98 protein-coding genes, 1 other RNA gene and 1 pseudogene (2 of these 100 running past the window's edge) are annotated in these 113,337 nt (G+C 66.9%); 65 read left to right on the top strand and 35 right to left on the bottom strand.

Translation table 11 applies throughout. The features are described from left to right. From dusB to ntrX, 5 genes are all read left to right on the top strand, one after another. On the top strand, window positions 1-149 hold the 3' end of the coding sequence (dusB, locus tag ACYQ6W_RS07190; protein ID WP_459674452.1) for a tRNA dihydrouridine synthase DusB. 928 nt of this gene lie to the left of the window's left edge; 149 of the gene's 1,077 nt are visible here — the last part of the coding sequence; its start codon lies beyond the left edge, outside the window; its stop codon occupies window positions 147-149. Then, complete coding sequence (locus ACYQ6W_RS07185; protein WP_459674451.1) at window positions 146-1,306, top strand: two-component system sensor histidine kinase NtrB; 1,161 nt, start codon at window positions 146-148, stop codon at window positions 1,304-1,306. The genes dusB and ACYQ6W_RS07185 overlap by 4 nt, the downstream gene beginning before the upstream one ends. Further along, window positions 1,303-2,748 carry a nitrogen regulation protein NR(I) gene (ntrC, locus tag ACYQ6W_RS07180; protein ID WP_459674450.1) on the top strand — a complete coding sequence of 482 codons (1,446 nt, stop codon included), beginning with the start codon at window positions 1,303-1,305 and terminating at the stop codon, window positions 2,746-2,748. Before ACYQ6W_RS07185 ends, ntrC begins: the two co-directional genes overlap by 4 nt. A 76-nt stretch (window positions 2,749-2,824) precedes the next feature. Continuing rightward, window positions 2,825-5,059: a sensor histidine kinase NtrY-like gene (locus tag ACYQ6W_RS07175; protein WP_459674468.1), complete on the top strand. Its 2,235-nt coding sequence runs from the start codon at window positions 2,825-2,827 to the stop codon at window positions 5,057-5,059. Beyond that, window positions 5,049-6,440 (top strand): nitrogen assimilation response regulator NtrX, encoded by a 1,392-nt coding sequence (ntrX, locus tag ACYQ6W_RS07170; protein ID WP_459674449.1) that lies wholly within the window; start codon window positions 5,049-5,051, stop codon window positions 6,438-6,440. The genes ACYQ6W_RS07175 and ntrX overlap by 11 nt, the downstream gene beginning before the upstream one ends. A gap of 16 nt (window positions 6,441-6,456) precedes the next feature. Here the strand turns inward: ntrX and ACYQ6W_RS07165 are convergent, their stop codons facing one another. Both ACYQ6W_RS07165 and ACYQ6W_RS07160 read right to left on the bottom strand, forming a co-directional pair. Next, complete coding sequence (locus ACYQ6W_RS07165; protein WP_459674448.1) at window positions 6,457-10,281, bottom strand: glycosyltransferase; 3,825 nt, start codon at window positions 10,279-10,281, stop codon at window positions 6,457-6,459. A 329-nt stretch (window positions 10,282-10,610) separates the two neighbouring features. Next, window positions 10,611-11,489, bottom strand: coding sequence for an ATP-binding protein (locus ACYQ6W_RS07160; protein ID WP_459674447.1), 879 nt, complete (start codon window positions 11,487-11,489; stop codon window positions 10,611-10,613). 228 nt (window positions 11,490-11,717) lie between these two features. On the opposite strand from ACYQ6W_RS07160, the gene yajC reads away from it, so the two are divergent. Then, window positions 11,718-12,086 carry a preprotein translocase subunit YajC gene (gene yajC / locus ACYQ6W_RS07155; RefSeq protein WP_459674445.1) on the top strand — a complete coding sequence of 123 codons (369 nt, stop codon included), beginning with the start codon at window positions 11,718-11,720 and terminating at the stop codon, window positions 12,084-12,086. Window positions 12,087-12,161: 75 nt separating this feature from the next. On the opposite strand, the gene ACYQ6W_RS07150 is transcribed toward yajC, so the two are convergent. Then, on the bottom strand, window positions 12,162-12,770 hold the full coding sequence (locus ACYQ6W_RS07150) for a superoxide dismutase (protein WP_459674444.1): 609 nt from the start codon (window positions 12,768-12,770) through the stop codon (window positions 12,162-12,164). A gap of 172 nt (window positions 12,771-12,942) precedes the next feature. Between ACYQ6W_RS07150 and ACYQ6W_RS07145 the strand changes: the two genes are divergently transcribed. After that, entirely contained in the window at window positions 12,943-13,737 is a 795-nt protein-coding gene (locus tag ACYQ6W_RS07145) for a phytoene/squalene synthase family protein (protein WP_459674442.1), read from the top strand. Here ACYQ6W_RS07145 and ACYQ6W_RS07140 read toward each other — a convergent pair. Genes ACYQ6W_RS07140 through ACYQ6W_RS07130 form a run of 3 tightly spaced genes read right to left on the bottom strand, consistent with a single transcriptional unit; the run spans window position 13,734 to window position 16,282 of the window. Further along, window positions 13,734-14,480: an SDR family oxidoreductase gene (locus tag ACYQ6W_RS07140; protein WP_459674441.1), complete on the bottom strand. Its 747-nt coding sequence runs from the start codon at window positions 14,478-14,480 to the stop codon at window positions 13,734-13,736. The genes ACYQ6W_RS07145 and ACYQ6W_RS07140 overlap by 4 nt on opposite strands. Continuing rightward, complete coding sequence (locus tag ACYQ6W_RS07135; RefSeq protein ID WP_459674440.1) at window positions 14,477-15,265, bottom strand: alpha/beta fold hydrolase; 789 nt, start codon at window positions 15,263-15,265, stop codon at window positions 14,477-14,479. Before ACYQ6W_RS07135 ends, ACYQ6W_RS07140 begins: the two co-directional genes overlap by 4 nt. 9 nt (window positions 15,266-15,274) lie before the next feature. Further along, window positions 15,275-16,282 carry an NAD(P)H-quinone oxidoreductase gene (locus ACYQ6W_RS07130; RefSeq protein WP_459674439.1) on the bottom strand — a complete coding sequence of 336 codons (1,008 nt, stop codon included), beginning with the start codon at window positions 16,280-16,282 and terminating at the stop codon, window positions 15,275-15,277. Between the two features lie 134 nt (window positions 16,283-16,416). Between ACYQ6W_RS07130 and ACYQ6W_RS07125 the strand changes: the two genes are divergently transcribed. The 4 genes from ACYQ6W_RS07125 (at window position 16,417) to rpmG (ending at window position 20,380) form a co-directional block, all read left to right on the top strand. Then, a complete protein-coding gene (locus ACYQ6W_RS07125; RefSeq protein WP_459674438.1) occupies window positions 16,417-17,670 on the top strand; it encodes an ABC transporter substrate-binding protein in 1,254 nt (417 codons plus the stop codon). Window positions 17,671-17,805: 135 nt separating this feature from the next. Beyond that, a complete protein-coding gene (locus ACYQ6W_RS07120) occupies window positions 17,806-17,976 on the top strand; it encodes a DUF1328 family protein (RefSeq protein ID WP_459674437.1) in 171 nt (56 codons plus the stop codon). A gap of 298 nt (window positions 17,977-18,274) precedes the next feature. Beyond that, entirely contained in the window at window positions 18,275-20,065 is a 1,791-nt protein-coding gene (locus tag ACYQ6W_RS07115) for a chloride channel protein (protein ID WP_459674436.1), read from the top strand. Between the two features lie 147 nt (window positions 20,066-20,212). Continuing rightward, a complete protein-coding gene (gene rpmG, locus ACYQ6W_RS07110) occupies window positions 20,213-20,380 on the top strand; it encodes a 50S ribosomal protein L33 (RefSeq protein ID WP_227306051.1) in 168 nt (55 codons plus the stop codon). A gap of 102 nt (window positions 20,381-20,482) precedes the next feature. Here rpmG and ACYQ6W_RS07105 read toward each other — a convergent pair whose 3' ends face one another. From ACYQ6W_RS07105 to ACYQ6W_RS07090, 4 genes are read right to left on the bottom strand one after another with little or no spacing between them, the layout of a single operon-like run. Then, window positions 20,483-20,761 (bottom strand): helix-turn-helix domain-containing protein, encoded by a 279-nt coding sequence (locus tag ACYQ6W_RS07105; RefSeq protein WP_459674434.1) that lies wholly within the window; start codon window positions 20,759-20,761, stop codon window positions 20,483-20,485. Then, window positions 20,730-21,002, bottom strand: a complete 273-nt coding sequence (locus ACYQ6W_RS07100; RefSeq protein ID WP_459674433.1) for a BrnT family toxin — start codon at window positions 21,000-21,002, stop codon at window positions 20,730-20,732. Before ACYQ6W_RS07100 ends, ACYQ6W_RS07105 begins: the two co-directional genes overlap by 32 nt. 40 nt (window positions 21,003-21,042) lie before the next feature. Next, window positions 21,043-22,005, bottom strand: a complete 963-nt coding sequence (locus ACYQ6W_RS07095; RefSeq protein ID WP_459674431.1) for a KpsF/GutQ family sugar-phosphate isomerase — start codon at window positions 22,003-22,005, stop codon at window positions 21,043-21,045. Window positions 22,006-22,060: 55 nt separating this feature from the next. Further along, the gene (locus tag ACYQ6W_RS07090; RefSeq protein ID WP_459674429.1) at window positions 22,061-23,602 is read right to left on the bottom strand and encodes an amidase; all 1,542 of its coding nucleotides are present in this window, start codon (window positions 23,600-23,602) and stop codon (window positions 22,061-22,063) included. A 179-nt stretch (window positions 23,603-23,781) separates the two neighbouring features. On the opposite strand from ACYQ6W_RS07090, the gene ACYQ6W_RS07085 reads away from it, so the two are divergent. Next, the gene (locus ACYQ6W_RS07085) at window positions 23,782-24,624 is read left to right on the top strand and encodes a PhzF family phenazine biosynthesis protein (protein WP_459674426.1); all 843 of its coding nucleotides are present in this window, start codon (window positions 23,782-23,784) and stop codon (window positions 24,622-24,624) included. A gap of 103 nt (window positions 24,625-24,727) precedes the next feature. Next, on the top strand, window positions 24,728-25,138 hold the full coding sequence (locus ACYQ6W_RS07080; RefSeq protein WP_459674425.1) for a DoxX family protein: 411 nt from the start codon (window positions 24,728-24,730) through the stop codon (window positions 25,136-25,138). On the opposite strand, the gene ACYQ6W_RS07075 is transcribed toward ACYQ6W_RS07080, so the two are convergent. From ACYQ6W_RS07075 to ACYQ6W_RS07065, 3 genes are all read right to left on the bottom strand, one after another. After that, window positions 25,120-25,713 carry a cytochrome b gene (locus ACYQ6W_RS07075; protein ID WP_459674424.1) on the bottom strand — a complete coding sequence of 198 codons (594 nt, stop codon included), beginning with the start codon at window positions 25,711-25,713 and terminating at the stop codon, window positions 25,120-25,122. The two genes, ACYQ6W_RS07080 and ACYQ6W_RS07075, sit on opposite strands and share 19 nt — an antisense overlap. A 74-nt stretch (window positions 25,714-25,787) precedes the next feature. Continuing rightward, complete coding sequence (locus tag ACYQ6W_RS07070) at window positions 25,788-27,191, bottom strand: sensor histidine kinase (protein ID WP_459674423.1); 1,404 nt, start codon at window positions 27,189-27,191, stop codon at window positions 25,788-25,790. Then, window positions 27,188-27,862 carry a response regulator gene (locus tag ACYQ6W_RS07065; protein WP_459674421.1) on the bottom strand — a complete coding sequence of 225 codons (675 nt, stop codon included), beginning with the start codon at window positions 27,860-27,862 and terminating at the stop codon, window positions 27,188-27,190. Before ACYQ6W_RS07065 ends, ACYQ6W_RS07070 begins: the two co-directional genes overlap by 4 nt. A gap of 174 nt (window positions 27,863-28,036) precedes the next feature. Between ACYQ6W_RS07065 and ACYQ6W_RS07060 the strand changes: the two genes are divergently transcribed. Continuing rightward, window positions 28,037-28,420: a cytochrome c gene (locus ACYQ6W_RS07060; RefSeq protein ID WP_459674420.1), complete on the top strand. Its 384-nt coding sequence runs from the start codon at window positions 28,037-28,039 to the stop codon at window positions 28,418-28,420. 7 nt (window positions 28,421-28,427) lie between these two features. Beyond that, window positions 28,428-29,132 carry a cytochrome b/b6 domain-containing protein gene (locus ACYQ6W_RS07055; RefSeq protein WP_459674418.1) on the top strand — a complete coding sequence of 235 codons (705 nt, stop codon included), beginning with the start codon at window positions 28,428-28,430 and terminating at the stop codon, window positions 29,130-29,132. Window positions 29,133-29,136: 4 nt separating this feature from the next. On the opposite strand, the gene ACYQ6W_RS07050 is transcribed toward ACYQ6W_RS07055, so the two are convergent. From ACYQ6W_RS07050 to ACYQ6W_RS07040, 3 genes are all read right to left on the bottom strand, one after another. After that, on the bottom strand, window positions 29,137-30,063 hold the full coding sequence (locus tag ACYQ6W_RS07050) for a class I SAM-dependent methyltransferase (RefSeq protein ID WP_459674417.1): 927 nt from the start codon (window positions 30,061-30,063) through the stop codon (window positions 29,137-29,139). Window positions 30,064-30,154: 91 nt separating this feature from the next. Next, entirely contained in the window at window positions 30,155-31,330 is a 1,176-nt protein-coding gene (chrA, locus tag ACYQ6W_RS07045) for a chromate efflux transporter (RefSeq protein ID WP_459674416.1), read from the bottom strand. Window positions 31,331-31,454: 124 nt separating this feature from the next. Next, complete coding sequence (locus tag ACYQ6W_RS07040; RefSeq protein WP_459674415.1) at window positions 31,455-32,177, bottom strand: helix-turn-helix domain-containing protein; 723 nt, start codon at window positions 32,175-32,177, stop codon at window positions 31,455-31,457. Window positions 32,178-32,384: 207 nt separating this feature from the next. Here ACYQ6W_RS07040 and ACYQ6W_RS07035 point away from each other — a divergent pair, with 207 nt between their 5' ends. The 4 genes from ACYQ6W_RS07035 to ACYQ6W_RS07020 all read left to right on the top strand — a co-directional run bounded on the left by ACYQ6W_RS07035 (window position 32,385) and on the right by ACYQ6W_RS07020 (window position 35,778). Next, window positions 32,385-33,041: a response regulator transcription factor gene (locus ACYQ6W_RS07035; protein ID WP_459674414.1), complete on the top strand. Its 657-nt coding sequence runs from the start codon at window positions 32,385-32,387 to the stop codon at window positions 33,039-33,041. Beyond that, a complete protein-coding gene (locus ACYQ6W_RS07030; RefSeq protein WP_459674413.1) occupies window positions 33,028-34,533 on the top strand; it encodes a PAS domain S-box protein in 1,506 nt (501 codons plus the stop codon). The genes ACYQ6W_RS07035 and ACYQ6W_RS07030 overlap by 14 nt, the downstream gene beginning before the upstream one ends. A gap of 91 nt (window positions 34,534-34,624) precedes the next feature. After that, on the top strand, window positions 34,625-34,993 hold the full coding sequence (locus ACYQ6W_RS07025; RefSeq protein ID WP_459674412.1) for a response regulator: 369 nt from the start codon (window positions 34,625-34,627) through the stop codon (window positions 34,991-34,993). A 158-nt stretch (window positions 34,994-35,151) separates the two neighbouring features. After that, window positions 35,152-35,778 (top strand): DapH/DapD/GlmU-related protein, encoded by a 627-nt coding sequence (locus ACYQ6W_RS07020; protein ID WP_459674411.1) that lies wholly within the window; start codon window positions 35,152-35,154, stop codon window positions 35,776-35,778. A gap of 19 nt (window positions 35,779-35,797) precedes the next feature. On the opposite strand, the gene gyrB is transcribed toward ACYQ6W_RS07020, so the two are convergent. The 6 genes from gyrB to mutM form a co-directional block, all read right to left on the bottom strand. Beyond that, window positions 35,798-38,251 carry a DNA topoisomerase (ATP-hydrolyzing) subunit B gene (gyrB, locus tag ACYQ6W_RS07015; RefSeq protein WP_459674410.1) on the bottom strand — a complete coding sequence of 818 codons (2,454 nt, stop codon included), beginning with the start codon at window positions 38,249-38,251 and terminating at the stop codon, window positions 35,798-35,800. A gap of 37 nt (window positions 38,252-38,288) precedes the next feature. Then, a complete protein-coding gene (gene recF / locus ACYQ6W_RS07010; protein WP_459674409.1) occupies window positions 38,289-39,482 on the bottom strand; it encodes a DNA replication/repair protein RecF in 1,194 nt (397 codons plus the stop codon). After that, window positions 39,475-40,602, bottom strand: a complete 1,128-nt coding sequence (gene dnaN / locus ACYQ6W_RS07005; protein ID WP_459674408.1) for a DNA polymerase III subunit beta — start codon at window positions 40,600-40,602, stop codon at window positions 39,475-39,477. The genes recF and dnaN overlap by 8 nt, the downstream gene beginning before the upstream one ends. 121 nt (window positions 40,603-40,723) lie before the next feature. Further along, window positions 40,724-42,145: a chromosomal replication initiator protein DnaA gene (gene dnaA / locus ACYQ6W_RS07000; protein WP_459674407.1), complete on the bottom strand. Its 1,422-nt coding sequence runs from the start codon at window positions 42,143-42,145 to the stop codon at window positions 40,724-40,726. A gap of 460 nt (window positions 42,146-42,605) precedes the next feature. Next, window positions 42,606-42,872, bottom strand: coding sequence for a 30S ribosomal protein S20 (gene rpsT, locus ACYQ6W_RS06995; RefSeq protein WP_459674406.1), 267 nt, complete (start codon window positions 42,870-42,872; stop codon window positions 42,606-42,608). Between the two features lie 187 nt (window positions 42,873-43,059). Continuing rightward, complete coding sequence (gene mutM, locus ACYQ6W_RS06990) at window positions 43,060-43,905, bottom strand: bifunctional DNA-formamidopyrimidine glycosylase/DNA-(apurinic or apyrimidinic site) lyase (protein WP_459674405.1); 846 nt, start codon at window positions 43,903-43,905, stop codon at window positions 43,060-43,062. Between the two features lie 29 nt (window positions 43,906-43,934). Here mutM and ACYQ6W_RS06985 point away from each other — a divergent pair, with 29 nt between their 5' ends. From ACYQ6W_RS06985 to dut, 3 genes are read left to right on the top strand one after another with little or no spacing between them, the layout of a single operon-like run. Further along, complete coding sequence (locus tag ACYQ6W_RS06985; RefSeq protein WP_459674404.1) at window positions 43,935-44,702, top strand: class I SAM-dependent methyltransferase; 768 nt, start codon at window positions 43,935-43,937, stop codon at window positions 44,700-44,702. A 2-nt stretch (window positions 44,703-44,704) separates the two neighbouring features. Then, window positions 44,705-45,925 (top strand): bifunctional phosphopantothenoylcysteine decarboxylase/phosphopantothenate--cysteine ligase CoaBC, encoded by a 1,221-nt coding sequence (coaBC, locus tag ACYQ6W_RS06980; protein ID WP_459674403.1) that lies wholly within the window; start codon window positions 44,705-44,707, stop codon window positions 45,923-45,925. 3 nt (window positions 45,926-45,928) lie between these two features. Continuing rightward, window positions 45,929-46,378, top strand: coding sequence for a dUTP diphosphatase (gene dut / locus ACYQ6W_RS06975; RefSeq protein ID WP_459674402.1), 450 nt, complete (start codon window positions 45,929-45,931; stop codon window positions 46,376-46,378). 47 nt (window positions 46,379-46,425) lie between these two features. Here dut and ACYQ6W_RS06970 read toward each other — a convergent pair whose 3' ends face one another. Then, window positions 46,426-47,844: a DUF2142 domain-containing protein gene (locus ACYQ6W_RS06970; RefSeq protein WP_459674400.1), complete on the bottom strand. Its 1,419-nt coding sequence runs from the start codon at window positions 47,842-47,844 to the stop codon at window positions 46,426-46,428. A 184-nt stretch (window positions 47,845-48,028) separates the two neighbouring features. On the opposite strand from ACYQ6W_RS06970, the gene ACYQ6W_RS06965 reads away from it, so the two are divergent. The 25 genes from ACYQ6W_RS06965 to ACYQ6W_RS06845 all read left to right on the top strand — a co-directional run bounded on the left by ACYQ6W_RS06965 (window position 48,029) and on the right by ACYQ6W_RS06845 (window position 76,828). After that, window positions 48,029-49,747 carry an ABC transporter permease gene (locus ACYQ6W_RS06965; protein ID WP_459674399.1) on the top strand — a complete coding sequence of 573 codons (1,719 nt, stop codon included), beginning with the start codon at window positions 48,029-48,031 and terminating at the stop codon, window positions 49,745-49,747. Window positions 49,748-49,765: 18 nt separating this feature from the next. After that, window positions 49,766-51,106, top strand: a complete 1,341-nt coding sequence (locus ACYQ6W_RS06960) for an ABC transporter ATP-binding protein (protein WP_459674398.1) — start codon at window positions 49,766-49,768, stop codon at window positions 51,104-51,106. A 104-nt stretch (window positions 51,107-51,210) separates the two neighbouring features. Beyond that, window positions 51,211-52,380, top strand: coding sequence for a pyridoxal phosphate-dependent aminotransferase (locus ACYQ6W_RS06955; protein WP_459674397.1), 1,170 nt, complete (start codon window positions 51,211-51,213; stop codon window positions 52,378-52,380). Between the two features lie 10 nt (window positions 52,381-52,390). Then, window positions 52,391-53,086, top strand: coding sequence for a hypothetical protein (locus ACYQ6W_RS06950; RefSeq protein WP_459674396.1), 696 nt, complete (start codon window positions 52,391-52,393; stop codon window positions 53,084-53,086). Then, entirely contained in the window at window positions 53,086-53,787 is a 702-nt protein-coding gene (locus ACYQ6W_RS06945) for a ribonuclease HII (protein WP_459674395.1), read from the top strand. Before ACYQ6W_RS06950 ends, ACYQ6W_RS06945 begins: the two co-directional genes overlap by 1 nt. A 136-nt stretch (window positions 53,788-53,923) precedes the next feature. Beyond that, complete coding sequence (locus ACYQ6W_RS06940; RefSeq protein WP_459674467.1) at window positions 53,924-54,934, top strand: DNA methyltransferase; 1,011 nt, start codon at window positions 53,924-53,926, stop codon at window positions 54,932-54,934. Further along, window positions 54,931-55,641, top strand: a complete 711-nt coding sequence (locus ACYQ6W_RS06935; RefSeq protein ID WP_459674394.1) for an N-acetylmuramoyl-L-alanine amidase — start codon at window positions 54,931-54,933, stop codon at window positions 55,639-55,641. Before ACYQ6W_RS06940 ends, ACYQ6W_RS06935 begins: the two co-directional genes overlap by 4 nt. 33 nt (window positions 55,642-55,674) lie before the next feature. Continuing rightward, window positions 55,675-56,080, top strand: an RNA gene (gene rnpB / locus ACYQ6W_RS06930) — RNase P RNA component class A. A 329-nt stretch (window positions 56,081-56,409) separates the two neighbouring features. Continuing rightward, on the top strand, window positions 56,410-56,895 hold the full coding sequence (gene mraZ, locus ACYQ6W_RS06925) for a division/cell wall cluster transcriptional repressor MraZ (RefSeq protein ID WP_459674393.1): 486 nt from the start codon (window positions 56,410-56,412) through the stop codon (window positions 56,893-56,895). Next, window positions 56,892-57,845 (top strand): 16S rRNA (cytosine(1402)-N(4))-methyltransferase RsmH, encoded by a 954-nt coding sequence (gene rsmH, locus ACYQ6W_RS06920; protein ID WP_459674392.1) that lies wholly within the window; start codon window positions 56,892-56,894, stop codon window positions 57,843-57,845. The genes mraZ and rsmH overlap by 4 nt, the downstream gene beginning before the upstream one ends. Beyond that, window positions 57,842-58,804 (top strand): cell division protein FtsL, encoded by a 963-nt coding sequence (gene ftsL, locus ACYQ6W_RS06915; RefSeq protein WP_459674391.1) that lies wholly within the window; start codon window positions 57,842-57,844, stop codon window positions 58,802-58,804. Before rsmH ends, ftsL begins: the two co-directional genes overlap by 4 nt. A 12-nt stretch (window positions 58,805-58,816) precedes the next feature. Then, window positions 58,817-60,838: a peptidoglycan D,D-transpeptidase FtsI family protein gene (locus tag ACYQ6W_RS06910; RefSeq protein ID WP_459674390.1), complete on the top strand. Its 2,022-nt coding sequence runs from the start codon at window positions 58,817-58,819 to the stop codon at window positions 60,836-60,838. Then, complete coding sequence (locus ACYQ6W_RS06905) at window positions 60,825-62,312, top strand: UDP-N-acetylmuramoyl-L-alanyl-D-glutamate--2,6-diaminopimelate ligase (protein ID WP_459674389.1); 1,488 nt, start codon at window positions 60,825-60,827, stop codon at window positions 62,310-62,312. The genes ACYQ6W_RS06910 and ACYQ6W_RS06905 overlap by 14 nt, the downstream gene beginning before the upstream one ends. Continuing rightward, window positions 62,309-63,700: a UDP-N-acetylmuramoyl-tripeptide--D-alanyl-D-alanine ligase gene (locus tag ACYQ6W_RS06900; protein ID WP_459674387.1), complete on the top strand. Its 1,392-nt coding sequence runs from the start codon at window positions 62,309-62,311 to the stop codon at window positions 63,698-63,700. The genes ACYQ6W_RS06905 and ACYQ6W_RS06900 overlap by 4 nt, the downstream gene beginning before the upstream one ends. After that, a complete protein-coding gene (gene mraY / locus ACYQ6W_RS06895; protein WP_459674385.1) occupies window positions 63,700-64,788 on the top strand; it encodes a phospho-N-acetylmuramoyl-pentapeptide-transferase in 1,089 nt (362 codons plus the stop codon). Before ACYQ6W_RS06900 ends, mraY begins: the two co-directional genes overlap by 1 nt. Beyond that, window positions 64,785-66,119: a UDP-N-acetylmuramoyl-L-alanine--D-glutamate ligase gene (murD, locus tag ACYQ6W_RS06890; RefSeq protein WP_459674384.1), complete on the top strand. Its 1,335-nt coding sequence runs from the start codon at window positions 64,785-64,787 to the stop codon at window positions 66,117-66,119. The genes mraY and murD overlap by 4 nt, the downstream gene beginning before the upstream one ends. Then, entirely contained in the window at window positions 66,119-67,240 is a 1,122-nt protein-coding gene (locus tag ACYQ6W_RS06885) for an FtsW/RodA/SpoVE family cell cycle protein (RefSeq protein WP_459674383.1), read from the top strand. Before murD ends, ACYQ6W_RS06885 begins: the two co-directional genes overlap by 1 nt. 11 nt (window positions 67,241-67,251) lie before the next feature. Next, the gene (gene murG, locus ACYQ6W_RS06880) at window positions 67,252-68,358 is read left to right on the top strand and encodes an undecaprenyldiphospho-muramoylpentapeptide beta-N-acetylglucosaminyltransferase (protein ID WP_459674381.1); all 1,107 of its coding nucleotides are present in this window, start codon (window positions 67,252-67,254) and stop codon (window positions 68,356-68,358) included. After that, window positions 68,355-69,797 (top strand): UDP-N-acetylmuramate--L-alanine ligase, encoded by a 1,443-nt coding sequence (gene murC / locus ACYQ6W_RS06875; RefSeq protein WP_459674380.1) that lies wholly within the window; start codon window positions 68,355-68,357, stop codon window positions 69,795-69,797. Before murG ends, murC begins: the two co-directional genes overlap by 4 nt. Window positions 69,798-69,805: 8 nt before the next feature. After that, a complete protein-coding gene (murB, locus tag ACYQ6W_RS06870; RefSeq protein WP_459674379.1) occupies window positions 69,806-70,735 on the top strand; it encodes a UDP-N-acetylmuramate dehydrogenase in 930 nt (309 codons plus the stop codon). Further along, a complete protein-coding gene (locus ACYQ6W_RS06865) occupies window positions 70,732-71,649 on the top strand; it encodes a D-alanine--D-alanine ligase (RefSeq protein ID WP_459674378.1) in 918 nt (305 codons plus the stop codon). The genes murB and ACYQ6W_RS06865 overlap by 4 nt, the downstream gene beginning before the upstream one ends. Next, window positions 71,637-72,605, top strand: coding sequence for a cell division protein FtsQ/DivIB (locus ACYQ6W_RS06860; RefSeq protein WP_459674377.1), 969 nt, complete (start codon window positions 71,637-71,639; stop codon window positions 72,603-72,605). The genes ACYQ6W_RS06865 and ACYQ6W_RS06860 overlap by 13 nt, the downstream gene beginning before the upstream one ends. Window positions 72,606-72,616: 11 nt before the next feature. Further along, window positions 72,617-73,912 carry a cell division protein FtsA gene (gene ftsA, locus ACYQ6W_RS06855; RefSeq protein ID WP_459674376.1) on the top strand — a complete coding sequence of 432 codons (1,296 nt, stop codon included), beginning with the start codon at window positions 72,617-72,619 and terminating at the stop codon, window positions 73,910-73,912. 121 nt (window positions 73,913-74,033) lie between these two features. Further along, a complete protein-coding gene (gene ftsZ / locus ACYQ6W_RS06850; protein ID WP_459674374.1) occupies window positions 74,034-75,566 on the top strand; it encodes a cell division protein FtsZ in 1,533 nt (510 codons plus the stop codon). Between the two features lie 104 nt (window positions 75,567-75,670). Beyond that, window positions 75,671-76,828, top strand: coding sequence for an MFS transporter (locus ACYQ6W_RS06845; protein ID WP_459674373.1), 1,158 nt, complete (start codon window positions 75,671-75,673; stop codon window positions 76,826-76,828). On the opposite strand, the gene ACYQ6W_RS06840 is transcribed toward ACYQ6W_RS06845, so the two are convergent. Then, window positions 76,781-77,800 carry a glycosyltransferase family 2 protein gene (locus tag ACYQ6W_RS06840; RefSeq protein WP_459674372.1) on the bottom strand — a complete coding sequence of 340 codons (1,020 nt, stop codon included), beginning with the start codon at window positions 77,798-77,800 and terminating at the stop codon, window positions 76,781-76,783. The two genes, ACYQ6W_RS06845 and ACYQ6W_RS06840, sit on opposite strands and share 48 nt — an antisense overlap. A 146-nt stretch (window positions 77,801-77,946) precedes the next feature. Here ACYQ6W_RS06840 and treZ point away from each other — a divergent pair, with 146 nt between their 5' ends. The 3 genes from treZ (at window position 77,947) to ACYQ6W_RS06825 (ending at window position 84,182) form a co-directional block, all read left to right on the top strand. Further along, the gene (gene treZ / locus ACYQ6W_RS06835; RefSeq protein WP_459674371.1) at window positions 77,947-79,734 is read left to right on the top strand and encodes a malto-oligosyltrehalose trehalohydrolase; all 1,788 of its coding nucleotides are present in this window, start codon (window positions 77,947-77,949) and stop codon (window positions 79,732-79,734) included. 162 nt (window positions 79,735-79,896) lie between these two features. Beyond that, window positions 79,897-81,045, top strand: coding sequence for an efflux RND transporter periplasmic adaptor subunit (locus ACYQ6W_RS06830; RefSeq protein WP_459674370.1), 1,149 nt, complete (start codon window positions 79,897-79,899; stop codon window positions 81,043-81,045). Between the two features lie 2 nt (window positions 81,046-81,047). Then, window positions 81,048-84,182, top strand: a complete 3,135-nt coding sequence (locus ACYQ6W_RS06825) for an efflux RND transporter permease subunit (RefSeq protein WP_459674369.1) — start codon at window positions 81,048-81,050, stop codon at window positions 84,180-84,182. 17 nt (window positions 84,183-84,199) lie between these two features. On the opposite strand, the gene ACYQ6W_RS06820 is transcribed toward ACYQ6W_RS06825, so the two are convergent. The 3 genes from ACYQ6W_RS06820 to ACYQ6W_RS06810 form a co-directional block, all read right to left on the bottom strand. After that, entirely contained in the window at window positions 84,200-84,976 is a 777-nt protein-coding gene (locus ACYQ6W_RS06820) for a cyclase family protein (RefSeq protein WP_459674368.1), read from the bottom strand. Between the two features lie 73 nt (window positions 84,977-85,049). Next, the gene (tkt, locus tag ACYQ6W_RS06815; protein WP_459674367.1) at window positions 85,050-87,086 is read right to left on the bottom strand and encodes a transketolase; all 2,037 of its coding nucleotides are present in this window, start codon (window positions 87,084-87,086) and stop codon (window positions 85,050-85,052) included. A gap of 264 nt (window positions 87,087-87,350) precedes the next feature. Further along, window positions 87,351-88,028, bottom strand: a complete 678-nt coding sequence (locus tag ACYQ6W_RS06810) for a septal ring lytic transglycosylase RlpA family protein (RefSeq protein ID WP_459674366.1) — start codon at window positions 88,026-88,028, stop codon at window positions 87,351-87,353. A gap of 521 nt (window positions 88,029-88,549) precedes the next feature. Between ACYQ6W_RS06810 and ACYQ6W_RS06805 the strand changes: the two genes are divergently transcribed. From ACYQ6W_RS06805 to phnF, 10 genes are all read left to right on the top strand, one after another. Further along, window positions 88,550-89,812, top strand: a complete 1,263-nt coding sequence (locus ACYQ6W_RS06805) for a glutamate-5-semialdehyde dehydrogenase (RefSeq protein WP_459674365.1) — start codon at window positions 88,550-88,552, stop codon at window positions 89,810-89,812. Between the two features lie 11 nt (window positions 89,813-89,823). Continuing rightward, the gene (locus ACYQ6W_RS06800) at window positions 89,824-90,507 is read left to right on the top strand and encodes a nicotinate-nucleotide adenylyltransferase (protein ID WP_459674364.1); all 684 of its coding nucleotides are present in this window, start codon (window positions 89,824-89,826) and stop codon (window positions 90,505-90,507) included. Window positions 90,508-90,587: 80 nt separating this feature from the next. Next, window positions 90,588-91,031, top strand: coding sequence for a ribosome silencing factor (gene rsfS / locus ACYQ6W_RS06795; RefSeq protein ID WP_459674363.1), 444 nt, complete (start codon window positions 90,588-90,590; stop codon window positions 91,029-91,031). A gap of 15 nt (window positions 91,032-91,046) precedes the next feature. Next, window positions 91,047-91,502 (top strand): 23S rRNA (pseudouridine(1915)-N(3))-methyltransferase RlmH, encoded by a 456-nt coding sequence (locus tag ACYQ6W_RS06790; RefSeq protein ID WP_459674466.1) that lies wholly within the window; start codon window positions 91,047-91,049, stop codon window positions 91,500-91,502. 38 nt (window positions 91,503-91,540) lie between these two features. Next, window positions 91,541-93,091: a 2,3-bisphosphoglycerate-independent phosphoglycerate mutase gene (gene gpmI, locus ACYQ6W_RS06785; RefSeq protein ID WP_459674361.1), complete on the top strand. Its 1,551-nt coding sequence runs from the start codon at window positions 91,541-91,543 to the stop codon at window positions 93,089-93,091. Between the two features lie 52 nt (window positions 93,092-93,143). After that, window positions 93,144-94,331, top strand: a complete 1,188-nt coding sequence (locus ACYQ6W_RS06780; protein WP_459674359.1) for a murein hydrolase activator EnvC family protein — start codon at window positions 93,144-93,146, stop codon at window positions 94,329-94,331. Window positions 94,332-94,456: 125 nt separating this feature from the next. Further along, window positions 94,457-95,845, top strand: coding sequence for a S41 family peptidase (locus ACYQ6W_RS06775; RefSeq protein ID WP_459674358.1), 1,389 nt, complete (start codon window positions 94,457-94,459; stop codon window positions 95,843-95,845). A 23-nt stretch (window positions 95,846-95,868) separates the two neighbouring features. After that, window positions 95,869-96,363, top strand: a complete 495-nt coding sequence (locus ACYQ6W_RS06770) for an RNA pyrophosphohydrolase (protein ID WP_459674357.1) — start codon at window positions 95,869-95,871, stop codon at window positions 96,361-96,363. 21 nt (window positions 96,364-96,384) lie between these two features. After that, window positions 96,385-97,047: a dienelactone hydrolase family protein gene (locus ACYQ6W_RS06765; protein ID WP_459674355.1), complete on the top strand. Its 663-nt coding sequence runs from the start codon at window positions 96,385-96,387 to the stop codon at window positions 97,045-97,047. A gap of 108 nt (window positions 97,048-97,155) precedes the next feature. After that, window positions 97,156-97,872: a phosphonate metabolism transcriptional regulator PhnF gene (gene phnF, locus ACYQ6W_RS06760; RefSeq protein ID WP_459674354.1), complete on the top strand. Its 717-nt coding sequence runs from the start codon at window positions 97,156-97,158 to the stop codon at window positions 97,870-97,872. A gap of 13 nt (window positions 97,873-97,885) precedes the next feature. On the opposite strand, the gene ACYQ6W_RS06755 is transcribed toward phnF, so the two are convergent. After that, window positions 97,886-101,659 carry a hydantoinase B/oxoprolinase family protein gene (locus tag ACYQ6W_RS06755; RefSeq protein ID WP_459674353.1) on the bottom strand — a complete coding sequence of 1,258 codons (3,774 nt, stop codon included), beginning with the start codon at window positions 101,657-101,659 and terminating at the stop codon, window positions 97,886-97,888. A 203-nt stretch (window positions 101,660-101,862) separates the two neighbouring features. Between ACYQ6W_RS06755 and ACYQ6W_RS06750 the strand changes: the two genes are divergently transcribed. The 5 genes and pseudogenes from ACYQ6W_RS06750 to ACYQ6W_RS06730 form a co-directional block, all read left to right on the top strand. Next, on the top strand, window positions 101,863-102,528 hold the full coding sequence (locus ACYQ6W_RS06750; protein WP_459674351.1) for a cupin domain-containing protein: 666 nt from the start codon (window positions 101,863-101,865) through the stop codon (window positions 102,526-102,528). A gap of 241 nt (window positions 102,529-102,769) precedes the next feature. Beyond that, a complete protein-coding gene (locus tag ACYQ6W_RS06745) occupies window positions 102,770-103,540 on the top strand; it encodes a sulfotransferase family protein (protein WP_459674350.1) in 771 nt (256 codons plus the stop codon). Between the two features lie 19 nt (window positions 103,541-103,559). Then, window positions 103,560-104,792, top strand: coding sequence for a glycosyltransferase family protein (locus ACYQ6W_RS06740; RefSeq protein ID WP_459674347.1), 1,233 nt, complete (start codon window positions 103,560-103,562; stop codon window positions 104,790-104,792). 50 nt (window positions 104,793-104,842) lie between these two features. Continuing rightward, entirely contained in the window at window positions 104,843-105,871 is a 1,029-nt protein-coding gene (locus ACYQ6W_RS06735; RefSeq protein WP_459674345.1) for a hypothetical protein, read from the top strand. 442 nt (window positions 105,872-106,313) lie between these two features. After that, a pseudogene (locus ACYQ6W_RS06730) lies at window positions 106,314-106,517 on the top strand (CatB-related O-acetyltransferase); the annotation flags it as partial. A gap of 144 nt (window positions 106,518-106,661) precedes the next feature. Here ACYQ6W_RS06730 and ACYQ6W_RS06725 read toward each other — a convergent pair. From ACYQ6W_RS06725 to ACYQ6W_RS06695, 7 genes are all read right to left on the bottom strand, one after another. Then, complete coding sequence (locus tag ACYQ6W_RS06725) at window positions 106,662-107,525, bottom strand: hypothetical protein (protein WP_459674343.1); 864 nt, start codon at window positions 107,523-107,525, stop codon at window positions 106,662-106,664. 1 nt (window position 107,526) lies between these two features. Continuing rightward, the gene (locus tag ACYQ6W_RS06720; protein ID WP_459674342.1) at window positions 107,527-108,336 is read right to left on the bottom strand and encodes a hypothetical protein; all 810 of its coding nucleotides are present in this window, start codon (window positions 108,334-108,336) and stop codon (window positions 107,527-107,529) included. Window positions 108,337-108,405: 69 nt separating this feature from the next. Continuing rightward, entirely contained in the window at window positions 108,406-108,885 is a 480-nt protein-coding gene (locus ACYQ6W_RS06715) for a hypothetical protein (RefSeq protein ID WP_459674339.1), read from the bottom strand. After that, the gene (locus tag ACYQ6W_RS06710; protein ID WP_459674337.1) at window positions 108,882-111,182 is read right to left on the bottom strand and encodes a glycosyltransferase family 2 protein; all 2,301 of its coding nucleotides are present in this window, start codon (window positions 111,180-111,182) and stop codon (window positions 108,882-108,884) included. Before ACYQ6W_RS06710 ends, ACYQ6W_RS06715 begins: the two co-directional genes overlap by 4 nt. 73 nt (window positions 111,183-111,255) lie before the next feature. After that, complete coding sequence (locus tag ACYQ6W_RS06705; RefSeq protein WP_459674335.1) at window positions 111,256-112,068, bottom strand: methyltransferase domain-containing protein; 813 nt, start codon at window positions 112,066-112,068, stop codon at window positions 111,256-111,258. 151 nt (window positions 112,069-112,219) lie between these two features. Further along, on the bottom strand, window positions 112,220-112,699 hold the full coding sequence (locus ACYQ6W_RS06700) for a hypothetical protein (protein WP_459674333.1): 480 nt from the start codon (window positions 112,697-112,699) through the stop codon (window positions 112,220-112,222). A 46-nt stretch (window positions 112,700-112,745) separates the two neighbouring features. Next, on the bottom strand, window positions 112,746-113,337 hold the 3' end of the coding sequence (locus tag ACYQ6W_RS06695) for a glycosyltransferase (protein ID WP_459674331.1). Its footprint extends 1,820 nt past the window's final position; 592 of the gene's 2,412 nt are visible here — the last part of the coding sequence; the start codon falls outside the window, past its right edge; the stop codon is at window positions 112,746-112,748.

Raw genomic sequence — 113,337 nt, 5'->3', positions numbered from 1 at the left:
GCTCCGCGGAGTTCCGCTCCCAGGTGATGCGGGCGAGCGAGCGCGCCGTGGTGCTGGGGCTGATCGACGGATTCTTCGATCCGCTCATCGCGCGCGGGGTGGAGGCCCCGCCGCCGGACAAGTCCGCGGTGCTTGCGGAGGCGGCATGAGCGGGGTGACCAAGGCGGTACGGCGCACCGTCCTCTCCGTCGTTCGGCGCAACCCGGTGCCCTCGTCGCAGTTGCCCGAACCGAACGCGATCCTCTCGGCGCTGCCCGTCGCCGTCGTCGTGCTCTCGGAAGACAACCGCTTCACCTTCGCCAATTCCGCGGCCGAGCAGTTTCTAGGCATTTCCTTCCCGCAGCTGGCGCAGATGTCGCTGGACGACATCCTGCCCGAGGACAGCCCGCTCTTCCTCATGGTGAACCAGCTGCGCACGGGGGCCAGTTCGATCGCCGATCACGATCTGTCCTTCGACGGTCCGCGTCTCCGCAAGACCGGCATCAGCGTCCAGGGCACGACGCTGGCCGAAGACCCGAGCTGCGTCCTTCTGGTCCTGCAGGACAGCACCACGGTGCGGTCGCTCGATCGGCAGATCGCCGCGCGCAATGCGGCGCGCAGCATCACCGGCATGGCGGCGATCCTGGCGCATGAGATCAAGAACCCGCTGTCGGGTATTCGCGGCGCGGCCCAGCTGCTGGAAAGCAGCGTCGCCGAGCGGGACCAGGAACTGACCGTCCTGATCCGCGACGAGGCCGACCGTATCCGCGCGCTGGTCGATCGCATGGAGATCTTCGGCGAAAAGCCGGTGGCCATGGAGGCGGTGAACATCCACCGGGTGCTGGAGCATGTGCGGCGGCTCGCCCGCAGCGGCTTCGGCGAGGGCATCCGGTTCAGCGAAAGCTACGATCCCTCCCTGCCGCCGGTCTGGGGCAACCGGGACCAGCTGGTTCAGGTGCTGCTCAATCTGGTGAAGAACGCGGTCGATTCGCTGGTCGCTTCCGGGGCATCGGAGGGCGAGGTGACGCTGATCACCCGCTACCAGCACGGGCTGCGCCTCGCGAGCCCGACGACGGACCCCGACAACCGCGTGGAACTGCCGCTGCTGGTAACCGTAAGGGACAATGGCCCGGGCATTCCGGACGACATTCGTCCGCATCTCTTCGAACCCTTCGTGAGCTCCAAGCCCTCCGGCCAGGGCCTGGGTCTCGCGCTCGTCGCCAAGATCATCGCCGATCATGGCGGCCTCATCGAAGTGGAAAGCCGCCCCGGGCGGACAGAGTTCCGGCTGCATCTGCCGATGCTGGCCGAGGAGGATGACCAATGACACCGACCGTTCTGATTGCCGACGACGATCGGTCGATTCGCACCGTGCTGACCCAGGCGCTCGGCCGATCCGGCTATCAGGTGCGCACCACCGGCAATGCCGCGACGCTGTGGCGCTGGGTGGAGGATGGTGAGGGCGATCTCGTGATCACCGACGTCGTGATGCCGGACGAGAACGGGCTGGATCTCATCCCCCGCATCCGCCGCCTGCGGCCGGATCTGCGCGTCGTGGTGATGAGCGCGCAGTCCACGCTGATGACGGCGGTGAAGGCGACGCAGCGCGGCGCCTTCGAATATCTGCCCAAGCCCTTCGACCTGCGCGAATTGCTGGCCGTGGTCGATCGCGCCCTCGCGACGCCCTCGGCCTCCGGCGAACAGCCGCCGCCCGAGCCCACGGATTCGGATGAGCGTCTGCCGCTGATCGGCCGCAGCGCCGCGATGCAGGAGATCTACCGCACCGTCGCGCGTCTCACGACGACGGACCTCACCGTGATGATCAACGGCGAATCCGGCACGGGCAAAGAACTCGTGGCGCGGGCGCTGCACGATTACGGCCGCAGGCGCGGCGGTCCCTTCGTCGCCATCAACATGGCGGCGATCCCGCGCGAGCTGATCGAAAGCGAGTTGTTCGGCCATGAGCGCGGCGCCTTCACCGGGGCGACCAGCCGCAACCAGGGCCGTTTCGAACAGGCCGCGGGCGGCACGCTGTTCCTGGACGAAATCGGCGACATGCCGCAGGAGGCGCAGACCCGCCTGCTGCGCGTGCTGCAGGAGGGCGAATTCACCGCCGTCGGCGGCCGGCAGCCGGTGCGCGCCAATGTGCGCATCATTGCCGCGACCCATCGCGACCTGCGCGCCGCCATCCGCCAGGGGCTGTTCCGCGAGGATCTCTTCTACCGCCTCAACGTCGTGCCCATCCGCCTGCCACCCCTGCGGGAGCGGGTGGAGGACATTCCGCTCCTCGCCCGCCATTTCCTCGACCGCGCGCGTGCCGACGGCCTGCCGTACAAGACGCTGGACAGCGCCGCAGTCGATCGTCTGCGCGCCTATCGTTGGCCGGGCAATGTGCGGGAACTCGAAAACCTGATGCGCCGGATGGCTGCGCTCCATGCGGAGGAGACGATCACGGGCGACTCGCTGGAACGTGAACTCGCCGAAGCGCCGCCCGCGATGGACGAGCAGGGCGGTGACGGCACCGAGCCGATGGCGCGCGTCATGGAGCGGCATATCCGCCAGTTCCTGGCGGCGCACGAGGAAGGGCTGGTCGGTAACGACATCTATGACCGAGTGATCGCCGAGGTCGAACGGCCGCTGATTCAGCTCACGCTGCTTGCGACGCGCGGCAACCAGATCAAGGCGGCGGCCATGCTCGGGTTGAATCGCAACACGCTGCGTAAGAAGATCAGGGATCTTGAGGTCCCCGTCGTGCGCGGGGTCGCCTGACGCGCCGCGACTACCAAACCGCCGGGAGACGGGGCGAGCCTCGCCAATGCTGATCAGCAATACGCCCAACCCCGCCATGTCGCTCGTCGGCGACGAAGGGCCCAACAAGAAATGGCCGCGCCTCCGCGCCGTGCTGCGCATCGCCTTCGGCCGCACGATGACGCTGGTGCTGGCGACCACGGCCCTGCTGCTCGCCTGCGCGACCTTCGTGGTGCTCTCCGGCGGCTCCTCGCTGGGCCTGACCCAGGACGAGATCATTGCCCTCGTCCCCGCCAATTTCATCGTGCTGCTGCTTCTGGCGACGGCGGTGCTGGTGCGGGTGTTGCGCGTCTACCGCGAACGCCGACGCGGCTCGGCCGGCTCGCGCATCCAGGCGCAGCTCGTGCTGCTCTTCAGCGTCGTCGCGGTCACGCCCACCATCGTCGTCGCGATCTTCGCGACGGTCTTCTTCCAACTCGGCATTCAGGCCTGGTTCAACGAGCGCGTGCGCACGGCGCTCGACGAGAGCATGCAGGTGGCGCAGGGCTATCTGACGGAGCACAAGGACGAAATCCGCACGGATGCCTTTGCCATGGCGGACGACATGGCCCGCGCCGGACCCTTCATTACCAGCGACATGCAGAATTTTGGGCAGTTCCTGGAGACCCAGGTGTCGCTGCGAGGCTTGACCGAGGCGATCATCTTCGTCCCCAGCAGCGGTCAGGTCGTGGCGTCCGCCGGCTACATGGGCGGACTGACGACGGAATTGCCGCCGCACTGGGCGATCTCGGTCGCCCATAACGGGGACGTCGTGGTGCTCGGCTCGAAGGACGGGACGACGGTCAGCGGCCTGGTGCAGCTGCCCTCCACACCGCCCCTCATGCTGATGATCCAGAAGCCGGTCGATCCCTCGATCCTCGCGCATATGGCGCATACGGCGGCGGCGGTGCAGGAGTATCACCGGCTGGAATCCAACCGGCACAGCCTGCAGATCACCTTCGTCGTCATCTTCGCGATGGTGGCCCTGCTGGTGCTCTCGGCGGCCGTGCTGGTCGGCCTCGTCTTCGCCAATCAGATCGCGCGTCCGGTCGGGCGGCTCATCCGGGCGGCCGAGCGCATTCGCTCCGGCGACCTCGCCGTGCGCCTGCCGGAAAGCCGGCGCGAGGACGAGATCGCCGGCCTCACGCGCGCCTTCAACCGCATGACCGGTCAGCTAGATGCGCAGCGTTCGGAACTCATGCAGGCCTATAGCCAGATCGACGAGCGCCGCCGCTTCACCGAGGCCGTGCTGGGCGGGGTCTCCGCCGGTGTCATCGGGCTCGACCGGACGGGCCGGATCGAACTGCCGAACCGGGCCGCCTCGCATCTGCTGAGCGCGGATTTGATGGCGGCGCTCGGCCAGCCGCTGGCCGACCTGGTGCCGGAATTCGAACCGCTCATCGAGGCGGTGCGCGCCAACCCGGAGCGGCCGCGCCGCGCCGAAATCGCCATCGGCCCTGCGGCCAGCCGGCGCCTGCTCAACGTCCGCCTCGGCGCCGAGATGACCGAGGACCGGGTGGACGGCTTCGTCATCACCTTCGACGACATCACGGAACTCGCTTCCGCACAGCGCAAGGCGGCGTGGTCCGACGTTGCGCGGCGCATCGCGCATGAGATCAAGAATCCGCTGACGCCGATCCAGCTTTCGGCGGAGCGGCTGAAACGCCGCTTCCTCAAGGAAATTCAGTCGGATCCGGAAACCTTCGCGCAATGCGCCGATACGATCGTGCGCCAGGTGGGCGACATCGGCCGCATGGTGGATGAGTTCTCGGCCTTTGCGCGCATGCCGCAGCCGGTCATCCACAGCGAAGACATTGGGCAGGTGGCGCGCGACGCGCTGATGCTGCAGCAGCATGCGCGCCCGGACATTCGTTTCGTTGCCGAGATTCCCTCGGGCGGCGTGATGGCCGCCTGCGACCGCCGGCTGATCGGCCAGGCTTTGACCAACCTTCTGCAAAATGCCGCGGATGCGATCGCGACTCGTCCGGGAGCCGGGGAGATCGTTCTAACCGTCGCGCAGATCGGCACGGAGGTGCATGTCAGCGTCGCCGATGACGGCATCGGCCTGCCCGACGCCGAACGCGCGCATTTGACGGAACCCTATGTGACGACGAAGGAAAAAGGCACGGGCCTCGGTCTCGCCATCGTCAAGAAGGTGATGGAGGATCACGAAGGCCGGCTTATCTTGGAAGACCGTAAGCCCGGGCCGGGAGCGGTCGCGACGCTGGTGCTGCCGGCGGATGCGACGGCGGAGCCGGCCGAGGTGATCGTGGCGAGGGATGATGGCTGCTGACATTCTTATCGTCGATGACGAGCCGGACATCCGGATGCTCATCGACGGCGTGCTGAGGGACGAGGGCTACAGCACGCGCCAGGCGTCGAATTCGGACGAGGCGATCGCGGCGTTCCAGGCGCGGAGGCCCAGCCTCGTGATCCTCGACATCTGGCTGCGCAACTCGCGGCTCGATGGTCTCGGCATTCTCGACGTCCTCTCCAAGGAGGAGCCGCAGGTGCCGGTGATGATGATCTCGGGCCATGGCACCATCGAAACGGCGGTCGCCGCCATCCAGAAGGGCGCCTACGACTTCATCGAAAAGCCGTTCAAGTCAGACCGGCTGCTGCTGATGGTGCGGCGCGCCCTCGAAGCCGCGCGGCTGGCGGCGGAGAATGCCGAGCTGAAGCTGCGCATCGGGGCCGAGAACAGCCTGCTGGGCGAAAGTGCTCCGATGCAGGCCCTGCGCGGGGCGATCGAACGTGTGGCGCCCACCGGTTCGCGCGTGCTGATCAGCGGGCCGGCCGGCGTCGGCAAGGAAGTGGCGGCGCGCATGATCCATGCGCTGTCCCGCCGGTCGGACCAGCCCTTCGTTGCGCTGAATTGCGCCATTCTCAACCCCAGCCGTTTCGAGGAGGAGCTGTTCGGGGTGGAAGCGGTGAACGGCCCCAATCGCGAGCCGCGCCGCGCCGGCGTGCTGGAACGCGCCCATGGCGGCACCCTGCTGCTGGATGAGGTGGCGGACATGCCGCTGGAAACCCAAGGCAAGATCGTGCGGGCCCTGCAGGATCAGGCCTTCCAGCGTGTCGGCGGCTCATCCCGCGTCAGCGTCGACGTGCGCGTGATCGCGACGACCAATCGCGACCTCCAGGCCGAGATTGCGGCCGGCCGTTTCCGCGAGGATCTGTATTACCGGCTGGCGGTGGTGCCCCTACTGGTGCCGGCGCTGCGCCAGCGGCGCGAGGACGTGCCGATGCTGGCGGAATACTTCCTCGCCCGTGCGGCGGAGAGCGCAGGCATGGCGCCGAGGGAACTGGCGGCCGATGCGATGACCGCTTTGCAGGCCTATGACTGGCCCGGCAATGTGCGTCAGCTCCGCAACCTCATGGATTGGCTGCTCATCATGGCTCCGGGTAGCGCCAACGATCCGATCCGCGCCGAAGTGCTGCCGCCCGAAATCGGCGCGCATGCGCCGAAGCTGCTCAGCCTCGAATCCGGGGCCGACATGATGGGGCTGACGCTGCGTGAAGCGCGCGACCTCTTCGAGATCCAGTATCTCCAGGCGCAGCTGCTGCGGCTCGGCGGCAACATCAGCAAGACTGCCGCTTTCGTCGGCATGGAGCGGAGTGCACTGCACCGCAAGCTGAAACAGCTCGGCGTCACCATCGACGAGCGGGGGTGACCCGCGGCCCGTGCGATCAGGCCGCGCGACCGCCGATCGGCGCTGCGATGCGCTCTTCGCTCTGTGCGACGGGGCGTGACGTCACCTCAGCGTAGAGCGCCGCGAGGGCGCGAGCCTGGTCTTCCGCCGGACGCAACACGGGGCGTTTTTCGAGCGGCCCCAGATAGCGGGCGGGGCGCGCGTCGATGTCCCGCAGCGCGGCGCGCAGCGCATCGTCACGATCGACGGGAACGACGAAGCCGCAGGCCGGCGTCACTGGCGCGCCGATGGCCCCCCGATCCGAGGTGACGACCCAGCAGCCTGCCTGCAGCGCTTCTCGGACCACGAGACCGAAGCTCTCCGGCCAGACGGAGGGGGCGAGCAGAACGTCGATATCGCGGTAGAGATCCGCGATATGGGATTGCGGCGTCTTGCCGCGGAAGGTCACCGGGGTGGTGCCCCAGCTGCTCGTCGTTTCCTGCCCCGGCAGCATGGCGTGATCGATCACCAGCAGTTCGAGATGGCGGAACGGCTCGGCGATGAGGGCCGACTGGATCAGGGGATAGCCCTTGTGCAAGCCGATCCCGCCGATATGGGCGAGGCGGACACGGCCCGTGGCGGAGGGGCTGCGCGGATGGAAGGTGATGGGCGGGAGACCGTTTTCGATGACCCGCGGGCGGCGCAGCCCGGCTTTTTCGTGCAAAGCCGCGAAGGGCGCCGAGACGGTCAGGAATTCCGCCGCGCCGTCGATCACCTGGCGCAGCAGCTGCATGCGGGCAAGGCGCCGTGCCCCGTGGCGCGCCGCTTCCTCCAGAGGGTGCCGGTAGTCGTACAGAGTGACCACGCCCGCGTCGTCGACCAGGAATTGCTGATCCGAAATCCACCAGCCGTCGTGGGCGGTGATGACATAGGGAATCTTGCGTTGCAGCGGCACCTCGCAGATCGCGGCCGTCAGGCGCTGCAGACAGTGGAAATGGATGACGTCAGGCTGGAACCGGTCGACGCAGGCGGCGAAGGCGGCGACCATCCCTTCGTCGCGGATGCGGTGGTCGATGGCTGGGTCGTCCGGCGTCGTCACCGATTGAACGGGCACGCCCTGCCACAGGGTGGTCGCGCAACGATAGGGATCGAGGCTGCCCTCGAGGGTGGTGAAGATCTCGATCTCGACATCATCGGGGAAGAGGCGCTGCAGATCGCGGGCATTGTCGCAGACGACGCGGGTGGCGCCGCCCACGGCCTGGGGTGGGAAAAAGACGTTGACGAGGAGCAGACGCTGGCGGCCTTTCCCCGCCACCAGTGCCGCCGGCCGATGGCCGAGGAGTCGGCCGAGGGATTGCGCCATCGCGGGCCGCCCGTAGCCGCGCAGGACGCGTTCCCGTGCCGCTCGGCCGATGCTGCGGCGGAGCTCCGGCTGTGTGACGAGACGGGTTAGCGCCGCGTGCCATTCCTCGGGCGTCGTCGCGAGCAGCCCGGTGCGGCCGGCCTCCACCACCTCGCGATAGGTCTCGGTTGCCGTCACCACGGAGGGAATGGCGAGTAGCGCAGCCTCCAGCCATTTGATCTCGCTCTTGCAGTCGGCGATGAGGCCGGGCTTCAGCACGGCGATCGCGATGTCCGCCGTCGCCATCACCTGCCAGTAGAGGGCGATGTCCCAGATCGGGTCGATGCGGGTGATGCGGCTGCGGAAGGGGGCGAAGCTCGGCGGCAGGGTGAGATAGCCGACGATGACGAGATCGACCTGCGGCTGTTCCTGAAGGACGCGGAGCAGAGCCGGCGCCGCGAATGCGTCGAAATCCTCATTATGAGCCTTCGTGCCGCTGCCGTAGAAAATCTTGACCCGTCCGCCGGATGCCGGCGGCGGTGCCGCGCGCAGCAGCGCCTCATGCGGTTCGTGCAGGGCGTTGCGATGCAGGAAGACCCGCTCCTTGCCCAGGACGGTTGCCATCTGCCGGGCGAGCGCGGGTGTCGAGGCAACGGCGAAATCGCAAAGCGCCATCGCGGCGCGCAACTGCGCCGGCGCGATGACCAGCGTGGCGTAAAGTGAACGTGTGATCTGGCCGCCATAGCTCTCGAAGGAGTCGGGAAAGCGTTTGGCGTCGAACATAAGATCGTCGATCTCGTAGAAGCTGGGCTTGCCGGCCGCGCGCGTGGCGTCGATCGCCTGAACGATATCGGGCGTCGCCGTGACACGATAGAAGATGACGGCGTCGAAGGTACTGAGCCGCCGCAGGAAGGCCTCGGTGTCGCTGTGAAAGTCAAAGATCGCGCTCTCAATACCAAGTGTCTCGAGCTGGGCGCGCTTCTGCTCCACGCGATAGAAGCGACATTGGCTGAGCCCGAGGTCGGCGACGATGGCGACTGAGCGCAGCGGCCGCGTGGGCAGCGTCTCGAGGTGGTCGCGATGCATCGTCAAACAGTCGAGCACGGCCATCGCCTGAGCGATCGCGGCGCGTGCCTCGTTTTCGAAACCGTGCTCCGCATACCACAGCGCTTCGGCACGCAAGGCGTCGTAGCCGCTGCGGCAGATGTCGCGCAAGCGGCGCTGCACGCCGAGGTCTCCCGGCCGTTGCTCGGCGAGCTTGCGGATGGTACCCGCCGCGTCCTGCCAGGCGCGGAGTTCGATCAGGCAGGTCGCGAGGTTGAGATAGGTCCAAATCGTATCCGAACCGGTCGTCATCAGAGCCTGGAACTGTTCCGCTGCGGCATGGAAGTTTCTTTGCCGGAACAGACAGTCGGCGTAGTGGCGGCGCGCGGTGACGTGCGTGGGGTCGGCGCGCAGCGTCGTCTCGTAGAGCCGCTGCGCGATGCCGAGTTGACCGGCGATCGCTTGTAGATCGGCGGCGGCGCGGAAGAGATCGGCATTCTCCTGATACGGTTGGGTCCCGCTGCGCTCTTCGACGATGCCGTGCACGATGCAGTGCTGCAGGAGGCGCCAGGGTCCGACGACGGTATCCGCGAGGTCGGGGTTCATCGCCGCGTAGATCTCGGGGTTGAAGCCGGTGGGGTAGTGGTCCGTCCGGTGCAGCAGCAGCTTGCCGAGAAACCGCGCCGCATTGGGCGGCTCGTCACGCGCGAGCCCGTGGTTCAGCCAATGCCGATAGACGTCTCGATCGTTCAGATCAGCAAGTTCGCGATTGACGTCCCGATAGAAAGCGGCGTCGAACAGCAGATCGAAGCGGATGGGTGCGCCGTCGTCCAGGCCCCGCATGACGAAGTGATGCAGGCATTGCGCGCCGCGGCGGAGGCCGAGCCCGCCATGCGCCACGATGTAATCCGTCGTGCTGAAGGCGGAGAGGATGTCGGTGGCGCCAATTCCGGCGGCGGCCAGAAGCTGCCGCGGTGATTGGAAGAGAGGCGCCGTCCCGGCCAGAGCTTCGGTCCGGAGGTTGAAGCTGTAGGGTGACTCGGCATCCAGATAAAGATCGCGGACGAAGTTGTGATCTTCGGGACGATAGGGGAGCCCGAGATCGCGCCCGATGGCGAGATAGTGCGCTTCGGCGATCATGTCGGCCGTTGCGCTCGGCAGCGCGTGCGGATTGAGGAGATGATACAACAGACCGTCGAAGTCGGGCGGCAGCGAGCGACCTTGACGACGGCAAGCATCGATCACCGCCTGCGCATTGGGAAAGCGATCCTCACCACGGCCGAAGGTTCGCCAATGGGCGGCGGCCTGAGCTGGCGTCAAATCGTGAAGATCGCCGTAGAAGTTGCGATAAAAATCGATGGAAAAGCCGTCATCCTCCTGCCGCGGAGGAGGTGGGCTGGCGGCGGGCGCGCTGCGTGTCGTCTTTCGAGACGGGCGCGCGACATCAAGAGCGGCGCGGGGGGCGGTCGGCTGTTTCTTGCGGTCTTTCAGGCTCATGGATGACCGGGAACTTTCGCATGGGACCGGGTAGCGAACTCAATGGGCCTATCATGCCCATGGCTTGCCCTCTGGGCGCGGCCTGGGCGCGACGATCGATGGACGTTGGCTTCGACGAGGCCCGGTCAGTCCCTCTTAGAAGGGACATGCTAAGATTGTCTTAATTGTTAAGCGGTCAGCCGCCGGTTCCTCGGCGTTTGATTAGAGCATACGTAACGGATTAACAACAAAAAATGTCGTCTTCCGGCATGGCGGCGCATCTCGCGGCGGAACGGCGCGCGCTTGTCCTGCCCGTGCCGTGGCTGCGATGCTGGAAAGGGGCTGAGCGCCTAGTCCAGCGTGCCAGGCAGCGCGATTCCCAGTCGTCCGGCGACGTCCTGAATATACTGCCAGGCGACACGGCCGGAGCGTCCGCCGCGGGTGACGGACCATTCGATGGCGCCGGCGCGCAGCGCATCGCGCTCGATCGGCAAGGCGAGCACATCGGCATAGCCTTCGATCATCGCGAAGAAGGTCGGCTGGTCACAGTTGTGGAAGCCGATCCAGAGGCCGAACCGATCCGACAACGACACCTTTTCTTCCACCGCTTCACCGGGGTTGATCGCCGTCGCGCGCTCATTGTCGATCATGTCGCGCGGCATGAGATGGCGGCGGTTGCTGGTGGCGTAAAAGAGCACGTTGGCGGGGCGCCCCTCGATGCCGCCGTCGAGCACCGATTTGAGCGCCTTGTAGTCCGCATCCTCCCGCTCGAAGGACAGATCGTCGCAGAGGATGACGAACCGTTCCGGGCGTCCCCGCAGCAGGTTGAGCAATTCCGGCAGGGTCTTGAGATCGTCGCGATGGATTTCCACCAGCTTGAAGGGGCTGACGGCGCCCGCCCGGCTCTCCGCTGCAACCGCCCCGTGGGCCGCCTTCACGAGGGAGGACTTGCCCATGCCGCGCGCGCCCCAGAGCATGGCATTGTTGGCCGACAGGCCGCGCGCGAAGCGGCGCGTGTTTTCGAGGATGAGCGCCTTCTGGTGATCCACGCCCTGGATCAGGCCGATGGGCAGCCGCGCGATCTGCGGCACGGGGGTCAGCCTCCGTTCCCCGGGCTGCCACATGAACCCTTCCGCCGCAGTGAGGTCCGGGTCCTGCGCCGGCGGCGGCGCCAAGCGGTCGAGGGCATCGGCGATCCGGGTCAGAAGATCGGTCAGGGCAGCATCCATCGGGCAGATCCGTCGCGCTCGGGTCCAAACAGGGCCGGCAAAGGGAGCGGTTTCCCTTTGAAAAGGATAGGCAAGTTCGGGCAGGGCTGCCCCCGCGCCGTGACAAGGCTTGACGAGGCAGGCGGGCGCCCTATGGTCCGCCCGCATTGGAGCCCACCGGGCGGCGCTTGTCGCTGATGCCGTCAGGTGAAACGGCTCTGCCACACTGTTACGGAACCGGATGCCCGCATGCACCTGATTTCACCGGCCTTCGCCCAGACCGCCGGAGCCAGCTCCGCCCTGGGAGGGATCGCGCAGTTTCTGCCGCTGATCCTGATCTTCGGCGTCTTCTATTTCATTCTGATCCGTCCGCAGCAGCAGAAGCAGAAGCAGCTCAAGGCAAGCCTCGCGGCCATGAAGCGCGGCGACCGCGTCGTCACCTCCGGCGGCATTCTCGGCATCGTCCAGAAGACCAAGGAAGGGTCGGACGAGATCGAGGTCGAGATCGCGCCGAACGTGCGCGTGACCGTGCTGCGCTCCACCATTTCGGCCATCGTGAAGCCGGTCGCGGCCAACGACGTGAAGCCCAGCAGCCCGCCGCCCGCCAAGGCCTCCTGATCGAAGGCTCGGCTTTCGGCCAAAGAAAAAGCCCAGGCGCCGCGGCGCCTGGGCTTTTTTGTGTCTGCGGGCCGATCAGCCGGCGGCGAGTTCAGCCTCGGCGAACTCGTAGTTCGCGAGTTTGTCGAGGTAGTTGGTCACGTAGTCCGGGCGGCGGTTGCGGAAGTCGAGGTAGTAGCTGTGCTCCCACACGTCGAGGCCGAGGAGCGCGCGGCCTTCGCCGGTCGCGAGCGGGTTCGAGCCGTTCGGCGTCTTGGTGACCTTCAGCTTGCCGTCGGCGGCGAGCACGAGCCAAGCCCAGCCGGAGCCGAACTGCGTGGTGGCGGCGGTCTTGAAGGCGTCCTTGAAGGCCTGCACCGACCCGAAATCTTCATTGATCTTGCTCTCGAGCTTGCCCGGCAGCTTGCCACCGGTCGGCGAGAGGTTCTTCCAGAACAGGATGTGGTTCCAGTGCTGGCCGGCATTGTTGAAGACCGGCGCGAGATCGCTCTGGCCGTAGGAGAGCTTCACGATCTCCTCCAGCGACTTGCCCTGCAGCTTCGCGTCCTTCTCGACGAAGCCGTTGAGCGCGGTGACATAAGCCTGGTGATGCTTGCCATGATGCAACTCCAGGGTCTCCTGGCACATGCCGGCCCCGGCCAGGGCCGAGACGTCGTAGGGCAGTGAGGGCAGCTCGAAAGCCATGATGCGCTCCATTGTTCTGGCCATGGGGACGAGGCCGCGATGGACGCACCGCGGCCGCCCCGGTCGCCGGTAACCTTATGCGGGGGGCGGGCAGCGTCAACCCGTCGCAGGGATGGAAGGCGGTGCTCACAACTTCTTGCCATCCACCGTGCCCCGGTCCATCACGCGCCGCATGCTCTCGCCCCTTGGCTCCGCGTTGCGCCGGCATGATCCGGACCGTTTCCTGACTGTGCTTTTCGCGCCCGCGCCTCTGCGGGAGCGGCTGGTGGTGCTCTACGCCTTCAATCACGAGTTGGCCCGCGCGCGTGAGGTGACGAGCCAGAGCTTGCTTGCGCTCATTCGCCTGCAATGGTGGCGCGAGGTGGTGGAGGGGCAGGACAAGCCGGGCGAGGTCTCGACACCGCTGGGGGCCCTGATCCGCGAGGGCGTGCTGGACCGCGCCACGCTGTTGGCCATGATCGAAGCCCGGGAGACCGAGGTCGACGGGGCCATGCCGGATCTCGCCGCCTGGCGACAGTGGCTTCTGGGCGGGGCCGGCAGCCTCGCGGTTGCCGCAGGGCAGGCCCTTGGCGTGACCGAGGCCTCGGTGCTCGAAGGCCTGCGGCTGCGCGGGGCGGCCTATGGCGCCGCCGGTTTGCTGCGGGCCCGTTTCGCGCTCGCGGCGCAGGGCTATGCGCCTTGGCCCGCCGATCTGCTGGCGCAGGCCGGCCTTACGCCAGAAGCGGCGGCGGCCGATCCGCAGGCACCGGCGCTGCAATCCGTGCTCGCATGTCTGCAAGACGAAGGGCGAGCTTGGCTCGCCGATGCGCGGCACAAGCCGCGGCCGTCGCGCGCGGCGGTGGCCGCTGCCTTGCCCGGCATCCTGGCGCGGCGTGATCTGCGAAAACTGCCGGCAGCCCCCCCAGGCCCGCGCGGCTTCGGTGACCGCTTTGCCGTGACCTGGGCGGGCCTTGCCGGCCGGGCTTAACGGCCGCCCGAGACGTCCATCAGAGCCCCGCTTGTATAGGAAGCGGCATCGCTCAGCAGCCAGACGATGGGTTCGGCGATTTCTGCGGGCTGGGCGGCGCGGCCGAAGGGCGTGGTCTCGCCCAGGCGTTGGGCGCGGTCGGGCTGGCCGGTTGTGGCGTGGATCTCCGTATCGGTCAGCCCCGGCCGCACCGCATTCACCCGCACCCCTTCGCGGCCGAGTTCGCGCGCCAGGCCCAGGGCCAGCGTGTCCATGGCGCCTTTGGAGGCTGCATAGTCGATGAACTCGAAGGGCGAGCCGAGGCGGGCGGAGACGGAGGAGACGATGACGATGGAGCCGCCCTTGCCGCCGCGGCTTTTGGACAGGCGCCGGGCGGCTTCCCGGGCGCAGAGGAAGGCGCCGTAGATATTGACGTCGAAGACGCGCTTCAGCCGCTCGGCCGTCATGTCCGCCAGCACGCTGGTATCGGAGGCGATGCCGGCATTGATAACGACGCCGTCGAGCGGGCCGAAGGCCTCCTCGGTCGCCTGAAACATCCCGATGACATCCGCCTCCGCGGCGACATCGCCGCGCAGCGCGACGGCCTGACCTCCGGCAGCCCGTACCCCGGCGACGACCGAGTCGGCGGCCGCCTGGTTTCCTGCGTAATTCACGCCGATCTTCCAGCCCTGCCGCCCTGCCAGCAGACAGGTGGCGGCGCCAATGCCGCGGCTGCCGCCCGTCACCAGGATCGTCTTGCTCATGCTGTCGCCCCATCGAGAAACGGCGTCACGGTGCCGAGAAATCCGGCCGGATCATCCACGTGCAGCCAGTGCCCGGCTTCCGGCAGAACCGCGAACCTCGCTGCCGGAAACAGGGCGCGGATCTCGGGCCTGGCGTCCTCCGGCACGTAGTGGGAGCGGCCGCCCGAGATGAAGAGCGCCGGGCCCTGATATTGGCCGGGCAGGGGCGGCCAGTCTTCGATGAGCGCCATCCCCCCCGCGAGTTCAGGCAGGCCGATGCGCCAGCCATTGGGCTGCGCCGGACCGAGGCGCAGATTGAGCATCAGGAAGGACCGGATCATGGCGTCCGGGATGCGCGGCGCGAGTGCGGCGCTCGCTTCGGCGCGGGTCATGCCCGGGGTGATGTCGAGCGCCAGCATGGCGGCTGCGAGGTCAGCATTCCCATGGACGTAGCGCCGGGGGGCGATGTCGGCGACGACGACACGCTCCACCAGATCCGGCCGGGTGAGCGCGAGCGCCATCGCCACCTTCCCGCCCATCGAATGCCCGAGCAGGCGGCAGTGGGGAACATCGAGGGAGGCGAGGGTCTCCGCCACGTCTTCGGCCAGGGCGGCATAGGATAGGACAGGCCCGTGCGGGCTCTCCCCGTGGTTCCGCAGGTCGAGGCCGAGCACCAGCCGGCCGCCGTCGCCCAGCGCCTTCTGGTGCTGGCCCCAGTTGCGGGCTGAGCCGAAGAGGCCATGAAGCAGCACGACGGGCGGGCGACCGTCGGCTGCCGCGCCGTACCGGATCGCATTCAGCAGCATGCGCCCGTCTCAGCCCCCAACCGTCAGCATGATCTTGCCGATGTGGCTGCGGCCTTCCATCAAGCGGTGGGCCTCGGCCGCCTGGGCGAGCGGAAAGGTGGTTTCGATCACCGGTGCGCAGCGTCCTTCGTCCAGCACGGGCCAGACGCGCTCCCGCAGGCCGCGCGCGATCGCCGCCTTTTCGGCGGCAGTCCGGGGACGGAGCGTCGAGCCCGTGATCGTCAGCCGCTTGGTCATGACGGGCATCAGATCGGCCTCGGTCAACGTCGAACCCTGGAGGAAGGCGATGTAGATCAGCCGTCCGCCCCGCTTCAGGGAGGCGATGTTGCGCGCGAAATAGGGTGCGCCGACGATGTCGAGGATGACGTCGACGCCGCGATGCGCCGTCAGCCGCGCGACTTCCGCGGCGAAATCCACCTCGCTGTAGTCGAAGGCGGCGTGCGCGCCGAGGCGTTCGGCCGCGCGCGCTTTGTCCCGGCTGCCGACGGTGGTGAAGACGACGGCGCCGAATTCGGCCGCGAGCTGGATCGCAGTGATGCCGATGCCGCCGGTGCCGCCATGCACCAGCACGCTCTCTCCCGCATGCAGCCCGCCCATCTGGAAGAGATTGGCCCAGACGGTGAACATGTTCTCTGGCAGAGCGGCGGCCTGCACCGCGGTGTAACCGCTGGGCCATGGCAGCGCCTGGCCGGCGGGCACCGCGCAGTATTCGGCGTAGCCGCCGCCATTGGCGAGGGCGCAGACCAGGTCGCCCACTGACCAGTCGGTGACGTCGGGCGCGACCGCGGCGACCTCTCCGGCGACTTCGAGACCAAGGATGGGGCTCGCATCGGCCGGCGGCGGATAGCTGCCCGCGCGCTGCAGAAGGTCCGGCCGGTTGATCCCGGAGGCGGCCACCCGAATGAGGATCTGCCCCGGTCGCAGCTCGGGCAGGGGTGCCTCGGCAAGCTGCATCACCTCGGGCCCACCGGCGCCCTGGGTCTCGATAACGCGCATGGTTTGCGGCAGGGATGGCATGGCGGCCTCAGTTGGGCTGGACGATGGTGGCACAATAGTTAAGCCCATGGCCTTTCGCCGCCAAGGCCGGCGGATTAGTCATGCGGTGTGCGGGCCGGCGCCAGCCGCCGCCCCGCAGGAGGGAGTGTCAGTGAATGGCCGCTCGTCGGCGCGATCTTCTCGGGGGGCTGGCAGCCGGGCTCGGCCTGGCCAGCGCCGGTCTGGCACCGGCGCCTGCAGCCGGGGCCGGAACGCCGCCCCGCACGCCGGAGCGCAAGACCCTGGTCGTCGGCGCGCTCTTTCCCCTGACGGGGCCGCTGGCCGCCCAGGGGAATGAATGCCTGCGCGGCGTTCAGCTCGCGACCGATCTCTGCAATGCCGGCGGTGGCCTGCTCGGCCGGGACGTGGTGCTCGCGATCGGCGATGCGACCGACCCGGACCGTGCCGTGTCCGAAGCGCGCCGGCTGATTTCGGACAAACAGCCGGTGCTCATCTTTGGGACCGGCGACAGCCTGCTCAGTCTCGGCGCGAGCGAGGCGAGCGAGGGATCGGGCGTGCCCTATTGGGAGCTGACGGGCACGATGCCCGCCATCACCACGCGTGGCTTTCACTATCTCCTGCGCCTCTGCGACACCGCGTCGAGTGTCGCCGACCGCTGCCTCGAAGCGGTGGAGACCATCGTCGCGGCCGGCTTGGACCGCCCGGCCCCGGCGCTCTTCACCGCTTTCCTCTATGCCGACGACAATTCGGGTAGCGCGCTCGACCCTCTGATTGCCGCCGCCGCGCGGCAGCGGCATCTCACCCCGCCGACCAGCATCGCCTACCAACCCGGGGCCGCGGACTTCGGCGCACTGGCCGCGCGCCTTGCGGTGATGAAACCGGATGTATTGATCCATCACGGTCGCGCCGAAGAGGTGGTGCTCCTCTTCACCGCGCTCGCCGCACGCGGCTGGCGGCCGCGGGTGTTGATCGGCGTCTCCGCGGCCTATGGCGCGACCGAGACTGCCGAGATGGTGGGGCCCGGCTTCGAGGGCACGCTCGCCGTGGGTGTCGTACCCTATGCCGTCGACGCCCGACTGGCGCCGGATGCCGAGATGATCGAGACGCTCTACGAGCAGAATTTCGGTGCGAGCCCGCGGTCCGGGCTCAGCTTCTCCCATTTCGCGGGGGCTGGGCTCTGCTTCGACATCCTTCGCCTCGCGAAGACCGCCGACAAAGACAAGGTGTTGGGCGTGGTACGCAGCCTGTCGCTGCAGAACGGGGCTCTGGCCAATGGCTGGGGGGCGCTGTTCGGCCCGGATGGTCAGAACCTGCGGGCCTTTCCCTGCCTGTCGCAGTGGCAGAAGGGCCGCCCGGTCGCTCTGCTGCCCAAGGAAGGCGCCGCGAGCCGCTTCCGCCTGCAGGGCTGAGCGCATCGCGGCGCTTCACGTTCCCGTAAGACGCACCCGCATCCTGTGGAACCGCCTCACATTGCCGCTCGGGCGGCGCTGGAAATGAGGCGCGAACACCCTACCTCCAGATGACAACAACCTGAGGTGTTCGTCATGTTGAAGTGGGCGATCATCTTCGCGATCATTGCCATCATCGCCGGCGCGCTCGGCTTCGGTGGCATCGCCGGCGCGTCCGCTGCGATCGCGAAGTTCCTGTTCTTCATCTTCCTGGTGATCTGCGTCGTCTTCCTGGTGCTGACCTTCACCGCCGCCCGACAGCTCTAGCGGGCATCGCCCGCGACGTTGGACGCCCGAACGCGGCGTGCCGGTGGTCATCCGCCGGCACGCCGTTTTCTTGAGGGCCAGGGCAAAAAAGGCGAGGCAGATGCGAAAGCGACCGTAATTTTCGTCCCGCGGTCTTACTTCTTCCATGAAGTTGTGACCTAAAGAACTGCGGCGCAGCAAATGGCGCCGAGGCGGAATGGACGGCGGCTGGACGGGCGGCGTCTGCATTTCTGTCCGTACCCCCACGGGCATCCTGCTTGCGTGCCCGGAGCGAGAGAGACCGAGGACGGCTCGCACGATGTCGACGCGCTCCCTCCCGAGCCGCAGCCGCCGTGAGCAATGGGGGGCTTGGGTCCTGCACGCGCCTCAGACGCTGCGTGCCCTCGTCCGCGCCGACGAAATCTGGCTCACCGTGCTGGCCGCGGGCATCGGGATCGGTGCCGGCATCGTCGTCGTCGTCATGAACGGCACGATCCAGATCATGCACGAGACGCTGTTCGGCATCCCGCCGGGCAGCCGTCTGAGTGCCGCCTCAGAAATCGCCATTCCCCGCCTGCTGCTGGTTCCCATGCTGGGCGGCCTCGCTCTGGGCCTGTCAGGGCTTGTCCTCGCACGCTGGCGCCCGCGCCGGGCGGTCGACCCGATCGAGGCCAACGCCCTCTACGGCGGCCGCATGTCGCTGGTCGACAGCGTCATCGTCTGCGCGCAGACGCTGGTGTCCTGCGGCGTCGGCGCCTCTGTCGGCTTGGAAGCCGGCTATACCCAGATGGGTTCGGCCATCGCCTCCTGGATCGGCCGGAGCTTTCGCCTGCGCCGGAGCGATCTGCGGCTGATGGTGGGCTGCGGTGCGGCAGGCGCGATCGGTGCCGCCTTCAACGCGCCGATGGCGGGCGCCTTCTACGGCATCGAGCTGGTCATCGGCACCTATACCATCGCCAATCTGGCGCCGGTCGTCGTGGCGTCGATCACCGCAGTCTTCGTCCAGCGGGCGCTGAGCTCCGATATTCAGCCTTTCCACTTGCAGCTGCCCACCGACTATCCGGTGGTGCAATACATCCCGATCCTCGCCCTCGGCATCATCTGCGCCTTGGTCGCCATCGCCGTCATGCGCGGTGTGACCATCCTCGAAGCCTGGTTCCGGCGCAGCCCGCTGCCTGTCTGGAGCCGACCCATGGCCGGCGGTCTCGTCGTCGGCCTCTGCGGCCTGGTGACGCCCATGGTGCTGTCCTCCGGCCACGGCGCCCTGCATGACGGCCTCGGCCTCGACTATCCGCTGCTGCTGGTGCTGACAGCCCTGGTGCTGAAATCACTCGCCTCGGCCATGTCCATCGCCTCCGGCTTCCGCGGCGGCCTGTTCTTCGCGTCCCTCTTTCTCGGCTCGCTCGTGGGGAAGGCCTTTGCCGGTATCCTCGCGCTCTTTGCGGTGGGGCCGGTCATGCCCTCTGTGGTCTATGGGCTGATCGGCATGAGCGCCATGGCGGTTGCCATCATCGGCGGGCCGCTCACCATGTGCTTCCTCGCGCTCGAGAGCACTGGCAGCTTTCCGCTGACCGTCGCCGTGCTGGCCGCCGTCATCGTCTCCTCCCTCACGGCCCGGCGTACCTTCGGCTACTCCTTCGCCACCTGGCGCTTCCATCTGCGGGGCGAGGCGATCCGCAGCGCGGTCGACATCGGCTGGGTCAATACGCTGAGCGTCGGCCGCATGATGCGGCGGGACGTGCGGACGGCGCGCGCCTCCACCACGCTCGAGGCCTTCCGGCGGGAGTTTCCGCTCGGCTCCACCCATCGCGTCGTGCTCGTGGACGACGCTGGCCGCTATGCCGGCATCGTCCAGACCGCCGAAGTCTTCAGCCCGGACATCTCGGCCGAGACGGTGGGGGAACTGCGCCACGTCGATGACACCGTGCTGACACCAGCGATGACGGTGAAGACGGCGATCGCCCTCTTCGCCGAGTCGGAAGCCGATGCTCTGGCGGTGGTCGACAGCCAGGAGACCATGCGCGTCATCGGCCTGCTCACGGAGCAGCATGCGCTTCGCCGTTACTCGGAAGAGCTGGACCGGCGGCGGCGCGAGCTTTCCGGGGAATAGGGTCCGATCTGCGCTGGTTGGGCTTGACCGGAAGGGGTGCGATGGGCCATGTGCGGCCCTCGTTTTGGAAATCAAGCGCTGGTCGAGGGCGCCGGTGCCGCAGGGGCGGCTTACGGTGGTTTGTGGGCGGCGACGGGAATTGGACCTATGGCGAAGTCGAACACCGTTCAGATCAAGCTCCTCTCCACCGCGGAGACGGGCTATTTCTACGTGACCAAGAAGAACACGCGCGCGCAGACGGGCAAGCTGGAATTCAAGAAGTATGATCCGGTGGCCCGCAAGCACGTCGTTTTCCGCGAAGCCAAGATCAAGTAATCCGACGGCGTCCGCATCGGACGCCGTTTGCGAGGCTTGAGAAAACCCCGCGCCGCCCGCGCGGGGTTTTCGCCGTTAATAGCCGGCGTCCGTGCCGATCGCTCAGGCGACGGCCTGGGCGACCACGTCGGGATGCAGGCCGATCACACGGATATAGGCCATGGCGAAGTCTGGTGGCATGCTGCGTGCCTGCTCCCAATCCCGCAGCGTTCCGACGGGCACTTTGAACCTCTCCGCGAATTCTGCCTGAGTGAGCGACAGGCGGGTTCGTGTGGTGCGAATGAGCCGTGCGCGTTGGCCGCGTTCCATTCCCTCCGCCGCCACGGGTCGGTCCTCGGGATCGGACGGATCAGCTGGCAGCACGATAGGCTCTTTCTTCACCGCTATTGCTCCTCCGCACTGAGATGAACCGCGGCCCGGTCGCGCGCCACACGAAAACGCCAGTGTAGAGCTTTCCCGCAACCAGACCGATGACCTTGTGGCGATCCTCTCCGTCGACCGCCCGGATAGTCGGCAGGATGAGGTGGCGCTCGTCCCGGAAGATCTCGTCCCCAAAGGCCAGCGATACCTGGTGTCTCGCGCGGTTGAGGGCGTCCTTCGCAGGGTCGGACCGGTCTGTCACACCAGAAACGTAATACGGGATTTCCGTATAAACAAGCGCTTCAGGCGAGCCCTGCGCGCAGCAGGTCGTGGATATGAACGAGGCCCACCGGCTTCTCGTCCTGCACCACGAAGATGCAGGTGATGCGCCGCTCGTTCATCCGGGCCAGTGCCTGCGCCGCGAGATCGCCCGGCGCCATGATCTGCGGCCGCCGGCCCATAGCCTGTTCCACCGGCATGTCAACGAAGCCGCCGCGGAAGGCGCGCCGCAGATCGCCATCGGTCAGTGCCCCCACCAGATGCCCGGCCTCGTCCACCACCGCGGCGATGCCGAACCGCTTGGAGGTCATCTCCACGATGCCTTCAGACAGTGTCGCCCCGCAGGACACGACGGGCAGTTCGGTGCCGGTATGCATGATCTGCCCCACCGTGAGCAGGCGTGCCCCGAGCTTGCCGCCGGGGTGGAAGCGCTGGAAGTCGCTGGCCGTGAAGCCCCGGCGCTCGAGCAGCAGCACGGCCAGCGCATCCCCTGCCACGAGCTGCATGGTGGTGCTGGTGGTGGGTGCCAGGCCGTTGGGACAGGCTTCCTCGGCGTCCGGCAGCAGCAGCGTATGATCCGCCGCCCGACCCAAGGCGCTCTGGGCGCGGGCGGTGATGGCGACCAGCTTGATGTCGAAGCGCCGCGTATAGGCCACGACATCGGCAAGCTCCGGCGTCTCGCCGGACCAGGAAAGGGCGAGCACGACATCGGTGGGGCTGATCTGGCCGAGATCGCCGTGGCTCGCCTCGGCGGGATGCACGAAATGACTCGGGGTTCCCGTGCTGGCGAGGGTCGCCGCAATCTTCCGGCCGATGAGGCCCGACTTGCCCATGCCGGTGACGATGACGCAGCCGCTTTGCTCGATCAGCGTCACCACATCGGCGAAGGTCTCGTTCAGCCCGTTCGGCAGCGCGGCTTCGAGGGCTTCGAGGCCGCGCCGTTCGGTACGGATGGTGCGAAGAATGCTCTCGGTAACGGTTGTCATGCGCGGGCTCCGGCCGCCTGTTTAGGCGAGCCGGGCGCCGCGGTCGAGCCGGAGGTCAGAGCAGCTGCGGTGCGCGGCGATGCTGCGTCGCCTGCTCATAGGCATAAGCTTGCCCCAGCAGCTCGGCCTCGCTCCATTTCGGCCCGACGAAGATGAGGTTGAAGGGCGCACCGGAGGCATGGGCGCCGGCAGGCACGGTGACGCCGGGAATGCCGGCGATGTTGATCTCGCTCACCGTCGTCTCGTCGATCCGCCCGCCGCTGTGCAGACCGGCGAGCGGCGTGCGCATCTGCGGGAAACACAGGCCGTCGAGCCTATGCGCGGCGAAGACTGCGCCGAAGATCTCGAGATAGGCGGCCCGCGCCTCGACGAAATCCGAGAGATCGGGCGGCAGGCTCGGATTGGCGAGGCAGGCGGCGAACTGGCGCTGATAGGTCATGTAGTGCAGCGCGCCGCCCGGGGCGAAGGCATCCTGCGCCTTGGTCGCTTCGGCGAATTCCGCGAAGGTCTTGAGTGCCGCCGAAGGGCCGAGCCGCTTCAGATATTGTTCGAGATCGTAGGGCACGGATTCCATGCCGCGGGCATCGAAATCCTGCCCTGGCACGGTCTGGCGGCGGAGTTCCGCAAAGCCGGAACCGGCAAAAGGGTCTTCCACAAGGATCGCGCCGAGCGCCTTCAGCTCCTCCTGCGTGCGGGCATAGAGGGCGGCCGTCTCCTCCGACAGCGGCTGGTTGCGCCAGCCCGCGCCATAGAGGCCGATGCGCTTGCCGGCCAAAGCGTCCTTCGAAAGCTTGGAGGTATAGCCACCCTTCGGCATGTGGCCGACGCAGGCGATGGTCTTCGGGTCTTCGGCGGTGAAGCCCGCCAGCACGTCCAGACACAGCGCCGCGTCGCGCACGCAGCGGGCGATGGGGCCGACGACGTCGCGATGGGCGGACAGCGGCACCACGCCGGCATTGGGTACCAGGGCATGGCTTGGCTTGATGCCGACGAGCCCCTGGGCGGAGGCCGGGTTCTGGATCGAGCCACCGGTCTCCTCGGCAAGGCCGAGCACGGCGAGGCTGGCCGCAACGGCGGCGGCGGTGCCGGTGCTGCTACCGCCGGGCAGCAGATCGGGGGCTGCGACGTTCAGCGTGGGGCCGGCAAAGCTGTCATTCGCGTCCGCCCCCGTATGGCTCAGCACGGGCACGTTGGTCTTGCCGAGAATGACGGTATCCGCCGCCTTCATGCGGGCGACCACGGGGCTGTCACGTTCCGGCATCAGATCGGTGCCGCCGGTCTTGCTGTAGAGTTGCGCCCAGCCGGCGGTCGACGGAAAGCCAACCATGTCCATCGGGTCCTTCACCACCACCGGGATGCCGGCCAGCGGCCCGAGCGTCTCGCCCGCGGCGCGGCGGCGATCGACCGATCGCGCCGTCTCCAGCGCATCGGGGTTGAGGAACAGGATGGCGTTGTACTTCGGGTTGTAGTCCGCGATACGGTCGAGAAAGGCCTGGGTAAGGGCTTCGGAGGTGATGGCGCCGCTCGCCATTGCGGCCTGAGCCGTTTCGACCGTGAGTTCGACGAGGTCGATGGCGGGCACTGTGTTGTCGGTCATGTCGTGGAGGACTCCAAACCGGATGACGGGAAGGCGGTAATCCGCCCGAAGCGTTACAATGCAAATTGCCGGCCGTTGGACGCTTCAGCGCGTCCTTTGCCCTATGCGCCGCGCCCTGGTGGTGGCGTCGCCCCGGACACCGCTAGGCTCACCGCGCACATGAACAGGGACAGCCGAGCATGGCACGCTCCTTCCGTCTGGTGGACGTTTTCGGCAGCGGCGATTTTTCGGGCAATCCGCTCGCCGTTGTGGCGGCGGCGGAGGATCTCGACACCGAGACGATGCAGCGCATCACCCGTTGGCTGAACCTGTCCGAGACGACCTTTCTCCTGCCGCCCACCACTAACGAAGCGGATTACCGGGTGCGCATCTTCACCCTCGCCCGCGAACTGCCCTTTGCGGGGCACCCGACGCTCGGCACTTGCCACGCCTGGGTCGAGTCCGGCGGCCAGCCGAAGCAGGCGGGTTCCATCGTGCAGGAATGCGGGGCCGGTCTGGTGACGGTGCGCCGGACGGAACAGGGCTACGCCTTCGCGGCCCCGCCTCTCGTCAGGAGCGGCCCGCCGACCACGGCCGAGATCGCCGAGGCTGCCACCGTGCTGCGAATCGATCCTGCCGCGATCCTGGATGCGGCCTGGGTGGACAACGGGCCGGGCTGGCTCGCCATCATGCTCGCCTCTGCCGAAGCTGTTCTGGCCGTGCGGCCGGAGGCCGCGCCCGGCCGTCAGGTCGATATCGGGCTGATCGGCGCCCATGCGCCCGGCGGTGACGCGGCCTGGGAAATCCGCGCCCTCTTCTCGAATGCGGAAGGGACGGTGATCGAAGATCCGGTGACGGGCAGCCTGAACGCCTCGATGGCGCAGTGGCTCTTCGCCACCGGTCGGGCGGAGGGGTCTTACGTCGCGGCACAGGGTACCGCACTGGGCCGCGAGGGGCGCGTTCAGATCGAGCGGGACGCGGAGGGCACCATCTGGGTGGGTGGGGCGGCGCGCACCCTTTTCACCGGCGAAGGCCTCTTCTGATCGTCACGGCATTTCCGTTGCTTTCGCTGGAGAAATTTTCCTAGATCCGGAAGAGGTCGGCCCGCCTCGCGGCTGAGGCCCGACGGTCTTCAGGAGATGGACGATGCACGCTTCCGACGGCAGCCGGTTTCGCGACGAGATCATTCTCCTCGCGCGCATCCTTCTCGTGCTGCTCTTTCTGATCTTCGGCTGGGGCAAGATCACCGGCTTTTCCGGCACCGTCGGCTACATGGCGCATTCCGGCCTGCCCTTGCCTTGGGCTGCGGCCATCGTCGCCATCCTGGTCGAGGTGGTCGTCTCCCTCGCCATCCTCCTCGGCGTCTGGACCGGGCCACTGGCCCTGGTGATGGCTGCCTACACCCTGGCGACCGCCTTCATCGGCCATCCCTATTGGACGATGAGCGGCATGGCCGCCTTCGAAGCCGAGATCAATTTCTTCAAGAACGTGAGCATCGTCGGCGGCTTCCTGCTGCTCTTCGTCACCGGGCCTGGCCGCTACGCCCTGCGCCGCTGATCGCGCGGCCTGATCCAGGGGATCATGCGCCCGAGCACGCCGTCACCCCGCCCGTAATGGTGGTAGAGGGCGATGAGCGCGTGCCCACCCGCGACCGCGATGATCGCCCAGGCGGCCCAGAAATGGACGATGGTCACTGCCACGTGCAGTGGGCGGTCCACGGCCATCGGGGAGGGGATGCTGGCCACCCAGAAAAAGTTCAGCGGGTGATCGGAGGTCCAGCGTTTCAGCGGGCCGGTGACGATCATGGTGAGCAGCAGCAGGTAGAGCAGGCCATGGCCGGCATGGACGAGATGCCGATGCCCGGGCTGGGGCAGGCGCCGGCCGCCGACGCTTCGCCACAGCACCCGCGTCACGACGACGACGACCAGAAGGCAGCCGAGCGAGACATGGAGGCCTTCCATCGTCTCCCGCACCTCCCCCCGGGGCACGAAGCTCCAGAGTTCGGCGAGAGCGAAAAGGGACACAACCAAGGAGGCCGTGAGCCAGTGCAGGGTGATGGTCAGAGAATCGTAATGCCCTTCCAAGTCTGTGCGGTGCGTCGGCATCGTCTCATGGTCGAAAGCATCGGGCATGCGAGTTCCTTTGCGGTTGCGCCGAACTTAGCGCGTCCTCGGGTAACACGGTGTTTCGGACTTTATTCCGCGCGTTAAGGTATGACCGGAGCCGCCTGGTGCAACATGGCCGGCCGCACCGCGCCCAGCCGGAGGCGCGCTTCGGTGCCGCCGCCGGCGCGCGGGCCAAGCTGAAGGCCCCCGCCATGCAGGGCGGCGATTTCCGCGACGATTGCAAGCCCGAGGCCGGCGCCGCCCTCCCGCGCCTGGTTGCCCCGCTCGAAAGGTTGCAGCAGCCGGTCTGCCTGGTCCGGCGGAATACCCGGCCCGCGATCCAGCACCGCGATCTCTCGCGGCGCGCGCAGCGCCACTTCGACCGTGCTGCCGCGCGGGGCGTAGCCGATGGCGTTTTCCAGCAGATTGATAAGGGCCAGCAGCAGGGCGGCGCGGTTGCCCGTGACGGAGAACGTGGCCGCGCCGCTCAGTTCCAGGTCCACCCCTTCGCGGATGGCGAGGGGCGCGAGACCCGCCACCGCTTCGGCCGCCACCCCATGCAGATCGACCCGTTCGGAGAGATCGAGCGGCAGGCTCTCGAGCCGGGCCATGCGCAGGAGCTGGGAGACGAGACGGCTCATGCGATCGGCGTCGTGGCGCAGGCCGCGCACGGCATCCCCATCTTCCATCCCATCCAATCGCGCGGTCAGCACCGCGAGTGGCGTGCGCAGGCCGTGCGCCGCCTGGGCCATGAAACTGCGTTGGGTGGCGATGGTGCGCTCCAGCCGGCTGAGCGCTTCGTTCACGGCATCGACCAGCGGGGTCACTTCCCGCGGCAGGCCTTCGGCCGGCAGATGGAGGCCAGGCTCCCCCGGGCGGATCGCGGCAGCCGCCGCAGAGGCGCGGGTCAGGGGCCGCAGTCCGCGCTTGAGCGTCATGATGCTGACGGCGAGCATCAGCAGCCCGATGGGCAGGAGCAGCCAGAGGGCGGCACCGAGAAAATGGGTGATCAGACTGTCGACGATCGCCTCGGTCTGATCGCGCCCCTGGAGGACGACGATCAGCCGCCCGGCCTCGGGGCGGGCGAAGCCCATCAGGCCCTGTGGGTGGCCCGGCATGGCGGGCAGGCGGAAGAAGCCTGGGGTCACGGGATCGGGCAGGAGCGGCTGCAGCCGCGCCGCCTCGCCCGAATCCGAGGTCGCGAGCAGCCGCCCCTGAGTACCCAGGATGAGAAAGACGGTGTCGCCATCGGAGAAGCGGAAGCGATCGGTCACCGTGCCGGGCAGGGTGACGGGCTGGTCTGCCGGGCCCGGCGGCAAGTGGCGGTGCAGGAACTCCGCCTGCTGCTGCATGGCGGCATCGTCGAGATCATGCAGCGTGGCGAAGGTCCGCCAGGCGACGGCGGCGGCCGCGAGGAGGATGGCGCAGATCATGACCGTCGCCAGGCGCCAGGCGAGGCGGGCGGTGAGCGACCAGGGGCGGGGGCGGCCTCGGCGCAGCCTCACGCGGGTTCGGCCATGAGATAGCCGACGCCGCGGATGGTGTGGATGACCGGAGTGGCGCCCACGTCCTGCAGCCGCCGCCGCAGCCGGTGAACCAGCACTTCCAGCGCATTGGAGCCAAGTTCGCGGTCCAGGCTGTAGAGCCGCTGTTCCAGCACTTCGCGGGCGACCACCGCACCTTGCTGGCGCAGGAGAATTTCGAGCATCGAGGTTTCCCGCGGCGTGAAGGCGATGTCCTGGGCGCCGACGCGCACCTGCCGGCCCACCGTGTCGAGCGCCAGATTGCCGAGGGTGAGGGTGATGCCGAGCGCCGCATTCGGCCGCCGCAGCAAAGCGCGGATGCGGGCGACCAGTTCAGGCATGTGGAAGGGTTTGACGAGATAGTCGTCCGCCCCGGAATCGAGACCGAGGACGCGATCCTCCGGACCGTCTCGCGCCGTCAGGATGAGGATGGGCAGGCTCGCCCCGTCCCGCCGCATTTCCCGCAACAGGGTGATGCCGTCACCATCCGGCAGGGCCAGATCGAGAATGGCGGCGTCGTAGGAGACGACGGCGAGATAATCCCGCGCCTCGGCCAGGCGCGCCGCAAGATCCACCGCGAAGCCACTCCGCTCCAGCGCGCCACGCAGCAGCGTGCCGAGTTCCGGTTCATCCTCGACGACGAGCAGCCGCATCTCTCCCGGTCCCTCCGAAGGCCGGCAGCATGGGCTGCGCAGCTTACAGGAACCTTAAGCGCAGTCAGCCAAATCACGAAGTAGAGGGCGCCGCACAACAGCCTCCGCCTGTCAGGTTGTCGTAAGCGCGCGCCGGATAAGAGCGCCACCGTGGCAACGCGAAAGGTGCGCCGGATGAAGCGTCTGATGATCAGAATGGCGGTGGTGACGGCGATCTTGGCGCCGGGCGCAGCCGTCGCCGGCCTCGCGCTCGCTCCCATCATGCGCAGTTGGAACCATGAAAGACGTCAGGTCGAGGCGATGCTGAACGGCAACCGCCCCTATGACCAAGCGGCCATCGCTGCGGCCATTCGGGCCTACGTTTCGGATGCGAGCATGGTGGCGAGCCACGTCAACGGCAGTTCGGCCACCGCGCGTGACTTTGCAGACCGCTTCCGCCAGTTCGCGCAAACCGCAACGATTGCCGGCCGGAATACCCAGTCGGCTGCGGCCTTCCGTCCGCATTTCGCGCAGTTGATGAGCGAATGCAGCGCCTGCCACGCCCGCTTCAACAATTGAGGTCCCGATGAGCTTCATCAATCCGCAGCAGGTGCTGCGCCGCGGCGTGCTGTCGCGCGAGGCCGTCTATCAAAGCGTCACCTTCGACGGCGAACGCCGTTCGCATGCCACCCGCATCCTCCATCTCCTTCTGCTGCTTTCCGTGGTCAACCAGCTGGTCAGCAGCCAGTTCATGAGCCGGCCCTTCCCGGGGGAGGCGCCCTCCACCCTCTACGCCCTGCACGAATATATCGGCATGGCGAGCTTCGGCTTCGTGCTGCTCTTCTGGCTCTGGACGCTGGTGCGGCGCGGTGAGACGAAACTGGGCCGCCTTTTCCCCTGGTTCTCGCCGCGCGCCATCGCGGCCGTGCTCCGCGATGCGCTGCATCAGGCCCAGAGCCTGCTGCGCCGGGATTTTGCGGCGCATAGCGACGGCGCGTTCGCGAGCGCCGTACATGGGCTCGGCCTGTTGACGCTGACCGCCATGGCGGCGACCGGCACTGTCTTCTTCCTGGTGTCGGGGTCCGTCGGTGGGTTTGCCCTCGATCTGCATCAGACGATCGCCAATCTGATGTGGATCTATCTCTTCGGCCATGCCGGCATCGCCGTGCTGCACCACCTGCTCGGGCACGACATCCTGCGCCGCATGTTCTGGATCCGGCGGGGGATCACCATCACGACCCCGAAGCATCGGCCGATGCAGAACCGCCAAGGCAGCCGGGCGGAGGTGTGAAGGCTCAGGCGAGGGCCGGGCGCGTCGCCGAGAGATAGGCCATGCGCTCGGTCATCGGATATTGCCCTTCCTCAATGACCGGCCGCAGCGACTCTTCGAAAAGACGCCGCTCGGCTTCGCTGAAGCGGTCCCGTAGGATGGTGCCGAGCGTGGGCGCCAGGGGATGCGGCGAGATGGCGAGGAAGGTCTGCCAGGCGATCGGCCGTGGGCTTTCCACCTGGATGTGCAATTGCAGATCGAGATCGGTGAAGCCGGCATTCTGGGCGAGGCGCAGCAAGTCCCGCTCGGTGAAGTTGGTCATCGGCGTTTCTTCGAGCACCGCCAGGCTGTCGGGATATTGCGCGGCCTTCCAGCGGTGCAGCAGGGGCAGCAGCCGGTCCGGATTTTCCGGCGTGCGTTGATCGAGCACGGTGCGCAGGGCGATGGCGTTGAGGGCATCGTCCCGCATCACCGGTTCGGCGATGGAGAGGCGCCCACCGGGCTTCAGCACGCGGAAGGCCGCGCGAAACGCGGCGGCTTTGTCCTGCACGTAGGAGAAGACGGAGCGCGCGGTGACGGCGTCGGCCGTCGCATCCTCCACCAGGGCGAGATGCTCGGCCTTCGCGCCGAGCAGACGGCAGCGATCGGCGACGCCGCGTTGCGCCACGATCTCTTCGACCAGACGGATAATCGACGGCGAACTGTCGGTCAGGGTGACGGTGAGTTGGCCTCCCAGCCGTTCCAGCGCGCGGAAGGCGACGAGCCCGTCCCCTGTCCCAACGTCGAGGAGGTGGGCCCCGGGAACCAGCCTGGCGCCATCCAGCACACGATCAGCATAGCTCAGCAGGCGCTCTTGCAGATGCGTCCGATAGATCGCGTCGTCACCGTGGCGTTGGTGCAGCAGCCAGACGGCCCAGTGGTCGAAGAGGGCGGTGGAGTCGGTGGCGGTCATGTGGCTCGGAAGGGCCCGTCCCGGCGCGAGAGGAAATTCTCGTCGCTTTTACGGCGACAAGGTTTCGCAAAGCATAACGCGTGGCCAAGGCTCAGAGGCCGAGCGTGCCGAGCAGGGCGAGGAGCAGCACGATGCTCCAGGGAGGCGCCTGCCATAGCGTCAGCAGCAGAAAGCCCAGCGCGGCGACGGCGACGTCGGCTGGTGCGTGCACCGCGCTCGTCCAGATCGGCGTGTACAGGGCAGCGCCGAGCAGGCCGAGCACGGCTGCATTGGCGCCGCGCATCGCGGCTTGCGCCACTGGGCGGCGCCGCAGCCCATCCCAGAAGGGCAGGACGCCCACGAGCAGCAGCATCCCGGGCAGGAAGATCGCGGCGAGGGCGCAGGCGGCCGAGACGAGCTGGGCCGGCAGGGCCTGATGCGCCGCTTGCGCCGTGGCGGCGCCGAGATAGGCGGCGATGGTGAAGAGGGGACCGGGTACCGCCTGGGCCAAGCCGTAGCCGGCGAGGAAGGCGGGCTCGCCGATCAGGCCCGGCGTCACCAGCCGGGTCTGCAACAAGGGCAGCACGACATGGCCGCCGCCGAAGACGAAGGCGCCGGCGCGGTAGAAGGCGGCGAAGGGGCCGGGCAGGCTTGCCGGGACCAGGAAGAGCAGCAGGAAGAGCAGGAGCGCGACGCCGGCGACCCCGCGGGAGAGGGGCGAATAGACCTCACCCGTCACCGGCGCGGCCAAGCCGCGGCACAGCCATAGGCCGGCCAGTGCGCCGCCGGCGATGACGCCGAGCTGCGTCACGCTGGAGGGCAGGAGGAGCAGCAGGCAGAAGCTCGCGAGGCCGATGGCCGCGCGCGGCCGGTCGGGGGTGAGGGCGCGTGTCATGCCCCAGACGGCCTGGGCGACGACGGCAAGGGCCACGAGCTGTAGACCATGGAGCAGCGCCTCGGCCCGCGGCCCATCGAGGACGCCGGCGAGCAGTGCGCCCAGAAAAAGGAGGAGGGCGGAGGGCAGAGTGAAGCCGGCCCAGGCCGCAAGCCCGCCGGTGAGGCCGCCGCGCCGCTGCAGCCCGATGGCGAAGCCGAGCTGGCTCGAGGCCGGGCCCGGCAGGAAATGGCAGAGGGACAGGAGATCCGCGAAGGCCGTTTCCTCGATCCAGCGACGCCGGACGACGAATTCCTGGCGGAAATAGCCGATATGGGCGGTGGGGCCGCCGAAGGAGGTGAGCCCCAGCCAGAGAAAGGCGAGGAAGATGTCGCGTAAGCGGCCGGCTTGCATCCATGGTCCCGATGGCTGTGGCAGCCGTGGCTACCCGTGATCCATCCATCCGCCTTGCCGCGTTTGGCGGCAGTGCGCCAGAGACGTTTTCATGGCCGGCGGCGCCAGACTCCGCGCTGCCGGTCTAATGCAGCGTCTCCAGGCCGAGCCGGTGCCGGTTGCGGATGGTGATCTGCGCGCCCTTCACCGCAATGATTCCACCGCGCTTGAGGTCGGATAGGCAGCGGGACACGGTTTCGATGGTGAGCCCGAGATAGTCGGCCATGTCGCCGCGGTTCATCGGCAGATCCACGGTGCCGAGGGGCGTGTCCTGCAGCCGCTCGCTCATTTCCAGCAGGAATGCCGCGACCCGTTCGGCCGCCGTCATCCGCCCGAGCAGCAGAAGCCGCCGCCGCATGGACTTGGCCTGGCGGGTAAGATGGCGCCGGAGACGAAGGGCGAAGCCCGCATCTTCCTCGGCGAGCAGCTCGACGGTGGTGAGCCGCAGGCGGCGGATAGTGCAGCAGGTCACCGCTTCCGCGGCAAGCTCGTGCTCACCGACCGCTTCCAGGCCGAAGATGTCCCCCGGCAGGAGGAATTCGCCGACGTGCCGGCGCCCATCTTCGAGCCGCTGCACGCTGCGCACACAGCCTTCGACGACTTCGAAACAATGGTCCGCGGCATCGCCCTGGGCGACGATTTCGGCGCCCTTCTCGACGTGGACGAGGGTGCCGGCACTCCCGGCCGAACCCAGCATGGAGAGATCGCGACGCGGCTGTGCCGTCTCGATCATCGCGCCGATTGCGGCGAGGGTGGTGAGGCGCGCCGTCGCCGGACGGGTGGGAGAAGAGGCCGAGGACGCAAACATGGGCGCTTGTCTCCGAATGACTGGGACCGGGCGGAGAATGCCGTGCGCCGGGGAGCGCCTAAATTCGTTTGGCCGCGTACGCGGAATTACCTATTTTCGGCTGCGATCGTGACGGGCGGTGGGCGGCGCATTCCGCTCGCGTCGTTACGGAATGATCCATGCGGCATCCCTCTTGCGGTGCCTGATGCCGTCGATGAGGATTGACGAATGAACCTGGCGCAGACGGTCCATGTCGTTGATGACGACGAGGGAGTGCGCCTGTCGCTGGAGTTTCTGTTGCGGTCCGAGGGTTTGACGACGGCGACCTACGGCAGGGCGCAAGATCTGCTGTCTGCGCAACTCTCCCCCGCGGGCTGCGTGCTCACTGATTTCCAGATGCCCGGCATGGATGGTCTGGAATTGCAGAGCCGGCTGGTGGAACAGGGGGTGCTGCTGCCGGTCATCGTGATGACAGGGTTCGCGGATGTGCCGGCCGCGGTTCGCGCCATGAAGGCGGGCGCCATCGACTTCCTCGAAAAGCCCTTTGCCGATGATCATCTGCTGGGCGCGGTGCGGCGTGCCCTGGCCCAGAATCAGGTGGCGCTCGCTGCGCATCAGGCGTCGGAGCGGGCGCGCGAGCGCGTCAGCAGCCTCACGCCCCGCGAATCGGACGTGCTCGCGCTGCTGGCGGAAGGGCATTCCAACAAGGAGATGGCGCGCATCCTCGGGACCAGCCCGCGTACCATCGACGTCCACAGGGCGCGCGTCCTGCAGAAGCTTGGGGTCGACACGCTGCCGGATCTCGTCCGGCTCGTGATGGCGGCGCGGTCGGCAGATCAGGGGGCGGCGCGCAGCCGGGATGGAGACGGCCATGCAGGAGCCTGACGCCACGGGCAGCGAGCAGGCCTTCCTGGCGGCCATCGTCGCTTCGTCCAACGATGCGATGATTGGCAAGGACCTCACCGGCCGGGTGACCTATTGGAATGCGGCGGCGGAGCGGCTTTTCGGCTTCGGCGGGCCGGAGATCATCGGCCAGTCGATCAGCCGCATCATCCCGCCCGACCGAAGTGGAGAGGAGCTGTCGATCCTCGACCGGGTCGGGCGCGGCGAATATCTCCGCCATTTTGAAACGACGCGCCTCACCAAGGACGGGCGGATCATTCCGGTGTCTCTGACGCTCTCGCCCATCCTCGATGCCGCGGGGCGGATCATCGGCATTTCCGACATCGTGCGCGACCTCAGCGCGACGCAGCAGCTCGCGGCGGATCTGCAGCAGCGCGAGGCCTTGCTGCGGTCGATCCTCGACACCAATCCGGACGGATTCGTGGTGATCGACGGGCGCGGCGCGATCAAGTTCTTCAGTCACGCGGCCGAGCGCATGTTCGGCTACACGGCGGAGGAGGTCGCGGACCAGAACGTCGCGATTCTGATGCCGGAGCCCTATGCCGCGGCGCATGAGCGCTACATGGACCACTATATGGAGACGGGGGAGCGGCGCATCATCGGCATCGGCCGCGTCGTCGCCGGGCGGCGCAAGGATGGCACCACCTTCCCCATGGACCTGCAGGTCGGAGAGGCGCGGGTTCCGGGTGAGCGCCGCTTCACCGGCTTCGTCCGCGATCTGACGGAGCGCGAGGAACGGGATCGCCGGCTGGCGGAGCTTCAGTCCGAACTCATGCACGTCGCCCGGCTGAGCGAACTGGGGCAGATGGTTTCGGCCCTGGCGCATGAGGTGAACCAGCCTCTGACGGCCGTGTCGAACTACCTGCGGGGCATGCGCCGCCTGCTGGACGAGCACTCCCATCCTCTCTTGCCGCAAGCCCTGGAGCGGGTGACGGAGCAGACGGACCGGGCGCGGGCAATCATTCAGAGCCTGCGCAATCTCGTGAAGAAGGGCGATCGGCCCCGGTCGGTGGAGAATCTCGAAGACCTAGTGGTGGAAACCTCGGCCCTGGTCCTCGCCGGGAGAAATCGCCGCGTGAACCTCACAATCGGGATCGAACCCGAGGCCCAGAGGGTGATGATCGACCGGGTGCAGGTTCAGCAGGTCTTGCTCAATCTCATGCGCAACGCCGTGGAGGCGATGGAGGCCGAGCCCGTGCAGCGTCTCGCCGTCCAGGCGACGCGGACGGGGGATCGCGTCGGCGTCACAGTCGCCGATACCGGGCCAGGCCTGAGCGAGACGGTACAGGCCCGGCTCTTCCAGCCCTTCGTCACCACCAAGGCGGACGGTCTCGGGGTCGGCCTCTCGATCTGCCGCACCATCATCGATGCGCATGGCGGACAGTTGACGGTCCGCAGCGCACCGGGCGAAGGAACGACCTTCGCCTTCAGCCTGCCCGCGGCCGCAGCAGCGCCAGCCGACGATCTGATGTAGATCAAGGCTGGCGATCTCCCCGCACGTGTAGACAGGGGCTGACGCTGGGGCAGTATCATCGTAAGCCCAGGGCAGGAGCGGTCAGGGTGTGATGGATCAAAAGACGACCGGCGAGGTCGCCGTGGTGGACGACGACGCGGCGGTGCTTGAATCATACCGTTTCATGCTGGAACTGGCCGGCTTCCGCGTGGCGACCTTCAGCTCTGCGCTCGATTATCTGGCGGCGACGGCTCAGCTCGCGCCCAACTGCATGATCCTCGACCAGCACATGCCGATGATGACCGGGCTCGAGCTTGCCGAACGGCTCAAGGGCGGTGCGCAGGACGTCCCGATCATGCTGGTGACCGCCGCACCCAGCCCGACCATCCTGGAACGGGCGGCCGAGCTTGGCATCACCAAGGTGCTGGAAAAGCCGCCGAGCGAGGACGAACTGGTGGCCTTCGTCGAAAGCCACCGCTGAGCGCAGGCGCTGGGCGTTCCACGTCACCATGATGTCACGCGTAGACATCTAGATGTTTATGCGTTGATCCACTAGCAAGGTGCCGCGGCTCAGCGGGCGCCTCGGCGCTCTGGCCGCCGCGGGCCGGGCGCACCGGTCCTCCAAGGTAGGACCGTGCGATGACGAAGCTCTCCGAGACGCCGCTCATCCACCCAACGGCGCGCGTGATCAACGCCGTGCTCGGGCGCTATACCGAGATCGAGGCCGGTTGCACCGTCGAGGACTCCGAGATCGGAGATTATTCCTACACGATGCAGAATTGTCAGATCTGGAACACGCGGATCGGCAAATTCGCGAACATCGCGGCCAGCACGCGGCTGAACGCCACCAACCACCCGATCGGCCGCGCCTCCCAGCACCACTTCACCTATCGCGCGGGGGATTACTGGCCGGATGCCGCCCATGAGGAGGCCTTCTTCGCGGCCCGGCGCGCCCGCCGAGTCACGATCGGTCACGACACCTGGATCGGCCATGGCGTCACGGTGGTGCAGGGGGTGAGCGTCGGGAATGGCGCGGTGGTCGCTGCCGGTGCTGTCGTCACCAAGGACGTCGCGCCCTATACCGTAGTGGGGGGCGTGCCGGCCCGGCTGATCAAGCCGCGGTTCGATCCGGCGCTCGGTGCGCGGATGGACCGGCTCGCCTGGTGGGACTGGCCGCATGCGCGGCTGCGCCAGGCGCTGCAGGATTTCCGGGATCTGCCGGCTGCCGATTTCCTGACGAAATACGAAGCCGAGGCCGCCGCCTGAGCGGGGCCTCGGCCCAGCATCAGATGTCCAGATTGGCGACCTTCAGCGCGTTGCCGACGATGAAGTCACGCCGCGGCTCCACGACGTCACCCATCAGCGTCGAGAACACCTGCGCTGCCTCCTCGGCGTCGCCGATCTTGACCTGCAGCAGCGTGCGCAGCTTGGGATCGAGCGTCGTCTTCCACAGCTGATCGGGGTTCATCTCGCCGAGACCCTTGAAGCGCTGGATGGTCAGGCCCCGGCGGCCATGGGCCAGGATCGCCTCGAAGGCGGCGGCGGGGCCAGCGGCCTTCTCCTCCCGATTGTCGAGCTTGAGCACGGCGGCTTTCGCGAACTCCGCCGCGATGCGGGCGCGGCGCTCCGTGAGCCAGCGGGCATCGGCGCTGCGCAGCGCCGCCGCATCCAGCGTGTAGCGCTCGCCCACGCCACGCACGCGGCGGCCGACGGTGATGCCGCTCATCATGTCGCCGGTGCCGATCCAGCCGGCTTCGCCATCCAGCAGCAGCGCGTTGAGGCGTTCGGCCAGCGTCTTGGCTTGGGCCAGGGCGTCCTCGTCGTTGCTGGGGACGGCCAGCGTTCCGGTGATCGCCGCCTGCTCAATGATGTGCATCGGCGCCGTCGGCGTGAGGCGGCGGACGCGGTTCCAGGCCTCGCGCAGGAAACCCACGGCGTCCTGCAGCGAATCGCCTTCGAGCGCGGTGCCGTCGGCATAGGTCAGCCGGGCTTCGGCCAGCGCCTTGCCGAGCAGGAAGTCTTCCAGCGCGCGGTCGTCCTTCAGGTAGCGCTCGTCGTTGCCGCGCTTGGCGCGGTAGAGCGGCGGTTGCGCGATGTAGAGATGGCCGCGCAGGATCAGCTCGGGCATCTGGCGGAAGAAGAAGGTGAGGAGCAGCGTGCGGATGTGAGAGCCGTCAACGTCCGCGTCCGTCATGATGACGATGCGGTGATAGCGCAACTTATCGATGTTGAAACCGCCCTGGTCGATCTCGCCATTGCCGATGCCGGTTCCGAGCGCGGTGATCAGCGTGCCGATTTCGGCGCTGGACAGCATGCGGTCGAAGCGCGCGCGTTCGACGTTCAGGATCTTGCCTTTGAGCGGCAGGATCGCCTGGAACTTCCGGTCACGCCCCTGCTTCGCCGAGCCGCCGGCGGAATCGCCCTCGACGATGAAGATCTCGCATTTGGAAGCATCCCGCTCCTGACAGTCGGCGAGCTTGCCGGGCAGGGTCGACACGTCCAGCACGCCCTTGCGACGGGTGAGTTCGCGCGCCTTGCGCGCCGCCTCGCGGGCGCTGGCCGCATCCATCACCTTTTGGATGATGCCGCGCGCTTCCTTCGGATGCGTCTCCAGCCAGTGGCCGATGGCGTCTGCCACCACCGCCTGCACCACGGGCGTCACTTCCGAGCTGACGAGCTTTTCCTTCGTCTGGGATGAGAACTTCGGATCAGGCACCTTGACGGAGAGGACCGCCGTCAGACCTTCGCGCATGTCGTCGCCGGTGAGCTGCAGATTGTCCTTCTTCCCCATGCCTTCGGAATACTTCGTGACCATGCGGGTCAGCGCCTGGCGGAAGCCGGAGAGATGCGTCCCGCCGTCGCGCTGCGGGATGTTGTTGGTGAAGCACAGCATCGTCTCGTGGTACGAGTCGTTCCAGGAGAGTGCGAACTCGACGCGAATGCCGGATGCCTTGTCCTCAATATTGCCGGTGACCGGCGGGGTGAAGATGGGCGCGCGCGCGCGATCCAGCCACTCCACGAAAGCGACGAGGCCGCCTTCGTAGTGGAAGCGCTGCTCCACCGCGGGGGCATGCCGCTCGTCCCGCAGCGTGACGTCGAGGCCGGAATTGAGGAAGGCAAGTTCCCGTAGCCGGCGTTCCAGGATGGTGAAATCGAACTCCACGCGGGTGAAGGTCGCCGCACTCGGCTTGAAGCTGATCTCGGTGCCCTTGGGACGGTCCGATGCGCCGACCTCGCGCAGCGGTGCGTCCGGCTCGCCATGCTGGAAGCGCATCATGTGTTCGCGCCCGTCGCGCCAGATGCGCACTTCCATCCATTCCGAGAGTGCGTTGACAACGGCAGCACCTACGCCATGCAGGCCGCCGGAAACCTTGTAGGAATTCTGGTTGAACTTGCCGCCGGCATGCAGCTTGGTCAGCACCAGTTCTGCGGCCGAAATGCCCTCTTCGGGATGGATGTCGGTCGGAATGCCGCGCCCGTCGTCGCGGACCGTCACCGATCCGTCGCCGTTGAGCGTGACCTCGACCTTGCTGGCGTAGCCGGCCTGCGCCTCGTCCACCGCATTGTCGATGATCTCGAAGGCCATGTGATGCAGGCCAGAGCCGTCATCCGTGTCCCCGATATACATCCCCGGGCGCTTGCGGACCGCATCGAGACCCTTGAGGACGGAAATCGAGGCGGCATCGTAGGCGTGACTCTCGGGATTCTGGTCAGGCGTAGGCGCGGCGGGATCGGACATGCCGAGGATCACTCCGGAATGCAGGGAATGGACGGAACTATAGCGATTCTTGGGCTTCTGGCCTAGCGAAACCAGGATGCGGGACAAGGCCTTCGGCCATGCACAGGCGAAACTCCGCGACGTCGGCAAGGTCGGAAAACGGCTCCGCATCCGTGCCGGTGAGGAAGGCCTGGCCAGGCAGACGCCGGAGGGCGGTGAGCAGGGCGCGGCGGCGGATGTCGTCGAGATGAACGAGCGGTTCGTCCAGCAGCAGCCAGGGCGCAAAACCCCGCACTTCGGCGATCGTCAGCGCATGGCCGAGGACGAGGCCGAGGAGGAGCGCCTTTTGCTGCCCGGTGGAGGCAAGCGCGGCGGCGCGGCCGGTGTCGAGATCCGCGAGACCGAAATCCGCGCGATGCGCGCCGAAGGAGGAACTGCCGGAGGCCGCATCCTGTGTGCGCGAGAGCGCCAGCGCCCCGCGCAGCCAATCTTCGACCGCGAGCGCCGGCTGCTCGGCCAGCCGGTCCCCGATCGGGCAGATCAGCGTCAGGCGCGCGGCGGGGAAGGGGGAGACCGCGCCTGCGGCGAGCAGCGTGTTGAGGCGGCTGACGAGCGCGCGGCGGGCGGCGGTGGCGGCAACGGCGTGGCGCGCCATGCCGTCTTCGAGCCCGGCAAGCCAGGCGTGGTCGCCACGTCCTTCGGCCAGCAGCCGGTTGCGCCGCGCCATGGCGGCGTCGTGTGCTGCGACTTCGCGGGCATGGCCCGGGTCCAGCGCCCAGACCAGCCGGTCGAGAAAGCGCCGGCGGCCGCTCGCGCTTTCGCCGAACAGCCGCTCCATCTGCGGGGTGATCCAGCTGATGGCGACGTGGCCGGCGAGTTCGGTCTGGCTCGCCGCCGCGCCATCGATACGCACGATGCGGCGCTCGCTGCCCTCCGCCCCGCTGCCGGTGCCGATGGTCATCGGTTCGAGGTGATCGGCGGTCTGCACCCGTCCGGCGAGGGCCCAACTGCGCTCGCCGCCGGGCCTCAGGCGCGCGAATTCCGCCGCCCGCGCCTGGCGCAGGCCGCGCCCCGGCCCGAGCAGGGACATCGCCTCCAGCAGGTTGGTCTTGCCCGAGCCGTTCGGCCCGGTGATCACGCTGATGCGCGCGCCGGGCCGCCACTGCAAAGCCGCGTAGCTGCGGAACTCCGTGAGATCGAGACGTGCGAGGTGGAAGGGTGTGGCCGCCAGGCTGAGAGACGGATCAGACACGCATCGGCATCAAGACGTAGAGCGCCGTCTCGTCTCCCGCATCGCGGACGATGGTCGGCGCCGAGCCGTCGGCGAAGAGGAATTCCACCTCGCCGCCGATCTGATCGGTGATGTCGTTGAGGTAACGCGCCTGGAAGCCGATTTCGAGGGGCGCCGCGGCATAGGAGACGCGGCCGCCATCCAGCTCTTCGGTTGCCGAGCCCTGGTCGGGGCTGGCCGCCGAAAGCGTCAGCCGGTCGGTGTCGAGGGCGAGCTTCACGGGGCGGGAGCGTTCGGTCGAGATCGCAGAAACGCGGGCCACGGCCTCGGCGAAATCCTTCTTGTCGACGCGCAGCACGCGATCGTTGTTGCGCGGGATGACGCGCTCGTATTCCGGGAAGGTGCCGTCGATCAGCTTGCTGGTCAGCCGCACCGTGCCGAGCGTGAACTGAATGCGCGTCTCGGACAGCGCGATCTCCACCTCGTCCTGCGCCTCGTCCAGCAGCTTGCGGGCTTCGAGCACGGTCTTGCGGGGGATGATGACGCCCGGGATCTCCTCGGCGCCGGCGGGCAGCGGCTCTTCGACGCGGGCGAGGCGGTGGCCATCGGTCGCGACGGCGCGCAGCATCTTGGTGCCGTCCGTGCCGGGCGCTGTGTGCAGGTAGATGCCGTTGAGATAGTAGCGCGTCTCTTCGGTGCTGATGGCGAAGCGGGTGCGGTCGATCATGCCGCGCAGCAGCTGCGCCTGCAGCTTGAAGGCATGGGGCAGCGTACCCGCCGTCATCGAGGGGAAATCATCCACCGGCAGCACCATGATGCTGGTGACGTAGCGGCCGGCCCGCAGCGCGAGCGGCGCATCGCCGCCGGGATGATCAAGCTCGACCTCGGCGCTTTCCGGCAGCTTGCGGACGATCTCATAGAGCGTCGCGGCCGGGGCGGTGGCCGCGCCGTCCTGCAGCGTGGTGGCGGCCACCTGCTCGACGATCGCGATCTCCATGTCCGTCGCGGTCAGCGTCAAGGTGCCGTCCGCCACCGTCATCATGAGGTTGGCCAGGATGGGAATGGTGTTGCGCTTCTCGACCACGCTCTGGACGTGGGCGAGGGCCTTCAGCAGAACGGCGCGCTCGGCCTTGAATTTCATGGTCCAACCTCGGGAAAGCCGTCAAAGGGCGGGCACAATAGCAGCCATGCGGCGCCCCGCAAACGGGAGGCCCTGGATCAGTCCGCGGGGTCCGAACGAGGAGGGCGGCGCGGGCCGCCCGTCAGGATTCCAGCATGCGGCGCAGTAGCTCCACATCCTCGGAAAAGGCGGAGTCGCTGTCCATCAGGCTGGCCACGCGCGAGACCGCGTGCATCACCGTCGTGTGGTCGCGATTGCCGAACTTCCGGCCGATTTCCGGCAGGGACCGGCTGGTGAGCTGCTTGGCCAGGAACATGGCGACCTGGCGCGGGCGGGCGACGTTGCGGGCGCGGCGGGCCGAGGCCATGTCGGTCAGGCGGATGTTGTAGTGTTCCGCGACCTTGCGCTGAATCTCTTCGATGGTGACGCGGCGGTCATGGGCACGCAGGATGTCGTGCAGCACTTCCTGCGTCGTCTCCAGGGTGATCGGACGCTGGAAGAGCGCCGAATGCGCCACGAGACGGTTCAATGCGCCTTCCAGCTCCCGGATATTGCTGGTGATCTTGTGGGCGAGGAATTCCAGCACCTTCGGCGGCACCGAGACGCTGGCCTTGGCGGCCTTCGCCTCCAGGATGGAGATGCGCAGCTCGAAGGTCGTGGCATGCAGATCCGCCACCATGCCGCAGCCGAGACGGGTGCGCAGCCGGTCTTCGAGGCCCGACAGATCCGAGGGGGATTTGTCGGCCGAGACCACGATCTGCTTGCCGGCATCCACCAGGGCGTTGAATGTGTGGAAGAATTCTTCCTGCGTATTGTCCTTGCCGATGAGGAACTGCAGGTCGTCGATCATCAGCACGTCGACCGAGCGAAGGTTGTCCTTGAACTCGATGGTCGACTGGTTGCGGATGGCCGCGATGAATTTGTACATGAATTTTTCGGCCGACATATAGGCGACCGTCGCGGCCGGCGCCCCGGGGCGGCGGCCGGTCTGCAGCTTCCAGGCGATGGCGTGCATCAGATGCGTCTTGCCGAGCCCGACCCCGCCATACAGGAAGAGCGGGTTGAAGCCGGGGGAAGAGGGCTTGTCGGCCACGCGGCTCGCGCAGGCATAGGCGAATTCGTTCGGCTTGCCGACCACGAAGGTGTCGAAGGTATAGCGGGGATCGAGCACGATCCCGTCGCCGCGGCCGTCGGCCCTGTCGTCCAGCCCATCGCTGAGCGCACCTGCGGCCTCCGCCGGCATGGCCGTCGTCGCAGGCTCGGCGCCCACGGGCGGGGTGGTGAGGGACGGGGCGAGGGGCTGCGGCGCCGCACCGACGCGGATGTCCACCCGGCGCACGCGCTGGTTCTCGGCCTGCCACAGAGCATTGATTCGGTCGCCGTAGTGGCTCCGCACCCAATCCCGCAGGAAGCGGGTGGGCAGCAGAACCGTCACCTCGTCGCCGTCGGCACCACCGAGGGCGAGCTGACGCAGCCAGGTCCGGTATTCGACTTCGCCCACTTCATGCTGCAGGCGGCTGCGCACCCGGCTCCATTCTGCTGCAAGTTCCGCCGACGGGGCCATCTCACTTCCTTCCGACCTCATCTCGGCTGCGGCTCTCAAATGAAGCTCCATGGCGTGGCAGACCCGCTAAACGCACGAAGGACACCGGCCAAAGCGCCGGTCCGTGACAAAAATGTCCCGATTTCGGGGTTTCCCATCACTTCACCCCGCATGACGATCATGACAGACACGTTAGGTCACGACGGCAGCGGAGGCAACCAGAATCAAATGGAAGTAAAATAGAACTCGCGCGATTTGATCAGCGGCTGCACACGAATATTTTGAAGCATTTGGGTTTTTCTGAAAACCCCGGAAAGCCAACTGCCACGTCGGCGTCGACTTATTTTTGTTGCGGGAAACAATACTTGAAAAGCGTCAGATCAATTTTGAACTGACTCTTAACGATTGTTGCAACCGGGTGTCATCGTCTCATCGATGGGGCTCTGGGCGAACCCGAGCCCCATCTTAGGTACAGTCGAGACTAGGCGGCAAGACCCTTGATGCGCCCCGAGAGGCGGGAAATCTTGCGGGAGATGGTGTTCTGGTGGGCGGTGCCCTTGTTCGCCGAACGCTGCAGCAGCGGCTGCGCCGCCTGCAGAGCCGCCTGCGCCGCTGCCTTGTCACCGCTCGCGATCGCCGTCTCGACGGACTTGATCACGTTACGCATACGGGTGCGGCGGGCGACGTTGAGAGCGGTGCGCTTTGCCGTCTGGCGGATACGCTTACGGGCAGAGGCGGTGTTGGCCATGTTCGATCGACATCCAAAAACGTGAAAAAGGCGCGGCGGCACGCCGCCCCGATTGAGGGGGCTTCTCTAAATTCGGGGGCGGGGTGAGTCAAGCGGAACGGAAGGCGCGCAGGGCGGTTCTGCCTTGCGCGAAGCTCGGCAAAGCCCGAGCGCGGGAGTCTCATCAACCAAACCGTCCACAGGCGCCTCAGCGCTGGTGCCGCGGGCAGAAGAAGGTGCTACGGCCGCTCTGGACGATGCGCTGGATGCCGGGGCAGCCGGGCGGACCGGGGCAGCGCTCGCAGGTCTCTCCGGCCCGGCCATAGACCTTCCAGGCATGCTGGAAATAGCCGAGTTCGCCGTCCGGCTGCACGTAGTCCCGCAGGCTCGAGCCGCCGGCCGCGATGGCTTCGGTCAGGGTCTGCTTGATCGCGGGGACCAGCCGGGCCGCCCGCGCCCCGGGCAGGGTTCCGGCGAGGCGCCGCGGGCTGATGCCGGCGCGGAACAGCGCTTCCGACACATAGATATTGCCGAGCCCCGCCACGATCCGCTGGTCGAGCAGCGCCGCCTTGACCGGCGTCTGCTTGCCTGCGACGGCAGCCGACAGAGCCGCGGCGTCGAAGGCATCGTCCAGCGGCTCCGGCCCCATGCCGCGGAGCAGGGGGTGGTGATCCTCCTCCGTCGTCGGCATCAGGTCGAGCAGGCCGAAGCGCCGGGGGTCGATGAAGCCGATGCGCCAGTGATCCTCCGTCACCATCACGAGATGCTCGTGCTTCGCCGGGTCGGGCGGTGGATCGAAGGGGCCGTGCAGCGCCATGCGGCCCGACATGCCGAGGTGGATGAGCACGCTTTGGCCCGTCGACAGGCGCATGAGGATATATTTGCCGCGGCGGCGGAAGCCGAGGACGCGGGCGCCCGTCAGCGCGGCGGCGAAGCCGGGCGGGATGAGGCGCCGCAGGTCGCCTCGCGCAAGGGCAGCGCGGGCGATCACCCGGCCTTCGAGCCGGGCAGCGAGCCCTCGCATCACGGTTTCGACTTCGGGGAGTTCCGGCATGGCGTCCGCGAGCGTATAGGGGAAGCGCGATGACGGACAAAGCCATGCCAGATCAGATTGCCCCCGACGAGACCGATTTCGGTTTCCGCACCGTGCCGCGGGAGGAGAAGAAGTCTCTCGTGCGCGGCGTGTTCGAGAGCGTGGCACCCCGCTACGATCTGATGAACGACCTCATGTCGCTCGGCATCCACCGCGCCTGGAAGCAGATCTTCACGACCGTGCTCGACCCGCGGCCCGAGCGGCTGCTGCTCGATCTTGCCGGCGGCACCGGGGACATCAGCTTCGGCTGGCTCGCCAAGAAGGGCGGCCCCGCCATCCTCTCCGATATCAATCCGGCGATGCTGGAGGTGGGCCGAGACCGTGCGACCGACCGCGGCTATCTCGAGCAACTCACTTTTCTTGTTGCGGATGCCGAGAAGCTGCCCGTCCCGTCCGGCAGCATGGACGTCGTCTCCATGGCCTTCGGCCTGCGCAATTGCACGGACAAGGACGCCGTGCTGCGCGAGGCGCGGCGGGTGCTGCGGCCAGGCGGCCGGTTCTGCTGCCTGGAATTTTCGCGTCTCGAGATCGCGGCGCTCATTCCGCTCTATGATGCATGGTCCTTCAAGGTGTTGCCGCGCCTCGGCCAGCTCTTCGCCAAGGACTCCGACAGCTATCAGTATCTCGCCGAGAGCATCCGCATGTTCCCGGATCAGGAGACCCTGGCGCAGATGATGCGCGACGCGGGCTTCGAGCGGGTGCGGGTGCGCAATCTCTCCGGCGGCATCGCCGCCATCCACACGGGCTGGAAGCTGTGACCATGGGCGGCCCCGGCCTCGCGGGCCGCAGCCTCCTCCTGATCATCCCGGGCGGCATCGCGGCCTACAAGGCGCTGGAACTCATCCGGCTGCTGCGGCGGGAGGGCGCGCGCGTCCGGGCGGTGGTGACCGAGGCCGGCGCGCAGTTCGTGACACCGCTTTCCGTTCAGGCGCTCACTGAGGAGAAGGTCTATACTGACCTCTTCTCGCTGACCGACGAGAGCGAGATGGGGCATATCCAGCTGTCCCGCGCCGCTGATCTTCTCGTCGTGGTCCCGGCCTCGGCCGATATCCTGGCGCGGATGGCGGCGGGGCTGGCGAGCGATCTCGCAACCACCCTCTTGCTCGCGACGGACAAGCCCGTGCTCGTCGCCCCGGCGATGAACGTGCGAATGTGGACGCATGCGGCGACGGTCGCCAATCTCGCCACCCTCAAGGCGCGTGGTGTCTCCGTGGTGGAGCCAGAGGAGGGACCGATGGCCTGCGGTGAGTTCGGCCCCGGGCGCCTGGCCGAGCCGCCGGTGATCCTCGAAGCGATCCGCTCCATGCTGGCGCCGCGCGCCCAGCCCCTGGCCGGGCGGCACGCCCTCGTCACCAGTGGGCCGACGCACGAGCCGATCGACCCCGTACGTTATATCGCGAACCGCAGCTCCGGCCGGCAGGGCCATGCAATCGCGGCCGCCCTGGCGGCGCTTGGCGCCCGGGTCACCCTGGTCTCCGGTCCGGTGACGCTCCCTGATCCTGGCGGCGTCACGATGGTGCGGGTCGAGACGGCGGAGCAGATGCTGGCCGCCTGCGAGGCGGCCTTGCCGGCTGACATCGCGGTTTTCGCCGCGGCGGTGGCCGACTGGCGCGTCGCAGCGCCGGCCGGCATCAAGCTCAAGAAGGCGCCTGGCGCCGAGGTGCCGAGCCTCGCCCTCGTCGCCAATCCGGACATCCTGGCGACCATCGCGCAGCGCACCGAGCGGCGGCCGCGCCTCGTCATCGGCTTCGCGGCCGAGACCAACGACGTCGTCGCCCATGCCATCGCCAAGCGCGCCCGCAAGGGCTGTGACTGGCTCGTCGCCAACGACGTGTCCGAAGCCTCCGGCATCATGGGAGGCGCGGAGAACGAGATCCACCTCGTCACGGCGGCGGGGGTCGAGGATTGGCCGCGCCTGCCGAAGGAGGCGGTGGCGGATCGCCTCGCCGCCCGCATTGCCGCCGAACTTGCCGGAGACTGATCCGTGACAGAAGCCCGCGTTGCCGTGCTCCGCCTGCCGCATGGCGCGGATCTTCCGCTGCCGGCCTATGGCAGCGCGGGAGCCGCCGCCGTCGATTTTCTCGCGGCCGTCGATGCGGCGGTGGAGATCGCACCCTGCGGCCGCGCGCTGGTGCCGACGGGCCTCGCCGTCGCGCTGCCACCCGGCTACGAACTGCAGGTGCGGCCGCGCTCGGGCCTCGCCCTCAAGCATGGTCTTCTCGTTGCCAATGCACCGGGCACGGTGGACGAAGATTATCGAGGCGAGATCAAGATCATCCTGCTGAACGCCGGCGCGGAGCCTTTTCGGGTGGAGCGCGGCATGCGCATCGCGCAAGGGGTTCTCGCCCCCGTCACCCGCATCCGCTGGGCGGAGGTCGAGAGCCTGGACGAGACGGCGCGGGGCGCGGGCGGCTTCGGCTCGACGGGCGTCTGACCCGCGGCGTGAGGGGGCGTTCCCCCCACCGACACCTCAAGAACACCTCAGGCGTAATAGTGGCGCATGATCAGCGCGGGTAGCGCCAGGTCGCTCGCGAGCAGCGCGAGGATCGGGGTGATCCACCAGAGCGCGGTCGGCACGCGCCGGGCGGCGCGGAGCTGCGGGATCAGCAGCAGGAGCAGGGGCAGGAGCGGGACGAAGTAGCGGCCCTGCACGCCGTCGATCCGCGCCATGCCGACAGGCGTCCAGGTCAGATATTCGACGAAGAAGATCAGCTCGGCGGCGCCGAGTGCCGCGACGAGCACGAGCAGCGCCCGGCCGCGGCCGGGAGCAGGCGCGGTCTCGGCAAGCAGCGCCGCGCCGGCGGAGAGCAAAGCGAGGGTAAAGAGGGCGTAGAGCGTATCGGACAGGGGCAGGGTGAAGGGACCGAGCACGCCGATCATCTGCACCCAGAGGGACGGGAAGCCGTGCGCGCCGCCGGTCAGCGGCAGCAGCGCGGCGGTCAGAGGATGATGCATCACGACCTTCAGCTGCGCCGAGGCGATGGCCGAGCGGAACAGGAGAGTTGGGTCGCCGGGCCAGAGCGGCCCGGGATGGTAGGGGCCGCCGGGCAGCAGCGGAACCGAGACGCGCTGCATGACGAGCGCGGACCAGAGGAGCGCCGGCAGTGAGATGAGGAGGGTCGCCATCACCCGCCGCGCGAGACCCGTCCCGGGGGCGCCGGGCGCGGCGAAAGCCAGCAGCATCAGGGCAACGAAGGGCGGCTTCTGCAAGGCGAGGATCGCGAGCAGCAGGATGCCGCCGCCATAGGACATGCGGCTGGGCCGAGAGAGAAGGGCGAGCGCCAGCACCGAGAGCGCGATCAAGACTCCGTCCTGGCTGCAGGAGCCGGCGAGCCAGACGGTCATCGGCAGACCGAGGACCATGAGCAGGAGCAAGGCGCCGCGTGCGGTGAGCGCGAGGGCCGCGAGGCCGAGCAGTGCGAAGCCGAGGACGTTGCCGAAGCGGGCAGCAATTGCGGCGGCATGCGGCCGCGCGCCGCAGAGGATGGCGAGGCCGAGGGCGCCTGCCGCAGGCAGATAGGCGATGGGCGCATAGGCCGCGGTATTCACGGCGCTGATGAATTGCGGCGCCGGTGCCCAAGGGATGGCCTCGGCCCAGGCGAGCCTGGCGGCGGCCGTCGCCGATGTCGGCAGCGGGGCCGCCGCGCCATTGCCCATGGTGGCGGCGATGGCAAGGCCGATGTTGCCGATCACGCCGGCATCCGTCGCCCCGGTGTCCGGATTGGTGCGCGGCACCCGATGGCCGAGGATCTGCCCGTGCAGCACGCTGTCGATGCGCGCGACATGCGTCGGTTCGTCAGGCACCTGGCCGAGGGGCACGCGCAGCGCGCAGTAGACGACGAGCGGCAGGACGAGCAGTAGAAAAGAGGCGATCGCCCCCTGCCGCGTACCCAACTCCATTCCCGCTTCCTTCTTCTGCCTCACGCGGCGACGCGCAGCTTCAGCCGCCGATACCGGCGGCGGCCGGCTCTGTCATCCGTTCATCATCGCAAGACTGGTGACACGCACCCCGGCTGTGGTCTAGACGGCCCGAACGGCCGCTTTCCGCGGCTTTCCCATCCATCAGCAGCCTGAGGCGCCGACCATGACATCATCGGCCTTGCCGGCCTTCGTGAGCGGCCGCCGCATGCCCAACCTGTGGGATCTGGCTGCCATCCTCTGCGTGCTCGCGCTGCTGATTCTGGTGGCGCGTGCGGCGAACAGCACGCTCGCGCCGCTGCCGGCCGCGACGACGATCCATCTCGATCTCAGCTACCTGCCATATTATGCGCTGCGCACCACGCTGCGCATGTTTGCGGCGCTGTTCTTCTCCATCCTCTTCACCCTCGTGGTGGCGCCGCTCGCCGCCAAGAGCCGCCGGCTCGGCCTCATTCTCATCCCGGCGCTCGACATCCTGCAGTCGGTGCCGATTCTGGGCTTCCTGTCCTTCACCGTCCTCTTCTTCCTCAACCTCTTTCCGGGGCGGGTGCTGGGCGCGGAACTCGCCGCGGTCTTCGCGATCTTCACGAGCCAGGCCTGGAACATGGCCTTCAGCTTCTACCAGTCGCTGACGACGGTGCCGCGCGACCTGGACGAGGCGGCCCGCTCCTTCCAGCTGACCGTGTGGCAGCGTTTCTGGCGGTTGGAAGTGCCCTTCGCGATGCCGGGCCTCGTCTTCAACACCATGCTGTCCATGTCGGGTGGCTGGTTCTTCGTCGTCGCCTCGGAAGCGGTGACGGTCGGCAACACCACCTTCCTGCTGCCGGGCATCGGTTCCTATGTCTCGGTCGCTCTGTCCCAGAGCAATCTGGGCGCCGTCATCGCCGCCATCGTCGCAATGCTCGTCGTGATCCTGATCTACGATCAGCTGCTGTTCCGCCCGCTGGTCGCCTGGTCTTCGAAATTCCGCTTCGAGATGACGAGCGGTGGCGAGGCGCCTGACCCCTGGGTGCTCAGCGTGCTCCGCCGCACCCGGCTGTTGCAGCTTGCGGGCGAGGCGATCGGCGATATCGCCAATGCGATCGGCGGCTGGCGGATGCGACTCCCGATTCCACGGCCCATGGCGAAGCGCGACGAGCCCTCCCGCGTCGTGGACGCGCTCTGGTTCGGCTTCATCCTGCTGCTCATTCTCTTCGCCGTTTGGCACATCATCACCTTCGTCTCGTCCTTCATCACGCTGGGCGCTTTCGCCCACGTCGTGCTGCTCGGCGTCTACACGCTGGTGCGGGTGGCGGCGGCCATGGTGATCGTGACCTTGGTTTGGGTGCCGATCGGCGTGTGGATCGGGCTGCGGCCACGCTGGGCGCGGCTGATCCAGCCGGTGGCGCAGTTCCTCGCGGCCTTCCCCGCCAACCTGCTGTTTCCGATCGTCGTCATCGCGCTGGTGCGCTTCGACCTCAATCCGAACATCTGGCTGACGCCGCTGATGATCGTCGGCACGCAATGGTACGTGCTGTTCAACGTGGTTGCCGGCGCATCCGCCTTTCCGGGCGATCTCAAGGAGGCCTCGGCTAATCTCGGCATCCGTGGCTGGCTGTGGTGGCGGCGGGTCATCCTGCCCGGCATCTTCCCCTATTACGTGACCGGGGCGCTCACCGCTTCGGGGGCGGCCTGGAATAGTTCCATCGTCGCGGAAGTCGCGTCCTGGGGCCACACCACGCTGCGCGCCACCGGCCTCGGCTCCTACATCGCCGACCAGACGACGGCGGGTAACTCCGCCGGCATCGTCCTCGGGGTCGTCGTGATGACGGGCTTCGTCCTCGTCATCAACCGGGTGCTGTGGCGCCCGCTGCACGCCTATGCCGTCCGCCGCCTGACCTTCTGACCGGCTGGAGAACCGCCCTTGGACCAGATCACGCCGACCGATGCCCAGACGCTCGTCAGCATCCGCGACTGCCGCCAGTCCTATCCCAAGGAAGCGGCGTCCGACGTCATCATTCTCGACGACGTTGATCTCACCCTGAAGGAAGGGGAGATCGTGGGCCTGCTCGGCCGCTCGGGCTCGGGCAAGTCGACCTTGCTGCGCATCGTCTCCGGTCTGCTCAAACCGACGGCGGGGGACGTGCGCTGGCGCGGCCAGCCCATCACCGGCCCGGTGCGCGGCGTCTCCATGGTGTTCCAGAGCTTCGCGCTCTTTCCCTGGCTGACGGTGCAGGAGAACGTCGAACTGGGTCTCGAGGCGCAGGGTGTGCCGAAGGCGGAGCGCGCGCGGCGGGCGGAGGAGGCGATCGACCTCATCGGTCTGGGTGGCTACGAGAACGCATACCCCAAGGAAATGTCCGGCGGCATGCGGCAGCGCGTCGGCCTCGCCCGCGCCCTCGTCGTGCATCCTGACCTGTTGCTGATGGACGAGCCCTTCAGCGCGCTCGACGTGCTCACCGCCGAGACGCTCCGCACCGATCTCATCGATCTCTGGATGGAGAACCGACTGCCGGTGAAGTCCGTCCTGCTCGTGACACACAACATCGAGGAAGCGGTGCTCATGTGCGACCGCATTCTCGTCTTCTCCTCCAACCCCGGCCGCGTCGCGAGCGAACTGAAGGTCCCGTTCCCGCATCCGCGCGAGCGCCTCGATCCGGCCTTCCGGCAAATGGTCGACGACATCTACGCCTTGATGACCCGCCGGCCGGTGGAGCCGCGGCCGCAAGCCGCGGCCGAACGCGGCATGCCGCCGCCGGCCGTCGCCTTTCAGGCGCTGCCCGTGGTCTCGACCAACCTCATGGCCGGTCTCATGGAGACGATCGAGGGTGAGCCGTATAACGGCCGCGCCGACCTTCCGGCGCTCGCCACCGCCTTCCAGATGGAGGCGGACGAACTGTTGCCGATTGGCGAAGCCTTGCAGCTTCTGCGCTTCGCCGAGTTCGAGGAAGGCGACATCAAGCTGACCGAGGCGGGGCGCCGGTTCGTCGAGGCGGATACGGATGACCGCAAGGCGGAATTCGCCGCGGCGCTGCGCGCCAACGTGCCGATCATCGCGCAGATCCGCCAGGTGTTGGACGAGCGCTGGAACCATCGCGCACCGGCGCTGCGTTTCCGCGACGAGATGGAGGACTACATGTCCCCGGATTATGCGGACGACACGATGCGCACCATCATCGCCTGGGGCCGCTACGCCGAGCTGTTCAGTTACGACCGTGAGGCCGACCAGTTCAGCCTCGAGGAGGAGGAAGAGGGCGAAGGCTGAGGCTGCGGAAACGGCGGCGCGCGACTCGGTCTGACTCCCGCACGGCGGGTGAGGCAATTTTTGCCTCTCGCCTCGGCTCGACGGGCTGTGTTAGCCCGATTCGCATGTCTTCTCCGTCCTTCGACCTGACCCGCTTGCAGGGGTCGCGCATCGTCTCCGTGGCCCGCATCGCCTTCGGGCGACCGGATACGGAATTCCTGTGCTTCGGAGAATCGGATCAGGCGAGCCCGGCCGTTGCGGTAGGCGCCCTGAAGGCGGCACTCGATCGCGGGGAGACACGCTACCCGGACGTGCGCGGCCTGCCGGCCCTGCGCCAAGCCCTCGCGCGGTATCTCACCGGGCTGCATGCGCAGCCGGTCGCCGAAAGCCGGATCATGGTCACCGCCTCCGGCATGGCGGCGCTGGCCATCGGTCTCTCCGCGATCCTGCGCGCCGGCGACCGCGTGGTGCTGCACGAGCCGGCCTGGCCCAATGCCGGCAATGCGGCGCGGCTGCGCGGCGCCCTCGTGGAACCTCTGGCGCTCGATGCCCGGCCGGACGGCACGCTGCATCTCGACCTCGACAAGCTCGACAGCATGCTGGCCGGGGCACGGCTCTTCCTTCTCAACTCGCCCAACAACCCGACCGGCTGGACGGCGACCGAGGCGGAACTGCGCGCCATTCTCGCCCTCTGCCGCAAGCACGGCTGCTGGCTGATGTCGGACGAGGTCTATTCCCGTCTGGTCTATGACGGTGGCGAGGCCGCCCCCTCGATCCTCGATATTGCCGAACCCGAAGACCGGGTGATCGTCGCCAACAGCTTCAGCAAGACCTGGGTGATGACCGGCTGGCGCCTTGGCTGGCTGGTGGTGCCGGAGGGCGTGCGGGATGATCTGTCCGAACTCATCGAAGTGACGCATTCCGGCGTCGCCCCCTTCGTCCAGCAGGCGGGGCTCGCGGCCGTCGCCGACCACGTGACACCGTCGCATTTTCGCGCCCATTGTGCCGAGGGGCGGCACATCGCGTCGGAGGTCCTGGGCTCCGTCCCGGGTGTCCGCTACGCCGCGCCGGCGGGGGCCTTCTATGCCTTCCTCCGGGTCGAAGGCCTCACGGATAGCCTGGCCCTCGCCGAGCGGTTGGTAACCGAACACGGCATCGCCATTGCGCCCGGCATCGCCTTCGGGGCGAGCGGGGAGGGGTGGCTGCGCGTCTGCTTCGCCGTGGCACCCGACCGGTTGCGCCGTGCGCTCGGCCGCCTCGCCGATGGTCTCTCCGCCTTCCGGGCGCGGGCGTGAGGGCAGCGCGATGAGTCTCTGCGCGGTCTGTGGGGCGGTGGTGAAGCCGGTGTTTCAGACGCCGGCGCCCGAACTCGCGCCGGACCTGGATTTCCGCCCAGGCGAGCCGGCCCGCTCCACCCTGCGCCGCTGGGTCGCCGAATGCTCGGGCTGCGGTGCGGCCGCGCCCGATCTCTCGGCGATCCGCGAGGTCGATATCGCCGTGGTGCGGGACGATCCGGAATACGCTGCGCTCCGCGACCAGGCGCCCGGCTTTGCGCGCGCCTTTCTGCTCTGGGCGCTGCTCTGCCAGCGGCGCAACGATCTGTGGGCGGCGTCCGAGGGGTTGCTGCAGGCGGCCTGGGCCGCCGACGATGCCGAGGAGGCGGAGTGGGCGCGCAGTTGGCGCCTGCAGGCGGCCTCGCTCTGGCCGCAGTCCGAGGAGGTGCAGCCGCGCCTCTGCCTGCTCGACATCTACCGCCGCGCGGGCGCCTTTGCCCAAGCGGCGACGGTCGCGGAACATCTCGGGCGCGAACCGCTGGACGAAAGCTCGGCCGCGATCCTCGCCTTTCAGCGCCGGCTGATCGCGCAGGGCGAGACCGGGCGGCAGCTTATGAGCAGCGCCCTGCGGCCACCGGCGGCGCGCCCCCACGTCTCCTATTCCACCGTGCGGCGTGAGCAGGGCGGCTTGGGCGGTTTCGTCCGCCGCCTGCTGGGGCGCGGCTGATGGCCCCGCATTTCAAACTGGAAAAGGCGGCCGGCGGCCGGGTGGCCGGGCTCGACGAGGTCGGGCGCGGCCCGCTCGCGGGGCCGGTGGTCGCGGCGGCCGTCGTCTTTCCCCGTGGCGTGCCACGCAAGCTCGCGAGCCTGCTCGACGATTCCAAGAAGCTGTCGGCCGAGCGCCGGGACGCGGCCTTCGCCGCGCTCTTCGCTGCCCGCGGCACGGTGGCGGAGATCGCCGTCGGCGCCGCCTCGGTCACCGAGATCGAACGCATCAACATCCTGCAGGCCAGTCTGCTCGCGATGCGCCGGGCGCTGCTGCGGCTGCCCGTGCCGCCCGACATGGCGCTGGTCGACGGCAACAAGGCGCCGAGGCTCGGCTGCCCCGTGCAATGCGTGGTAGGCGGGGACGCGACCAGCCTTTCCATCGCGGCCGCTTCCATCGTCGCCAAGGTGATCCGGGACCGCGCGATGGCGCGCCTGGCCCGCCGCTTCCCCGATTACGGCTGGGAGACGAATGCCGGCTACGGCACGCCGGCCCATTGCCGCGCCATGCAGGCGGTGGGCGTCACCGTCCATCATCGCCGCGGTTTCGCGCCCGTCCGCGCCCTGCTGCAGCAGGGTGTTCTCGATCTGCCGATGCCGGAACCGGCGGCATTCCCCCTCCCGGCCGACGCGCCGATGTCCATCAACGCACTGGCGCTTTGATCTCCGTCATGTTGAAACCTTTGCCGAGCCTTCGCCTCTCATCGTGCCTGCCTGCCGGTCCGACACCATGAGGAGACACGTGGATCTCACCCGCGAACTGCCGTTGAACCAGCTTCTGCTCGGCGACTGCATCCAGATGATGCGGATGCTGCCGCCGGCCTCGGTTCACTGCGTCTTCGCCGATCCGCCCTATAACCTGCAGCTGCAGGGCCAGCTGCGGCGGCCGGACGAAAGCGTGGTCGACGGCGTCGACGAGGATTGGGACCGCTTCACGGATTTCGCGGAATACGATCGCTTCACGCGGGAATGGCTCACCGAATGCCGGCGCCTGCTGCGCAAGGACGGCACGCTCTGGGTCATCGGCTCCTATCACAACATCTTCCGCATCGGCGCGATCCTGCAGGATCTCGGCTTCTGGGTGCTGAACGACATCGTGTGGCGCAAGTCGAACCCGATGCCGAACTTCCGCGGCCGGCGCTTCACCAATGCGCATGAAACCCTGATCTGGGCAGCCCGTGGCCGCGATTCGCGCTATCGCTTCAACTATCAGGCGATGAAGACGGCGAACGACGATCTGCAGATGCGCAGCGACTGGTATCTGCCGATCTGCAACGGCGGCGAGCGTTTGCGCAATCAACATGGTCTGAAGCTGCATCCGACGCAGAAGCCCGAGGCCATGCTGCATCGCGTGCTGCTGTCCTCGACCTTGCCTGAAGACATCGTGCTCGATCCTTTTTCGGGAACGGGAACCACCGCCGTTGTCGCCAAGCGGCTGAACCGGCATTTCATCGGCATCGAGCGCCATCCGGCCTATGTCGAGGCCGCCTGGGCACGGCTTGCGAAAACCCGACCGCTGACGGGGGAGGCGATGTCGATCACGCCCTCGAAGCGCGAGGTGCCGCGCATCGCCTTTGGCCACATCGTGGAGAGCGGCGCGCTCGCGGCGGGCACCGTGCTGTACGACAAGCAGCGCCGCGTCTCCGCCATCGTCGGGCCAGATGGTAGCGTGAGCGCCGGAGATCTGCGTGGATCGATCCACAAGGTGGGCGCCGAGCTACAGAACGCGCCCTCCTGCAACGGCTGGACCTTCTGGCATTTCGAGCGGGACGGGGTGCTGGTGCCGCTCGACGTTCTGCGCCGACCGTGAAGGAACGCGCCTCCCCCAACCACGACGCCCGCCCGGCCGATCAGCCGATCGACATCCTGATGCTGCACTATACGGGGATGCAGACCAGCCAGGCGGCGATCGACCGGCTCTGTGATCCCGAGGCCCGGGTCTCCTCCCATTACGTGGTCGAAGAAGACGGCACGATCTGGCGCCTGGTACCGGAGGTGCGGCGCGCCTGGCACGCCGGCATCTCGTTTTGGCGCGGACATGAAACGCTCAACGGCCGCTGCATCGGCATCGAGATCGTCAATCCCGGCCACGAATGGGGCTACCGCCCTTTTCCGGCGGTACAGATGGCGGCAGTCGCTGAGCTTGCGCGCGGCATCCTCGGCCGTCACCCGATCCCGGCGCGCAACGTCGTCGGCCATTCCGACGTGGCGCCCGACCGGAAAGAGGATCCGGGCGAGCTGTTCGACTGGCCCTGGCTTGCGGCGCAGGGTGTCGGGCTCTGGCCAGATTTTCCCGATGCGATCCCCGAGGCCGCGGTGGATGAGGCTGCTCTCCGGCAGGATCTCGCCGTCTTCGGCTATCCGGTGCCGCCGCCTGACGCGGGGGCTCAAGCCTTCGCCACCCTGCTGCGCGCCTTCCAACGCCATTGGCGGCCGGCGGCCGTGACCGGCGAGGCCGATGCGGAGACCGCGTTGCGCGCCGCGGTGCTGGTGAGGTCTGTGCAGAACGCCCGTTGACCTTCCGCCGCCGCTGGCGCAATCAGCGCCCCGCCAGACGGTTGGACGGCCGCTCTCGGGCCTTTCGGGGCAAGGGGGAGGAAAGTCCGGGCTCCACAGAAACACGGTGCCGGCTAACGGCCGGCGGGGGCGACCCCAGGGACAGTGCCACAGAAAACAAACCTCCGGCACGCCGCAAGGCCTGCAGGGAAGGGTGAAACGGTGCGGTAAGAGCGCACCGCCGCTCCGGCAACGGCGCGGGCAGGGTAAACCCCACCGGGAGCAAGACCGAATAGGGATGGCCGGCGGCATGGTTTCGGCCATGTGACGCGAGGGCGTTTCTGCCCCGCCATCCGGGTTGGTCGCGCGAGGTGCGCAGTGATGCGCATCCCAGAGGAATGGCCGTACAGGGCCGCGCGAGCGGCCTGGACAGAACCCGGCTTATAGACCGTCTGGTACTCCTCTTACGGGCTGCGGCCGCACCGTGCCATGGGCTTTCATGGGAGCAGGCCCCCATTTCGACCGCCAGATACCCCAAAAACCAGAACATCATGGCAACAATACACGCCTTTGTGTAATCAGAGGGCGCGTCAGCCAGGGGCGGGAAGTGGCTGTTTTCAAGGCACAATCTAGCACTTTTTCCAAATCGTGAGCGTAAATCCCTTTGACGCCCAATTACACCCATGGTAACCCATGGCATCCCACGGTGTGGCGGACGCGGCAGCGTTCGCCGCCCCACAAAACGTCAATGGAGACGCTGCGGCCAGCGCGAGAGTGAAAGGGGGCCCGATGACGCATTTTCTCGGGAGCCACCTGAACAGGCTGGACGCCAAGGGGCGCGTATCGGTGCCGGCGGCCTTCCGCGCCAATCTCAAGAAGCTCTCCGGCGAAGCCGAGGGGCCCGTGACCATGATCCTGCGTCCCTCGCACAAACATGCCTGCATCGAAGCCTGGCCGCAGGCAATTTTCGACCGACTCGCACAGTCGCTTGAGCGCTACGACATCTTCAGTCAGGAATACGAGGACATGGCCGCCGCCATCTATGCGGATGCCTATCCGATCGAGTCCGACCGCGAAGGACGTATCCTGCTCAACGAAACTCTGGTGGCCCATGCCGGGCTGACCGACAACGTGCTCTTCATGGGCACTGGCCCGATCTTCCAGATCTGGGAGCCGGAGGGGGCGCGCCGCCGCGCGGCCGAAGCGCGCCAGATCGTCAACGCCCGTGGCCTCACTCTGCCGGGAGCGCAGCCTGCGCAGGCGGTGGCGGGATGACGAAGCAAGCAGGCCATCTGCCGGTGATGCTGGATGAGGTGCTGGACGCGCTGGCGCCGCGCGCCGGCGAAGTCTACCTCGACGGTACCTTCGGGGGCGGGGGCTATACCCGCGCCATCCTGGAGCGTGCCGATTGCACCGTCTGGGCCATCGACCGTGACCCGCAGGCGATCGCGCGCGGCGCCGCCCTCGCCGCGCATTTCCCTGGCCGTCTGCATCTCGTCGAAGGCCGGTTCGGCGACATGATCGATCTGCTGAGCGAGCGCGGCATCGGCGCGCTCGACGGCGTCGTGCTCGATCTCGGCGTCTCCTCGTATCAGATCGACGATCCGGTGCGGGGCTTCAGCTTTCGGGCGGACGGCCCGCTCGACATGCGCATGGGCACCCAAGGCCCGACCGCGGCCGATCTCGTCGCCCGGCTGCCGGCCGAGGAACTGGCGCATCTTCTCTACAAATATGGAGAGGAACGGCAGTCCCGCCGCATCGCGCGTGCGATCGTGGCGGCGCGCGCCGAAAAGTCCATTACGACCACGGGCGAACTCGCGGCCATCATCCGCTCGGTGATGCCTGCGGATCGTTCCGGCATCGACCCCGCGACGCGCAGCTTCCAGGCGCTGCGCATCCAGGTGAATGACGAGCTGGGGGAGATCGAACGCGCGCTCGATCAGGCCGCTCGTCTGTTGCGGCCCGGCGGCCGCCTCGTCGTCGTCTCTTTCCACTCGCTCGAGGATCGCATCGTGAAGCGCTTCATGACCGATGCGTCCGGCCAAACGCCGGGCCCGTCGCGCTACGACCCGCGCGGCCTGGTGCCGCAGGCGGCGGCACAGTTCGCTCTTCTGACGCGCAAGGCGCTGCGGCCCGGCTCGGCCGAGCTTGCCGTCAATCCCCGGGCGCGGAGCGCCCGGCTGCGGGCCTTGAGGCGACTGGATGCGGCGGAGATTGCGGCATGATCAAGCCATTCACCTGCATCTGCCTGGCGCTTGCCGCGGGGTCCGGCCTCTATCTCTATCAGGTCAAGCAGCGCGCCTTCGCCCTCGATGCGCAGCTGCGCAGCACCTTCCACCAGATCGACGTGGCGCGTGAAAAGACGCGGATGCTGCGCGCCGACTGGGCGCTGATGAACGATCCCGAGCGGCTGCAGTCGCTCGCCAACCAGTATCTCGCGCTCAAGCCGATGGGCCCGTCCCAGCTCATGACGCTGGATCAGTTGGCCGTCGCCTTGCCCGCGCCGGTGGCCCCGAGCGCGACACCGCCGGTCGTCCCGCCGGATCTCACCGCGCCCGCCGCGACCGATCCGACCCACGGCGTGCCGATGGCCTCCGCCACGCCGAGCCCCGCGGCGCCTGGCACCCCCGACCAGGCGGTGGCCCTGCTGCAGCCGGGCGATCCGGCGCCGGCCTCGGCGGTCGCTCTGTCCGACGCCTCCGCCTCGTCCAATCCGGCCGAACCCGCGTCGCCCGCACTGATGGCGGCGATCGACGTGCTGCCGCCCGACGTGCCGCCGCCCGCGCCGCCGCTCCCCGCCTCTCTGGCCCCGGCCGCGCCGACCTCGGCGGCGCGCCTGGCCGCCGTCGTGCCGCCGCCCGCCGCCTCCGCTCCCCGCCATGCCGCGCGGCACGAGCCGATGCCCTCGCTCGGCCGCCCGGCCGTGGTGACGCAATCGGCCCTCGCCGCCCCCGTTGCGCCGCATCCGGCCGTGCCGGCCCACAAGCCGCGCGTCCTGCATCCGGCGGCGCCCGCCGGTCAGCTCTACGCGGCGAACGAGCCCGTGCGGCAGCCCTATGTGGCCGCACCGCGCATCACGCCTTCGGCGTCTACCGTGATCTATCGCCCGGTGTCTTCGTCCCTCGGCATGGCGGGTGGCGCCTCGCTCGCCCCGCCGCGTCCGCTCTACTCGACCACCCAGTAGGCATTCCGGATCGTGAGCGACGCGCCCCCGCCCGACACGACACCGAACCATCCCTGGGGCCCGCGGCCGCGCAAGGGCGGTGGCGAGCTTGGGGCTGAAACGGTGCGCGTCACCTCGCCCGATCTGCGTCGCCGTGCCGCGCTGGAGAAGAGCCGGGGGCGGCTCGTCGTCGTTGCCGGCGTCTTCCTGCTCCTCTTTTTCGCCATCGCCGCGCGGCTGACCGATGCGACGCTGGTTGACCCGATGATGCCGGCGCCGCGCATTGTGCAGCAGTTCAAGCCGGAGCCGCCGCCGCCGGCCACGGCGCCGCCGCCGGGCCGCGCCTCCATCATCGACGCCAATGGCCAGATTCTGGCGGTGTCGCTGCCGGTCGCCAGCCTCTACGCCGATCCGCGGCAGATGATCGACCCCAAATCGGTCGCGGCGGAACTCAAGAAGGTGCTGCCGGATCTGAACGAGCAGGACGTGGCCCAGCGTCTCGCCTCGTCCAAGGCCTTCGTCTACATCGCCCGCCGCGTCACCCCGGCGCAGGAACTCGCCATCAACAATCTCGGCATTCCGGGCCTGTCGTTCGAAATGTCCTCCGACCGGCGCTACCCGCTCGGCGATACCGCGGCGCAGGTTCTGGGCGGCGTCGACATCGACGGCAACGGCATTGCGGGCGTCGAGAAATTCTTCAACAAGCGCCTGAACGACGACAGCACGCCGCTGCGCCTCTCTATTGACGTGCGCGTGCAGGCGATCCTGCGCGACGAGGTGGCGAACGCCGTCTCCACCTTCCAGGCGGTGGGCGGCTGCGGCATCGTGGAAGATGCGACGAATGGCCAGATCCTCGGCATGGTCAGCATCCCGGACTATGACGCGAACGATCTGGCGACCGCTCCGCCGGCCGCACGCTTCAACCGTTGCGCCACCGGCACCTACGAACCCGGTTCGGTGTTCAAGCTGCAGACCGCCAGCATGGCGCTGGACGACAACGTCATCCACCTCTGGGACTATTTTAACACGACGCATCCGCTACCCATTGGCCGCTTCCACATCACCGATTTCGAGCCGCAGCATCGCTGGATGCAGCTCGAGGACATCATGAAGCTGTCCTCGAACATCGGTGCCTCGCGTATCGCCATCCTGGTGGGCAAGGATCGTCAGCGCGACTGGCTGCAGAAGATGGGCCTGATGTCGCGCGAGCCGATCCAGCTGCCCGAAGCGGCGATGCCGCAGCTGCACCCGGCCAATTCCTGGGGCAAGGCGACCGTCATGACGGTCTCCTTCGGCAACGGTATCGCCGAGACGCCGCTGCACATCGCCAATACGGCCGTCGCCATGGTCGATGGCGGCATTCTGTATAATCCGACGCTGCTCGCCTCCAACCCGACGGACCCGCCGATCCAGGGCACGCGCGTGATGCAGCCGTCGACCTCCGACACCATGCGCAAGATCATGCGCGCCATCGTGACCGGCGGCACGGCGGAATTCGGCGAGGTACCGGGTTATTTCGTCGGCGCGAAGACCGGCACGGCGCAGAAGATCTCGGATACCGGCGGCTACCGCCGCCACCTCAACTACGCCTCCTTCGTCGCCGCCTTTCCGATGTATGCGCCGCGCTACGTCGTCTACATCGCGATCGACAGCCCGCACCCGACGGCGGAGACGCACGGCTTCACGACGGGTGGCTGGATCGCGGGGCCTGCGGTCGGCCATGTCATCGCGCGCATCGGCCCGATGCTGAACGTCATGCCGCGCTTCGACAACGTGGCGGCGATCAACCAGGAACTGTCGCTGCCCAATCCCTTCCCGGCGCCGCCCGGGGTGGTGCCCTATGGGCCGAACAATCCGGGCGAGCCCGACGACGTCGCCGCCAATACGCCGAGCCCTCGGAACACGCCGAGTTCGCGGAAGCACGACGTCGCCCAATCCGCGACGCGCCCGACGGTCAGGGAGCGGCCGGCTGCCGCCACGCTCGCCGAAAAATCTCTGCGCCACGATGCGATGTATCGCGTTGCCGCGCCGAACGATGCCCATGCGGCTCATTGACCTCATGCGCGGGACCTACACACAGAACACCGGACGGGCGCCGCGAGCCGCCGCGGGCGGTGCGGCCGATGTCGAGATCCACGGCATCACCGCGACCAGCAACGACGTCCAGCCCGGCTATGTGTTCGCGGCCCTTCCCGGCACCAAGCAGGACGGCCGCGCCTATATCGCGGATGCGGTGGCGCGAGGGGCGGCCGCCGTGCTGGCCCCGCCCGACACCGATTGGCCGGCCGGCGTGCCGCCACGCCCGCTCATTCTCGATGCGCAGCCGCGGCGCCGTCTCGCCCAGATGGCGGCGAGCTTCGCCGGCCGTCAGCCGCGCCGCATCGCCGCCGTCACCGGCACCAACGGGAAGACGAGCACGGCCGATTTCCTCCGCCAGCTCTGGAGCTTTGCGGATCATCCTGCGGCCTCCCTCGGCACGCTCGGCCTCGTGGCGCCCGGTTTTCCGCAAGGCGCGGGGCTGACCACACCCGACCCCGTGACGCTGGCCGAGACCATGGCCCGGCTGGCCGCGGCGGGGATCGAGCATGTCGCGATCGAAGCCTCCTCGCACGGGCTGGACCAGTTCCGGCTGGACGGGCTGCAACTCGCGGCCGGTGCCTTCACCAACCTCACGCGCGACCACCTCGACTATCACGGCAGCATGGAGGCCTATCGCGCGGCCAAGCTGCGGCTTTTCGCCGAGCTGCTGCCGCGCGGTGCGCCGGCCGTGGCGGCGTCCGCCCTCGATGAGGAGACGCGCGAGGCGATGGCGCGCGTGGCGCAGCGCCGTGGCTTGAACTTCGGCACCGTGGGCGAAGGCGGCAGCCTGGTCGCGCTCCATGCCGTGACGCCGCGGCCGGACGGGCAGATCCTGTCGCTCTCCGTCGCCGGCCGGCGCTTCGAGGTGATGCTGCCGCTGCCCGGCCGCTTCCAGGCGGACAATGCGCTGGTCGCGGCGGCCCTCTGCATGATGCTGGGCGATACCGCGGTCTTCGATCGCCTGGCGCGGCTGCGCGGCGTGCGCGGCCGGATGGAACTGGCGGCGACCCTGCCGAATGGTGCTGCGGTCTATGTCGACTACGCCCATACGCCGGATGCCATCGCCCGCGTGCTCTCCGCGCTGCGACCCCATACCGCGGGCAAGCTCGCCATCGTCTTCGGCGCCGGCGGCGACCGCGACCGCGGCAAGCGCCCCCTGATGGCACAGGCGGCCGCAGCGGGGGCCGAGCATGTCATCGTGACCGACGACAATCCGCGGACCGAGGATGCGGCCGCCATCCGGGCCGAGGTGATGACGGGTGCGCCGGGCGCCCATGAAGTGGGCGGCCGGGAAGCGGCGATCGCCGCCGGGCTCGACCTGCTGGGACCGGGCGACGTCCTGGTCGTTGCCGGCAAAGGCCACGAGCAGGGGCAGATCGTCGGACGCGCGGTGCTGCCTTTCGACGATGTCGCCGTCGTCCGTCGCCTCGTCGGGGAGCGCGAGGCATGACCGCGCTCTGGACACCGCATGATCTCACCGCTGCCACGGGCGGTACGCTGTCCTGTGCCTTCGCAGCCGAAGGCATCTCCATCGATACGCGCACGGTCGCGCGGGGTGATCTCTTCGTTGCGCTCCATGGCGAGAACCGGGACGGGCATCTCTTCGTCGCGGACGCGCTGGCTGCCGGCGCCGCTGGCGCGCTGGTGGACCGTCCCATGCCGGAGCTGGGGCCCGATGCGCCGCTGCTGACCGTCTCCGACACCCTGACTGGGCTGACCGCGCTCGGCCGCTACGCCCGCGCGCGCTTCACGGGGAAGCTCGTGGCCGTCACCGGCAGCGTCGGCAAGACGACGACGAAGGAGATGCTGCGGCGGATTCTCTCTGCCGCCGGCCCCACCCATGCTGCCGTCGCGTCCTATAACAATCATTGGGGCGTGCCGCTGACGCTGGCGCGGATGCCGCGGGACGCGCGCTTCTGCGTCTCCGAAATCGGCATGAACCATCCGGGGGAGATCGCCCCGCTCGCCGCGCTTGCGCGCCCGCATGTCGCGGTCATCACCAACATCGCGCCCGTTCACATCGGCCACATGGGCAGCCTGGAGGCCATCGCGACCGAGAAGGCATCCATCCTGTCCGGCCTCGAAGCCGGCGGCACCGCGGTTCTGCCCGGAGACAGCCCCCTTCTGCCCATTCTGCGGGGGGCGGCCGGGGACCATGACGTGCTGCGGTTCGGCGAGGACGAGGCATGCGCGGCCCGTCTGCTCTCGGCCGAAAGCGATGCCGAGGGCGTTCGCGTGACCATGACGCTCGGCGGCCGTGATCTCGCCTTCCGCCTCGCGGCGCCCGGTCGGCACATGGCGATCAACGCGGTCGCCGCCATCGCGGCGGCCGTGGCGCTCGGCGTGGAGCCGCATCACGCCTCCGCCGCCATCGACGGTTTTTCCGCCGTCAGCGGGCGCGGCGTGCGGCGGCGGCTGGCCCTCGGCGATGGTGGCGAGGCCCTGCTGCTCGACGAAAGCTACAATGCCTCCGCCCCTTCCGTGCGCGCGGCCCTCGCGGTGCTCGCGCTGCAGCCGGCGACACGGCGGATCGCCGTGCTGGGCGACATGCGCGAACTGGGCGAAGCCTCCGCCGCCGAACATGCGGGACTCGCCCCGGACGTCGTGCGCCACGCCGACCTTCTCTTCGCCTGCGGGCCGGAGATGAAGCGGCTGTACGAGGCCGTGCCGGAGACGAAACGGGCGGCCTATGCCGCCACCTCCGCCGATATCGCGCCACAGGTGCTGGCTGCCCTGCGTCCCGGGGATGCAGTTCTCGTCAAAGGCAGCCTTGGCAGCCGCATGGCGGCCGTTATCAACGCGCTCCCCGTTATTGCTGAGACTGAGGAGCGCGTCTGATGCTCTACAACATTCTGCTGCCCTTCGCGGACCAGCTCCATTTTTTGAACCTTGTGCGCTATTTGACCTTCCGGTCCGGCGGCGCCTGCTTGACCTCGCTCGTCTTCAGCTTCCTCATGGGGCCGCGTGTCATCCGCATGCTGCGGGGCCTGCAGAAGCAGGGCCAGCCCATCCGGCTCGACGGGCCGGAGCGGCATCTGGTGGAGAAGAAGGGCACGCCCACGATGGGCGGCGTCCTCATCCTCAGTGCGCTGACGCTCTCCACGCTGTTGTGGACGGACCTCGCGAATCCTTACGTCTGGTCGACCCTTTTCGTGACGCTCGGCTATGGCGCCCTCGGCTTCATGGACGATTACCTCAAGGTCTCGAAGCGCAACACCAAGGGCCTCTCGGGGCGGCTGAAGCTCATCGGCCAGGCCAGCATCGGCCTCCTCGCCTCGATCTGGATCATGGCCCATATCGGCGGCCCGCTCGGCCACGGCGTCTCCGTGCCGATCTTCAAGAGCGTGCTGATTCCACTTGGATTCTTCTTCCCGCTTTTTGGCATGCTGGTGATGATGGGAGCGTCCAACGCCGTGAATCTCACGGACGGGCTGGACGGTCTCGCCATGGTGCCGACCATCATCGTCGCCGGCGTCTTCGCCCTCATCGCCTATCTCGTCGGCAACCGCATCTTCGCGGGCTATCTGGAACTGCCCTTCGTCGCCGGATCGGGTGAGCTTGCCGTCTTTTGTTCCGCCCTCATCGGTGCGGGCTTGGGCTTCCTGTGGTTCAACGCGCCGCCCGCCGCCGTCTTCATGGGCGACACCGGCAGCCTGGCCCTCGGCGGCGCGCTCGCTGCCGTCGCCGTTGCCACCAAGCATGAGATCGTGCTGGCGATCGTTGGCGGGCTTTTCGTCGTCGAAACGCTCTCCGTCATCATCCAGGTGTTCTGGTTCAAGCGGACTGGCCGCCGCGTCTTCCTCATGGCGCCGCTGCACCACCACTTCGAAAAGAAGGGCTGGGCGGAGCCGACCATCGTGATTCGCTTCTGGATCGTCTCCATGATCCTGGCGCTGGTCGGTCTCGCGACCCTGAAGATCCGATGACCGGCTTTCCCGCAACCCTCTTCGCGGGCAAGCGCTACGCGATCTTGGGGCTCGGCAAGAACGGCCTGCCGGCCGCACGCAGCTTGCGCGCCATGGGGGCGACCGTCGTGCTGTGGGATGACGGCGAGGCCGCGCGCCAAGTGGCCGCCGCCGAAGGCTTCGCCCTGCGCGAATTGGGTAGCGGCGATTTCGCCTTCGACGCGCTGATCCTCTCGCCCGGCATTCCGCATCACCTGCCGAAAGCGCATCCGATTGCGGCCCGTGCGCAAGCCGAAGGCGTTCCTATTCTGACGGATGCGGAGCTTCTTTACCAAGCGGTGCGAAAGGCCGGCAGCCGCGCCCGATTCGCCGGCGTGACTGGCACCAATGGCAAATCAACCACCACGGCGCTGCTCGCCCATATTCTCGCCTCCGCCGGCGTGCCGGTGGCGGCTGGCGGCAATCTCGGACCGGCTGCACTCGCGCTGCCGCTGCTGCCGGAAGACGGCGTCTATGTGCTCGAAATGTCGTCTTACATGTTGGAGCGAATCGCGAGTCTCCGCTTCTCTACAGCGGTAATGCTGAATCTGAGCCCCGATCACCTCGACCGCCATGGGAACATGGACGGTTATGCTGCTGTAAAGCGTGCAATTTTTGCGCGCCAGACAGAAGCGGACGTGGCTGTGGTCGGTGTTGACGATCCGCTGTCGATGGCGATGGCCGACTCGCTTGAGTCGCAAAAGCGGATGCGGGTGATCAGAATCAGCGGGCAGGGGCGGGAAACGGGTGTGGCGACGCTGCCCGGCGCGCACAATGCGCAGAACGCGGAAGCGGCTCGTGCCATGGCGCGCGCGCTCGGGCTTTCGGATGCCGCGATCGACGCCGGAATCGCGACCTATCCCGGCCTGCCGCATCGCCAGGCGCGCGTGGGCGAGCGGGATGGCGTTCTCTTCGTCAACGACAGCAAGGCGACGAATGCCGATGCCGCGGCGCGCGCGCTCGGCTGCTACGATCGTCTCGTCTGGATCGCCGGCGGCATGGCCAAGGCGGGCGGTATCGAGCCGCTGGTGGAGTTTTTTCCGCGCATCGCGCATGTGGAGCTGATCGGGCGTGATGCCCCACAATTCGCCGAAACCTTGAGCCGCCACGGCGTCTCTTTCCACATGGCCGGCACCTTGGACGCGGCGGTGCCCGCGGCCTTCGCGCAGGCGCGTGCGCTCGCCGCGCCCGTCGTCCTGCTGTCGCCCGCGACGGCAAGCTGGGATCAGTTTGCCAGCTACGAGGCGCGGGGCGATCGTTTCGCCGAACTCGTGCGGGCGCTACCTGACATGGCGAATGGGAGGGCGGCCTGATGCCCTCGCTGTCACGCACGGACACCTCGATCATCGGCCGCTGGTGGTGGACCGTCGACCGGTGGACGCTACTTTGCATCGGCACGCTGATCGGCTTCGGCTACGTGCTCGTGCTCGCCTCCAGCCCGGCGGTCGCACATCGCATCGGCGATCCGCGCGACATGCTCATCGTCAAGCAGGTCGCCTTCCTCGCGATTGCCGGCGGCATCGTCGTCGGCATTTCGATGCTGCCCCCCAAGGGCATCCGCTGGCTCGCCCTCATCGGTACGCTGGCGGCTGTGATGCTGACGGCCTTCACGCTGGTGCATGGCGTGGAGATCAAAGGCGCGCGGCGCTGGATCAACATTCCTTTTCTCTCGCTGCAGCCCAGCGAATTTCTGAAGCCCTTCTTCGCTGTGGTGACGGCGGGGCTGCTGGTGGAAGCACGGCGTACGGAACGGTTCCCCGGCCGCATGCTGGCCGTGATGCTCTACGCCGTCATCGCCATGCTGCTGAAGGCACAGCCGGACATCGGCATGCTCGCCGTCATCAGCATCGTCTTCCTCACGCAGCTCTTTCTGGACGGGCTGAATGTAGGCGTCGTCGTCGTCGCCTTCCTGGCGCTCGTCGTCGGTTTCATCGCCGCCTTCTTCTTGATGCCGCACGTGCATGTACGCGTGGAGCGCTTCCTGCATCCGACGGAGAAGACCGCCTATCAGGCGCTGACCGCGCTGCAGGCCTTCGGCAATGGCGGGCTGCTGGGCCGCGGCCCGGGCGAGGGCACGGTGAAGGACATCCTGCCCGACGCCCATGCCGACTTCGTCTTTGCCGTCGCGGGTGAGGAGTTCGGGCTCGTCGTCTGTCTGCTGATTCTCGGCATCTTCGCGATCATCGTGCTGCGCGGCTTGTTGCGTCTCGTCGCCGAGAACGACCATTTCGTGCTGTTGGCCGCGGGCGGCATTCTCGCGAGCTTCGGCCTGCAGTCCTTCATCAACATGGCTTCCTCCCTCGAACTGATTCCGACCAAGGGCATGACCTTGCCCTTCATCTCCTATGGCGGCTCGTCTGCGCTGTCCGTCGCGATCGAGATGGGCATGCTGCTGGCGCTGACCCGTCGGCGGCCGGTGGGAGAGCGGCTGTGAGGGGCCCGCGCGTGACACCGGTCGTGATCGCCGCCGGCGGAACCGGCGGCCATTTCTTTCCGGCGGAGGCGCTGGCCCATGCCCTCGCCGGCCGTGGCTATCGGCCCGTGCTTATGACGGACGGCCGCTCTGCCGGCCGCGGGTCCGAGGCTTTTGCCGAGGGCGACCGCCATGTCCTGCCGGGCGCCGGGATCGCCGGCCGAGGCCTGGTGAAGGGCGTGAAGGCGGTCGGCGCACTCGCGGCCGGAACCCTGGCGGCGCGCCGTCTGCTCGCCAGCCTCGACGCCGGCGCCATCGTGGGTTTTGGCGGCTATCCCTGCGTGCCCCCGATCCTCGCTGCCCGCTTCGGGCGGATGAGGCTGCCCATCATCCTGCATGAGCAGAATGCCGTGCTCGGCCGCGCCAATCGGGCACTGGCCGGCATGGCGACCGTGCTGGCGCTCAGCGCTGAGGGCACGACCCGCCTGCCGCCGAAGGCGCGGACCATCGTGACGGGCAATCCGGTACGGCCGGCCATCGCGGCGTTGGCGGATGCGCCCTACGCGCCGCCCGCGGCCGATGGACCGATCAACCTTCTGGTGACCGGCGGGTCGCTCGGCGCGCGCGTGCTGAGCGACGTCGTGCCCGCAGCACTGAGCGGCTTGCCCGAGACCCTGCGGCAGCGTCTCTCCGTCGTTCAACAGGCGCGCAAAGAGGATGCTGAGCGTGTCGCCGCCGCCTATGACGAGGTTGGTATCCAGTCCGAGGTTGCGCCCTTCTTCACCGACATGGCGCAACGTCTCGCGGCGAGCCATCTGGTGATCGCCCGCGCCGGCGCGTCCACCACGGCGGAACTCGCGGTTGCCGGTCGTCCGGCCGTCCTGGTGCCGCTGCCCTCCGCGATCGACGATCACCAGACCGCGAATGCGGCGATCCTGGCGCAGGCGGGGGCAGCTTGGGCCATGCCGCAGCCGCGCTTCACGGTGGAGGCGCTGCGCACGCAACTGAGCAGCCTTCTCGCTGACCCCGCCGGTCTCGCCGCCGCGGCCGCCGCCGCCCGCGCGCAGGCCAAGCCGCTCGCGGTCGAGGCGCTGGCGGACCTCGTCGAACAATCCATGGTGCGGGAGACGCAGCTATGAGGGCGCTTCCGCTCACGATCGGGACCATCCATTTCGTCGGCATCGGCGGCATCGGCATGTCGGGCATCGCCGAGGTCCTGCACAATCTCGGCTATTCCGTGCAGGGCAGCGACATCGCCGATTCCGCCAATGTGAAGCGGCTGCGCGGCGAGGGGATTCCGGTCGCCATCGGTCATGACGCGAAGAACCTGGGTGGCGCCCAGGTCGTCGTCGTCTCCACGGCGGTCAAGGCAGACAATCCGGAAGTGCAGGCGGCGCGCGCCAAGCTCATCCCCGTCGTGCGGCGGGCCGAAATGCTGGCCGAACTGATGCGCCTGCGTTGGTCGGTCGCGATCGGCGGCACCCATGGCAAGACGACGACGACAAGCCTGATCGCCGCCGTGCTGGAAGGCGCCAATCTCGACCCCACCGTCATCAACGGTGGCATCATCAATGCCTACGGCACCAATACCCGTCTGGGCGCCGGCGACTGGATGGTGGTGGAGGCGGATGAGAGCGACGGCAGCTTCCTGCGCCTGCCGGCCGTCATCGCCGTCGTCACCAATATGGACCCCGAACATCTCGACCATTGGGGCAGCCAGGAGGCGATGGAGGCGGGCTACCGCCAATTCGTCGGCAATATTCCCTTCTATGGCTTCGCCGTCCTCTGCGTCGATCATCCCGCCGTGCAGCAGATGATCCCCCGCCTCGCCGATCACCGGATCATCACCTACGGCTTCAGCCAGCAGGCTGACATTCGGGCCGAGCGGCTGGTGACGGACAAGGGGGGCGCCAATTTCGAAGTGGTGGTGACGGACCGCTTGCGCAGCCGCCAGCGCCGCATGGGGCCCTTCCGTCTGCCGATGCTGGGCCAGCACAACGTGCAGAATGCCCTGGCTGCCATCGCCGTCGGTATCGAGATGGAAATCGGCGAGACGGCGCTGCGCCAGTCGCTCGCTGCCTTCCGTGGTGTGAAGCGCCGCTTCACCAAGACGGGTGAAGCGGGCGGCATCACCGTCATCGACGATTACGGCCACCATCCGGTGGAGATTGCGGCCGTTCTGAAGGCGGCACGGCAGGCTGGCGCCCGCAACGTCATCGCCGTGGTGCAGCCGCATCGCTACTCGCGCCTGCAGTCTCTCTTTGAAGACTTCTGTGCCTGCATGAACGACGCGGGCACGGTGATCGTCGCGGACGTTTATGCCGCGGGTGAAGCGCCGATCGAAGGCGTGGACCGCGATGCCCTGGTGGATGGTCTGCGCGCGCGGGGCCATCGCAGCGTGGTACCGCTGCCCTCGCCCGATCATCTTGCCGAAATGGTGCATGCCATGGCGCAGCCGGGCGATTTCGTCGTGTGCCTCGGCGCCGGCAACATCACCGCCTGGGCCAATGGGCTGCCGGGTCAACTCGAAGCGCTGCAAGGCCAGCAGGGCCGCCGGGCCGGGGCAGGGGGCGCATGAGAGCCGCCATGACCGCGCACGAAACCCAAACGGGCGGCCTGCCGCCCCTGAAAGGCCGGGTGGAGGCGCAAGCTGCGCTCGGCGCGCTGACCTGGTTCCGCGTCGGCGGCCCGGCCGATTTCCTCGTCAAACCGGCGGATGCGGAAGACCTCGCGCAGTTTCTCGCCAAGCTGCCGGAAGAGATGCCGCTGACGGTGATCGGCGCCGCGTCCAACCTCATCATTCGCGACGGCGGCATTCGGGGCGTCGTCATCCGCCTCGCCCGCGGCTTTTCCAAGATCGATGTCGAGGCGGACGGCATCGTCTGCGGAGCGGCTGCGCTGGATGCGACGGTGGCCGAACACGCGGCCGCGGCCGGTCTTGGTGGGCTCGAATTCCTCTCCGGCATCCCGGGCAGCATCGGCGGCGCCGTCGCCATGAATGCCGGCGCCTATGGCAGCGACGTGAAGGCCGTGCTCGACTGGGCGGAGGTCGTGACGCGCCAGGGTGAGATCCGGCGCCTGGCGGCGGAAGAACTGCATCTGTCTTACCGGCATTCCCAGCTGCCGCCGGGGGCCATCGTCATCCGTGCCCGGTTGCGGGCGCAAGCGACCGACCCCAGCCTGATCGCCGCGCGCATGGGCGAAATCCGCGACAGCCGGACGAAGACGCAGCCGGTGCGCGCCCGCACCGGCGGCTCCACCTTTGCCAATCCGCCGGGCCAGAAGGCCTGGGAACTGATCGACGCCGCCGGCTGCCGCGGGCTGACCCGCGGCGCCGCGCAGGTGAGCGAGTTGCACTGCAATTTCCTGCTCAACAATGGTGGCGCGAGCGCCGCCGACCTCGAGGGCTTGGGTGAGGAGGTGCGGCGCCGCGTGCAGGCGGCCACCGGCGTCACCCTCGAATGGGAGATCAAGCGCATCGGGCAGCCGAGCGGGCGACCGGAGATAGTGGCATGAAGCGCGTTGCGGTTCTCTACGGCGGCATCTCGGCAGAACGCGAGGTCAGCCTCGTCACCGGAGCCAAGGTGATCGCGGCGCTGCGCGAGGCGGGCTATGACGTCGTGCCCGTCGAGGTCGGTCCCGATCTCGGCGCCACCATCGCGGCGCTCGATCCCAAGCCCGACGCCGTCTTCAACGCGCTGCATGGCCGCTTCGGCGAGGATGGCGCCATTCAGGGCGTGCTCGACTGGCTCGGCATTCCCTACACGCATTCCGGCGTGCGCGCCTCCGCCATCGCCATGGACAAGGTGGCCGCCAAGGCGCTCTTCGCCGCCGCTGGTCTGCCGGTCGCGCGCCACAAGGTCGTCGACATCGCCGATCTCGAAGAGGCGGACCCGATGCCGCGCCCCTATGTCATCAAGCCGCAGAACGAAGGCTCCTCGGTCGGCGTGCACATTATGAAGAGCGGGGACAACCGGCGCGCCGAGATCGCCCGCGGCTGGAGCTTCGGCCCGACCGCGATGGTCGAAGAATTCATCCCCGGCCGCGAGATCACGGTTGCCGTCATGGGAGACCGCCCGCTCGCCGTGACCGAGATCAAGGCGAGCCACGAATTCTACGACTACGAGTCCAAATATGCGGAAGGCGGCTCGAGCCATGTCATTCCGGCGCTGGTGCCGGAGGTGATTGCCGAACAGGCGAAGGAGGTCGCACTGCGCGCGCATCAGGCGCTCGGCTGTGCGGGGGCCTCGCGTTCCGACTTCCGCTACGACGACACCGAGGGCACGCCCGGCCGCCTGGTGCTGCTCGAAGTGAACACGCAACCCGGCCTGACCCCGACTTCCCTGCTGCCCGAGCAGGCGGCCCATTGCGGCATCAGCTTCCCCGCGCTCTGCGCCTGGATGGTGGAGGCCGCCCGATGCCGCGTGTAGCAAAACGCTCCGAAGCGGAGCTACACGCCGCGCGCGCCGCCAACGCGCGGCTGATGGCGAGCCGCAGCGTCGTCGACCGGCCAAGCCACCGCGCCATCATCATGCGCCGAGCGCGCCGCCTGATGCGCCCGGCGGCGGGCGCGGGTGCCATCGTCGTGCTGCTGTTCTGCGCGAGCCTCGTGGTGCGGGAAGCGGATAGCGGCAGCGGATCCACCGGCGCCTTCCGTCGGGCACTCGGCGCGGTCGGCGCCACCATGGGCCTCACGGTGCAGACCATCGTTATCGACGGGCGGGAGAACACGCCCGAGCCGCTGCTGCGCCGCGCCCTCGGCGTGATGATCGGTCAGCCGATCCTCGGCTTTTCGCTGACGGATGCGCGGGAGCGGCTGCTCTCCCTCGGCTGGGTCGCCGATGCGGTGGTGGAGCGGCGGTTGCCCGGAACCCTCGTCGTGCGCCTGATCGAACGCGCCCCCTTCGCCGTCTGGCAAGATCATGGCGATTTCCGCCTGATCGACCGCAATGGCGACACGATGGGCGAGCAGGACGTGGGCCGTGCCTCGGAAGTGCTCAACCTGCCTTTGGTGGTGGGCACAGGCGCGCCGGAGGCGGCGACCGAATTGTTCGACGAGATGAAGCCCTATCCCGATATCCGCAAGCGTCTCGTGGGTGCGGTGCGTGTCGGCCAGGAACGCTGGAATCTCGATCTCAAATCCGGCGCGACTGTCATGCTGCCCGGAGAAGCGCAGGATGCGGCGCTCGCACGCCTGCAGGCGCTGCAGGACCGCATGCAGATTCTTGACCGGCCGGTGCAGGAAATCGACCTGCGGCTGACCGACCGCGTGGTGGTGCGGCCGCGCCTGATGCCTCCGCCGCCGCCCGCGCCGCCTCCGCCTCCCGGCGCGGCGGCAGTACCCTCTGCCGCGAAGCCCGCGGCGCCTGTGCAACCGAACGGATGAGGGGGAAGACGGTGAACGATCTGACACGCCGCACCCTGCCTCCCGTCGCGACGGATTTGCCGCCGCGCGCGCGTACGCTGCGCGCCGGCGTCTTCGGCGTGCTCGATATCGGCTCCACCAAGATCACCTGCATGATCGGCCGCAGCGAACCGGACGGCACGCGGCGCATCCTGGGCTTCGGCTGGCAGAAGGGGCGCGGCGTGCGCCACGGCGCCATCACCGATCTCGACGAGGCGGAGCGCGCGATCCGCGCCGCCGTCGGCCAGGCGGAGGACATGGCCGACACGCGGCTGCGCTCCGTCACCGTCAATCTCGGCTGTGGTCAGCCGGAGAGTCGACTCTTCAATGTCCAGTGGCCGGTCGGTGGCCGCATGGTGGGCGAGGACGACGTGCGCCAGGTGGTGTTGGAAGGCCGCCATCGCGCCGAGACGGAAGGTCGCGACACCATCCACATCCTGCCGCTGTCCTTCTCGGTCGACGAGACCATGCGGGTGGAAGACCCGCGCGGCCTGCATTGCGAGACGCTGACCGCGCGCCTGCACGTGATCGACGCCGTCTCCTCGGCGCTCCGCAACCTGCGCACCTGCCTGCATCGCTGCGACCTCGAGATTGCCGAGTTGGTGTCGGCGCCTTTCGCAGCCGGTCTCGCGACGCTGGTGGAAGATGAGCGCGAACTCGGCACCACCGTCATCGACATGGGCGGCGGCGCTACGAGCTTCGCCGTCTTCGCGGAAGGGCAGCTGCTGCATACGTCGAGCACGCTAGTCGGCGGCATCCACGTCACCAACGACATCGCGCGGCTGCTCTCGACGCCTGTCGCGCATGCCGAGCGGCTGAAGACGCTCTATGGCAGCTGCCAGGCGAGCCCGGACGACGAGCGCGAAATGCTGCCCGTACCGCTGGTGGGCGAAGAGGAGCATCAGATCGCGAAGGTTCCGCGCAGCATGGTGGTCAGCATCATCCGGCCGCGGCTGGAGGAGATTTTTGAAATCGTGAAGGACAGGCTGGAGAATTCCGGCCTGTCCCGCGTCGCCGGGGCGCGTGTCGTGCTGACCGGCGGGGCCTGCCAGCTTGCCGGTGCGCGCGAGTTGGCGGCCCATATCCTGGGCAAGCAGGTGCGACTCGGTCGGCCCGTCGATTTGCGTGGTCTTCCGGATGCGGCCTCGGGCCCGGCTTTTGCCACCGGCGCCGGGCTGCTGGCCTGGGCCGCAGGTGAAGGCCGCGCGATGCAGGATATCGACCTCGAGACCAAGCGCGTGGGCGGACCGCTCAAGCGCTTGATTTCGTTTCTGAAGGAGCGTGTGTGATGCCCGGGCATTCTCATGCACCATTCAGAGCGCCCCCGAAAAAGCTTGACCTGTCACTCCTCAATCCTCTAGCGCCGGACGGATACGCTCTGCCGGGCACGTTTTTGCAAGGAGACCGCCCATGACGCTGAACCTCACCGTTCCGCAGCAAACCCATTCCGACTTCACGCCGAAGATCTGCGTCATCGGTGTCGGCGGCGGCGGCACCAATGCCGTCGACAACATGATCGCGCTCAACCTGCCGGGCGTTGAATTCATCGTCGCCAACACGGATGCGCAGCAGCTCATGCGCAGCCGCGCCGACCGCCGCATCCAGCTCGGGCCGACCATCACCCAGGGCAACGGCGCCGGCGGCAAGCCGGAAGTGGGCCGTCTCTCCGCCGAGGAAGCGGAAGCCGATCTCGAGCGGCACCTCGAAGGCGTGCACATGGTCTTCATCACCGCCGGCATGGGCGGCGGCACCGGCACGGGGGCCGCGCCCGTCATTGCGCGCCTCGCCCGCAAGCACGACATCCTGACCGTGGGCGTGGTGACGAAGCCCTTCTCCTTCGAAGGCATCAAGCGCGCGCGTGCGGCGGAAGCCGGCATCGCCGAGCTGCAGCAGTATGTCGACACGCTCATCATCATCCCGAACCAGAACCTGTTCCGGATTGCGAACGAGCACACCAGCTGGAAGGAAGCCTTCCAGATGGCCGACAACGTCCTCTACATGGGCGTGCGCGGCGTGACCGACCTGATGGTGGTCCCCGGCCTCGTCAATCTCGACTTCGCCGACATCCGTACCGTCATGTCCGAGATGGGCAAGGCGATGATGGGCACGGGCGAGGGTGAGGGCGAGGGCCGTGCGGTGCGCGCCGCGGAAGCCGCGATCAGCAACCCGCTGCTCGAAGACACCAACATGGCGGGCGCCCGCGGGCTGCTCATCAACATCACGGGCGGCGAGGACATGACGCTGTTCGAGGTGGATCAGGCGGCCAACCGCATCCGCGAGGAAGTGGACGAGGAAGCCAACATCATCTTCGGCTCGGCGATCGACAGCACGCTCAACGGCCGCATCCGCGTCAGCGTCGTCGCAACGGGCATCGATTCCGCTGCGATCGAATACAAGCCGAAGCTGGAACTGGCGGCGAGCAACGACCGTCCGGCGCAGCCTGCCCAGGTCCAGGCTCCCGCCGAAATGCCGCTGGCCGCGACCGGCACGGGCGACGTCCGCCCGATCGGCTTCCCGCAGCAGCATGTGAGCCCGGCTGCGCCCGCGCAGTGGAGCCCGGCGGCGCAGCTGGCCCCCGCCCAGCCGGCGATGAGCCCGGTGGCGCCTCCGCCGTCCGCGCCCGCGCCGTCTGCGGCACCCACGCTGCGCGGCCCTTCGGCTCTGCCGCAGCGCCCGGCCAGCACCCGCGGGCTCTTCGCCGAGCCGGTGGCGCGCAGCGCCGAGCCGGCGCCCGCGCCCTCCGGCGGCACGAGCCTCTTCAACCGGGTGACGGGCGCGATCGGCAAGCGCGTCCAGCCGGCGGCGGCTGCCCCCGAGCCGCGCCTTGAGGCCGCGGCGCCGGAGCCGCGTGCCGAAGCGCCGCGCCCGGTGGCGCGTCCTTCCGCGGCGGACGAGATGGGGGGCCTGGAAATTCCGGCCTTCCTGCGCCGCCAGCAGTCCTGAGACCCTGAGCACGGGCGGGCTCCAACCGGGGCCCGTCCGTCCTTTCCGAGGTTTCCGGGAAACCGGGCCCGGTGCGCCGGCCACCGTTGTCGATGAGAGGGCACGTGACCAGAGCAGATGGGCAGACTCTCGCAGCCGCGCGGCTTTCCACGCGGCTGTTCTTCTTTCTGGCGGGTTTCGCCAATGCCTCCTGGGCGCCCATGGTGCCCTACGCCAAGATGCGCACCGGCCTTGGCACCAGCGCCTTCGGTCTCGTGCTCATGGGGCTGGGTATCGGCGCGACCGCCGTCATGCCGGTCATCTCCTGGGCGCTGCGGCATCATGGCTCGCGTCGCACGATCGTGGCGGGTGCCGTCATCACCACGCTGGTGCTGCCGCTGCTGGCCGTGCTCTCGAACCCCGTTCTGCTTGCCATCGTCCTGCTGATCTTCGGCTTCGGCATCGGCGCCCTGGATGCCGCGATGAACGCCCAGGCGGTGGAGGTTGAGCGGCTCAGCCGCAAGCCGCTGATGTCGGGCTTCCACGGCATGTTCAGCCTGGGTGGCCTGGCAGCCGCCCTTGGCCTGACCTTGCTGCTCGGCGGCGGGCTGCCGGTGCAGGCCGCCGCCCTCGCCGTAACCTTGGTGTTTCTCGCCGTGTGGCTGTGGCGCGCACCCGGCTTGCTGCCGGGCCATGAGGCGCCGCAGACGGCGGAGAGCCGCCCGGCGGGGCGCGCGCTGCTGCATCCGCTGGTCCTGCTCATCGGAGCGCTCTGCGTGGTGGGCTTCCTCGGAGAAGGGGCCGCCCTCGATTGGAGTGCGCTGTTTCTCGGCCAGAAGGGGCTGCCACCCTCCCTGGGGGGGCTCGGCTATGCCGCCTTTTCCGTCGCCATGGTCCTGGCACGTCTGACGGGTGACCGGCTGACGCGGCGCTTCGGTCCGCGGCTCACCATGCAGGTGAGCGCGCTGCTGGGCATCGCCGGCTGGGCCGCCGTGGTGCTGCTGCCGGGGCCCGTCGCTCTTCTCGGCTTCTGTCTGGTGGGCCTCGGGGCTGCCAATATCGTGCCGTTGCTGTTCAGTGCCGCCGCTCGCGTGCCAGGCGTGCCGGCCAGCACTTCGATCCCGGTCATCAGCGCCCTCGGCTATGCCGGGCTGCTGAGCGGCCCCGCGATCGTGGGCTTCGTCGCTGGCGCCACCAGCCTGGGCACGGCGCTACTTCTCGTCGGCCTGCTTCTTCTAGCCGTGCTGGGCGGGGCGAAGATCGCGACCGGGCGCGAGGGGTAAGGGGAGGGCGGCAGGCGCCGCCCAGCTGCGGCGGATCACGTAGACCGGCCGGTGCTTCGTCTCGTCGTAGACGCGGCCGAGATATTCGCCGATCACCCCGAGCGCCAGCAGTTGCAGCCCGCCGAGGAAGAGGACGGCCACCATGAGGGAGGGGTAGCCGTCCACCGGGTTGCCGTAGACCAGGGTGCGCAAGACGAGGAAGGCGCCGTAGAGCAGCGACAGCATGGCGGTCGCGAGGCCGAGATAGCTCGCGAGGCGGAGTGGCACCTGGCTGAAGGAGGTGATGCCCTCGATCGCGAAATTCCACAGCCGCCAGTAGCTCCAGCTCGTGCGTCCGGCGCAGCGTCCGGCGCGGCGGTAGCGGATTTCTGCCGTCGGGAAGCCGACCCAGGCGAACATCCCTTTCATGAAGCGCCGTCGTTCCGGCATCTGCCGCAAGGCGTCCACGGCGGCGCGGGAGAGCAGGCGGAAATCGCCGGTGTCGGGCGGGATGGGCACCGCGCTGAGCCGATTGAGCAGGCGATAGAAGAGATGCGCCGTGCTGCGCTTCGCCCAGCTCTCGCCCTCTCGTGCCTCGCGCACCGCATTCACCACGTCATACCCCTCCCGCCATTTGGCGATGAGGGCGGGGATCAGCTCCGGAGGGTCCTGGAGATCGGCGTCGATCGGGATGACGAGGCTGCCGCGCGCCTGATCGAGGCCGGCCGTCAGTGCCGCTTCCTTGCCGAAATTGCGCGACAGGTCGAGGATGCGAAGGCTGGAGTCTTCGGACTGCAGGGCGAGCAGCCGGCCGAGCGTATCGTCCCGGCTGCCGTCGTTGACGCAGATGACCTCGTAGCTGAAGCCCGTGCCTGCCAGCACAGCGGCAAGGCGGCCATGAAAGGCGCCGATGGTCTCTGCCTCGTCGTGGCAGGGCACGACGATCGAGAGGAAGGGTGGGGCGCCGTCGGGCGTCAGCGTTCGCACGGCCATCGCGCTCTCATGGATGTGACGCGGGCAAGAGAGTTAACAGGTCATTCCGTTCTGGTAAAGAAATGATAAGGCTTGGTGGCGGCGGAGAGGTTCTTATCTAAGCAGTTCCGCCCCGCAGGGGCCCGCAGCGAGGACGACCGGCCATCATGACCACCCGTGCCCATGACATGCCCTTTGGGGCCAGCCTGCAGAAAAACGGCGTGCTCTTCCGCCTCTGGGCGCCGGGTCAGGCGGCCGTCGGCCTTGCCGTCGACGGCGGGGCGCCTGCGCCGATGCAGCCTCGCGCCGACGGCTTTCACGAATTGCTGCTGTCCGAGGCGGGCGCCGGCTCTCGCTACAGCTTCGTGGTGGGTGACGGCCTGCGCGTGCCGGACCCTGCCTCCCGCTTCCAGCCGGAAGACGTGCACGGTCCGAGCGAGGTGATCGACCCAGGCGCCTATGACTGGCAGGACGCCGGCTGGCGCGGCATCGCATGGGACGCCGCGGTGATCTACGAACTTCATCTCGGCACCTTCACCGCCGAAGGCAGCTTCCGCGCGGCGATCGAAAAGCTCGATCATCTGGCGGCGCTCGGCGTCACCCTCATCGAGATCATGCCGGTCGCGGATTTTCCCGGCGCGCGGAACTGGGGCTATGACGGCGTGCTGCCTTATGCGCCGGATGCGAGCTACGGCCGGCCCGAGGATTTCAAGGCGCTGGTCGATGCCGCCCATGCCCGCGGTATCGGCGTTCTGCTCGACGTGGTCTACAACCACTTCGGGCCGGAAGGAAATTACCTGAGCGCCTATGCCGACGCCTTCTTCACCGAGCGGCACCAGAGCCCCTGGGGCGCCGGCATCAACGTCGACGGGCCCGACAGCCGCCCGGTGCGGGAGTTCTTCATCCAGAACGCCCTCTATTGGATCCACGAATTCCATCTCGACGGGCTGCGCTTCGATGCCGTTCACGCCATCCAGGACGACAGCGACCGCCACCTGCTGGTCGAGATGGCCGAGCGCCTGCGCGCCTCGGTGACCGACCGGCCGCTGCATCTGATTCTGGAAAACGAAGACAACCGGGCCTCGCTGCTGGAGCGTGAGGCGGCGGGCGAGTGTGGCCATTACTCCGCCCAGTGGAACGACGACGTGCATCACGTGCTGCATGTGGCCGCCACCGGTGAAGATATTGCCTATTACGCGCCCTATGCCGCCCAGCCGGACCTGCTCGGCCGCGCGCTGGCGGAGGGCTTCGCCTTTCAGGGTGAGGCGATGGAATACAGCGCCAAGCTGCGCGGCGAAGCCTCGGGCCACTTGCCGCCCCTGGCCTTCGTCGCTTTCGCGCAGAATCACGACCAGATCGGCAACCGTGCAATGGGCGAGCGGCTGTCGGCGCTCGCCCCGCGGGAAGCGCTGCGCGCCGTCTCGGCCGTCTATCTGCTCCTGCCACAGGTGCCGATGATCTTCATGGGTGAGGAGATCGGCGCGCGGACGCCGTTCCTCTTCTTCACCAACTTCGGCGGCGAGATGGCCGAAAAAGTGCGGGAGGGCCGGCGCGCGGAATTCTCCCGCTTTCCTGAATTCAACGATCCGGAGAAGCGCAGCCACATTCCGGACCCCGAGGCGGAGACCACCTTCCTCGCCTCCAAGCTGCCCTGGGCGGAAATGGATGCCGCGACTTTGCAGTGGTTCACCCGCATCTTGGCCACCCGGCGCGCCGAGATCCAGCCGCTGCTGAACGGCATCCGGAGTGGCGGCGTCGCGCAGATGCACGGCCCGGGCGCCGTGACAGTGGTGTGGCAGGCAGGGGAGAGCCGCCTTGTGCTGCAGGCCAATCTGTCGGCGACGTCCTGTGCCTGTCCGGCGGAGACGGACCGGCGCATCTGGGCGGAAGGCTCGGTACAGCCCGACGGTCAACTCGGCCCCTGGTCCATCTGCTGGTCCGTCTCGAACCGGTGATCCGACCGCGGACAGGTGGAGAACGGTTGAAAACGAAAGTTGTCCTTCTGTGACCAAGAGAAACATAGGCTCACGAAGGCGGGAGGACGACCTTCTCCCCTCTCGCGGCTGAGATATCAGGCGGGCTAGTCAGAGACAGAGACGCACAGAGGGAAGACGACCATGGCGGCAGGAAAGCTCCACATCGCGTTCATCGGAGCTTTCTGCAGCCTGTTCGTGGGTGCCGCTGCGCCGGCGAGAGCGGCGGATGCAATCCCCGTCACCGTCACCACCGCGAGCCAGGAGGACGTACCCGTCTATCTCGACGGGATCGGCAATGTGCAGGCCTTCAACACCGTGTCCGTCCGGGCGCAGGTGGACGGCGTCCTGATCGATCTGCCCGCGCACGAGGGTCAGGAGGTCCACAAGGGCGACGTCATCGCGCGGATCGATCCCGCGCCCTATCAGGCGGCGCTGGACCAGGCGCTCGCCCAGCGGGCGGAGGATCTCGCTTCCCTCCAAAGCGCGCAGCTCGACCTCGATCGCTACACGAAGCTCGCCAAGAACAGCTACGCCCCCGTGCAGCAGGTGGATGACCAGCGTGCCGTCGTGGCGAAGGATCAGGCCATCATCCAGGCGGACAACGCGGCGATCGAGACCGCGAAGATCAAGCTCGGCTACTGCACCATCCGCGCCCCCTTCGACGGCCGCGTTGGTCTCTACCAGATCGACGTCGGCAATCTCATTACCGCGAACGGCGCGAGCCCGATCCTGACGGTGACACAGGACAAGCCCATCGCCGTCGTCTTCACCCTGCCGGAGGACCAATTGCTTCAGGTGCAGGAGGCGCGGTCTCAGGGGCCTCTGCCGGTGATCGTCATGGACAAGGCGACCGGGCGGACGATTGCGACCGGCGTACTGACGACGCCCGACAATACGATTGCGGCGGCCACCGGCACCATCGCCCTCAAGGCGCGCTTCGACAATGCGGACGATCATCTCTGGCCCGGCCAGTTCGTCGACGCGCGTCTGCAGGTGAAGAAGCTGACGAAGGTCGTGACCATTCCCTCGATCAGCGTGCAGCACGGCCCCGATGGGCTGTTCGTCTTCCTCGTTCGGCCGGACGGTACGGTCGCCCAGGTGCCGGTCTCGGTCGCCTACGCGGATAGCGGACGCAGCGTGATGTCCAAGGGCGTCGCGGCCGGCGACGTTGTGGTGGTGGGTGGTGCCTCCCGCCTTGCGCCCGGTCTCAAGGTCCAGGGCAAGCCGGTGGATGCCGCACGGGTGGAGGCGAACAGCCAAACCGCCGACGGCTTGGGTGGTGGCGGCTGAGCATGAGCATTTCGACGCCCTTCATCCGCCGCCCGATCGCGACCTCGCTGATCGCGGCTGCGATTTTCCTGGTGGGGCTCGCCGTTTATCCGCTGCTGCCCGTGGCGCCGCTGCCGAACGTGACCTTTCCCACCCTCGTGGTCAGCGCCAGCTATCCGGGTGCGAGCCCACAGACCATGGCGTCCACCGTCGCGACACCGCTCGAGACCGAATTCGGCCAGATGCTGCCCGGTCTCACGCAGATGACCTCGACCAGTGTCTACGGAAATACGCAGATCACCCTGCAATTCAGCCTCGACACCGATCTGGGCAATGCCGAGACCTTGCTGCTGGAGGCGATGAACGCGGCACAAGGCTCGCTGCCGGCCGACATGCCCTCTCCCCCGACCTTCCGGGCGATCAATCCGTCGGATGCGCCGATCATGATTCTCGCCATGCATTCGGATCAGGCGCCGATCACGACCGTCGACAGCTATGCCGAGAACATCGTCGAGCAGCAGTTGTCCCAGCTGCAGGGCGTGGGCCAGGTTCTGGTCGGCGGCCAGCAGACGCCATCCATCCACGTCCAGGTGGATCCCGCGCGCCTCGCCGCGATGGGGATGACGATGGAGGATGTGCGCACGGTTCTGGCCGATGCGACGGTGGACAACCCCAAGGGAAGCGTCGACGGTCCCAATCGTTCTTTCACCATCTACAACAACGACCAGCTGACGCAGGCAACGCCGTACAACGACTTGATCATCGGCTACAAGAACGGCGCGCCCATCCGCATCGGCGATATCGGCCAGGCGGTGGCCGGCCCGCAGAACCGCGAACTCGCCGCCTGGATCAACAACAAGCGCGGCGTGCTGTTGCTGATCTTCAAGCTGCCGAGTGCGAACGTGATCGCGACCGCGGATGCGGTGAAGGCGAAACTCAAGACGCTGGAAGCCTATTTTCCGCCCAACGTGCATCTCGACGTCGTTTCCGACCGGACCTTGACCATTCGGGCCTCCGTCAAGGACGTCGAATTCACCCTCATCCTCGCCATCTGCCTCGTGGTGATGGTGATCTTCCTCTTTTTGAGGAACCTCTGGGCCACGATCATCCCGAGCGTCACCATTCCCGTGGCGCTCGTGGGCACGCTGGCGACGATGTATGCGGCGGGCTTCAGCCTCGACAATCTCTCGCTGATGGCGCTGACCATCGCCGTCGGCTTCGTCGTCGACGATGCCATCGTCATGCTGGAGAACATCGTCCGCCACATGGAGGAAGGTCTGGGGCCGATGGAGGCCGCGCTGAAGGGCGCAGGGGAGATCGGCTTCACCATCCTCTCCATCAGCGTCTCCCTGATCGCGGTCTTCATCCCACTGCTGCTGATGGGTGGCATCATCGGCCGGCTGTTCCGCGAATTCGCGATCACGCTGTCGATGACCATCGTCATCTCGGCCATCGTCTCACTTACGCTGACGCCGATGATGGCCTCCCGCTTCCTGCGGCCAGAAACGAAGACGCACGGCCGTCTCTACAATGCGGTGGAGCGGATCTTCGACGGAATGCTGCGCTTCTACGGCCGCACCGTGGACGTGGCGCTGCGCTTTCGCTTCGTCACGCTGATGATCTTCCTCGCGACCGTCGCGGTCACCGTCTACCTCTATGTGATCATCCCCAAAGGCTTCTTCCCGACGCAGGATACGGGCACCATCATCGGCATCACCGAAGGTGCGCAGGATGCGTCCTTCCAGCAGATGTCGCGCCTGCAGATGGCGATGAATGCGGTGATCCTGAAGAACCCTTCCGTGCAGGCGGTGAACTCCACCGTGGGTTCGGGTATCGGCGGCCAGTCGGGCAATCAGGGCCGCATGTACATCACGCTCAAGCCCTGGGATCAGCGCAGAGACACGGTGACGCAGATCATCGACCAACTGAACCAGGCAACTGCCTCCGTCGTCGGCATGCGGCTCTACATGCAGCCGGCGCAGGATGTGCGCGTGGGCGCCCGCCTTTCCAAGACGCAGTATCAATATACGCTGCAGGATTCCAATTCGGACGAATTGAACCAGTGGGCGCCGAAGCTTCTGGCGGCGATGCAGAAGATGCCGCTGTTGCAGGACGTGACTTCCGATCAGGAGAATGCGGGCACGACACTGACGACGACGATCGATCGCGAGAGCGCCGCGCGCTTCGGCATCCAGCCGGCGGCGATCGACGCCATTCTCTACGACGCCTTCGGGCAGCGCGAAGTCGCCCAGTATTTCACCGGCAACAAAGCCTATTACGTGATTCTGGAGGCGACGCCGCACGAATTCTCCAAGGTCGCGACGCTGCGAAAGCTCTATGTGAAATCAGCCAGCGGCGAGCCGGTGCCGCTCTCGACCTTCGTACACCTGACGACCGCGCCGGTGCAGCCCCTCGCCATCAACCACCAGAGCCAGTTTCCCGCGGTCACCATCTCCTTCAACCTCCGTGGCCGGGCGTCACTCGGCGACGTCGTCGCGCAGGTCACCAAGATGAAGCAGCAACTGGGGGTGCCGGCCACCGTGCAAGGCAACTTCCAGGGAACGGCGCAGGCCTTTCAGGATTCGCTGAGTTCGGAGCCGCTTCTGGTCCTCGCAGCGCTCATCGCCGTCTATATCATTCTCGGCATTCTCTATGAGAGCTACATCCTGCCGCTGACCATTCTGTCGACCCTGCCGTCCGCCGGCGTGGGCGCGCTGCTCATGCTGATGCTCTTTGGCTATCAGCTGACGGTCATTGCCCTGATCGGCATCGTCCTGCTCATCGGCATCGTGAAGAAGAACGGGATCATGATGGTGGATTTCGCCATCAATGCGGAGCGGCGCCACGGCCTAGCCCCGATGGAGGCGATCCGCCAGGCCTGCCTGCTGCGCTTCCGTCCGATCTTGATGACGACGATGGCCGCGATCCTCAGCGGCGCGCCCCTGATGCTGGAAAGCGGCGCCGGCTCGGAGCTGCGCAAGCCGCTCGGCTTCGCCATGGTGGGCGGGCTGGTCCTCAGCCAGATCCTCACCCTCTACACGACGCCAGTGATCTATCTCTATCTCGACCGGCTGGCGCATTGGTTGTCGCCCAACAAGCCGCGGCGTCTGCCGCGGCTTGCCGAAAAGATGGCGCCGGTCGCCGAGGCGGGCGAATAGGGCCGTCTTCGGCGCCGTCAGGCGTCGAGGATGGCGACGGCCCGCGTCCAGCCTGCCGATGCCCCGCGAATCTTGACGGGAAAGCAGGAGACGAGGAAGCCGGTGGCGGGCAGCGCTTCCAGATTGTGCAGCTTTTCGATCTGGCAGTAGCCCGCTTCGCGCCCGGCCTTGTGACCCTCCCAGATCAGTCCGGCATCCCCGGTTTCCGCGAAGCGGCGGGCGGTGTGGAGGAAGGGGGCATCCCAGCTCCAGGCATCGGTGCCGACGACGCGCACGCCTTGGCCGGTCAGATGCAGCGTCGCGGCCCGGCCGAAGCCGCAGCCGCTGTGGATGTAATCGGCCTCCCCGTAACGGCTGGCAGCACGGGTGTTGACCAGCACGATGTCGAGCGGTTGCAGCCGGTGGCCGATGCGCGCGAGTTCGGCGTCGATATCCGCGGGCTGCACCAGATAGCCGTCCGGAAAATGCCGGAAATCCAGCTTCACGCCCGGCTGGTAGAACCAGTCGAGCGGCACCTCGTCGATCGTGCTCGCCGGTGCGCCGCCGTCCATTGTCGGGTGGTAGTGCCAGGGCGCATCCACATGCGTGCCGTTATGGGTGGAGATGGCGACCGTCTCGACCGCCCATCCCTGGCCTTCAGGCAGGTCCTCGGGCTTGAGACCGGGAAAGAAGCTCGCAATCTGCGCCGCAGTCTCGCCATGGCGGTAATAGGTGATGGAGACCTTCTGTATCGGCGGATCGGCCGGCACGTCGTTCTCGAGCGCGATCGAGAGATCGATGATCCGTTTGGTCATGGTCTGTCCTCTCAAAGAAAAAGGCCGGCAGGATCGCTCCTGCCGGCCTTCTCATGGATCAGTGTGCGGAGGTTCAACCGGCCTTGACGGCGGCCAGGCTGTCCTTCGCGGCGGCGACCACCGCGTCCGTGGTGATGCCGAACTTCTTGTAGACGTCGCCGATCTTGCCGGAGGCGCCAAAGCTGTGCATGCCCACGAAGCGGCCGTAATCGCCGGTGTAGCGGCTCCAGCCCAGTTCCGCCGCCGCTTCCACGGCGACGCGCGCCTTGTTGGCGCCGAGGACGGACTTCTTATAGGCCGCGTCCTGCTGCTCGAAGTGGAACCAGCTCGGCATGGAGACCACGGCGGTCGGGATGCCTTCGGCCTGCAGCGCCGTGCGGGCCTCGACCGCGAGATGCAGTTCGGAGCCGGTGGCGAGCAGGGTCACCTGGCGTTCGCCGCCTTCGGCTTCCAGCAGGACATAGGCGCCCTTGGCGGACTTGTTCTCGGCGCCGGACTCCTTGCGGAGCAGCGGCATCGGCTGGCGGGAGAGCGCGAGGAAGGCCGGGTTGCGCGGCTGTTCCAGAACCAGCTCCCAGCATTCGGCCGTCTCCACCGGGTCGCCCGGGCGGTACACGGCGAGGTGCGGCATGGCGCGCATCGCGGCCAGATGCTCCACCGGCTGGTGGGTCGGGCCATCTTCGCCGAGGCCGATGCTGTCATGCGTCATGACGAAGATGGAGCGGATTTCCATCAGGGCCGAGAGGCGGATCGAGGGGCGGCAGTAGTCCGAGAAGCACATGAAGGTGCCGCCGTAGGGGATCAGGCCGCCATGCAGCGCGAGGCCGTTGATGGCCGCCGCCATGCCGTGCTCACGAATGCCGTAATGCACGTAGGAGCCGTTGAACTCACCGGGATGGATCTCGGTCTGGTTCTTGGCCTTGGTGTTGTTGGACGGCGTGAGGTCGGCCGAGCCGCCGAGCAGCTCGGGGATAGCGTCGAAGAGATGGTTCAGGACGGCGCCGCTGGCCGCGCGCGTCGCCAGTTCCTTGCCGCTGTCGATGAATTCCTTGCGCGCCGCGGCAATGGCGTCGCGCCAGTTGGCCGGCAGCTCGCCCTTCACGCGGCGCTGGAATTCCTCAGGCGCCGACTTGAAGCGCTCTTCCCAGGCCGCACGCTCCTTGGCGCCACGGGCGCCGATCTCGCGCCATTCCTTGAGCAGGTTCTCGGGGATGACGAAGGGCGGGGAATCCCAGTTGAGCAGCTTGCGGGCGCCGGCGATTTCCTCTTCGCCCGGGGCATCCGAATGCGCCTTGTGGGTGCCGGCCTTGGTGGGGAAGCCGAAGCCGATGATCGTCTTGCAGGCGATCAGGGTCGGCTTGTCGGTGACCGACTGGGCTTCCTTGATGGCGGCGCGGATGGCGTCCGTGTCATGGCCGTCGATCTCGAGCGTGTGCCACTGTTCGGCCTGGAAGCGCTTGATGACGTCTTCCGAGGTGGACAGGCTGGTGTCGCCGTCGATGGTGATGGAGTTGTGGTCCCAGAAGCAGATCAGGTTGCCGAGCTTGTAGTGGCCGGCGAGCGAGATCGCCTCCTGGCTGACGCCTTCCTGAAGGCAGCCGTCGCCGAGGAAGACGTAGGTATGGTGGTTCACCAGGTCCTTGCCGAACTTCGCGGAGAGGATGGCCTCACCGAGCGCGAAGCCGACGGAGTTCGAGATGCCCTGGCCGAGCGGGCCGGTCGTGGTCTCGATGCCGGCGGCATGGCCATATTCCGGGTGCCCGGCGGTCTTGGCGCCGACCTGGCGGAACTGCTTCAGGTCCTCGATCGTCATGTCCTGGTACCCGGTGAGGTACAGCAGGCTGTAGAGCAGCATCGAGCCATGGCCGTTGGACAGGATGAAGCGGTCGCGGTCGAACCACTTGGGGGCCGAGGCGTCGAACTTCATGAATTCCTTGAAGAGGACCACGGCGATGTCCGCCATGCCCATGGGCGCGCCCGGATGCCCGCTTTTGGCCAGCTGCACGGCGTCCATCGACAGGAAACGGATGCAGTCGGCGAGGTCGCGCAGGTGCTGGTCTTTGGGAGCCGGAACGGTCTTCACCGCGGAGCCCGGGGTGGCGTCTGCCATGGTCATGATATCCTTCTTCGCGAGGTCATCCACGCCGCCGGTATGGCACGGCTTGGGCCGCTCTGAAACCGGGCGTGCCGGTTTCGTGCAATCTTCATAAGGAAACGATCCCGGGCGGAATGCCGCCCGTCGGCCTCACATTATGATGGAGACTAGCACAAAGCGAAGCTGGGGGCGGAGACGCGGGCGCACGGAGGGACAACATTTGTCGGCCTCACGTGCTTGTGTGCCGGCTCGAGGCAGCACAACCCGCGGTCGGCAGGCTCAGTTCTGGGGGGTCAGGGTCACCATGGCCAGGCCCTGGCGGACGATCCCGAGCTGCTGCGCGGCCCCTTCGGAGAGGTCGATCACCCGATGCCGGGCATAGAGGCGATCGGTGATGGTCACCGTCACGGTACGGTCGGTGCCGGCGACACGGACGAGAACCTTGGTGCCGAAGGGCAGGGTGGCGTGGGCGGCGGTCAGGGCATGCTGGTTGAAGATGCTGCCATCTGCGGCGCGGCGGCCATTATGCCGGCCGCCGTAATAGGAGGCGATGCCACGCTGCAGCGGCGCCGCGTCCGTGAGAGCGCCGACATTGCTGCTCGCGTCATCGGCTTCGGTGAGGCTCGCGAGTTGCACCGTGGCGCCGATCGGCTTGCCGTTGGGATAGGAGATACCGGCGGTGACCGGGTTCCAGCCGTCGGCATCGGTCAGGCCGTGGCGGCTGCTTTTGCCATAGGCGATATGCCGACCATCGACATGGCGGACGGCGACATGGCGGGCCTTTACCTGATGCCCGCGGGCAGCGGCCGTGCGTGTCTTGGTGTGGCGCGAGGCCGCGGCCGTGGTGCGCGCGTGGCTGCCGTGATGCACCTCACTTTTGGTGGTGGCGGCTTCGGCCTGAGTGCCCAGCGCCAAGATCAGGATCGGTGCGATCGACAGAGCGAAGCGCGCGTTCATCCGGGCTCTCCCGTTTTTGGGGGGCGCACGGTGCTGAAGGTGCACGCCCCCGTTTGAGCCCTGACTGATGCGCACATGCGCTCGATCAGGGTTCAATCTACCGCGACTTGTGAAAGTCGCATCGAAGGAAGCCTCGCTAACTGCTTGAGTGGAATAAGAATTGCGAGGCAGAGGCAGACGGATTGTGTCAGTCACAATCTCGATAAACCGCAATCTGGCGCGCATTGCAAGCCTTACTGCGCGAGTCTCCCGGTAAAACCGCTCAGTAACGCCTTCGTGGGGGTTAAGTTGTTCTTCGGCGAGGACTCAATGATCTTGCCACATTTCTGCCCTGATTGCCTTATTGTGCCTCGATCGGTATTTTGTGTGGTCAACGATGTCACATATTCTGTCGGTCTTTTGCTGCGGTCGCCGGCGGGCGGTCCGCTCGGGACGCAGCCGCGCGCCGGCCGCCATTGCCTTGCCGCCCGGGCGGGGGCAGAACTTCCCGTCAGTTCGACTTTCGCCAAGCAGGCCCGCCGATGAATATCGAATTCGATCCCGCTGCCGCTGACCTGCGCGCCGCCGCCCTGGCCGCCCGGGAGGCCACGCGCGTCCTCGCCCGCAGCGGCCACGCGCAGCGCCAGGCCGGGCTGCGGGGAGCGGCCGCCGCGCTGCGCCGGCACCAGGCCGAGATCATCGCTGCCAATGCCCGCGATCTGGAGAGCTATCAGGGCGTGCCGTCCCTGCGTGACCGCCTCCGCCTGGATGAGACGCGGGTCGAGGCCATGGCCGTCGGGCTGGACGAGATTGCCGATCTTCCCGATCCGCTGGGCCACGTCATGGCCGACTGGACGCGCCCCAACGGGCTGCGGATCCAGCGCGTCGCCACACCCATCGGTGTGATCGGCATGATTTACGAGAGCCGCCCCAACGTGGGCGCGGATGCCGCGGGCATCTGCCTGAAGTCGGGCAATGCCGTCATCCTGCGCGGCGGGTCGGATAGTTTTCACAGCGCCGTCGCCATCCACGCCGCCATCGCCGAAGGTCTGCGCGCCGCCGGTTTGCCGGAAGCCGCGGTCCAGATCGCTCCCGGCACGGATCGGGCCTTCGTCGCCGCCATGCTGCGCGCCTCCGGCCTCATCGACCTCATCATTCCGCGCGGCGGCAAGGGGCTGGTCACGCGCGTGCAGGCGGAGGCACGGGTGCCGGTCCTCTCGCATGCAGAGGGGCTGAACCATACCTACGTGCATGCCGCCGCCGACCCCGATATGGCGCGGGCGCTCATGCTGAATGCCAAGATGCGCCGGACGGATGTGTGCGGCGCCACGGAGACGCTGCTGATCGATGCAGCGATCGCGCCCAGCCTGCTGCCGCTGATCGTGAGCGACTTGGCCGCCAAGGGGTGCAGCTTCCGGGCCGATGAGCGGGCGCGTGCCATTCTTGCCGACCTGCCGCCGGCCACTGAAGCTGATTTCCACACGGAATGGCTGGACCGGGTCCTCTCCATCGCAGTGGTGGATGGGGTGGAGGAGGCGATCGCCCATATCTTGCGCTACGGCAGCGAGCATACCGAGGCGATTATCACTGAGGACGCGCAGGCGGCCGAAATCTTCCTCAACGGAACGCAGAGCGCCGTCGTGCTGTGGAACGCCTCGACCCAGTTTTGCGACGGCGGTGAGTTCGGCTTCGGCGCGGAGATCGGCATCGCGACCGGGCGCATCCATGCCCGCGGCCCGGTGGGGCCTGAGCAGCTGACGACCTTTCGCTACCAGGTGCGCGGCACCGGCCAGGTTCGGAGCTGACGCCACCTCCGATGCAGACCAAAGCCGACCCCCTGCCGCGCCGAGGCGACCGGCGGCGCATGCGCATCGGTGTGCTCGGCGGCTCCTTCAACCCGGCTCACGAGGGGCATCGCCACGTCGCCCGTCTGGCGCGGCGCCGCTTCGCTCTGGACCAGGTCTGGCTCATGGTCTCGCCGGGCAATCCGCTGAAGCCTGCGGCCGGCATGGCGCCCTTCGCGGAACGTCTGGCGACGGCGCGGCAAATTGCCGATGGCCGCCGCATCCTCGCCACCGGCATCGAGCGGGCGATCGGCACGCGCCATACCTGGGCGACGCTCGGGCAGCTGCACCGGCTGTTTCCCCGGGTGGACTTCGTCTGGCTGATGGGCGCCGACAATCTCGAGGATTTCGCACGCTGGCAGCACTGGCACCGGATCGTGTCCAAAACGGTGCTGGGCGTTTTGCCGCGCCCCGAGCATAATATGGCCGCTTTGGCCGGGGAGGCGGCGCACCGCCTGCGCCATGCGCGCCTGCCGGCGCGGCAGGCGCGGCTGCTGGCCGCCGCACCGGCGCCCGCCTGGATCTTTCTGCCGGCGGCCCAGAATGCGTTGTCCGCGACGGCGCTTCGGGCTGCGAAATCATCGGCCTCCGTGAACGCGGAGGTTACCCATCCACCTGCATCCTGCAGCTCTGCCAAGAATGGAGAAGGCCCATAGCCCGCAAACCGACGACGGAACCGGCCGCCCCCCGCCGCCGGGCCGCAGCCACCCCGCGCAGCGCCACGGGTGCCGCCGCCGTGGCCCCCGCTGGCGCCGCCACGATCCGCAAGAAAGCCGTCATTTCCGGACCGCGCGCCAAGAGCCGTAAGGCCCAGGCCGCGCCGTCCGATCTCGACCGTCTGCAAACTCTGATCGTCACCAGTCTGGAAGACGACAAGGGCGAAGAGATCGTGACCCTGGATCTTGCCGGCAAGGCGAGCTTCGCGGACCGGATGATCATCGCGAGCGGCCTCGCCGACCGGCAGATCAGCGCCATGGCGGTGCATCTGCAGGAGAAGCTGAAGGAGGAAGGCTTCGGCCGTGTCCGTATCGAAGGCGAGGGCGGCTCCGACTGGGTGCTGATCGACGCCGGGGACATCGTGGTCCATCTCTTCAAGCCGGATGCGCGCGCGCTTTACGGTCTGGAGAAGATGTGGGGCGCCGAGCTGGACGAAGCGGGCGAGAGCCTCGGCGAGGGCTGAGGACGCACCACGGTGATGCGCGTCATCGCCATCGGGCGGCAGCGCCAGGGCCCGGAAGCCGAGCTCTTCGCGCGCTATGCCGCCCGGCTGCGCCCGGCGCTTGCGCTCACCGAACTGCCGGAGGGGCGCGGCGCACCGGTGGAGGTGAAGCGGCGGGAAGCGCAAGCGCTGCTTGCCGCCCTGCCGGCCCAGGCCCATGTCGTCGCCATGGATCTTGGCGGCGCGATGCCGGACAGCGCCGGCCTCGCCCGCATGATGGCGGGCTGGCAGACCCTCGGGCGGCCCGTCTGCTTCCTGATCGGCGGCGCCGAGGGCCTCGATGCCACGGTCCTCTCACGGGCCGATGCGACGCTGTCGCTCGGCCCGATGACCTGGCCGCATTTCCTGGCCCGCGCCATGCTCGCCGAGCAGCTTTTTCGCGCACATGGCATCCTGACGGGCCACCCCTACCATCGGGATGGACGACCGTGATACCAGCAGGGCCTGGCTGAGAACGGAGGACCTGCGCCATGCCCCAACAACAGCACCGCCCGGTGATGCTGGTCATTCTGGACGGGTGGGGCTGGCGCGAATCGAACGAGGATAACGCTGTCCGCCTGGCCCATACGCCGGCGTTCGATCGCCTCTGGGGCAACTGTCCGCATGCCTTCCTGAAGACCTCTGGCGAGGATGTCGGTCTGCCGGACGGGCAGTTCGGCAATTCCGAAGTCGGGCACATGAACATCGGCGCGGGGCGCGTCGTCATGCAGGATCTGCCGCGCATCACCCGCGCGGCGCGGGATGGGTCGCTCGGCCACAATCCCGAGCTGCAGGCCCTGATCGTGAAGGCCCGCGCCGGCAGCGGCACCATCCATTTGCTCGGTCTGATCTCCCCCGGGGGCGTGCATGCGCACCAGGACCATGCCGTGGCGCTCGCCAAGATCCTCACCGAAGCCGGCCTCCGCGTCCTCGTCCATGTGGTGACGGACGGGCGCGATACGCCGCCGCGTTCCGGCCTCGGCTTCGTCGCCGCCTTCGAAGCGGCGCTGCCGGTGGGCGCCCGCATCGCGACCGTCAGCGGCCGCTATTATGCGATGGACCGCGACAACCGGTGGGAGCGAGTCTCTTGCGCCTATGACGTCATCGTCTCCGCCGAGGGGCCGCGCTTCGAGACGGCGGCCGAGGCGATCGCCGCCGGCTATGCCGATGAACTGGGCGACGAGTTCCTCATCCCCGCGGTGATCGGCGACTACAGGGGCATGGTGCCGGGTGACGCGCTGCTGACTTTCAATTTCCGCGCCGACCGGATCCGCCAGATCCTGATGGCCATGCTCGACCCCGCTTTCACGGGTTTCGCCCGCAGCCGCGTGCCGCAGCTTTCGGGCGCCGCCGGGATGACCCAGTACAGCACGGCCCTCGACGCCTTCCAGACGACCCTCTTCGCGCCGATCAGCATGGCCGATCTGCTCGGCCAGGTGGTGGCGCGGGCGGGGCGGCGCCAGCTCCGCATGGCTGAGACGGAGAAGTATCCGCACGTCACCTATTTCCTGAACGGTGGTGAGGAGACCCCGAACGAGGGCGAAGAGCGCATCCTCGTGCCCTCTCCGAAGGTCGCGACCTATGATCTGCAGCCGGAAATGTCCGCACCGGAACTGACGGACAAGGCGGTTGCCGCCATCGAAAGCGGCCGCTTCGACCTGATCATCCTGAACTTCGCCAATCCGGACATGGTGGGCCACACAGGCATCCTCGCGGCCGCCATCAAGGCGGTGGAGACCGTCGATACCGGCCTCGGCCGTATCGCCGATGCCGTGGCGGCCCAGAGCGGCGCGCTGCTGGTCACGGCCGACCATGGCAATTGCGAGCTGATGCGCGACCCGGTGACCCACGTGCCCCATACCGCCCATACGCTGAACGTCGTGCCGGCGGTTCTGATGGGCGCGCCTGTCGGCGTCAGCCTCGCAAACGGCCGGCTTGCCGATATCGCGCCGACGCTCCTCGCCCTGATGGGGCTCGCGCAGCCCGCGGCCATGACCGGCGAGAGCCTGCTGAGGAGCGGGCCCCCTGCCGCCACCGCCTAGCTTCTCCGGACGCGCCTGGACCCTGCTGCTCGCGGCTGCCCTGCTTGGCGCTGTGGGTGGCGCTGCTTGGGCGGCCGGTCAGCCCTCCGCCGCCGACCTCAAGCAGGCGGAGGCGCAGCGTGCCTTGCATCAGGCCCAGGCTGCTGCCGCCCGGGCGCGGGCCGCTGCGATCAGCGCGATGCAAGCCAGTCTCGCGCAACAGCGTGTGGAAGCGGCGGCCAAGCTGCGCGCCGCGGAAGAGGCGACGGCCGCGGCCGCTGACCGCATGGCGAGCCTCGCCGAACAGAAGAAGAAGGTCTCGGCCGATCTCGCGGCCCGAGCCGCGGCCTTCGGCCCCATGCTGCCGCTGATCGAGCGGCTGGCGCTCTACCCTTCCGAGACGCTGCTCGCCGTGCCGGCCCCGCCGCGGGACACGTTGCGCGGCCTGCTCGTCTTGCAGGGCCTGTCGCGGGAAATCGGCCGCCAGGCGGCGGAACTCAAGAAGCAGCAGGATGAGCTCGACAAGCTGACCGCGGAGATGCAGGCGGCGGCGCCCGCCTTGGCCCAGGCCCAGGCGGTGCAGGCTCAGCAGGAAGCGGCGCTCGACGCCGAAATCGCCAATGCAGCGGCGAGCCGGCAGAGCGCCGAAGATGCGGCGGCAGCGGCGGATCAGGCGGCAGCCGACGATGCCGCCCGGGCGCGCACCTTGAAGGACGCACTGGCGCGCATCGCGGCCGCACGGCAGGCGGCGCTGCTCAAGGCCCAGCGGGCCGCGCGGGCCGCCCGCCATGCCGAGCAGGCGCGGCGGGAGGCGGCCGAGGCTCAGGAAGCGTCACTCTCCGCTCCAACCGGTGCAGGCCTCGGCACGCCCCAAGGTGACATTCTGGCGCCGGTCGCCGGTACGCTGGTTCGCGGGTGGGGCGACCGCACGCTGGCCGGTCCCTCCACCGGCCTCTCCTACGCCACGCCGCCAGGCGCCCGCGTGATCTCGCCCTGCGGAGGCACCGTCGTCTTTGGACAGCCCTTCCGCAGCTACGGGCTGCTGCTGATCGTAGATTGCGGCAAGGGCTACGACTTCGTCCTGGCAGGGCTTGACCGGCTCGACGTGAGCGTCGGACAACGGCTGCAGACGGGGGAGCCGGTGGGTGTCATGGCCGGATGGAACCCGAGCCATCCCGCCGACCGTCCGAAGCTCTATCTTGAATTACGCCGGGATGGGAACCCGGTGAATCCTACGCCATGGCTTCGTGCGCAGGGTTGATTGTTGGCGCCGTTGCTTCTCACAATGGTTCCGCTTTTGGACGTGTTCAGCTCACCTGAGGCGCCGCTATACTGCCTCACCGCCCCTTCGACCGCGCCCCTTGGGGCGGCTATAGGAAAGTTCGGATGAAGTTTCGCTCTGGCTTGCTGCTCGGTTCCGCCTTCCTCGCCGGTCTCGCACTGGCGCCGGTCTCGGATGTTCTCCTCCATCGCTTCGGGGGCGACTTCGGGATCACGAAAGCGATGGCCGCCGAGGATAACGGCTCGAGCACCTACAAGCTGCTCAGCCTGTTCGGAGACGTCTTCGCCCAGGTCAAGGCGGACTACGTGACGCCGGTGAACGACCAGTCGCTGATCGAGAATGCGATCAACGGCATGCTCGCAGGGCTCGATCCCCACAGCGCCTATATGAACGCGCAGCAGTATCGGGACATGCAGGCCCAGACCGATGGTGCCTTCGGTGGCCTCGGCCTCGAAGTCAGCCAGGAGAATGGCTTTATCAAGGTGATCAGCCCGATCGACGGCACGCCGGCGGCCAAGGCCGGCATCAAGCCGAACGACCTGATCATCGCGATCGACGGCAAATCCGTGCAGGGTCTGCCGCTGGATAGCGCCGTCGACCAGATGCGCGGGCCGCCCGGCTCCAGCATTTCGCTGACCATCAAGCCGGTGGGCAAGGCCAAGCCGACGGTGGTGAAGCTCACCCGCGAGGTCATCAACGTGCCCTCCGTCCACGCCAACCTCTATGGCGATGTGGGCTATATCCGCCTCTCGGTCTTCAGCGAAAACGCCGACCAGGGCGTGCGTGACGCGATCAAGAAGCTGAAGGCGGAGTCTCATGGCAAGCTGCACGGCTATATCCTCGACCTGCGCAACAATCCGGGTGGCCTGCTCGACCAGGCCGTCGCCGTCGCCAATGATTTCATGAGCACGGGTGAGATCGTCTCCACCCGGGCCCGCCACCCGGAAGACAGCGAAGTCTGGAGCGCGAAGCCGGATGGCAACGTCGCCGGTGACCTGCCGATGGTGGTGTTGATCAATCCTGGTTCGGCCTCGGCCTCGGAAATCGTCTCCGGCGCGTTGCAGGACAATCGCCGCGCCGTCGTGATGGGTGAGCGCAGCTTCGGCAAGGGCTCGGTCCAGACCGTGATTCCGCTGCCCATGAACAGCGCCATGCGTCTGACCACGGCGCGCTACTTCACGCCTTCGGGCCGCTCCATCCAGGATCTCGGCATCACGCCCGACATCCAGGTGGCTGAGTCGGATCAGGAGGCCAATGCCCTGAAGCCGCTGCGCGAGAGCGATCTGCAGCACGCCATGGCCAATCCCAACAGCAAGGAACTGCCGCCCTTGCCGCCGCGCACCGACCTGCCGGCGATCGCCAAATCCATTCCGCAGCAGCCGCCGGCCAACTGGCCCAAGTTCGACCCGAGCAAGCCTGCGACCGACTTCCAGTTGCAGGAGGCGATCAAGGTTGTCGATGCCATGCAGACCGTGAAGAGCGCGGCGAACTGACGGCGCTCGGCAAGGGAGAGAGGATGCGCCCCGAGGACATGCCCTACCGCCCGAATGTCGGCGCGGTTCTCTTCAACCGGCATGGGCGCATCTTCGTCGCGCGCCGCGCCGACTTCCCGAATGCGGAAGGCCCGGCTGGCGGCTGGCAGCTGCCCCAGGGCGGCATTGACGAGGCGGAGGACCCCGCGGTCGCCATCTTCCGCGAACTCAGGGAAGAAATTGGCACCGACCGGGCGGAGATCCTCGGTGAGCATCCGGACTGGCTGCAATACGACCTGCCGCCCGAGCTGATCGGCCGGGCGCTGGGCGGCCGCTACCGCGGCCAGCGGCAGCGCTGGTTCGCGCTCCGCTTCCTCGGCGAAGATCAGGACATCCGTCTGGACCTCGATCCGCACCCGGAATTCGACGCCTGGCGGTGGGATGAGCTTGCAAACCTTCCGTCCCTTGCCGTGGGCTTCAAGCGGGATATCTATGCCGTGCTCGCGACCTCTTTCGCGCGCTTCGCCATTCCCGCCTGACCCTTACGAGGACAGATCAACATGAGCACGGTGACACTGACAGCGGCCGATGGCCACAGCTTCTCGGCCTATAAGGCCGGCCCCGCGGACGCCAAGATGGGTCTCGTGGTGGTGCAGGAGATTTTTGGCGTCAACAGCCACATGCGTTTCGCTTCCGACACTCTGGCGAAGGCCGGATTCGCGGTGATCGCGCCCGCCCTCTTCGACCGCGTCGAGCGCGACGTGGAACTCGGCTACACCTCCGAGACCGTGCAGAAGGGCCTCGAACTCCGCGCCAAGATCACCGAAGAGCAGGTAATGATGGACATCGAGGCGGCGGCCGCCGCCCTGGGCCTCTCTTCCGTCGGCATCATCGGCTATTGCTGGGGCGGCACCATCGCCTGGTGGGGTGCCACCCGCTCGACGCGCTTCAAGGCGGCCTGCGGCTGGTACGGCGGCGGCATCGCCGCGACCCGGACGGAGACGCCGCATTGCCCGGTGCAGCTGCATTTCGGCGCCGAGGACCACGGCATTACCCTGTCGGACGTGGACGCGATTCGCGCCGCGCAGCCGGGTGTCGAAGTCTTCGTCTATGACGGCGCCGATCATGGCTTCGGCTGCGAGGAGCGGCCGAGCTTCAACCAGGCCGCCTTCGACCTGGCGCAGAGCCGCAGCCTTGATTTCTTCCGCAAGCATCTCGTCTGATCGGAGACCGCCGTCCGCGTTGCCGAAGCAGCGCGGACGGTTGTCTTTACGGTCTGATTGCCTTAGCCCCTGCTGAGACTGCGGACTCCTCCGCGGGCAGGAGAGGTCATGCGGCTACCCCGCGTCGTCATGTGGCAGAGGATCGCCGAGGTTCTGGCGGCCGAGATCAGCGCGGGGACCTATCCGCCCGGCAGCCGTATGCCGACCGAAACCGCGCTTGCCGAGCGCTTCGGCGTCAACCGCCATACGTTGCGCCAGGCGATGGGCGCGCTCTCCGATGCCGGCCTCGTCAGCGTGCAGCATGGACGTGGCACCTTCGTGCGGCCCGCCCCCGTCATCGAATATCCGGTGGGCCCGCGCACCCGCTTCAGCGAGATTCTCTCCCAGCAAAGCCGTCTCGCGGAAGGCGAGTTGCTCGCCTTCCGCGAGAGTCCGGCCTCCGCCGACGTCGCCCGGGCGCTCGAGATCGCCGAGGGCGAGGCCGTGGTGATCCTGGAGATCCTGCGGCGGGCCGACGGCCAGCCGGTCAGCCTCAAGACCGCGCATCTGCCCAGCAGTCGCTTCCGCGGCATCGAGGGCGTCTTCCGTGAGACCAATTCGCTGACCGCCGCCCTGGGCCGCTTCGGCGTCGCCGACTACACGCGGCGCTCGACCCGCATCTGGGTACGCCTGCCGACGCCGGAGGAGGCCGTGCTGCTCCATCAGAAGACGGCCGAGCCGATCCTGGTGATGGAGACCGTGGACCAGGACGAGACGGGCCGCCCTGTGGAATATGGCATGGCGCGCGCCGCGGGTCAGCGCGTGCAGGTGCTCGTCGCCAGCTGAGCGTCTGCCATTTTCAGCCCGGCAGGACGCCGGGCCAGAGCCGCGCTGCTTCTTCCCGCGTGTAGTAGCCGCGCGCGACGTCTCGCTCTACGAGCGCGGCCGGCCGCGCCTGCGGATCGCCGTAGCCGCCGCCACCCGGCGTCATCACCTCCACCCGGTCGCCGGCTTGGACGCGGATGTTCTGGTCCTTGGAGAGATGCTCCGGCACATAGACGCTGCCGCCGCGATGCACGCGCACGATGTTCGCTGCGCCGGGCGCGCCGCCTTGCGCACCGGGCGGCCCGTAGCGACCGTGGTCCATCACGAAACTGGCCACCGCTTCGCCACGGAGAATTTCGACCTCGTAATGCACGCCGAAGCCGCCGCGATGCAGCCCGGCGCCGCCCGAACCCTCGCGCAGCCCGAAGCGACGGAAGAGGACGGGGAATTTCTGCTCCATCACCTCGACCGGCGCTGTCTTGGAAATGCCGATGGTGGAGCAGCCGTTGGTCAGCCCGTCATGAAGAGCGTTGCCGCCATAGCCGCCACCGGAGATCTGATACATGACGTAGCCGGCGCCGGTCTTGGGATCGGCCCCGCCGAGCGCGAAATTGCCCGAGGAGCCGGCAGGGGCTGCCGTTACCTTCTCGGGGATCGCCTGCACCAGGGCGAGGAAGACGGCTTCGGCGATGCGTTGGGAGACTTCCGCCGCACAGCCCGAGACGGGGCGGGGATAGCGCGCATCGAGGAAGGTGCCTTCCGGCCGGGGAATGACGAGCGGCGCGAAGGCGCCGGCGTTCAGCGGCACGTCGGGGAAGACGTGGCGGACCGCGAGATAGACCGAGGAGAGGGTGGTCGCGAAGACGGAGTTCATCGGCCCACGGCAGGGCGGGCTCGACCCCGCGAAATCGAATGTCAGGGTCTCATCCGCCTTCGTCACCGTGAGCGCGATGCGCAAGGGTTCGTTGACCACGCCATCCGAATCGACGAAGGCCTCGCTGCGGTACGCGCCATCGGGCATGGTCGCGATCTTGGCGCGCATCAGCCGGGCGGCGCGTCCGCGCATCTCCGCGATCGCCGCCGTCACGGTGGCCAGGCCGAAGCGGCCGATCAAGGTCTCGAGCCGCCGCTCGCCGATCTTCAGTGCCGAGACCTGGGCCTTGATGTCCCCGATGCGCTGATCGGCGACGCGGATGTTGGACTGGATGATCGCCAAGATCTCCTGGTCCATCTGGCCGCGTTTGAAGAGCTTCACCGGCGGCAGGCGCAGGCCTTCCTGCTCCACCTCCGTCGCATGGGCCGAGAAGCCGCCGGGGGTCATGCCCCCCGTATCGGGCCAGTGGCCGGTGTTCTGCAGCCAGCAGAGCAGGCGACCCTCATGGAAGAAGGGCATGGCGAAGCGCACGTCCATCAGATGCGTGCCGCCCAGATAAGGATCGTTGACGATGTAGATGTCCCCGGGCTCGGGTGGCGCCACCCGGCCTTCGCGGATCAACCGGGTGATCTCGCCCGTGGAATACTGCATGACGCCGACGAAGACGGGCAGGCCGAGTTCCCCTTGCGCGATCAAGGCGCCACTCTCGGCATCATAGATGCCGTCGGAGCGGTCATCGGCTTCGGCGATGACGGGAGAGAAGGCGGCGCGTGAGAAGGCGAGGTCCATCTCGTTGCAGACCTGGCCGAGGCCGGCCTCGATGACGGCGAGGGTCAGGGGATCGAGTGTCCCCTCCTCAGCGCGGCCGCCGAGCGACATGCCTGCGGTCGTGATGCGCAGATTGCCGATCGGGTCGACGCGGAGGGCGGCGCCTGGCTCGAGGAAGATGGTGCTGTCCGGCTGCTCGAGCACGGCCGGGCCCGTCAGCGTCGCATGGAGGGGCAGCGCATCGCGTGCGTAGACCGGGCAATCCACCCAGGCGCCCCCGGCGAAAACCGGGCGGCTGCCGCGCCGCGCACCTTCCGCCTCCGCCGCGCGCAGCGCCGGGTCCTGCAGGGAGGCGACGGGGAAGGGCTTTCGCCGCCCCGTCACCGCCGTGTTGAGATTGACCAGGGTGGCGCGGATTTCCGGCATCTGAATGTGGAAGCGCGCGAAATAGGCCTCCTCGAAGAGGCGCTGCAGCTCGGCGCGCGTGACGGTCGCACTCGGAAGGGTGACGCGGATGAGATGGGTCTGCCCGTGGAACTGCATGTCCGCCGTATGCCGAATCTCCGTCGCCTCGATCTGGTCCTGCTGGGCGGCGTTGATGGCGGTGCCCCGTGCCACCTGCTCGGCGAGGATGCGATGGACCTCGGCCATCTCCAGCGTGTCGAGCGGCTGGTTGAGGGTGTTGACGAAATCCTGCCGCAGATCGGCGACGAGGCAACCGAGGGCATTGGTCAGCCCCGGGCGCGCGGGGATCAGCACTTCGGGAATGCCGAGATCGGCGGTGAGGGCGACGGCATGCAGCGGCCCCGCGCCGCCGAAGGCGAAGAGGGTGAGGCTGCGCGGATCCCGCCCGCGGGAGAGCGAGACCATACGGATGGCGCCCGCCATATGGACGTTGCCGAGGGCGATGACGGCGGCGGCCGCTTCATCCACGGTGAGGCCGAGGGGCTGCGCCAGCGTCTCCGCAAAGATCGCGCGCACCCGCTCCAGGCTGACCGTCTCCGTCCCCTGGATCGCGAGCTTCGCCGGGTCGAGCCGGCCGAGGATGAGATTGGCATCGGTGATCGTGGGTTGGCGCCCGCCGCGCCCGTAGCAGATGGGGCCGGGGGTGGAGCCTGCGCTCTGCGGCCCGACGCGCAGCATGCCGGCCGCATCCAGCCAGGCGATGGAGCCACCGCCGGCGCCCACCGTGCGCACGTCGACCATCGGCACGTGAATCGGCAGGCCGTAATCGATGGTGAGTTCCGCCGAGACCTCCGGCAGCCCGCCGCTGATCAGCGCGACGTCGCTCGAGGTGCCGCCCATGTCATAGGTCACGGCGTCGCCGACGCCGGACTGGGCGAGCGTCGCCGCCGCCGCGATGACGCCGGAGGCGGGTCCGGACATGACGGTTTTCGCCGCTTCCCGGGCGGCGAGTGGGGCGGCGATGGTGCCGCCATTGCCGTTCATCACCAGCAGATCCTGCCGGAAGCCCTGGCCGCGCAGCTCCTCCGTCAGGCGTTGCAGGTAACGTTCTAGTATGGGTTGCACGGCGGCGTTGACGGCGGCCGTCGTTCCGCGCTCGTATTCACGATACTCCGAAAGGAGGGCATGCCCGAGGGTGACGTAGCCATTGGGCCAAAGATCGGCCGCGATGCGGCCGGCCGCCAGTTCGTGTTCCGGATTGGCGTAGGCGTGGAGGAAGTGGATGACCAAGGCTTCACACCCGGCCGCGCGCAGCTGCCGGATCGCGGCAGCGACCCCCGCGGTATCGAGCGGCGTATGCACCCGGCCGCTCGCCTCCATCCGCTCCGTGACCTCGAGGCGGAGATCGCGCGGGATGACCGGCTCGAACACGCCGAACAAGCCGTAGGGCGTGGGACGCGTCCGGCGGCCGATCTCCAGCGTGTCCCGAAACCCGGCTGTGGTGATGAGACCGACGCGGGCGAGCTTCCGCTCCAGCACGGCGTTGGTGGTGACGGTGGTGCCGTGAATGAGCAGATCCAGCTCGGCTGGGCTCGCGCCCGCGGCGGCGATGCCGGCGAGCACGCCCTCGGCCTGGTTGGCGGTGGTGGAGGGGACCTTGGCGAAGCGGACACGGCCAGCCCCGGCCGCCTCCTCATAGAGAAGCACGTCGGTGAAGGTGCCCCCGACATCGATTCCCGCCAGCCGCCGCGCCATCGGCATCCCCAGATCGTTTGTATGCGAAGGATTAAAGCGGAGGCCCCGGCCCGGCGGCAAGGGAAATGCATCCGCCAGCCGCGGTGTTCCGTAGAAAATCCGCGGCGCTCTGCGACGAGCGTGCCGCCTTCCGTAATTTATACTAGACTGATAGGAAATAAGAGCGGCAAGATGACCAGGGTGTGGATGTTCTGGGGAGAGGCGAGGCGATGACCATCATCCAACTGTCCGCATGGCGCCCCGAGGCGGGCTACGCGGCGCGGCGTTCCGGCGCGGACGGGCAGAGCTTTCGTGCATCGCGCGCAGGGGCGGCCCTGCTGGCCGCGCTGGATGCGGCGAGCGGGGAGGCGCCGGCGGCGCTGCACACGGTGGCGGCCTGCCGACTGCGGGAGGCCCTGGCAGCGCCGCACCTGTTGTCAGGCCTGGGTTGGCCGCAGGCGGTGGTCGCCGGCCCGGCGCGGCTGACGCTGGCCGAGACCCGCCACTACCGTATCTTCGCGCGCCGCTGGCAGCCGGGCCAGTTCGGCCCGCTGCGCCGAATGATGGACTGGTTCGCGTATGGCGTGGCCGAGGGACGCCTGGTGCAGCTGGATTATCCCGACGGCCAGGCGCCGGGCGCGCTGACGGGACCTGCCGCCCTTCGCTCCGCCACCGGGCAGACGGCGCTTGCGGCGGGCCAGTTGCGGCATGGTGCGGCGGAGGGGGCCGGCCTGCGCCGCTTCGCCAATCTTTCCGCCTCCGTGGCCCTGTCGCTGCATATCGAAGGCCTGCCGCAGCCGGTGGAGGCGGCGGAGCCGATGCACATGCCGGTGCCCTGGGTGGAGGCGCAGATCCTGCGGCGCCAACCAAAGTTGACGATCGTTTCCTGCCGGTGATCGGCTTCTAAAAAACAAAACTGCAACGAACTCTGCCTGAGGCACGGATTCGAGGCGGCTACTTGACCATGCGCCGCAAATTTTTCACATTATATGCGTAGTTATGGGCGTGACACACCACAGTATCAACAGATACGTGGAGCAAAGCGCGTTTGGCTACGGTCTCCGACCTACCCACATAGCATCCGACCCCGACGCCTTAAGATTATTCGTTAGACACTTAATTTTAGGTAAACGCCCGATGGCCTCAGAGAAACGCTTTCTTTTCGTGTGTGGTTGCCCACGTTCTGGGACCACCGCTCTCTGGAGGCTGCTCGTCGCTCATCAGAAAATCGTTCTCGGCGTCGAAAGATACGTCTGGTTCTCCTTCAACGACGGGACCTTCCATCCTTCTTTGTTTTCTAAGGAACGCTTCTTCAACTTACAGCAGGGCGATACGTTCTACAACGATCTGAACAATTTTAACTCGTACTACGGAAAGGCGATGGAGCGCTATGAGGGCGCTGAATGGATAGGGGATAAGTCGCCGCCCGCGTACAAGCAGTATGAAACCATTGAGCGGAATTTTGATGGCGCTCATGTGATCTTCATCGTGAGAAACATCATCGATGTCGCCGCCTCATACCAAAAAAGAGCGCAAAACGCGAATGATGAGACCTGGGACGCTCAGCGAGACTATCGTGTCGCCGTCCAAGATTGGCAGGAGTCTCTCCGCAGAACGTTAGCTTTTGCGCGACTTCAAAATCGGCGCACCAAGTTGACTATCTTGTCTTATGAAGACTTGTTCTTGAAACTGGCAAACTTGTCGCCGATTTTTTCTGCTCTTGATCTTGATGTGACACCGACAGTGTCGGCGGACTATAGAGGGCTGATGGCCAGGTCACAGGAACTGAACTCGCAACGCGGGGATGGTCTTACATCGCAGCAGCGCTATCACATCGCTACGACAGCACCATTCGGGCTATATCGAGAACTACTGGCCGAAAGACTAAGCATCGCTAGCGAAGAATGATTGAGGTCGGAGCTTCGCGATGAAGATCAGTGCTTATCTAATTATATATAACGACTACGACATCCTTGAAGCGTCTTTGGAGTCCGTAGTTGGTTACGTGGACGAAATCGTCGTCGTAGACGGAGCATACACGTGGCTAGCGCCATTTTTTGAGCGAGTGGGACATCGGGCAGATCAATCTGCCGCAGAATGCTTGAGCATCATCGATAAATTCAAATCCAGGGTAACCATAAAGTATTTCTCTGGACTATGGAAAGATGAATCTGAAAAGAGAAAATTCGCCTATGAACAGTGTGTTGGCGACATAATCTGGCTGATCGATGCTGATGAAATTTTTTTGGTCGATCAAACAGCGCTAGCTTCTTTCGCTAAATCAGATCGGTTGGTCGCTGGCTTTTTTGCTCCGACTCTACTTACAGACACTCAGGCGTTCAAACGTCAGGACCGGGAAGGTTTTGGCATCAAAAACGCGATGTTAAAACGCGCGTCCTTGACAGCCTCGGAACATCTAGGAGCTCTATGGCTTGTTGTTCCTGAGAAAGAACGGAAAAAGATCACGCCTATAAAAGGGGCTCAGACGTTCCCGGAGCCACTAGGATATAACTATCATGCTACTCTTTTGCGGACTCACAGAACAGCGGTCCATCGCGCCCGCTTCTACGTCATAAATGCGATAAGGGAGAGTGGAAAGGCATTTTGGCTTCCAGCTTCAACTGAGAAAGGATCTATCGATCTTGAAGATTTGGTGAACTCCGTCCAGGTTGACGAATTTAACCGGTATCTTCTCGGGCACAGCATAACTATCGGGCTGCCGTCGCTTGAGGGACGGGAGGTTGTAACTCTCGATGTTCCTGAGCCACAAAGAGGAGCCCTGGGCAAGACATTTGAAGATTTTATGTCGGCTTGGAAAGACGTTGTGCCAGATCGACCAGAGAATTATCGAGCGTTGGCGAAAGGCGTCCCTCACGCGATCGACATATCGGCTATGTTGTCGAAATGTAATCAGGGCGGGATAGCGATAAAATGGCAGACCAATGCCAATGCTGGACAATGGAAGGCTCGACTGCTTGTTCTTGGATCTGACAACGTTTTAAGAGCGCAATCGCTTATGGTTGCCTGCGAAGGCATAGATGTCAAAGCTGAAGGCTTTTTGGAAGATTCCCGCTTTTCACGTGCGGTCATCGAAGTCACCGCTAGCTGGCGTGAGCAGGGTACTGTGTTTGTCCACTTACACTCTTTGCAGTGCATGTAGTTGTTCGGATTAGGTTAGCCGAACTGCAGTAGGCAAAGGCGCGGGGCCGTATGTACTTTCAACGAAAATTTGTCGGCGTCGCTTGTGTAGCTGCGGCATTATGTGTGTCACGGATAGAAACGGCTTCGGCGCAGGACAAGCTACTTCTTGGTATAAACTACAACTATACCCAGCTTGACAAGACGCGTGAAGCCAATTGTGGACCCGGCAATCAAAATGCGCCCGCCAGAGGCTATGCCTTTTTGTCCCATTATCAAGATCCGTCAGTTCGAGGGAAAGTGCGCGCAGCTCTTGCACAGATGCGCGAGGCAGGTTTTGAAGCAATTCGAACCCTGATCTTTTTCGGCCCGAAAGGTCACATCGGGCCGGATGCATTTTCTGAAGAAGATCCAAATACCGCCGCGTTGAACCTCAGAAATTTCGCGCACGATGTTCACGAAGCGGGCTTTTCTCGGTTGTATTTGAGTTTTGGGCCACTCGGCCGTTCTTCAGTTAGCTGCCGTAAGTTTAACTATGGTGATTGTTTTGACCAAGCGTATAAAGCAAAGAATATTGATTTTATTCTTGGGGTAAGGAGGGGAATTGCCGCTCAGGATGCCTCTTTCCTGTACATTGATCTTCAGAATGAAGGAGGGCTTACCCAGTTTCATCCGGTTAATATGCGAAGAAATATGGAAAGTTATCTTGCCGAGCTAATCGGTGCCTACACAAGGAGCTTTCCAACCGATCGTATCACGGTATCTGTACAAGACAAATTTATGGATGAGCGGCTTCACTTCGTAGCTCAAACCTTCCATGAAGCATCGCGCGATCCAAGTTATTGGGAATTTCATTTGTATCATGCTGATGAGACAAGATTTTCTACTATTCGAAGCACTTTGAAATCTCTGCGGGAGGATCAACTAGAAGTATCAGTAGGGGAAACATTGTACGAATCCCCTAGCGACATACACCTGCTCGCCAACTTCCTTCAAAACCAATCATATGCTCCCATACTTCTCTGGCCTCTGACCAAAACGCTGACCAACTGCGGGATCAATGCGCCTCCACCCTACGATCTACGTTGGATGACAAAATGATGCGATGGCACGACCAGAAGCAGGGATTAGAGTGGTGGCATTAGTCCGGATAGAGCTGACTGAAAAGAAGCTAAAGTGGCTATCAGCCCAGCAGATCTTGTTCTCTAATACTGAACAGCCTCGAATCAAAGTGGGAGATATTTTGACATTTGACGATGAAGTCGAAGTGGAGCCCTATGTCGGCTTCAATGCCGGTTTCGCGATATGCGCCATGGGTTTTTTGTCCTACACAAACTCCCAGGTCCCTCAAGATCTAAATGTTGGCCGTTACTGTTCTCTTGCAGGAAACATAAGATTTGGTGGATTCAGACACCCGGTTGAATATTTGTCGACGTCGATATTTACTTACGATCGTCGGAATTCTCTAGTGACTCGTGTAATGGCGGAGAATCAATCTCCGTATAACTCGTTCAAAGTTGCCACTCAAAAAAAACAAATAACAATAAATCACGACGTATGGATAGGCCGCGATGTATCTATTATGCCCGGAGTTAATATTGGGACTGGCAGCGTAATAGCGAGCGCAGCGGTTGTCACGAGAGACGTGCCCCCTTACAGCATCATGGGGGGAAACCCGGCGAAGTTAATTCGGAAGCGGTTTCCGCAAGAAATCATTGAGGCATTACTCGAATCTCAATGGTGGAATTATAAATTTACCGACTTCGCTGGCCTTAATGTGTCTGATCCTGAATTATTTTTGCGCGAGTTTCGAAGCGGAGACTTAGCGGAATATAAACCTATTAGAATTAAGATGCGCGAAATAGTCGAGGTGTGATGCACATCCTTTAGTTCAGCCAGACATGATTTTTGATAGAATTTCGAGCAAGCCACGTTTGACTTTCTTCGGTTTTTTTAGATAGTCCGGTGCCTTGACAATTGTGCCTGGTTTGTCGGCCATTCTATCGGTGACGGCCTGCATCCTTTGCTGCTCTTCAAGTGCGATATCAAGGCGCTCTTTCCACGGAGAAGGCATCACAGGAATTCCCTCCCTACGAACGATTAGGGCCATGGTCTTTAACAGTCCAAGGTCGTTTGGCCATAGATCCAAAGCTGCAACGGTGACGCTCTTTGCTTCATCAAGTCTCTGCGCCTCTAGTAAGAGACCGATAAGACGGCGATGGGGAACCGCGGTTCGTGTCCGCGTTATTTTGGCTGCCGCTCTAGCCCAGCGCAAAGCGGAGTCAAGATCGTCAGCCGTTTTAAATCTATCTGAGATAGAAAGGCACGCCTTCCATTGGCTTTCTAAAAGGGAAGCTTCAAGATAAGTAGTAGTGTGGGGCAGTTCAGCCTGAAATCTTTCCACCTCTACCACTTCAGGCAGATTGGTCATCGTAGCTACAAGAACTCCGCGCTCCTTAGCTTTGGTCAAAAATGTATCATCAACCGCAAAGCCGAGTAAAAAAAGTAATGGCGCATGGTTAGTGATCTTTAAGGCGTTGTTATCAGTTTCCATCTGCTGGAGAAGGTTGGAGACACTTTGATAGACCAGTGGGGAGGCGGAGATAACCTTGATACTGAATTTTATCTCCGAGCTTGAGACTATCAAGTCATAGCGATAGTCTGTTGATCGGCTAACTACCCATCTGTGTTTACGAAACTCCGCCGTGATTTTTCTTAGCAGTAGAGCCTGTTCTTGCGTTTGGGGCTGATACATCTTAGGTGTTTATAGTTAATTGTGAACTAGATTCGAAACCGCCAATGGTATGAAGATAGATGTAGCCAGCTAAACCTCTGTAAACCGGCTTTTGAAAGTGAGGCCAATCTTCCGCGCCTTTAGTAAGATGTACAGGTGGAGACAGGGGCGGAATTATGTGAAGGTCTTCGCCAGCGCTGGCATCTTTTAGCACTGGATAAAAGTCTCGAATACGCCTAAAGCGGTCGGGCACAGATTTGCTTGTGCAATAATGATAAGGCAAGAAGAAGATTTTAGATTCGGGCTGAATTCCTCGCAACCAACGATAGATTTTCACCCAGTTTCTCGCGGACTCTTCAGGCGTCAAGTAGGGCTCCCAGGAAAATTTTGACTCTATATCATTTCGATTTTCGTAAAATCCAGGATTTAGAAACAGCGGCGAATCTGGGTAAAGAGGGTCTTTGGATTTCATTAATCTGGCGGCAACATCCATGAAGTTATCCAATAGGATTACGTCGATCTTCTGCTCTCTAAAATCCACAAAAAAAGATTTGCCTGGCGATTTTTTGTGAGCCAGGTCATGAAATCCGATATGGTTCTCGTACTGATTTTGCAAGAATTGCTTAGCTTGTTTCTCGGAGGACGGATTGTAGACCAAAATTTGGTCAATGTGTTCCTCTGGTATCATTGATGCAGTTTTATCTATATAGTATTTAATAAAGTTGTCGCTTCTATTGTGATGGATACTGTGACTTTGCTCAAAGTCATACAAAGAAACTAATGAAGCTATTGTTAGGTTTGACATACATGATCCGAAAGCCATAGCCTTCATTTTACTCTCCAATCGCCTTTCCTCTGTGTCATAGTAGTCTAGATCGAACCAGTGGTCGTTTCTGGTTTCTTATCTTAGGATACCCACATCTATTTTTTTTAAGTGCACGCCGCCCACCGCCTCGAACGCCGCGGCGAGGCCGGCATGGGCGGACGGCTGCTGGTCGATCATCCGGTGCATGGCCTGGAGCCCGCGTTCGAGCAGCGCGATGTCGCGCTGCCAGCCGGCGAGATCCCGCGGCTGCGCGGGCAGGCGCCGGGCGAAGACCTGGCCCGTCACGCTCTCCCGCGCCTCCAGCATGCAGCCCGCCAGCGCCTCCGGCGGCAGGGGCAGGGCAAAGCCGTGATAGCCTTCGGTGATGCCGGGGCGCACCAGTTCGAGCTGCAGCCGCGCGGCCACGCCCGCGGCCACCACGGCGCCGTCCGCCAGAATCTCCACCCGCAAGGCCTTGCCCGGGCGCTCCGGCGAATGGCACCAGCCATGGGCGATCACCCCTTGCAGCGCGAGCGTGCCCTGAACCTCGTAGATTTCCTGCGCGGGCGCGGTCATCGGGCCTTCACCGGCGGCAGGCCCGCGAGCATCGCGCGATAGGCCGCGGCCAGCGGCTCGCCGGCGAGGCCGCCCTGGAGCGGGCCGGCGAGCGTAGCCCAGGCGTCATCCTCCTCCACCAGCTGGCGCAGCGCACGCGTCACGGCCTGGGCGGTCGCGGCCACGGTCTGCACGCCGGCCGGCGGGGCCGTCTCGCCCAGCGCCGCGGCCGTCGCCAGCACCGGCAGCCCAGCGGCCAGGCAGCCGGCGATCGCTGCCGGGTCGGCTGCCGGCTTCTTGAAGGGGGCGAGGGCCAGGCGGAGCTGGCCGAAGAGCGCCGCGTCGGCGGCCGCGGCGGCGTGCTGCTTCACGCCCTTCGGCAGCTTGGCGCCGGTCTGGCGCATCGTGTGGATCTGCAGCTTGGGCAGCGCCTTGGCGAGGGCGGGCAGAAGCGTCGCGAGCCAGTCCTCGGCGCTCGCCTGGCCCGCTTCCTCGCCCTCCAGCAGCAGCCATAGTCCGCGCCGGCTCTCCGGGCCCCGCGGCGCGAGGCTGAGCACCGCCGGGCCGCGCGTCTTCGCCCGGCCGAGCGTCGCGGCAAGCGCCGCATCGCCGGTGAGGACGGCATCACTCGTGTCGATCGCGGCCTGCGGCACCGCTTCCCCTTCGCCCGCAAGGTTCAGCACGATGCGTGTCGTGGGCGAGAGGGGGCGGAGCGTCTCGGGCGGCAGGGTGAGGGCGGCGGCGCCGGACAGTTCGGCGAGGGCGAAGGCGGGGTGCGCCGTCTCGATCGCGGTGGTGAGGGAGGGGACCATCGGTGCCCGCAGCACGGCAACCCCCATCGCGCGCAGCGCGCCGCCCGCCGCGGGCTCCCGGTCCAGCCCGGCGGTGTCCGCGAAGACCACCTCATAGCCGATGCGCTGCAGCGTTGCGGCGCGGCCGAGGATCTGGCTTTCCGTTCCTGCGCCGCTCTCCTCGAGCAACAGGGCGCGGCCGATGGGGCGAGGCCAGGCGGGGCGGGGCGTCCCGTCCCAGCGCGCAGCGAGTTCGGCGGCGAGCCCGAGATCCCGCGCCGCGGCGCCGAAGCCGCCGAGCCCGCTCGTCTCGCTCCAGCCGAGGCGGCACTGCGGCTGATAGAGCACGCTCTGTCCGGCCTCCCAGCAGCGCAGACAGAAATCGGTCAGGCTCGCCGTGAATTCCCCGAAGTCGGGGCTCAGCCCGTCCAGAGCCTGGAAGGCGGAGCCGCGGATGGCGACCGCCGTCTCGGAGGCGGCGGCCACCGGAATCACGCGGTCGAGCCAGGGGAAGTCCGCCCGCTCGGCATAGGCGACGTCAGCGAGACGGCCGGCGCGGTCCGGCAGCAGACCGGAGCTCTGCACCGTGCCGTCCGCCCGCAGCACCGCCGGTGCGATGACGGCACAATCGGGATAGGCCGCGAAGGCGGCGTGCAGGGCGGGGAGCCACCCCTCCGTCATGCGCACGCCGGGCGAGAGGAGGATCACCGCCTCGCGGGCGCCGGCCGTCGCTCGGGCGATGCGATTGCACACGGAAACGGCGGATTCCCCCGGGGCCAGACGCCAGGTGCGCAGGTTCTGCACGAGGCTCGGCAGCAGCGCGAGTTCGGCGGACAGGCCCGTGTCCAGCAGAACGATCTCGGCCGCTGCGTCGACGCCGGTGCGATGCAGCGCGCGCAGGCAGCCATAGGCCTCGGCGAGGCTTCCTTCGCCGGTGACGCAGATCGTGACCGCCGGCGCTTCGGGGGCGGCGAGGGCGAAAGGCTCGTGCTGAGTCCGCGTCTGGGCCAGCAGGGCACCGATGCCGAACGCCCCTTCCACGGAAAGCGCATCGGGCGGCATGTCGGAGAGCTGGGTGAAGAAACTGCCGATGGTGCCGAGCATCCCACGCAGCAGGCTCGCCTCGCGCGCGGCACGCTCGTTCGCGTCCGCGAGCCGGGCGTGCAGCACCCGCATCCCGCGTTCGAGTTCGATCATCCGCTGTTCGAGGGGGATGAGGGCGCCGCGACGGTAGGTGAGCGCGCCGCCGATGGGGTGGCGACTGCCGGCTTCGCACACGCGCACGGTGCAGACGGATTTGCTGGCGATGGCGGACCACGGCAGCAGGAAAGAGAAGGCGTGGGCGCCGTCACCGATGCCAGCTGCTTCCAGATCCGCACGAAAGACATTGGCGAGCGTGTGGCCCACGATGTCGTTGTCGACCATGACCTCGAGGCGGACACGCTCCGCCGGGTTGGCCGCGTTCCAACACCAGCCGCCGACCAGCCCGTCTTCCTGAATGCTTTCCAGATGCCCTTGCAAGGCCATGTTCAGTTCCGTCTCGCTTTGCCAGGAAGGGAGCCGCGCGCGGCATGACGCCATCGATAGCGCGGCAGCCCCCTCATCGGAAGGCCAGGAAAATCATATTGTAGGGGCCGAGATAGCCCAGTTCTTCGGACCAGTAGCAATGGCCGGCGGCTTCCTCGAAGCCTGCCTCCTGCAGTCGGGGGATGAGATCCCACCCCAGCCGATGGACCGGATCGATGGAGAAGAGCGGCCGTGCGGCGGGCGCGAGGGCGGCGATCTCGGGCGCCGTCACGCTCGCCTCCGCTTCGACGTCGAAGGGGGTCGAGAACAGGAAGCACCCGCCGGGCGCCAGGCTGCGGGCCACGGCGGCCAATGTGGCGTCGAGCGATGGGAGATGCGCCAGTTCGTCGGCCGCGAGCACCATGTGCAGGCTGCCGTTCGGCACCGGCAGGACCACGTCGCCCGCTGGTGCGCGAGTCAGCCTCGGCCACAGCGCAAAGTCGAAGCCACGATCCTCTAGATAGGCGGCGAGGCGGTCGCCCCGGCCGAGAATGCCACCGCGGGACCACGCAGGCGGCCCAAGGCGGGGCAGCGCCATGTGAAGCAAGGCGCGCTCGTGGCTGGTGAGGGCAAAGCGGCAGCCGCAGCTTTGTGTCAGTCGCCAATGCGGCACCCACCGGCCGCCGGCCGACCTGTCCCCGCCATGCGTCTGCGAGACGAACTCCGTCACCTGCAAGCAGGGTGCGCACACTCCGCCGAGGGTCAGCGAAGTTCCTTCCACCCCCAAGGACTGCTCGCGGCGGTAGCGCTCGTCGAACTGGTCTCGGTGGTCGGCGCGGAATCGCTTGAACTCCTCGGCAGAACGAAACGCCATGCCGGGAAAGCGGACGAAATTATCGGTGCTCACGACGCGCGGGCGAGAGAAGACAGGAGGGGCAAGTTCAAATGCGACTGCATGCAGAACCGGAGCAGATGGGACAGGAGGATGATTCCACTAGCGGAGCGACCTGCCGCGGGCAATCACCCTCCCGGACCTTATCGACCCTCGGCTCGCCCGATCAGGCAAGCGTGATCGAGCGGAAGCACAGGCCGAGTTCGCGGCTGTCCTTGCCGGCGCCGACGTCAGCGGGCTTCGCGCTGTTGGGAAGGTGGAAGGCGCAGGTGAGGATGGCCTTGCCGTCGCGCTCGATCATCTGCTCCGGCTCGATCGTGCCCGTGAGCAGGTGAGACTTCGATTCGCGCAGGCGCCAGAAGCCGATACGCACCCCGTTTATGTAGAGCGTGACGTCCTGCGAGGTGATGCTGCCGCCGATGAACGGAATGGCTTCGACAGTGATACGCAGAGTGCGCCGCACGGGCTCCGTCACGATCTGCATGACCGCTTCCGGGCCGTCGTTCCAGATATGCGGGTCCTCGGGTGTCGACCAGCCGGAGATCAGACCCGCGGTCCCCAAATCGAAATTTCCGAACAGTCGGGTTGTGCCGACCTCCCAGGACATGTCCTGTTCCTTCCGCGCAAGCTTGGTCATGGTCGCCATTCCAAAAATCCCTTCTACAGAGAATCGTTATCTTGACGAGACCGCCTCACACGATCTCGTCTTCGTCGAGCCGCGCACGAACGGCCGAAATGTCGAAGCCGACATCCAGATCAGGGGACTGACTCATCCGCCGAGCATGAGCACGCTCGATGGCGGAATTAAGGACATCTGCTCCCATTGCGGTGGAAAAGTTCTCTTCGAGGAGAACTTGGCCGGCGCGGGAAAACTGGTTCCATATACGCTCGTCATTGTAGAGCCGTAGCGTGCTGGCAGCAAATTCCTCGGGTGTATCTGCAACCAGAACGTGTTTCCCATCTTCGAGGCCCGCGCCTTCGACACCGATGGTCGTGGAGACGATCGGAAGGCCGTAAGACAAGGCGGACATCACCTTTCCCTTTGCGCCGGCGCCGTAGCGTAGTGGGCATACGAAGACGCGACACCGGTCGAAGAGGTCACGCAGATCCTCGACCAGGCCAAGGAATTCAATGCCTTCCCCCGTCAACTCACGGATCGACTGCGGCGCGTTGGCGCCCGCGATGATGAAGCGAATCGATGGGTCCGCGCGCCTGAGAAGAGGGAATATTTCGTTAATGAAATACATGACGGCGTCCACGTTCGGCGTGTGCCGATAGCCGCCG

The sequence above is a fragment of the Acidisoma sp. 7E03 genome (genome assembly GCF_054665075.1).
Note: the sequence above shows the minus strand (reverse complement) of the source record. Positions and strands in the feature narration are given on the sequence as shown.

Excerpts from the sequence above, each read along its gene's own strand:
- ACYQ6W_RS07185 (WP_459674451.1), top strand. The coding sequence starts at position 146 with ATGAGCGGGGTGACCAAGGCGGTACGGCGCACCGTCCTCTCCGTCGTT.
- ntrC (WP_459674450.1), top strand. The coding sequence starts at position 1,303 with ATGACACCGACCGTTCTGATTGCCGACGACGATCGGTCGATTCGCACC.
- ACYQ6W_RS07175 (WP_459674468.1), top strand. The coding sequence starts at position 2,825 with ATGTCGCTCGTCGGCGACGAAGGGCCCAACAAGAAATGGCCGCGCCTC.
- ntrX (WP_459674449.1), top strand. The coding sequence starts at position 5,049 with ATGGCTGCTGACATTCTTATCGTCGATGACGAGCCGGACATCCGGATG.
- ACYQ6W_RS07165 (WP_459674448.1), bottom strand. The coding sequence starts at position 10,281 with ATGAGCCTGAAAGACCGCAAGAAACAGCCGACCGCCCCCCGCGCCGCT.
- ACYQ6W_RS07160 (WP_459674447.1), bottom strand. The coding sequence starts at position 11,489 with ATGGATGCTGCCCTGACCGATCTTCTGACCCGGATCGCCGATGCCCTC.
- yajC (WP_459674445.1), top strand. The coding sequence starts at position 11,718 with ATGCACCTGATTTCACCGGCCTTCGCCCAGACCGCCGGAGCCAGCTCC.
- ACYQ6W_RS07150 (WP_459674444.1), bottom strand. The coding sequence starts at position 12,770 with ATGGCTTTCGAGCTGCCCTCACTGCCCTACGACGTCTCGGCCCTGGCC.
- ACYQ6W_RS07145 (WP_459674442.1), top strand. The coding sequence starts at position 12,943 with ATGCTCTCGCCCCTTGGCTCCGCGTTGCGCCGGCATGATCCGGACCGT.
- ACYQ6W_RS07140 (WP_459674441.1), bottom strand. The coding sequence starts at position 14,480 with ATGAGCAAGACGATCCTGGTGACGGGCGGCAGCCGCGGCATTGGCGCC.
- ACYQ6W_RS07135 (WP_459674440.1), bottom strand. The coding sequence starts at position 15,265 with ATGCTGCTGAATGCGATCCGGTACGGCGCGGCAGCCGACGGTCGCCCG.
- ACYQ6W_RS07130 (WP_459674439.1), bottom strand. The coding sequence starts at position 16,282 with ATGCCATCCCTGCCGCAAACCATGCGCGTTATCGAGACCCAGGGCGCC.
- ACYQ6W_RS07125 (WP_459674438.1), top strand. The coding sequence starts at position 16,417 with ATGGCCGCTCGTCGGCGCGATCTTCTCGGGGGGCTGGCAGCCGGGCTC.
- ACYQ6W_RS07120 (WP_459674437.1), top strand. The coding sequence starts at position 17,806 with ATGTTGAAGTGGGCGATCATCTTCGCGATCATTGCCATCATCGCCGGC.
- ACYQ6W_RS07115 (WP_459674436.1), top strand. The coding sequence starts at position 18,275 with ATGTCGACGCGCTCCCTCCCGAGCCGCAGCCGCCGTGAGCAATGGGGG.
- rpmG (WP_227306051.1), top strand. The coding sequence starts at position 20,213 with ATGGCGAAGTCGAACACCGTTCAGATCAAGCTCCTCTCCACCGCGGAG.
- ACYQ6W_RS07095 (WP_459674431.1), bottom strand. The coding sequence starts at position 22,005 with ATGACAACCGTTACCGAGAGCATTCTTCGCACCATCCGTACCGAACGG.
- ACYQ6W_RS07090 (WP_459674429.1), bottom strand. The coding sequence starts at position 23,602 with ATGACCGACAACACAGTGCCCGCCATCGACCTCGTCGAACTCACGGTC.
- ACYQ6W_RS07085 (WP_459674426.1), top strand. The coding sequence starts at position 23,782 with ATGGCACGCTCCTTCCGTCTGGTGGACGTTTTCGGCAGCGGCGATTTT.
- ACYQ6W_RS07080 (WP_459674425.1), top strand. The coding sequence starts at position 24,728 with ATGCACGCTTCCGACGGCAGCCGGTTTCGCGACGAGATCATTCTCCTC.
- ACYQ6W_RS07075 (WP_459674424.1), bottom strand. The coding sequence starts at position 25,713 with ATGCCCGATGCTTTCGACCATGAGACGATGCCGACGCACCGCACAGAC.
- ACYQ6W_RS07065 (WP_459674421.1), bottom strand. The coding sequence starts at position 27,862 with ATGCGGCTGCTCGTCGTCGAGGATGAACCGGAACTCGGCACGCTGCTG.
- ACYQ6W_RS07060 (WP_459674420.1), top strand. The coding sequence starts at position 28,037 with ATGAAGCGTCTGATGATCAGAATGGCGGTGGTGACGGCGATCTTGGCG.
- ACYQ6W_RS07055 (WP_459674418.1), top strand. The coding sequence starts at position 28,428 with ATGAGCTTCATCAATCCGCAGCAGGTGCTGCGCCGCGGCGTGCTGTCG.
- ACYQ6W_RS07050 (WP_459674417.1), bottom strand. The coding sequence starts at position 30,063 with ATGACCGCCACCGACTCCACCGCCCTCTTCGACCACTGGGCCGTCTGG.
- chrA (WP_459674416.1), bottom strand. The coding sequence starts at position 31,330 with ATGCAAGCCGGCCGCTTACGCGACATCTTCCTCGCCTTTCTCTGGCTG.
- ACYQ6W_RS07040 (WP_459674415.1), bottom strand. The coding sequence starts at position 32,177 with ATGTTTGCGTCCTCGGCCTCTTCTCCCACCCGTCCGGCGACGGCGCGC.
- ACYQ6W_RS07035 (WP_459674414.1), top strand. The coding sequence starts at position 32,385 with ATGAACCTGGCGCAGACGGTCCATGTCGTTGATGACGACGAGGGAGTG.
- ACYQ6W_RS07030 (WP_459674413.1), top strand. The coding sequence starts at position 33,028 with ATGCAGGAGCCTGACGCCACGGGCAGCGAGCAGGCCTTCCTGGCGGCC.
- ACYQ6W_RS07025 (WP_459674412.1), top strand. The coding sequence starts at position 34,625 with ATGGATCAAAAGACGACCGGCGAGGTCGCCGTGGTGGACGACGACGCG.
- ACYQ6W_RS07020 (WP_459674411.1), top strand. The coding sequence starts at position 35,152 with ATGACGAAGCTCTCCGAGACGCCGCTCATCCACCCAACGGCGCGCGTG.
- gyrB (WP_459674410.1), bottom strand. The coding sequence starts at position 38,251 with ATGTCCGATCCCGCCGCGCCTACGCCTGACCAGAATCCCGAGAGTCAC.
- dnaN (WP_459674408.1), bottom strand. The coding sequence starts at position 40,602 with ATGAAATTCAAGGCCGAGCGCGCCGTTCTGCTGAAGGCCCTCGCCCAC.
- dnaA (WP_459674407.1), bottom strand. The coding sequence starts at position 42,145 with ATGGCCCCGTCGGCGGAACTTGCAGCAGAATGGAGCCGGGTGCGCAGC.
- rpsT (WP_459674406.1), bottom strand. The coding sequence starts at position 42,872 with ATGGCCAACACCGCCTCTGCCCGTAAGCGTATCCGCCAGACGGCAAAG.
- mutM (WP_459674405.1), bottom strand. The coding sequence starts at position 43,905 with ATGCCGGAACTCCCCGAAGTCGAAACCGTGATGCGAGGGCTCGCTGCC.
- ACYQ6W_RS06985 (WP_459674404.1), top strand. The coding sequence starts at position 43,935 with ATGACGGACAAAGCCATGCCAGATCAGATTGCCCCCGACGAGACCGAT.
- coaBC (WP_459674403.1), top strand. The coding sequence starts at position 44,705 with ATGGGCGGCCCCGGCCTCGCGGGCCGCAGCCTCCTCCTGATCATCCCG.
- ACYQ6W_RS06970 (WP_459674400.1), bottom strand. The coding sequence starts at position 47,844 with ATGGAGTTGGGTACGCGGCAGGGGGCGATCGCCTCTTTTCTACTGCTC.
- ACYQ6W_RS06965 (WP_459674399.1), top strand. The coding sequence starts at position 48,029 with ATGACATCATCGGCCTTGCCGGCCTTCGTGAGCGGCCGCCGCATGCCC.
- ACYQ6W_RS06955 (WP_459674397.1), top strand. The coding sequence starts at position 51,211 with ATGTCTTCTCCGTCCTTCGACCTGACCCGCTTGCAGGGGTCGCGCATC.
- ACYQ6W_RS06950 (WP_459674396.1), top strand. The coding sequence starts at position 52,391 with ATGAGTCTCTGCGCGGTCTGTGGGGCGGTGGTGAAGCCGGTGTTTCAG.
- ACYQ6W_RS06945 (WP_459674395.1), top strand. The coding sequence starts at position 53,086 with ATGGCCCCGCATTTCAAACTGGAAAAGGCGGCCGGCGGCCGGGTGGCC.
- ACYQ6W_RS06940 (WP_459674467.1), top strand. The coding sequence starts at position 53,924 with ATGATGCGGATGCTGCCGCCGGCCTCGGTTCACTGCGTCTTCGCCGAT.
- mraZ (WP_459674393.1), top strand. The coding sequence starts at position 56,410 with ATGACGCATTTTCTCGGGAGCCACCTGAACAGGCTGGACGCCAAGGGG.
- rsmH (WP_459674392.1), top strand. The coding sequence starts at position 56,892 with ATGACGAAGCAAGCAGGCCATCTGCCGGTGATGCTGGATGAGGTGCTG.
- ftsL (WP_459674391.1), top strand. The coding sequence starts at position 57,842 with ATGATCAAGCCATTCACCTGCATCTGCCTGGCGCTTGCCGCGGGGTCC.
- ACYQ6W_RS06905 (WP_459674389.1), top strand. The coding sequence starts at position 60,825 with ATGCGGCTCATTGACCTCATGCGCGGGACCTACACACAGAACACCGGA.
- ACYQ6W_RS06900 (WP_459674387.1), top strand. The coding sequence starts at position 62,309 with ATGACCGCGCTCTGGACACCGCATGATCTCACCGCTGCCACGGGCGGT.
- mraY (WP_459674385.1), top strand. The coding sequence starts at position 63,700 with ATGCTCTACAACATTCTGCTGCCCTTCGCGGACCAGCTCCATTTTTTG.
- murD (WP_459674384.1), top strand. The coding sequence starts at position 64,785 with ATGACCGGCTTTCCCGCAACCCTCTTCGCGGGCAAGCGCTACGCGATC.
- ACYQ6W_RS06885 (WP_459674383.1), top strand. The coding sequence starts at position 66,119 with ATGCCCTCGCTGTCACGCACGGACACCTCGATCATCGGCCGCTGGTGG.
- murC (WP_459674380.1), top strand. The coding sequence starts at position 68,355 with ATGAGGGCGCTTCCGCTCACGATCGGGACCATCCATTTCGTCGGCATC.
- murB (WP_459674379.1), top strand. The coding sequence starts at position 69,806 with ATGACCGCGCACGAAACCCAAACGGGCGGCCTGCCGCCCCTGAAAGGC.
- ACYQ6W_RS06865 (WP_459674378.1), top strand. The coding sequence starts at position 70,732 with ATGAAGCGCGTTGCGGTTCTCTACGGCGGCATCTCGGCAGAACGCGAG.
- ACYQ6W_RS06860 (WP_459674377.1), top strand. The coding sequence starts at position 71,637 with ATGCCGCGTGTAGCAAAACGCTCCGAAGCGGAGCTACACGCCGCGCGC.
- ftsZ (WP_459674374.1), top strand. The coding sequence starts at position 74,034 with ATGACGCTGAACCTCACCGTTCCGCAGCAAACCCATTCCGACTTCACG.
- ACYQ6W_RS06840 (WP_459674372.1), bottom strand. The coding sequence starts at position 77,800 with ATGGCCGTGCGAACGCTGACGCCCGACGGCGCCCCACCCTTCCTCTCG.
- treZ (WP_459674371.1), top strand. The coding sequence starts at position 77,947 with ATGACCACCCGTGCCCATGACATGCCCTTTGGGGCCAGCCTGCAGAAA.
- ACYQ6W_RS06830 (WP_459674370.1), top strand. The coding sequence starts at position 79,897 with ATGGCGGCAGGAAAGCTCCACATCGCGTTCATCGGAGCTTTCTGCAGC.
- ACYQ6W_RS06825 (WP_459674369.1), top strand. The coding sequence starts at position 81,048 with ATGAGCATTTCGACGCCCTTCATCCGCCGCCCGATCGCGACCTCGCTG.
- ACYQ6W_RS06820 (WP_459674368.1), bottom strand. The coding sequence starts at position 84,976 with ATGACCAAACGGATCATCGATCTCTCGATCGCGCTCGAGAACGACGTG.
- tkt (WP_459674367.1), bottom strand. The coding sequence starts at position 87,086 with ATGGCAGACGCCACCCCGGGCTCCGCGGTGAAGACCGTTCCGGCTCCC.
- ACYQ6W_RS06810 (WP_459674366.1), bottom strand. The coding sequence starts at position 88,028 with ATGAACGCGCGCTTCGCTCTGTCGATCGCACCGATCCTGATCTTGGCG.
- ACYQ6W_RS06805 (WP_459674365.1), top strand. The coding sequence starts at position 88,550 with ATGAATATCGAATTCGATCCCGCTGCCGCTGACCTGCGCGCCGCCGCC.
- ACYQ6W_RS06800 (WP_459674364.1), top strand. The coding sequence starts at position 89,824 with ATGCAGACCAAAGCCGACCCCCTGCCGCGCCGAGGCGACCGGCGGCGC.
- ACYQ6W_RS06790 (WP_459674466.1), top strand. The coding sequence starts at position 91,047 with ATGCGCGTCATCGCCATCGGGCGGCAGCGCCAGGGCCCGGAAGCCGAG.
- gpmI (WP_459674361.1), top strand. The coding sequence starts at position 91,541 with ATGCCCCAACAACAGCACCGCCCGGTGATGCTGGTCATTCTGGACGGG.
- ACYQ6W_RS06775 (WP_459674358.1), top strand. The coding sequence starts at position 94,457 with ATGAAGTTTCGCTCTGGCTTGCTGCTCGGTTCCGCCTTCCTCGCCGGT.
- ACYQ6W_RS06770 (WP_459674357.1), top strand. The coding sequence starts at position 95,869 with ATGCGCCCCGAGGACATGCCCTACCGCCCGAATGTCGGCGCGGTTCTC.
- ACYQ6W_RS06765 (WP_459674355.1), top strand. The coding sequence starts at position 96,385 with ATGAGCACGGTGACACTGACAGCGGCCGATGGCCACAGCTTCTCGGCC.
- phnF (WP_459674354.1), top strand. The coding sequence starts at position 97,156 with ATGCGGCTACCCCGCGTCGTCATGTGGCAGAGGATCGCCGAGGTTCTG.
- ACYQ6W_RS06755 (WP_459674353.1), bottom strand. The coding sequence starts at position 101,659 with ATGCCGATGGCGCGGCGGCTGGCGGGAATCGATGTCGGGGGCACCTTC.
- ACYQ6W_RS06750 (WP_459674351.1), top strand. The coding sequence starts at position 101,863 with ATGACCATCATCCAACTGTCCGCATGGCGCCCCGAGGCGGGCTACGCG.
- ACYQ6W_RS06745 (WP_459674350.1), top strand. The coding sequence starts at position 102,770 with ATGGCCTCAGAGAAACGCTTTCTTTTCGTGTGTGGTTGCCCACGTTCT.
- ACYQ6W_RS06740 (WP_459674347.1), top strand. The coding sequence starts at position 103,560 with ATGAAGATCAGTGCTTATCTAATTATATATAACGACTACGACATCCTT.
- ACYQ6W_RS06735 (WP_459674345.1), top strand. The coding sequence starts at position 104,843 with ATGTACTTTCAACGAAAATTTGTCGGCGTCGCTTGTGTAGCTGCGGCA.
- ACYQ6W_RS06725 (WP_459674343.1), bottom strand. The coding sequence starts at position 107,525 with ATGTATCAGCCCCAAACGCAAGAACAGGCTCTACTGCTAAGAAAAATC.
- ACYQ6W_RS06720 (WP_459674342.1), bottom strand. The coding sequence starts at position 108,336 with ATGAAGGCTATGGCTTTCGGATCATGTATGTCAAACCTAACAATAGCT.
- ACYQ6W_RS06715 (WP_459674339.1), bottom strand. The coding sequence starts at position 108,885 with ATGACCGCGCCCGCGCAGGAAATCTACGAGGTTCAGGGCACGCTCGCG.
- ACYQ6W_RS06710 (WP_459674337.1), bottom strand. The coding sequence starts at position 111,182 with ATGGCCTTGCAAGGGCATCTGGAAAGCATTCAGGAAGACGGGCTGGTC.
- ACYQ6W_RS06700 (WP_459674333.1), bottom strand. The coding sequence starts at position 112,699 with ATGGCGACCATGACCAAGCTTGCGCGGAAGGAACAGGACATGTCCTGG.